This window comes from Streptomyces sp. NPDC050549 (assembly GCF_040655035.1).
Classification (GTDB): domain Bacteria; phylum Actinomycetota; class Actinomycetes; order Streptomycetales; family Streptomycetaceae; genus Streptomyces.
This window is the reverse complement of record NZ_JBFAJD010000003.1, coordinates 57,672-170,874: the sequence shown is the minus strand read 5'-3', so window position 1 is coordinate 170,874 and position 113,203 is coordinate 57,672. Positions and strand designations below refer to the sequence as shown.

The following is a 113,203-nucleotide window of genomic DNA, read 5'->3' as shown; positions in this document are numbered from 1 at the left end:
GTCAACACGCTCGCCGATCTCAAGACCCACGCCTCCGAGTTCGGCGGCAAGATCACCGGCATCGAACCGAGCGCCGGAATGATGGGCCTCCTGAAGACCAAGGTCCTCAAGGAGTACCGCCTCCAGGGCTCCTACGACGTCGTCGACGGCTCCACCCCGGCGATGCTGGCCGAGCTGAAGCGTGCGTACGCCGAGAAGCAGCCGATCGTCGTCACGCTCTGGTCGCCGCACTGGGCGTACAGCGACTACAAGCTGAAGAAGCTCACCGACCCCAAGGACGCCTGGGGCAAGGGCGACGGCGTGCACACCGTATCCCGCAGGGGCTTCGCCGCCGACAACCCCGACGTCGGCAAGTGGCTGAAGGACTTCCGCATGACCGAGGCGCAGCTCACCGGGCTTGAGGCGCAGATCCAGAAGTCCGGCAAGGGCCAGGAGCAGACCGCCGTCCGCACCTGGCTGAAGCAGCACCCGGGCCTCGTCGACCGGTGGGCACCGGTGAAGCAGAGCCGGAAGAGCCAGGCGGCCGGATGACCTGACAGTCCCGGCCGCCGCCCCGGAGGTGGGCTTCGCCGCGCGTACCCCCCTTCGTGCGGCGGGGCCCACCTTTCTCGGTGGCCCTGTCCGGTACGGAAAGGATTCGGCCAACCACATAGCGCTACGAAACCGTGCAATCGGGCCTGCGATGTGAGCGGGAACACAGGCGACTGCGTACGCATTGAAGAGTAGAGACGAACTCTCGCGCTGATCGAGGGGCGGCGGGGCCGTGCACACTGGCCAGAACTGTGAAGTCCGATCGCACGCTGTGTGACGTGGATGTGACAGGCGCATGAAACGGTTTGCCGAACATGCGTAGGGTGCAGAGAAGTCATCAGAGGCAGTTTCAGAACCGGCTGCGGGCCGACGAGCGAAGGAGGGAGCCGGAGCGATGGGCGACCACAAAGAACAGCCCCTTCGGGTGGGTGCGGCCGTACGGCGGCGGCGCCGCGCGCTGGACCTGACGCTCGCCGTCGTGGCCGAGCGCAGCGGTCTGTCGGTGCCCTTCCTGAGCCAGGTCGAGAACGACCGGGCGCGCCCCAGCCGGAGTTCCCTGGAGAAGGTGGCCGACGCCCTGCGCACCACGGCCGTCGAACTCCTCGCCGCCGCCGACCCGGCGTGCAGCGTCGACGTCGTACGCGCCGAGGAACCCGAGTCGGCGGCGCCCCGGATGCGTTCGCTGGTACGGGGTCATCACCAGCTGCACGCCTCGGAGTTCACCGGCGACCATGACGCCGGACGCGAATTCCAGCACCGCAACGACGAGTTGATGTACGTCGCGGACGGCGCCGTCGAGATCGAGGCGGAGGGGCGCGCGTACCGCCTCGTGCGCGGCGACACCATGTACCTCACCGGCGGGGTACGCCACCGCTGGCGCGCGACCGTGCCGGACACCCGGGTCGTCGTGGTCGCGGTGGCCGAGCACATCGAAGCCGTCCAGGACCGCCCGCGCTGATGCGCGTCGTCTCGCTCGTGCCGTCCCTGACGGAGGCAATAGCCGTATCGCTGCCGGGAGTTGTGGTCGGCGCGACCGACTGGTGCAGTCACCCGGCCGACCTGGACGTCACCCGCGTCGGCGGCACCAAGAACCCGAAGCTCGATCCGATCCTCGCCCTCGCGCCCGACCTGGTGGTCGCCAACGAGGAGGAGAACCGCGAGCCCGACCTGACCGCCCTGCGGGAGGCGGGTGTTGAGGTCCTGGTCACCGAAGTGCGGGACGTCCCGCAGGCCTTCCGTGAACTGGACCGCGTCCTCGACGCCTGCGGGGCGTCGCCACGACCGCGCTGGCTGGACGAGGCCGAGCGGACATGGGCCGAACTTCCGTTCCCCGAAAGCCGGTTGACCGCCGTCGTCCCGGTCTGGCGCCGCCCCTGGATGGTGCTGGGCCGGGACACCTTCGCGGGCGATGTGCTGTCCCGCCTGGGCGTCGAGCACGCCTACGCGACGGACGCCGAACGCTACCCGCGCGCCACGCTCGATGAACTACGGGCCACGGAACCGGAGTTGGTGGTCCTCCCCGACGAGCCGTACCGCTTCACGGCCGCGGACGGGCCGGAGGCCTTCCCTGGGCTGCCCTGCGTGCTCGTCAGCGGCCGGCATCTGACGTGGTACGGACCGTCACTGGCCGAGGCGCCACGGGTGCTGTCCGAGGCCCTGCGAGCAGCTCGCCGCTGATCAGGCCCCGGGCCGTGTGCGCGGCGGCGGTGACCCACGCGACGACGAGCACGCCGTACAGGGCGAACGCGAGCCCGTCGTAGACGGCGAGGCCGGTGTGCCGGGCCAGGGACTCGGCGCCGGTGACGCAGGTGCCGACCGGGAAGGTGAACGCCCACCAGGTCATCGCGAAGCCCATGCCCCGGCGGCGGGCACGCACCACATGTGCGGTGGCGAGGGCGAACCAGAGCAGCGCGAAGCCCATGACGGGGACGCCGTAGAGAACGGCCAGCAAGCTGAATGCCTGGGCGGAGGCGGGCGGTACGACACCGGGGGCGAAGTCCGCGAACTTGCCGACGGCGGTGGTCGATTGACCGAGCGGGCCGAGCACCAGGAACAGTGTCGGGATGAGTGCGAGGGGCAGCGGTCCGCCGGTGACTAGTCGGGCGAAGACCAGCGGGAGCAAAAGGAGCGTGGCCGGAAGACTCAGCCCGAACATCGCGAAGCACGCGAGGAGGAGGGTCTCCCGGGGCTGTCCGGGCGGCAGATGGGGCACGAGGAGCGGCCCGAGGGCGGCGGACACCATGGGCGCGACGACGGGCAACAGCCACACGGGGGAAGCCTCGGACAGGCGCACACGATGTCGTACGGCCATCAGGTACGGGACGGCTACGGCGGCCACCAGCCCTACGACCGTACCGGCGCCGAACAGCACGGCGTCGAGGACGACCGCCGTCCGCAGCCCGATCCAGTCCTGCCCGACGACCAGCGCACCGCCGCCCACCGCCAGCAGAGCCATCGCGAGGCAGCCGTAGAACGGGGCCGTCGCCGGGTCCCGGAGATGGTCGCGGGCCTGGTCGCGGTGGTGGGTCCAGTGCAGGGTGCGGGCGGTGAGCAGGGTCAGGAGCAGGACGAGGGAGAGGGCCCAGACGGTGGTGCAGGCCGTGCGGAGTCCCGGGAGGTGACCGGGGAGCCCGGCGCCGGCCGTGGCGACGATGGCGGTGCCCATGACGGACGCGTACCAGTTGGGTCCGAGGTGACGGACTGCGGTGACCATGTGTCCAGCGTCTCGCCGGCTGAGACGGGCGGCCAGGGAGTATGGGTCTATGGGGACATAAACTGGATTTATGAGCAGTGACGAGACGGATGGCGGGCGGGAAGGGTCGATAGCGCACCGGGTGCCGGATCTGGGCGCGCTGGAACTGCTGCTGGCGGTGGCCAGGCTCGGCAGCCTCGGCGGTGCGGCACGCGAGCTCGGCATCACCCAGCCGGCGGCCAGCAGTCGGATCCGCTCCATGGAACGGCAGCTCGGCGTGGCCCTGGTGGACCGCTCGCCCCGCGGCTCACGCCTGACCGACGCGGGGGCCCTGGTCACGGACTGGGCCCGGCGGCTCGTCGAGGCAGCCGCCGCGTTCGACGCGGGTGCCCAGGCGCTACGGCACCGGCGCGACTCCCGGCTCCGGGTCGCCGCGAGCATGACCATCGCGGAGTATCTGCTCCCCGGTTGGCTCCTGGCCCTGCGCTCCCAACGCCCCGACACGGCGGTGTCGTTGCTGGCCGGCAACTCCACGACGGTCGCCGAACAACTGCTGGCCGACGAGGCGGACCTGGGCTTCGTGGAGGGCCTGTCGGTCCCGCCCGGCCTGGACTCCACGGTGATCGCCCACGACCACCTGATCGTCGTGACAGCCCCCACCCATCCCTGGGCCCGCCGCCGACGCCCGGTCCCCGCGGCGGAGTTGGCGTCGACACCGCTGATCCTCCGGGAAAAGGGCTCGGGCACACGCCAGGTACTCGACGCGGCGCTGGGCGGCCTGGCCCGCCCTCTCATCGAGTTGTCCTCCACTACGGCGGTCAAGGCATCGGCGGTGAGCGGGGCGGGCCCGGCTGTCCTGAGCGAACTGGCGGTGGGCGAGGAACTGTCGACCCGACGCCTGGTGCGCATACCGGTCGAGGGACTCACCCTGGCCCGCGACCTGAGAGCGGTCTGGCCCACGGGCCACCGACCGACGGGCCCGGCCCGCGAGCTGCTGTCCCTGACCCGTGGCTGAGGTCCCGTCCTGGGGGCTCCGCCCCCAGACCCCGACCTGTGCCCACCCACCACCCGACTCGGTCGGTCGAGAAGCGCGGCAACCCGGCTTGGTGGGCTGAGGGATGCGTCGCCCCGGCCCGGTGAGCGAGGGGCGTGTGGCTTCGGCTCGGCAGGTCGAGAGGCGCGCCCCCGGACCCGGCACGCCGAGTGGCAGGTCGAGGGGTGCGCGACCCAGCCCGAGTGGCCGAAGGGTGCGCCGCCCCAGTCCAGAACGGGACCGGCCGCGGCGAAAACCCTTGGCGCGCCCCCTCCGAACTCCCGCACCATGACCGGTATGTCTCCCCCCGCAGCCCCGCCTGCCACAGGTGTCCGCACTCCCTGGGAAGCCCTCCCCGGCCATGTCCACGACGCCGTCGCGCGGTTGCTCGGCTCGCCCGTGACGTGTGCTGTCACTCAGTCCGGCGGATTCTCGCCGGGGACCGCCGCTCGGGTGCGGACCGCCGACGGCACTCGCGCCTTCGTGAAAGCGGTCAGTGCCGAGGCCAACCCGCACAGCCCGGATCTGCACCGCACGGAGGCCCGCAACGCGGCGGCTCTCCCGGCCGGGGTACCCGCTCCTCGTCTTCTCGGTACCCATGACGACGGCACCTGGGTCGCCCTGGTCTTCGAGGAAGTGGCGGGGAGGCAGCCTCATGTCCCCTGGTGGGAGGCCGAGTTGGTGCGGGTCCTGCGCGCCGTGGAGCGACTGGGGCGCGCTCTCACCCCGTCTCCCGTGTCCGCCCCGCCCGTGGCCGAGAGCCTCGCGGACGACTTCGACGGCTGGCGGCGCCTGCTCGACGGCGCGGCGGGTGATGTCATCGGACGACTCGACCCCTGGACGGTCGCGCATCTCGCCGAGCTGGCCCAACTCGCCGCCCCCTGGGCCGAGTCCGCGTCCGGCGACACCCTCGCGCACGCCGATCTGCGCGCCGACAACATGCTGCTCACGGACGGCGGCGGGGTCGTCTTCGTCGACTGGCCGCACGCCGTCCTTGCCGCGCCCTGGTTCGACCTGCTGGTCATGCTGCCGTGTGTGCGAGCCCAAGGCGGCCCGGATCCGGAGGAGTTGTTCACCCGGCACCCGCTCGCCGAGGGCGCGAACCCGTCCGGTGTCACCGCCGCCCTGGCGGCCCTCGCAGGCTTCTTCGTCGAGCACTCGCTCCGGCCCCCGCCGCCCGGCCTGCCCACCCTGCGCGCCTTCCAGCGGGCCCAGGGCGACGCGGCCCTCGGCTGGCTCAGGAAGCGGTGGGAGACGGCGCCGTAGTGGTGACCGTGGCCGCCGCCACGAGTGCTCGCATCACGCGCAGGTCCTCGCCCATCTCCGGGTGCCACTGCACTCCCAGCACCCAGTCGGCGGACGGGAGTTCGACCGCCTCCACGGTGCCGTCCCCGGCCCAGGCCGACACCACGAGGCCCGCGCCCAGGCGGTCCACGGCCTGGTGGTGGAACGTCGGTACGGACGTCTCCTCCGGTACCGCCGCCGCGTACAGCGTTCCCGGCACCGGCTTGACCGGGTGGCGGCCGAAGACTCCCGGTGTCTCCGCGTGCCCGTCGATGTGCTGCACGAGGGTGCCGCCCACGGCGACGTTCAGCAGCTGCATGCCCCGGCAGATGCCCAGCAGGGGCAGGCCGGCCGCCAACGCGGCCTCGATCAGGGCGAGTTCCCAGGCGTCCCGGGCGAGGGCGGGCGGGCCGGTGCGGGGCTCGCGGCGCGCGCCGTAGCGGACCGGCTCGACGTCGGGGCCGCCCGCGATCACCAGGCCGTCGAGACGGGCCACGGTCGCCGCCGCGTGCTCGGGAGCGTCCGGTGGCAGCATCGCGGCGAGGCCGCCCGCCTGTTGGACCAGCCGCGGGTAGCCGGCCGGCAGCAGCGCGGCCTCCAGCTCCCAGGCGCCCCAGCGTGCCCCGGCCTCCAGATACGTACTGATGCCGATCAGCGGCCTGCCCGCCATGCTTTCCTCCGACCGCGAAGCGACGTGAATGGACTCGACGGGAACCATTGAACTACCCCACCCGTCACGCGAGGAAGCCCCGCAGCAGAGCCGCCGTCCCGGCGCAGTGCTCCCGCATCATCTCCCGCGCTCCGTCCGCGTCCCCGTCCAGCACCGCCTCCACCAGCGCGATGTGCTGCCGCTGCGAGTGCTCCAGGTTGCGGACCAGAAGCGGGATGCAGTCGAGCAGGTCGTTGACCGTGGCCCGTACCGCCGCGTACTGCGCGGTCAGCGTCGGTGAACCGCACAGCTCGGCCAGGGTGAGGTGGAGCAGGGTGTCCAGGCGGCGGTAGTCGGCGAGCGGGGCGTCGTGCGTGCGGGCGAGGGCGTCCCGCAGTCGCCCTGCCTGCTCGGCGGTCAGTCCGTGGGTCGCGCACAGGCCCGTCGCGCCGACCTCCAGCACCTCCCGGAACCGCAGCACGTCCTCGATGTCGACCGCGCTGATCCGCCGCCGCAGCTCGTCCTCGCCGCCGGCGTCCGACTTCGGCAGTACGAACGTTCCGCCGTAGCGTCCGCGCCGCGACTCCACCAGTCCCTGGTCCTGCAGTACCTTCAGAACCTCGCGCAGCGTCACCCGACTGATCCCCAGCCGCTCGGCCAGCTCCCGCTCGGCCGGCAACCGCTCGCCCCCCGGCACCAGCCCCAGCCGTACGACCTGCAGAATCTGTTCCAGCGCCTCTTCGAAGCCGTTGCCCGCCCGCACCGGCCGCAGCACCGGGGTCAACCGGTCCTCGACGCCGTCCTCCGCATCCAGCGACATATGGCGGCACCCCCTTCCCAAGCAATGGTTCTCCGCAATACCTTATGGCTTCCGGTCCGGCCGGAAAAAGCGCGCAGAAGCCGAAGGAGCTTTCCCGTGGCAGACCGCACACCCCCGCTGAGCGTCGAGGAGCTGCACGCCCTCGTCGCCAGTGGCGAGATCGACACTGTCGTCCTGGCCTTCCCCGATATGCAAGGCCGGCTCCAGGGCAAGCGGTTCGCCGCCCGCTTCTTCCTCGACGACGTGCTCCGACACGGCACCGAGGGCTGCAACTACCTCCTCGCCGTCGACACCGAGATGAACACGGTCGACGGCTACGCGATGTCCTCCTGGGAGCGCGGTTACGGCGACTTCGCCATGCACCCGGACCTTTCCACCCTCCGCCGTGTGCCCTGGAACGCGGGCACCGCCATGCTCATCGCCGACCTCGCCTGGAACGACGGATCGCCGGTGGTCGCCGCACCCCGCCAGATCCTGCGCCGCCAGCTGGAGCGCCTCGCCGAGCACGGTTTCACCGCGCAGGTCGGTACGGAGCTGGAGTTCATCGTGTTCAAGGACACGTACGAACAGGCCTGGGACGCCAACTACAGAGGCCTCACCCCGGCCAACCAGTACAACATCGACTACTCGGTGCTGGGGACGGGGCGGATCGAGCCGCTGCTGCGCCGGATCCGCAACGAAATGGCCGCCGCCGGACTGACCGTCGAGTCAGCCAAGGGCGAGTGCAACCCCGGCCAGCACGAGATCGCCTTCCGATACGACGACGCCCTCGTCACCTGCGACCAGCACGCCGTCTACAAGACCGGCGCCAAGGAGATCGCCTCCCAGGAAGGCGTCTCGCTCACCTTCATGGCGAAGTACAACGAGCGCGAGGGCAACTCCTGCCACATCCACCTCTCGTTGGGCGACGGCAAGGGCGGCAACGCCATGGCCGGTTCCTCGGCCGACCCGGGCGGGATGTCCGAGGTCATGCGGTACTTCCTCGCCGGGCAGCTCGCCGCGCTCCGCGACTTCTCGCTGCTCTACGCCCCGAACATCAACTCGTACAAGCGGTTCCAGCCGGGCTCGTTCGCGCCGACCGCCGTCGCCTGGGGCTACGACAACCGCACCTGCGCCCTCCGGGTCGTCGGCCACGGCCGCTCCATGCGCTTCGAGAACCGGCTGCCCGGCGGCGACGTCAATCCGCACCTCGCGGTGGCGGGCCTGGTCGCGGCCGGGCTCTACGGCATCGAGCAGCAGCTGGAGCTGCCGGAGGCCTGCGCGGGCAACGCCTACAGCGCCGACTACGCGCACGTCCCCACCAACCTCCGCGAAGCCGCCGAGCTGTGGGAGAACAGCCCGATCGCCAAGGCCGCCTTCGGGGACGAGGTCGTCGCGCACTACCGCAACATGGCGCGCGTCGAACTGGAGGCCTTCGACGCCGCCGTCACCGACTGGGAGCTGCGCCGCTCCTTCGAACGCCTGTGAGGACCCCGACCCCTTTGCCTGCCGACGAACGCCTGTGAGGACCCCCTTGCCTGCCGAGCACCCGCTGCACGTACTGAACCCCGCCACCGAGGAGGTCATCGCCACCGTCCCGGCCGCCACCGCGGCCGACGTGGACGCCGCCGTCGTACGCGCCGCCCGGGCCCAGGCGAAGTGGGCCGCGCTGCCGCCCGCCGACCGGGCCCGGCTGCTGCGCCGCTTCGCGACCGCGGTGGACGAACACCTGGAAGAACTCGCCCAGTTGGAGGTGCGCGAGGCCGGGCACACGGTCGGCAACGCCCGCTGGGAGGCCGGCAACGTCCGTGATCTGCTCGACTACGCGACCGGGGGAGTGGAGCGGCTGACCGGCCGGCAGATCCCGGTCGCGGGCGGCCTCGACATCACGATCCTCGAACCGCTGGGCGTGGTGGGCGTCATCGCGCCCTGGAACTTTCCGATGCCGATCGCCGCCTGGGGCACCGCGCCGGCGCTCGCGGCGGGCAACGCGGTCATCCTCAAGCCGGCCGAGACGACCCCGCTGACCGCGCTCCGGCTGGCCGAACTCGCCCTGGAGGCAGGCCTTCCCGAGGGTCTCTTCCAGGTGCTGCCGGGCCACGGTCCGGTCGCGGGTACCGCGCTCGTCGAGCATCCCGGCGTCGCGAAGATCGTGTTCACCGGGTCGACGGCCGTGGGCAAACAGGTGTTGGCGAAGGGGTCGGAACTCCTCAAGCGCGTCACCCTCGAACTGGGCGGCAAGAGCCCCAACATCGTCTTCGCCGACGCCGACATCGAGGCAGCCGCGGCGGCGGCCCCCATGTCCTTCCTCGACAACTCCGGCCAGGACTGCTGCGCCCGCACCCGCATCCTCGTCCAACGCAGCGTCTACGACCGCTTCCTGGACCTCCTGACCCCCGCGATCGAAGGGGTGACGGTCGGCGACCCGGCCGACGAGGAGACGGACATGGGCCCACTGATCTCCAAGGTCCAGCTGGAGCGCGTCCGTTCGTACGTCACCGACGACCTGGCCGGCATCCGCGGCAAGGCCCCCGAGGGCCCCGGCTTCTGGTTCCCGCCCACCGTCGTCACCGGCGTCGACCCGCACGCACGCGTCGCCGTCGAGGAGGTCTTCGGCCCGGTCGCCGTAGTGCTCCCCTTCGACGACGAGGCGGAGGCGATCGGACTGGCCAACGCCACCGACTACGGCCTCTCCGGCTCCATCTGGACCCGTGACGTCGGCCGCGCCCTGCGCGTCTCGAAGGCCGTCCGGGCCGGCAACCTGTCCGTCAACTCCCATTCCAGCGTCCGCTATTGGACCCCCTTCGGCGGCTTCAAGCAGTCGGGGATCGGCCGCGAACTCGGCCCGGACGCGCTCACCGCCTTCACCGAAACCAAGAACGTCTTCATCAGCGACGTCTCCACCAGCACGGAGGGCCCAGCACAGTGACCTCAGAGATTGTTTGCCGGCGTCTCGTCGGCCGTACGGCGGTCATCACCGGAGCCGGCAGCGGCATCGGCCTCGCCACCGCGCGGCGGCTCGCCTCCGAGGGGGCCAACGTCGTCTGCGGCGACATCGACGAGACCCACGGCAAGGCGGCGGCCGACGAGGTCGGCGGGCTCTTCGTGAAGGTCGACGTCACCGACCCCGAGCAGGTCGAGGCGCTCTTCAAGGCCGCCTTCGACACCTACGGCAGTGTCGACATCGCCTTCAACAACGCGGGCATCTCGCCGCCCGACGACGACTCCATCCTCGACACCGGCCTGGAGGCCTGGAAGCGCGTCCAGGACGTCAACCTCACCTCCGTGTACCTGTGTTGCAAGGCCGCCATCCCCTACATGCGCCGTCAGGGCAAGGGCTCCATCATCAACACGGCGTCCTTCGTGGCGCGGATGGGCGCGGCGACCTCCCAGATCTCCTACACCGCCTCCAAGGGCGGTGTGCTGGCCATGTCCCGTGAACTGGGCGTGCAGTTCGCCCGCGAGGGCATCCGCGTCAACGCGCTGTGCCCGGGGCCGGTGAATACCCCTTTGCTCCAGGAGCTGTTCGCCAAGGACCCGGAGCGGGCCGCGCGCCGCCTGGTCCACATCCCGGTCGGCCGCTTCGCCGAGGCGACCGAGATCGCCGCCGCCGTCGCGTTCCTGGCGAGCGACGACTCGTCGTTCGTCAACGCCGCCGACTTCCTGGTCGACGGCGGCATCTCGGGGGCGTACGTCACCCCCATGTAGGACGTGAACCCCCGCCGGGACGGGGGCAGTTGACCCGACGGCTCCCATCGGCCGTCAGAGGAAGGTCATGCCCTCGCCCCGGTAGGTGGGGACGGTGGCCGTCACCTGGTCACCCTCGATCAGGTGCAACGCGTCGAACCGCTCGCACAGTTCACCGGCCTTGGCATGCCGGAACCACACCTTGTCGCCGATGAGCAGATCGTCGGCGGGGGAGCCGAGCAGCGGCGTCTGCACCTCGCCGGGCCCCTCCTGGGGGTCGTAGCGCAGACCCTCCGGCAGGTACGGCACCGGGAGCCGGTCGGGTCCCGCGGCGCCGGAGGCGGGGTAGCCGCCCCCGAGGACCGTCACCACGCCGACGCCCGGGCGCCGTACGACGGGCTGGGCGAAGAGCGCGGCCGGACGGGCCGTGAACGACGTGTAGTTGTCGAAGAGGCGCGGCACGTACAGCCCGGAACCGGCCGCGATCTCGGTCACGGAATCCTCGGCGGCGGTGTACTGGACACTGCCGGTGCCACCGCCGTTGACGAACTCCAGATCCGGTACGACGGCCCGCACGGCCCGCACCACCTCCGCGCGCCGCTCGGCGAGTTCACGCTTGGCGGTGGCCTGCATCAGCCGGATCGCGCGGGAACGGAAGGGCCGCCCCGCGACGGAGTCGCCCACACCGGCGATATGACCTTCGTAGGCCATGATCCCGACGACCTTGAAACCGGGGCGACGCGACACCGTCCTTGCGATGTCGGCGAGTTGGGCGGGGGAGCGGAGGGGGGAGCGGAGCGCGCCGATGCGCACCCGGCCGCCGAGCATCCGCAGCGCCGTGTCCAACTCCAGGCAGACACGCACCACTTCGGTGCCGCCGGCGCGGGAGTCGTCGATGAGCTTGAGCTGTGCCGGGTCGTCGATCATCACGGTGACGGCGGAGGCGAGCTTGGGGTCGCCGGTCAGTTCGGCGAAGGCGGCGTGGTCGGCGGAGGGGTAGGCGAGGAGCACGTCGTCGAAGCCGGAGCGGGCGAGCCAGAGGGACTCGGCCAGGGTGAAGGACATGAGGCCCGCGAAGCCGTCCCTGGCCAGGACGCGTTCGAGGAGGGTTCGACAGCGGACGGACTTGCTGGCGACGCGGACCGGCTTGCCACCGGCCCGGCGGACGAGGTCGTCCGCGTTGGCATCGAAGGCGTCCAGGTCGACGATCGCGAGTGGGGCGTCGAGGTGGGCGGTGGCCCGGTCGTAACGGGCCCGGTCGGCGGCGCGCGCAGTCATGAACGCAGCCTGCCAGACAGGATTACCGCAGGGTAGTGGGACGTTCCGGGCAGAAGCCCCGGTGGCTTGGACTGGTTCCCGTTCGAGCGGGGGCAACCCGTAGAGTGACGCGCACGCACGGAGGAAACGCCGCCGGTCGTTCGACCGCGCCCGGGATGGCGGTCCGCCGAGGCGGGTATGCCTGCCCGGGACGATTTTTTGTTTTTTGTGTGTGCCGGGTGAGGCGGGGTGGACGCCGGCGCGTATACGAACAAGGGCAGGAGCACACCGGCCCGCACAAGAAACAAAACGGTGGCCCGGGTACGAGGAAACGGGGGGTGCATGAGCACGGAAGCGCGGCGCGCCCCCGTACCGCCACATCCCACCTCGCCGCAGGCCCCTTCGGGGAGTTCGACGCAGCCCGTGAACGACACAGCAGGCGAAGGCTTGGACGGACCGTACTCCGGCACCGGGGGATCTTCCGGGGCCGTTTCGGGGGCGGGGCCAGGCGGTGGTCCGGCTCCGTCGGTTCCACCGGCTCCGTCGGTGTCGGGTACGCGGGACGCGCAGGGGCAGTCGGACGTGCAGGACGGACCAGGGGCGTCGGCCGGGAGCGTTAGCGGCAGGGTGACCTGGGGTGGCGACCAGCCCGGTACGGGGTGGTGGGAGGGCGGCAACGCGAGACGCGCGGCCCGGCGCAGCGCCGGGGCCGACGCGGGCGCGGACTTCCGGGGAAACGGTTCGGAGGCCGACCGCGCCGTGGCTCCGGGCAGCGGGTTCGACACGGGTTCGGTATCTCAGGGCAGCGACTTCGAGGCGCGCGCCGGACGTCCGGGCAACGGCCCTGACGTACGCGGGACGTCCGAGGACAACGGCTTCGGGAGCGGCGGGTTCGGGAGCGGTGGCGCCGAGGACGGCAGCTTCCAGACGTTCGCGAACTTTGAGAACTTCGAGAATTTCGAGAACTTCGAAAGCGACGGCTTCGGGAGTAATGGGCCGGCGGGCCGCAACGGGGCTGGGGCCGGGGCTCGGGCTGACTCCGAAACCGGGGCCGGATCCGGGGCCGGGTCTGGGTCCGGGGCTGGATTCGCGGCCGGGTCCAGGTCTGGGGCGCGGTCCGAAGCCGGCTCCGGAGCCGGAACTCGAACTGGAGCCGGTTCAGGCTCCGTTGGCGCGTCGGCAGCAGGCTCATCCGACACCCGGCCGCGCTTCCCCGGTCTTCGGCCCTTCTCGCCCTTCGCCGCCGAGACGGTGAGCCCGCCTCCGCCGCCGGCCTCGGCACGTTTCCCGGACACACCGCCGGCATCCGCGACCGACCCGCGCCGCGCGAACCCCGAACGACCCGGTACCGTCCCGCCCCGGCCACCCCACCGGCCCACGGCAACGACGGCCGCCGCCGAAGCACCCCGGAAAGCGGGACCGGAGACGAGCACCCCCCTCCGCCCGACCCCGCCGACAGCCTCCGACACCCCGCCGCGCCCGGCTGTCCCACCGCGCCCTGCGACCGAGGCTCCGCGCGGGACCCCTGAGCGACCGCGCCAGGACCCCACTCGCCCGGCGACGCCTCCCAGTTCCGCTGTCCCGCTCCACCCTGCGGGCGAGGCTCCACTTCGGTCCTCCGACCGATCGCGCCAGGAGCCGTCTCGCCCGGTCGCGCCTGCTGGGCCGGCTGTCCCACCGCGCCCTGCGACCGAGGCTCCGCGCGGGACCCCTGAGCGACCGCGCCAGGAACCAGCCCGGCCGGCGACTGCTCCCGGCTCTACCGTGCCGCCCCGGCCCGCTGGTGAGGTTCCGCGCGAGCCCCGTGACCGATCGCGCCAGGACCCCACCCGCCCGGCGACGCCTCCGGGTTCCGCTGTTCCGCCGCGTCCTGCGAGCGCGGCTCCACGTCAGTCGTCCGACCGACCGCTCCAGGACCCGCCCAGGTCAGCGGCGCCCGCCAGTTCTGGTGTTCCGCCCCGGTCTGCTGGTGAGGCTCCGCGTCAGTCGTCCGACCGACCAGTCCAGGACCCCTCCCGGCCGGTGACGTCTCCCAGTTCGGGTGTCCCGCCCCGCCCCGTGACGTCTCCCGGCCCCGCCGACTCGTCGCGCCCCGAGACCGAGACCTCGCCGTCGACGGCCGACGGGCAACGTGAGACCCCTGCCCGGCCGGCGGCACCTCCGTCGCGTCCGGCTGTCGCTCCCGAGGAACCGTCGGAGACCGACTCTCGGCTGAGGCCGCCGCCACCCGGCGCTCCTTGGCGGGGTGAATCGTTCACGGATCCTGTTGAGGGTGCGCCCGCGCGGGGTGTGTGGTCGCCTTCCGGTGCCGGTGCGCCGTATCCCTCCTCCGGTACCGGAACTGTCGGGCCCCGGCCCGCCGATGCCCCTCCCGCCGGACCCACGGCGCCTGGCTCCGGCTCCTCCGTGTCCGCCCCGCAGGGTTCCGCGCCAACCACCGAAGGCACCGGCATCGGCACCGGCCCCTGGTCACCGGCCGCTCCCAGTAAGCCGGTTCGGCCGGCCGAAGACTCATCCGGCACTGGCTCCTGGTCAACTGCCGTTCCCGGCAACCCGGTTCGGGCCACCGACGACACCCCCGGCACCGCCCCTTGGGTATCTGCCGCTCCCGCTACCCCGGTTCAGCCCACCCCCGTCCCCGACGACACCGGCAGCAGCGCCTGGTCGCCCGCCGCCCCTGGCACCCCCGTCCGCCCCGCGTCCGAAATGCCGCGGCCCGGGGGCAACCCCGTTCCCGATCCCGCCTTTTCCTGGAGTGCGCCCGCAACTCCCGTCGGCGGGCGGCCGGTTGTGTCGTTCGGGGAGCCCGAGGGGTATGACGAGCGGGTGCGGCCGCGGCCGTTGAGGTCGCGGATACGGTCTCGTACCGCCGCCGTCGCCGCCTGTGTCGTGCTCGGTCTCGGTCTCATCGGCGGTGCGGTGACCGGGAGTTGGCTCACCGGCGACGACGGTGCCGACGACGGTGCGAGCACCTTCGCCGCCGCCGGACAGTTGTGGCACAGCGTGCCCGTCGACCAGCTGTTCCCGCCCACCGTGCAGGGCCAGGGCGCGGGCCCCGGCGGCGCCGACCGCACCTGGACCCGGATCGCCGTGGCCCCGGACACCGGCTGCACGGGCGCCTTCGACCCGTTGCTGGGCAGGGTGCTCGCCCCGGTCGGCTGCCAACGCCTCCTGCGCGCCACCTACACCGACGCCACCCAGAGCTATGTCACGACGGTCGGCCTCCTCTTCACCAAGGGCGACATCGCCGCGATGACCTCGCTGTCCACCCGGTTCAAGAACGAGAAGCTCGGCGACCGGACGGACCTCCTGCCCCGCCCGTACGCCCCCAAGGGCACTGTCGCCGCAGCCTTCGGCGACAAGCAGCGGGCCTCCTGGACCGTCTCCGTCCTCACCGACGCGCCCGTCGTCGTCTACGCCGTCTCCGGCTGGGCGGACGGCCGTACCGTCGAGGCGCCCGAACCCGCAGACGAAGCCGTCACCTCCGGATCCACCACGGCCCCCTCGCAGTCGGGTCTCGGCAACGAGGCGCAGGGGCTCGCGGACCGCGTGGAGCGGAGCCTGCGCAAGACCGTCGACTCACCTTCCGGGACCCCGGCCTCGGAGACGTCCAAGACGTCGGGGACCGCGGCGAGCTCGAAGGCCTCGGAGGGGAACTCATGAGCGTCATGTCCCGCCGCGCCGGGCTGGTGAGCGCCTTCCTGGCCGCCTCCCTCGCCCTCGTCCCGTCCACCGTCGCGCACGCCGACGGCATACGCGCCCAGGAATGGGCCCTGGACGCCATGCACACCCAGGAGGTCTGGCAGACCACCAAGGGCAAGGGCATCACCGTCGCCGTCCTCGACACCGGCGTGGAGGCCGACCACCCCGACCTCGTCGGCAACGTCCTCACCGGCAAGGACATGGTCGGCTTCGGGGCGCAGCCGGGCGACCGGGCCTGGGCCCGCCACGGCACCGCCATGGCCGGCATCATCGCCGGGCACGGACATGGTCCCGGGGACGAGGACGGCGTCATGGGCGTCGCCCCGGAGGCGAAGATCCTGCCGGTCCGCGTGATCCTCGAAGACGGCGACCCCGCGCGCGGCAAGGCCCGCACCACCCGTGGCAACGCCCTTGCGGACGGCATCCGTTGGGCCGCCGACCACGGCGCCGACGTCATCAACCTCTCGCTCGGCGACGACTCCGCCTCCGCGCACCCCGAGCCCGCCGAGGACGAGGCCGTGCAGTACGCCCTGAAGAAAGGGGTCGCCGTCGTGGCCTCCGCGGGCAACGGCGGCGAGAAGGGCGACCACGTCTCCTACCCGGCCGCCTACCCGGGTGTGATCGCCGCGACCGCCGTGGACCGCTACGGCACCCGCGCCTCCTTCTCCACCCGCCGCTGGTACGCCACGGTCAGCGCGCCCGGTGTCAACGTCGTCATCGCCGACCCCGACCACAAGTACTACGAGGGCTGGGGGACCAGCGCCGCGTCCGCCTTCGTTTCGGGTGCGGTGGCGCTCATCAAGGCGGCCCACCCGGGGCTGACCCCGGCCCAGATCAAGAAGCTCCTCGAAGACACCGCCCGCAACCCCCCGGTCGGCGGCCGGGACGACTCCCGCGGCTTCGGTTTCATCGACCCCGCCGCCGCGATCAAGGCCGCCGCGGCCCTCAAGCAGACGAGCCTGCACGCCGCCGCCTACGGCAAGAAGTACTTCGGCGCGGGCCCGGATCCCGCCAAGACCGACAGCCGCACCTCCGACTGGGCGGGCCCCCTCGCGGGCGGCGCCGGCGGGGTCCTGCTCGTCGCGGCGGTCGTCCTGTGGCGTGGCCGACGCAAACGGCCCGAGGGTTTCTAGAGCCTGCGGGAGTCAGTCGGTGACGGACGCGGAAGCCGACGTAGAGGAGTCGCTCGCCGCGAACGCGGCGACCCCCGCCTTCGCCGCCGCCTCGATCAGGGTGATCCCCTTGTTCTGCGTCGTGCTGCCCTTCGACAGCACCGCGATCAGGTACACGTGCCCGTCCGCGGCCGTCACCCGCCCGATGCTGTTGACGTCCCACAGCCCGGTCGCGCTCCGCGCCAGCCAGCCGTTCTTCAGCTTCCACCTGGAGCCGTCGGCCGCCGCCGACACCCCCCACTGCTGGTCGGCCTCTATCTCCCCCATCAACTCCTGGATGTACGTCTTCGAGGCCGAGCTCAGCTTGGAGTCGTCCCCGAACACCTGCTGGAGCAGGGTGAGTTGATCCGCCGCCGTGGTCTGGGTCAGCCCCCAGAGCGGGCCGTCGCCACCCGTGGTGCCGGTCAGCCCGAACGTCTTGTTGGCCGCGTCGAGCCCGTCCGCCGTGCCGATCATGTTCCACAGCGCCGTCGCGGAGTCGTTGTCGCTGTTCTCGATCATCGTGGTGGCGTACGACTTCTCCGTCGCGGTCAGCTGCCGCCCCGCGTCCTGCGCCTGGAGCAGCAGTGTCGCCAGGATGTCGACCTTGACGATGCTCGCCGTGTCGTAGGCCGTGCTGCCGTACGCGGCGCTCTCGCCGGAGTCCATGTCGAGGACGGCCACGGACACCTTCTGGTCGCCCGCCGGGGTCACCGCCCTCATGGCCTTGGCCAGCAGCGCGTCGTAGTCCACCGTCGGCCGTGTCACCGGTTCCACCGTCGCCTCCCCGCTGCCCGATGCCGACGCCGAGGCGGACGGCGCCGTCGCCGACGATACGGGGCCGGAGTGAGCCTGCGCCTTCACGTACACGGTTCCGGCCGCCGTACCGCCCACGACCGCCACGGTGGCGAGGGCGGTGTAGAGGAGCGGACGGCGCCGGGAGGGACGCGCGCGGTGGTTTCGGCGGGCGGCTCTGGAAGACTCCATGCCCGCGATCGTGGAGGGGGCGACTGTGCGAACCGTGAGACGAAAGTTAGATGTCTGTCAACGGTGTCTGAGAAAGGTGTGAAAGCTGTGTCCCCTGCGTTTCGGGACCCGCACAAGCCCAGCAGTATCCCCCCGATAGGGTCGGTCACCGTGGCGAACAAGAACATTCCCGACTCCGGCTACTCCGACGACGACGGCTCGGCCGATCCCGCACTGAGCGCGGCGCTCGCCGCCTGGGCCGAGGACCGCACCGCCGTGGATCCCGTCCTGGCGGCCCTCAAGGGAGCCCGGCTGCTCGTGCCCGTGGTGGCCGTGCTCGGCGAGGTCGAGGTGGACGAGAACGGGCTGCGCCGCGAGAAGACCAGCGACATGGCCGTCCCCACCCTGAAGGCCGGCGGTCGCACCGCGCTGCCCGCCTTCACCTCCAGCGACTCGCTGGCCCGCTGGGACCCGGCGGCGCGCCCCGTGGCCGTACCGTTGCACCAGGCGCTGCAGGCCGCCGCGCACGAGAAGGCGGACACGGTGGTGCTGGACATGGCGGGGCCGGTGTCCTTCGAGCTGTCGGGACCCGCGCTGCTGGCCCTCGCCGAGGGGCGTACCAGCGTGGACCCGCTCACCGATCCCGCGGTCGCGGCGGCGGTGGGCGCCGCGCTCACCGACGTGCGCGCGGTACTTCGGGCCTACCTCGGCCCCGGCGGGGGCGACGGCACCCTCGCCCTGGTCTTCGAGCCCGCAGTGCCGCACGCCGCCGGCATCCACGCGGTCGCACGCCGGCTCGCGGCCGAGGAGACGCTGAGGGCCCGCCTGGTGCACGGCCTCGACCTGGCAGTGCTGCCGGCCGGGGCGACGCCTCCGGGCGAGCCCCTGTACGTACGTATGGGGTGAGCTGCTAGCCGTTAGCCGTAGACCGGGCCCGTGTACTTCTCGCCCGGGCCCTGGCCCGGCTCGTCGCGGACCAGGGAGGCCTCGCGGAACGCCAGCTGGAGCGACTTCAGGCCGTCGCGCAGCGGGGCCGCGTGGAAGGAACTGATCTCGGTCGCGCTCGCGTCGAGGAGCCCGGCCAGGGCGGTGACCAGCTTGCGGGCCTCGTCCAGGTCCTTGTACTTGTCGCCCTCGTCGGTCAGACCGAGCTTCACGGCGGCGGCGCTCATCAGATTGACGGCGACCGTCACGATCACCTCGACCGCCGGGACCTCCGCGATGTCGCGGGTCAGGGCGTCGAAGTCGGGGGAGTCGGGATTCGCGGACTCGGGGGGCGTGTCACTCATGCCCCACACGATAGGGCCCGGTGTACGACGGTTCGCACCACCCCCGGGTTGCTGCTAACCTTGTGTGATGACCGGCCAGGTACTCGTGTGCCCGGCCAACAAGTGGAGGCTCCGATCTCCCACCTGACTGTCCTCACGGACGGCGGGTCACCCCGGTCAGGCGGTTGCCATCGTTCCGTACGGACGATGGAGTCGCCCGAAAGCGCGCCCCGCGATCATCGCGGCGGTGCTCCGGCAGTGCTTTGGAGCCCCGTCTTGTGATCGTCCGGGGCATTTTTTGTGCTTCGGCGCGGTTAGGTCTGTCTGTCGAGACAAACGCGGCCGTCCGCCAGATGGCCGTGTGGTGCTAACCGAGGAGGATCCATCAGCGCCGAACCCCGCATCAACGACCGGATTCGCGTTCCCGAGGTGCGACTGGTCGGTCCCAGTGGCGAGCAGGTCGGCATCGTGCCGCTTGCTAAGGCCCTGGAGCTTGCGCAGGAATACGACCTGGACCTGGTCGAGGTCGCGGCGAACGCCCGTCCGCCCGTGTGCAAGCTCATGGACTACGGGAAGTTCAAGTACGAGTCGGCCATGAAGGCCCGTGAGGCGCGCAAGAACCAGGCGCACACGGTCATCAAGGAAATGAAGCTCCGGCCGAAGATCGACCCGCACGACTACGACACCAAAAAGGGTCACGTCGTCCGGTTCCTCAAGCAGGGCGACAAGGTCAAGATCACGATCATGTTCCGCGGTCGCGAGCAGTCCAGGCCCGAGTTGGGCTACCGACTGCTGCAGCGTCTCGCTTCGGACGTCGAGGACCTCGGGTTCGTCGAGTCGAACCCGAAGCAGGACGGCCGAAACATGATCATGGTTCTCGGCCCGCACAAGAAGAAGACCGAGGCGATGGCCGAGGCCCGCGAGGCCCAGGCCGCCCGCAAGGCGGAAGCGAAGGCCAACCCGGGCAAGTCGCAGAACGCCGCGGAGTCCGACGTCGAGGACGAGAACGGCGCCGGCGAGGACATCGTCGACGAGGTCGAGGCCCCGGCCGAGGCTTCCGCCGACGCCTGATCCCCGGACGTCAGTCCAGGGATGTAACCGATACAAGAGCGACGCTCCACCGTGCCCGGTTTCACGACCGGGCATCGGAGCGCCACCGACGAGGAGATAACGGCGCTATGCCGAAGAACAAGTCGCACAGCGGTGCCAGTAAGCGCTTCAAGATCACCGGCTCCGGCAAGGTGCTCCGCGAGCGCGCCGGCAAGCGCCACCTGCTCGAGCACAAGTCGTCCCGCGTGACGCGTCGCCTCACCGGCAACGCCGAGATGGCCCCGGGCGACGCCAAGAAGATCAAGAAGCTTCTCGGCAAGTGACGTACGCGGCGCTCCCGCCGAGCGCCGTACGTCTGGACCGGGACCCCATCGATTCCGGGCCGTGTGAGTCCAACCGCGGCCCCGCTACAAGGAGTTAAACAAGTGGCACGCGTCAAGCGGGCAGTCAACGCCCACAAGAAGCGCCGGGCGATCCTCGAAGCCGCCTCCGGCTACCGCGGTCAGCGTTCGCGCCTGTACCGCAAGGCCAAGGAGCAGGTCACCCACTCGCTGGTCTACAACTACAACGACCGCAAGAAGCGCAAGGGTGACTTCCGTCGGCTGTGGATCCAGCGCATCAACGCCGCTGCCCGCGCCAACGGCATCACCTACAACCGCTTCATCCAGGGTCTGAACGCGGCCAACATCGAGGTCGACCGCAAGATCCTCGCCGAGCTGGCCGTCAACGACGCCGGTGCGTTCGCCGCGCTGGTCGAGGTCGCCCAGAAGGCGCTGCCGAGCGACGTCAACGCGCCCAAGGCCGCGTGACGCCGGCTTTTGCCGTGAGTTGAAGGACCCGCAGGTTTTCAGGCCTGCGGGTTCTTTGGTGTCAGCTCCGGTAGTTGTTCGGGTGCGGGCCGGTGGGGGCTGGTCGCGCAGTTCCCCGTGCCCCTGAAGAAACCCGGGCGCCCAGAGATTTGAAGGTGAAGCAGAGAATGTCCCCTCACGGTCCCGAGCTCATTTCTCCCCGTTCCTCTCGCGTCTCCGCCGCCCGGCGGCTCGCGCGCCGGAACTTTCGGAGCAAGGAGCGGCTGTTCCTGGCCGAGGGGCCGCAGGCCGTGCGGGAGGCCGCCGGGTACAAGGACACGCTCGCCGAGTTGTTCGCGACCGTTGAAGCCGCAGAGCGCTACGCGGACATCATCAGCGAGGCCCGTGACGCCGGTGCCCGGGTGCATCTTGCCGATGAGCAGGTCATCGCCGACATCTCGACCACCGTCACCCCGCAGGGGCTCGTCGGGGTCTGCCGGTTCCTCGACACCCCGTTCGAGGAGATCCTGAGGGGCCGGCCCAAGCTCGTCGCCGTGCTCGCCAACGTGCGTGATCCCGGGAACGCGGGCACCGTCCTGCGCTGCGCCGACGCCGCCGGTGCCGAGGCCGTCGTACTGACCGATGCTTCTGTCGATCTCTACAACCCCAAGGCCGTACGGGCCTCCGTGGGCTCCCTGTTCCATCTGCCCGTCGCCGTCGGAGTGCCCGTCGAGCAGGCCGTGGCCGGGCTCAAGGAGATCGGGGTGCGGATCCTCGCCGCCGACGGGGCCGGGACCGACGACCTCGACGACGAGCTGGACCAGGGGACCATGGGCGGGCCCACCGCCTGGGTGTTCGGGAACGAAGCCTGGGGGCTTCCGGAGGAGACCCGCGCACTCGCGGACGCCGTCGTGCGGGTTCCGATCCACGGGAAGGCCGAAAGCCTGAACCTGGCCACCGCCGCCGCCGTATGTCTGTATGCGTCTGCCCGTGCACAGCGCGGCTCCGGAGGGTGCCGCTCCGTCACCGACAGCTAGTAGGGTGACCAGCTCGGGGGCCACCTGCGCCGTATGAGAAGAGGTGGGGTACGGGGATGACTGTCGGCACGAGCAGCGCGCCGGGAGCACGGGGCGTGCCCCGGCCGTCCGCGGCCCGGCACGACGACCTCACCGGCCTCGGCATCGACCCCGATCAACTGGCCGACGGACTGGTCGTCGCCGACGAGCACGGTCAGGTCATCTGCTTCAACGCCGCCGCCGAGCGCATCACCTCCGTCCGCGCCGCCGACGCCCTCGGACAGCGGCTGGAGAAGGCCCTCCCCTTAGAGGACCTGGAGGGCCGCCGCTGGTGGCAACTGACCGAACCCTATGAGGGGTTGGCCATCCGGGTGCGACAGCCGGAGCGGAATCTGCTGCTACCGGGCGGCCACGAGGTGCTGGTCACGGCTCGCTATGTCCGTGCGGAACCTCTCGGTCCGGTCCGCCGTGTCGTCGTCTCCCTGCGGGACACCGAGGCGCGCCGCCGCACCGAGCGCAGCCACGCCGAGCTGATCGCCACCGTCGCCCACGAACTGCGTTCCCCGCTCACCTCGGTCAAGGGCTTCACCGCGACCCTGCTTGCCAAGTGGGAACGCTTCACCGACGACCAGAAGCGGCTGATGCTGGAGACCGTCGACGCCGACGCCGACCGCGTCACCCGGCTCATCGCCGAGCTGCTCGACATCTCCCGCATCGACTCCGGGCGGCTCGAACTGCGCCGCCAGCCCGTCGACATCGGCGCGGCCGTCGGCCGCCACATCCAGGCGTACGTCGCCGCCGGCCAGCCCGCCGACCGGTTCATGCTCCGCGTCGAACAGCCGCTGCCCGACCTGTGGGCCGACCCCGACAAGGTCGACCAGGTGCTGAGCAACCTGCTGGAAAATGCGGTGCGCCACGGCGAGGGAACCGTCACTATCGACGTCACGGCCTCGCCGTCCCCCCGCGAGGGGGAGGAAACCGGCACATCGGTGACGGTCAGCGACGAGGGCCCAGGCATCCCGGAGGAGTCCATGAACCGCGTCTTCACCCGTTTCTGGCGGGGCAGCAAGCGCGGCGGCACCGGACTCGGTCTGTACATCGTCAAGGGCATCGTCGAAGCCCACGGCGGCACCATCACGGTCGGCCGGGCCCCCGGCGGCGGCGCCGAGTTCCGATTTATGTTGCCCGTGGGCACCCCGGCGTACCTTCAGTAACCGCCGACGAGGCCCCACGGGCGCGGTCACCTGCCTCACCCCCGTTAGACTCGGCCTTTGGCACCTTTGCGTCCCCGTTTCAGGGACGACGACGCGTCCCCCGAGTCGAGTCGGGACGGGGACCATCCGCCAGCCAACCGGAAGCACGGGAAGAGATGTCGGCACCGAATAAGTCGTACGACCCTGTAGAGGTCGAGGCCTTGAAACCGGAAGAGATCGAGCGCATGCGGGACGAGGCGCTCGCCGCCTTCGCCGCCGCCGGCGATCTCGACGCGCTCCAGGAGGCCAAGGTCGCCCACACCGGCGGCACCTCCCCGCTCGCCCTCGCCAACCGCGAGATCGGCGCGCTGCCCCCGCAGGCCAAGGCCGCGGCCGGCAAGCTCGTCGGGCAGGCCCGGGGCGCGGTGAACAAGGCCCTCGCCGCCCGCCAGGCCGAGCTGGAGGCCGACCGCGACGCCCGCGTCCTGGTCGAGGAGGCGGTGGACGTCACGCTGCCGTACGACCGCGTCCCGGCAGGCGCCCGGCACCCGCTGACCACGTTCATGGAGCGGGTCGCGGACGTCTTCGTGTCCATGGGATACGAGATCGCCGAGGGCCCCGAGGTCGAGGCGGAGTGGTTCAACTTCGACGCCCTGAACTTCACCCCGGACCACCCGGCCCGGCAGATGCAGGACACCTTCTTCGTCCAGGGTCCCAAGGCTGCATCTGATAGCGGCTCCGCCGCGGGCTCGGGCGACGAGTCCGGTGTCGTGCTGCGCACCCACACCTCGCCCGTGCAGGCCCGCGCCATGCTGGACCGCGAGGCGCCGGTCTACATCGTGTGCCCCGGCCGCGTGTACCGCACGGACGAGCTGGACGCCACGCACACCCCGGTCTTCCACCAGATCGAGCTCCTCGCCATCGACGAGGGACTGACCATGGCCGACCTCAAGGGCACCCTGGACCACATGGTCCAGTCCCTCTTCGGCGCGGAGATGAAGACCCGGCTGCGGCCGAACTACTTCCCCTTCACCGAGCCGTCCGCCGAGATGGACATGCTCTGCTACGTCTGCAAGGGCGAGTCCGTCGGCAACCCCGACCGCCCCTGCCGTACCTGCTCCTCCGAGGGCTGGATCGAGCTGGGCGGCTGCGGCATGGTCAACCCCCGCGTCCTCGTCGCCTGCGGGGTGGACCCGGAGAAGTACAGCGGATTCGCCTTCGGGTTCGGCATCGAGCGGATGCTGATGTTCCGCCACAACGTCGAAGACATGCGAGACATGGTCGAGGGTGACGTCCGGTTCACCCGGCCGTTCGGGATGGAGATCTGATGCGGGTCCCGCTTTCTTGGCTGCGGGAGTACGTCGACCTGCCGGCGACGGAGACCGGCCGCGACGTCCAGGCCAAGCTCATTTCCGTCGGTCTTGAGGTCGAGACCGTCGAGCAGCTCGGCGACGGCCTCAAGGGCCCGCTCGTCGTCGGCAAGGTCCTCACCATCGAGGAGCTGGAGGGCTTCAAGAAGCCCATCCGCTTCTGCACGGTCGACGTCGGCCAGGCCAACGGCACCGGTGAGCCCCAGGAGATCGTCTGCGGCGCCCGCAACTTCGCCGTCGGCGACAAGGTCGTCGTGGTCCTCCCCGGCGCGGAGCTGCCCGGCGGCTTCGCGATCGCCGCGCGCAAGACGTACGGCAGGACCTCGCACGGCATGATCTGCTCCAGCGACGAGCTGGGCATGGGCGACGACGGCACCAAGGGCATCATCGTCCTGCCGCCCGAGCACGAGGTCGGCACCGACGCGATCGAGCTCCTCCAGCTCGTCGACGAGGTCCTCGACATCGCCGTCACACCCGACCGCGGCTACGCCCTGTCGATCCGCGGCGTCGCCCGCGAGACCGCCATCGCCTACGGCCTCCCGCTGAGCGACCCGGCCCTGCTCGACGTACCCGGGCCGAACGCGTTCGGCTACCCGGTCCAGGTCTCCGAGCCGCTCGGCTGCGACCGCTTCACCGCCCGCACGGTGACCGGCCTCGACCCCGAGGCCCGCTCCCCGCTCTGGCTGACCCGCCGTCTTCAGAAGGCGGGCATGCGCCCGATCTCGCTCGCCGTCGACATCACCAACTACGTGATGCTGGAGCTCGGTCAGCCCCTGCACGCCTACGACCGCTCCCGCGTCCAGGGACCGATCGGCGTGCGCCGGGCCGAGCAGGGCGAGAAGCTGACCACCCTGGACGGCGTCACGCGCACGCTGGACGCCGAGGACCTGGTGATCACCGACGACCGCGGCCCCATCGGCCTCGCGGGCGTGATGGGCGGCGCCAACACCGAGATCGACGACACCGAGGGCACCACCACCGAGGTCGTCGTCGAGGCCGCCCACTTCGACGCGCTCTCCATCTCGCGCACGGCCCGCCGCCACAAGCTGGCCTCCGAGGCGTCCCGGCGCTTCGAGCGCGGCGTCGACCCGCAGGCATCCTCCGCCGCGGCCCAGCGCACGGTCGACCTCCTGGTCCTCCTCGCGGGTGGCACGGCGGACGCGGGCGTCACCGAGGTCATCGCCCCGTCGGCGCCCCACACCATCACCATCCCGGCCAACCACCCGGACAAGGTGGCGGGCGTCGACTACGGCCGCGAGACCGTCGTACGCCGTCTCCAGGAGGTCGGCTGCGACGTGTACGGGCAGGACGAGCTGATCGTCACCGTCCCGTCCTGGCGCCCCGACCTCACCGACCCGAACGACCTGGCCGAAGAGGTCATCCGCCTGGAGGGCTACGAGAACCTGCCCTCCACGCTCCCCAAGCCCCCCGCGGGCCGGGGCCTCACCGACCGCCAGCGCCTCCACCGCCGCGTCGGCCGCGCGCTGGCCGGTGCCGGCTACGTCGAGGCGCCGAACTACCCGTTCGTCGGCGAGCACGTCTTCGACCAGTTCGGCCTGGCCGCCGACGACCCGAACCGCAAGGTCGTCAAGCTGGTCAACCCGCTCTCCGACGAGGAGCCCGCACTGCGCACGACGCTGCTGCCGGGCCTGCTGGGTGCGTTGCGGCGCAATGACGGTCGCGGCTCCCACGACCTCGCGCTCTTCGAGACGGGTCTGGTCTTCCACCCGCGCGAAGAGCTGAAGATCGCCGTACGACTCCCCGTCGACCGGCGTCCGACCGACGAGGAGATCGCCTCCCTCACCGAGGCGCTCCCGCTCCAGCCCCGGCATGCCGCCGTCGTCCTCGCGGGCGCCCGCGAGCAGGCCGGCTGGTGGGGCAAGGGCCGCCCGTCCGACTGGGCCGACGCGGTCGAGTCGGCGCGGGTGCTCGCGCGTGAGGCCGGTACGGAACTCATCGTCCGCAAGGGCCAGTACGGTCCCTGGCACCCCGGCCGCTGCGCCGAACTCGCCGTCGTCGTCGAGGGAGTCGAGCAAGTCATCGGGTACGCCGGTGAGTTGCACCCCGGTGTGCTGAAGACCCTGGGTCTGCCCGCGCGCACCAGTGCGATGGAACTGGACCTGGACGTCCTGGAGTCGGCGTCGTCGGGCGTCCCCAAGGGCCCGAAGATCTCCACATTCCCGGTCGCCACCCAGGATGTCGCCCTGGTCGTCGACGCCTCGGTCCCGCACGCGGACGTCGAGGCGGCGCTGCGCGAGGGGGCCGGTGAACTGCTGGAGTCCATCCGGCTGTTCGACGTCTACGACAACGCCGCGCAGCTGGGCGAGGGCAAGAAGTCCCTCGCCTACGCACTGCGGTTCCGCGCGGCTGACCGGACGCTGACCGTCGACGAGGCGTCGGCGGCCAGGGACGCGGCGGTGGCACTGGCCGCCGAGCGTACGGGAGCCGTACTGAGAGGCTGATCGCTGGAGGGGCCGATTCCGTATCGGAACGGCCCCTACCTGCATAAATGCACCTGTCTCATGTCACCTCACTCGTTCGGGTGAGAAGTTCGGGCGATCTGGCCCGATCGGGGCATGCGGTCGACAGAATCGGACCGGCCTTTCGGGGTCGGTCCGATTGCGCTGTCGGGGCCTATTTGGGGGGCCACAGGCATGATCCGCATCAAGGCTGGGGTACCCCGCAGGCCGCGCCCGAGGCCGCGAGCCCGCCGTCCACTGCGCCGGGCGCTCACTCTGGGGCTGCCCACGATGTGGGGCGCCATAGCGATCACCTACAAACTCACCTGCCCGCTCGCCCAGCAGACCGGCCTGGGCGCCCGCATCGTCACCAGCGCGGTGTTCTTCGCGGTCGGCACCGGTCTCATCGTCCAGGTCCGCCGCTCCCTGTTGCGCGAACTCCGCCAGATCCGCCAGATCGCGGGCGCCGCCCAGAACGCGCTGCTCCGCCCACTGCCACCCCGCCTCGACGGCCTGCACATCGCCGCCGCCCAGCTCTCCGCCGAGCGCGGCGCGGTGGTGGGCGGCGACCTCTACGAGGTGATCGCCACCGAGCACGGCGTCCGGGTCGTGATGGGTGACGTACGCGGCCACGGCATCGCCGCGATCGGCACGGTCGCCGCGGTCCTCGGCAGCTTCCGCGAGGCCGCCCACGACGAACCCGACCTGGAGGGCGTCCTGCGCCGCCTCGACCGCGCGCTCGCCCGCCACCTGCGCGAACGCGCCCGATCGGAACACCCCGCGTCGGGCGCGCCCGACCCCGACGGTCCGGTGGCCGAGGAGTTCGTCACGGTACTGCTGCTGGAGATCGGCAGGGACGGCGAGGTGCGGGGGCTGAATTGCGGTCACCCGTGGCCGTACCTGCTGAGCGGCACGGGTGTCGAACCGCTCGTCCGGGCGGACCCCCTTCCGCCCCTCGGCCCGTTCCCGCTACCGACTGAGTTGCCGTCCGTCTGCTGCGGCCAACTCCTGCCGGGCGAGGCGCTGTTCCTGTACACGGACGGAGCGGAGGACGCCCGTGACGCGCGGGGCCGTTTCTTCCCGCTGGTGGATGCGCTGGCAGAGGTGGTGGGTCAACACCCGCTCCCGGTACCGCAGTCGGTACTGGGCTCGGTCTTCACGGCCCTCCTGAGTCACACAGGAGGCACCCCGACGGACGACGTGGCGATACTCGTCCTCCGCAATGACCGCAAGCCGGCGTGTCCCCACCAAGGGACGCGGGGAACTGCGCTACCAGCCACAACGCGCCCGCAGCCGACAAACCACCGATAGTGACCCCGCGTTGCCCAGTGCAACGCAAAGCCGGGCCGCCGCACTTACGAGGGGGAGCCGGCGGCCCGGCCGGCCTCTTGCGAGGCAATCCAGTCAACCGGTTGGAAACTCTCCGCAACAGCGCGCACACACCCCGGATCCACGCACTCCGTTCACACCCCGTGTGAACCCAACCGCACTACTCTGTCCGCACCGAGTCACCGGGGGGCCATCCATGCAGCCCAACACACTTCTCGACGCCATCCTGGACGAGGCGGGCATCTCGCACGCGGGACTCGCCGCACATGTGAATCAGGAGGGCCGGGCCCGAGGCCTCGCACTCCGGTACGAACACACAGCCGTGGCAAGGTGGTTGAAGGGCCAGCGGCCCCGAGGCCAGGTTCCCGACCTGATCTGCGAGGTGCTCGCGACCCGCCTGCACAGGCCTGTCACGCTCGACGACATCGGTCTCGGCGTACCCGGCGAACCCTCCACCCCGCACGGCACCTCCCTCTCCGGCTTCGTCGAGCGGGCCACCGCCCTGTGGCGCTCCGACGAACAGCAGCGCCCGCACATCCTCGGGGCGCCCGCTGTCACCGGAACCCCCGCCGTGATGCCGGTGTGGGAGTGGGAGAACCCACCAGACGACGTGGACGTCTCGCGCGGCGGCCGGCACCGGGTCAGCATGGCCGACATCGAGATGCTGCGCGCGGCCCGCGCCCACTACGAGCAGATGTACCGCAAGGCCGGCGGCGTGGCGACCCGCACCCGCATCGTCGGCTTCCTCAACTCCGAGACCGCCCCGCTGCTGCGCGGCAGCTACACCGACGCCACCGGCCGCCAACTGCATCGCGCGACCGGCGGGTTGGTGGCGATCGCGGGCATCTGCGCCTACGACTCCGACGCGCACGGACTTGCCCAGCGCTACTTCCACCAGGCGCTCAGACTTGCAAAGGCCAGCAACGACAGGGGACTTGGCGCGTACGTCATCGCGCTGCTCGTCAACCAGTCGCTGTTCATGCGGGAGTTCCGCCAGGCCGTCGCCTTCGCGGAGGCCGCGCTACGGGCCGCGGGGCGGCAGATCACCCCGGCGCTCGCCTCCGACCTGTACGCGATGCAGGCGAAGGCGTACGCGCACCTCGGCGACGGCACGAGCGCACTGTCCTGCATCAGGCGGGCCGAGCAGGCCGCCGAACGCATCCGGCGCGGATACGAACCCGACGAGACCGGCTATGTCCAGCCGGGCCTGGTCAACGTCCAGGTGGCGGAGGCGCTGCTCAGCCTCGGCGATCTGACGGCGGCGGGGGAGCACGCCACCGCGGCCGTGGACACTCCGGCGCACGACCGGGGCCGGGTGCACCGCCTCGCCATGCTCAGCCAGATCGAACTGCGCCAGGGAAACGCCGACAAGGCGGTGGCCACGGCGGTGCAGATGGCCGAGCAGGCCAGGGGGATGGAGTCCCAGCGGCTGCGCGACAGACTCCGCGCGGTGCGCGAGTACCTGGTGCGCAGCGACTGCGCGGGTACGGCCGAGGCGGCCGAACTCATCGACGGGGCACTGCGCGTACCGCTGTAGAAGGTGCCCTCGAAAGCGCCGTAGACCACAACACAGTCCCTGCTGCGATATTGCCACTTACTCGACGGAAGGTGGCAGAACCGTGCAGTGGACGAAACAGAACGAACAAACTGTGTACTCAAACCGCTGGTTCAGCGTCAATCTCGCGGATGTCGAACTACCCGACGGCCGACACCTCGACCACTTCCTCATACGGATGAGGCCGGTGGCGGTGGCGACGGTCGTGAACGAGGCGAACGAAGTACTCCTCCTGTGGCGGCACCGTTTCATCACCGACAGCTGGGGGTGGGAGCTCGCGGCCGGCGTCGTCGAGGACGGCGAGGACATCGCGCTCGCGGCCGCCAGGGAACTGGAGGAAGAGACCGGCTGGCGGCCGGGGCCCCTGCACCACCTGATGAGCGTGGAACCGTCCAACGGGCTCACGGACGCCCGGCACCACATCTACTGGGCCGACGAGGGCGAGTACACCGGACACCCCGTGGACGATTTCGAGTCGGACCGCCGGGAATGGGTACCGCTCAAACTCGTACCCGACATGGTCGCCCGCGGGGAGGTCCCGGCCGCCAACATGGCGGCCGCGTTACTGCTGTTGCACCACTTGAGGCTGGGGGAGGATGCAGCGCCCCGAAGGGGCGCGGGGAACGGCGCGACCAGCCGCAGCGAACCCGCAGCCGATCGACCGGCCTACGACCGCTAGCGTCCCAGCGCCTGCCAGACAGTAACGGCAAGCGCACCCACGGCGGTCAGCGCGGCAATGGCCGGCAACGGCCACCGCGTGTGCTCCAGTGCAACGATGCGCGCGCTCAGATCATCCACTTCCTTGTCGGTCTCCTCGGTGCGATGGCTGAGCAGGGCCAGCCCTCCCTCGACCCGCGCGTAGGCGACGTCGAGGCGGCGGCGTAACTCTGCGAGTTCTCCATGTACCACGGGATGCTCGGGGTCGGCGGTCACGTGTCCGCTCCTTTCCGTAGTCGGAACATCCCTTGCATGCGCATGAAGAGTCAACTCGCCTGGTGGACACCGGGGGAGAGTGTGCGAGCGGCATATGCGGGCCCGGCGCGCACACGGTGTGTGAATGCCGCGGGCCCGGCACTCCGAAGAGCGCCGGGCCCGTAACGGCCGCGACATCACGGTGAGTTGCCGCGCGGTGCGCGCTCAGCCGTAGGTGTAGAACCCCGAGCCGGACTTCCGGCCCAGCCGTCCCGCGTCGACCATGCGCTGGAGCAGCGGGGGAGCGGCGTACAGCGGCTCCTTGTACTCCTCGTACATCGAGTACGCGACCGAGGCGACCGTGTCCAGGCCGATCAGGTCGGACAGCTTCAGCGGGCCCATCGGGTGGGCGCAGCCCAGCTCCATGCCGTTGTCGATGTCCTCGCGGCTGGCGATGCCCGACTCGAACATCCGGATCGCGGACAGGAGATAGGGGATCAGCAGCGCGTTGACCACGAAGCCGGAGCGGTCCTGGGCACGGATCGCATGCTTGCCGAGCACCTTCTCGGTGAACAGCTGGGCGCGGCTGAGGGTGCCCTCGGAGGTGGTCAACGCCGGGATCAGCTCGACGAGTTGCTGCACCGGGGCCGGGTTGAAGAAGTGGATGCCGATGACCTGGTCGGGGCGCGAGGTGGTGACCGCGAGCCGCACCAGCGGGATCGAGGAGGTGTTGGAGGCGAGGATCGCGTCGGGGCGGGTCACGACCTGGTCGAGCACCTGGAAGATCTCGGTCTTCACCTGCTCGTTCTCGACGACGGCCTCGATGACGAGGTCGCGGTCGGCGAACTCGCCGAGGTCGGTGGTGAAGCTGAGCCGCGCCTGCGTCTGCTCAAGCTCCTCGGCGGAGATCTTGCCGCGCTCGGCAGCCTTGGACAGGGAGTTGAACAGCCGGGTCCGGCCGATCTCCAGGGCCTCGCCGGTGGTCTCGGCGACCTTCACGTCCAGGCCGGCGCGGGCGCACACCTCGGCGATACCGGCGCCCATCTGGCCGCAGCCGACCACTCCGACGCGCGAGATGTCTCCCGACGGGATGTCCGTCACATCGTCCCCTTCGCTGCTTCTGTGGGCTCTGGTAGAAACCCGTTGTCCGGAGTCTGCTCCGATCGTGCACGTTACCCGCAAGTATCGATGATCGATCGCCGGGGTCGGGCATCCTGGGGCGCGGAGACGATCCGTGACCGCACGGATCCACAGCGTATGGGGGTGTACGAATGGGGCGATTGTCACGTCGGGCGTTCGCGATGGCGGCGCTGTCGACCCTGGCGACCACGGGCAGTGCGGCGGCGGACACCGGGCGCGCGCCGGCAACGGCCGGGCGTCCGCGCGTGGTCACCGAGATGCGGGGCGTGTGGCTGGCGACGGTGGCCAACCGCGACTGGCCCTCCCGCCCGGGCCTGACCGCCGCGCAGCAACGCACCGAACTGATCGCCCACCTCGACACGGCGGTCCGTGACCGGCTCAACACGGTGATCTTCCAAGTCCGGCCCACCGCCGACGCGTTGTGGCCCTCGCCGTACGAACCCTGGTCCCAGTACCTGACCGGCACCCAGGGCGTCGCCCCCGGCTGGGATCCGCTGAAGACGGCCGTAGCGGAAGCGCATGTGCGGGGGCTGCAACTGCACGCCTGGTTCAACCCGTACCGCATCGCCAACAACACCGACCTGACGAAGCTCGTCGCCTCGCACCCCGCGCGCAAGCACCCCGACTGGGTCGTGACGTACGGCGGCAAGCTCTACTACAACCCCGGGCTGCCGCAGGTCCGCCTCTTCGTCGAGAACGCGATCCTCGACGCGGTGCGCAAGTACCCCGTGGACGCGGTCCACTTCGACGACTACTTCTACCCCTACCCGGTCGCCGGCCAGACCTTCGACGACGACGCGGCGTACGACAAATACGGTGGCGGCTTCAGCGACCGGGCCGCCTGGCGCCGCGACAACATCGACAAACTGATCCGCGAGACCGCCGCCCGCATCAGGCAGACCCGCCCGGGCACCCGCTTCGGCATCAGCCCCTTCGGCGTGTGGCGCAACGCCGCGACCGACCCGCGCGGCTCCGACACCACGGCGGGGGTGCAGACGTACGACGATCTCTGCGCGGACACCCGGAAGTGGGTGCGCGAGGGCTGGATCGACTACATCGTTCCCCAGCTGTACTGGAACATCGGCTTCGCCCCCGCCGACTACGCGAAGCTGCTGCCCTGGTGGGCGGCGGTCGCGCGCGGCTCGAAGACGCGGCTGTACGCGGGTGAGGCGCTCTACAAGGCGGGCGACCCGGCGCAGCCCGCGGCCTGGCAGGACCCAGCCGAACTCTCCCGGCACCTCACCCTCGCCGACCGCTACCCGGAGGTCGGCGGGCATGTCTTCTTCGCCGCCCGGGACGTCGCGGTGGACCCGGTCGGAGCCATGGCGCGGGTAATCGCCGACCACTACGGGCAGCCGGCGAAACCCCCGCGCTGATCTACCGTTCCGTGTCCTGGTGCCTGACCTCGCAGTCGGGGCCGGGTGACATCACGGCCTCGTGCCCGTCGGGGAAGCGGACGCGGTAGGGCGGTTTGCCCTCCCTGCCCATCACCTCGACGACCTCCGAGACCTGGTCGTGCAGGCCGACCACCCTGCCGTGCTGAACGAGCCTGTCGCCAACGGTCGCACGCATCTGTAGCGCCTCCTCACCGAGTACGGGAGCAGCGGTCCATCCCTTCGAGTCTACGGCGGCCCGCCCGGCCGGGACCGGGTCGCGCACGTCCCTCAACTCCGGGCCCGCTGGGTGACGGCGATGCACACCAGCACGGCCGCCGCCGTCAGCGGAGCGGCCACCGGCAGGTGCTCACCCAGCAGGAACACCGACCACACCAGCGTGAGCAGCGGCTGCGCCAACTGCAACTGGCTGGCCTTCGGGACCCCGATCGCCGCCATGCCCCGGTACCAGACGACGAGCCCCAGGAACTGCGAACCGGCGGCGACCCACAGCACCCCGGCCACACTGTGCGCGGTGAGCTGTGGGGTGTCGTACGACAGCGCGATCGCGGCGGCGGGCACGCTCAGCGGGAGGCACAGGACCAGCGCCCAGGCGATGACCTGCCAGCCGGGCATCACCCGGGCCAGTCGGCCGCCCTCGGTGTAGCCGGCCGCGCAGACCAGCAGGGCCGCGAGGAGATACAGGTCGGCGCTGGTCAGCGCGCCGCCGCTCTGCTGGATCGTGAAGGCGAGCACCGCGCCGGCGCCCGCGAGCGCGGCCGTCCAGAAGGTGCGCGAGGGGCGGACGCCGGTGCGCAGCGCGGACAGGGCCGCCGTCGTCAGGGGCAGCAGGCCTACGACGACTGCCGCGTGCGCGGTGGTCGACGTCTCCAGCGCGAGCGTGGTCAGCATCGGGAACCCGACCACCACTCCGGCCGCGACGACGGCCAGCCCGGCCCAGTGCCGCCGGGCGGGCGCCGGCACGCGCAGCGCCAGCAGGCAGCCGCCCGCCATCAGCGCGGCGAGGACGCAGCGCACGGCCACCAACGACCAGGGGCCGAAGCCTTCGAGCCCCCAGGCGGTGGCGGGGAAGGTGAGGGAGAAGGCGATCACGCCGAGGGCGGCGAGGACCGTACCGGCGGGGGTTTTCGCCGCCCTGGCCGTCCCGGTGGTGATGGTCGGGGCGGTGCTGACCGCTATCGTCCTCGGTGCAGTAGCGCTATCGTATGCTCTCATGCAAGAGCGTAGCAGTGTCGGTGAACTGGCGAATCATCTACGACGTGAACTCGACCGCTACTCTCCCGGTGGAAAGCTGCCATCGAGTCGGGCGCTCGTCGAGCGGTTCCGGGTGAGCCCGGTGACCGTCTCGCGCGCCCTCGCACAGCTGACCGCCGAGGGACTGGTGGTCACCCGCCCGGGCGCCGGCGTGTTCCGGGCCGCGCCCCGCCCCGCCACCGCAGCCACGGGTGACACCTCCTGGCAGGAGGTCGCACTCGGCGCGGACGCTGCCGCCGACGTCGTACCGCGCACGGTGGACGCGTCCGCGGTCCTGGCCACGCTGGCCGTTCCGCCGCCCGGGGTGATCGAGTTCAACGGCGGGTATCTGCATCCGTCACTGCAGCCCGAGCGGGCGATGGCCGCGGCCCTGTCCCGGGCCGGGCGCCGCCCCGGCGCCTGGGGCCGGCCGCCCATGGAGGGCCTGCCGGAACTGCGCGAGTGGTTCGCGCGCGGCATCGGCGGACCGGTCACCGCAGCCGACGTCCTCGTCAGCGCGGGCGGACAGACCGCACTGACCACCGCACTGCGCGCGCTGGCGCCCCCCGGCGCCCCCGTCCTCGTCGAATCCCCCACCTATCCGGGCATGTTGGCGATCGCGCGGGCGGCCGGTCTGCGCCCGGTCCCCGTGCCGGTCGATGCGGACGGCGTACGTCCCGCCCTGCTCGCCGACGCCTTCCAAGCGACCGGCGCCCGGGTGTTCGTCTGCCAGCCCCTCTTCCAGAACCCGACCGGCGCCGTCCTGGCCCCCGCCCGCCGCCGGGAGGTCCTGCGCATCGCCCGTGACGCGGGCGCCTTCGTCATCGAGGACGACTTCGTACGACGGCTGGTGCACGAGGACGCGGGACCGCTGCCGCCCCCGCTGGCCGCCGACGACCCCGACGGAGTCGTCGTCCACGTCGGCTCGCTCACCAAGGCCACCTCACCCAGCTTCCGGGTCAGCGCGCTCGCCGCGCACGGACCGGTACTGGAACGCCTGCGCGCCATCCAGGTCGTCGACACCTTCTTCGTCCCCCGCCCACTCCAGGAAGCGGCCCTCGAACTCGTCGGCTCACCGGCCTGGCCACGCCATCTCCGCGCCATCTCGGCCGAGTTGAAGACCCGCCGGGACACCATGACGGTGGCCCTGCGCCTGGAACTCCCCGACTTCTCCCTCCCGCACATCCCCTCCGGCGGCTACCACCTCTGGCTCCGCCTCCCCGCAGGCACGGAGGAACAGTCCCTGACCACCGCCGCCCTCCGCGCGGGCGTCTCCCTCACCCCCGGCCGCCCCTACTTCAGCGCCGAACCCCCGGCCGCCCACATCCGGCTGAGCTTCGCGGCGGTCGCGGGGACGGGGGAGATCATGGAGGGGGTACGGCGACTACGGGCGGCTTACGACGAGGTGCTCTGACACGGGGCAGCGCCAGGCCCGCGCCACCTGCCAAAACCGCTCGACACCCGTACTCCTGGCCTGCAAGTCTCCCGCCATGAACGACATCCCGAGCCTCCCCGGCGGCTACGAGTTCTCCGCCGACACCGCCCGCGTCGACCTCGACCGCGTCCACCACTGGCTGTCCACCGACGCCTACTGGGCGAAGGGCCGGCCCCGCGAGCAGCACGAGCGCGCGGTCGCGTCCTCGCTGAACTTCGGGGTGTACGACATGGCTTCGGGGGAGCAGGTGGCGTACGCGCGTGTGGTGACCGACGGGGCGCTGTTCGCGTGGCTGTGCGACGTGTACGTGGATCCGTCGGCGCGCGGCAAGGGCATCGGGACGGCGTTCGTCGCCGCCGTACGCGAGGAGCTACGGCCGTTCGGAGTGCGCCGGGTCCTGCTCGCCACGCACGACGCCCACGGGGTGTACGAGAAAGTCGGATTCAAGCCACTGGAACGGCCCGATCGGTGGATGGCCCTGTATTTCGAGTGACTTGTCCGCCTGGTCCTGACTTCGAAGTAAGGCTTCGCCCACCCTGGGTAACTCTCATCCGGCCCCCCTTGACCTGCGTACTTCGGCGGGATCACGATCGCCGCATGCAACTTCGGGTCACGTTCGTCGCCGCCGCGCGCAGCTCCCCGCTGCTCGCGGAGCGCTTCGAGGACGACCGGCCGCTGGACCAGGCGGGCTGGGACGAGGTGCAGCGCGCCGCCCCGATACTGCTGCCCCTGGCGGCGGCGGAGCTGCGCTACTGTTCGCCGACTCCGCGCAGCCGCACCACCGGCGACGGCCTCGGCTACACCCCGCTGGTGCAACTCGCCCTGCGGGACTGCGACATGGGCCGCTGGCGCGGGCTGACGCTCGGCGAGGCGATGGCCCGCGAACCGGCACTGGTGGACGCCTGGCTCGCCGACCCGCGCTCCACCCCGCACGGCGGCGAGTCGCTGCTCTCCTTCATCTCTCGGGTGGGCGGCTGGCTGGACACCCGGCCCATCGAGGACGGCGACCGGATAGTCGCCGTCGCCGAACCCTCCGTCATCCGGGCCGCGTTGGTCTACGCCCTCAAGGCCCCGCCCTCCACCTACTGGAACATCGACGTACGCCCCCTGTCCACGACCACCGTCACCGGCAGTGCAGGCCGCTGGAACCTGCGCTTCGACGGAGCGGCGGTTCAGTCGAGACGGGTCTGAGCCGTCGGCCAACTACAAGGAGATTGGCCCGGGTTCAACCCACGCGCACGTAGTCCGTGCTGAGCACCAGGTCCTTCGCGGGACCGCCCACCCGCCACACGGTCCGCCACCGGTCCGCGTCCAGGACCGTGAACTCGCCCCGGTACAGGTCCGCCGAGCAGGGATGGTCGGCGACATACCGCCCCGACGTCAGATCCAGCGTGTGGAAGGGGCGCCCGTCGCCGAAGCGCACATCGGCCGTACCGGGCGCCGGGCCGGGCAGGAACCACAGCGTCCGCTCGGCGGGACGGGCCACGCCCCGCCAGATGAAGGTGCCCGACTCGGCGTGCAGCAGGCCCTCTTCGGCCGGCGCGCTGAACACGGTCGTACCCGAGAACTCGCCCTCGTCCCCGCTCGCCAGATCCCGCACCGTCCGTCGCACCTGCCAACTCCCCGACAGATACGCCAGCACATCGGGAACCGGCCAGAACTCACCCACCGTCATCCCTTCCTGCGCCACCGGCGCCATCCGTCCGGCGAGTCGGCGGGAGCCTTCCGCTCCGCCTGCGCCCGGATCTCGTGGTGCGACGTGTGACTCGTGGTCCGGAAGGCCTCCTCGTACGCGGCCAGGGCGCCGCCGATCGCGCCCCCGGCGGTGCCACGGCGGCGGATCCGCCGGGCGAGCAAGGCGAAGAACCCCAGCGTGACGGCGAGAAAGCCGAACAGGACGAGGTACGGCAACAACGCGGACATGCCTTCGACCCTACGTCCCCGCCCACACCGGTCCCATTGACGTGCTCACGACCCTTGCCTATCTTGCCGTTCGAAGTGCTGACCGACGTCCGATATATCGAACTGGACATTCGGGCATCGCGCACGATCCGATACGAGCCGCGGAGTATCCATGTCACGCACCAGCCGTACCCGCCTGAGACTTGCCCTCGGGGCAAGCGCTTTCTTGTTGGCGACGGCCGTCGTCCCCGCCCCTGCCCGCGCCGCCGACGTCACCGACTACGCGATCACCGTCGACCCGGGCACGCGGGGCGCCGCGATCGACAAAACGATGTACGGCGTCTTCTTCGAGGACATCAACCGAGCGGCCGACGGCGGCCTGTACGCCGAACTCGTCCAGAACCGGTCCTTCGAGTACTCCACCGACGACAACAAGTCGTACACCCCGCTGACCGGTTGGACGGTCGCCGGTACGGCCCAAGTGGTGAACGACGCCGGCCGCCTCAACGAGACCAACCGCAACTACCTTTCCCTGGCGGCCGGTTCGTCGGTCACCGACGCCGGCTACAACACCGGCATCGCGGTCGAGGACGGCGAGAAGTACGACTTCTCGGTGTGGGCCCGCGCCGACAGCGGCACCACGCTCACCGTGAGCCTCCAGGACACCGGCGGAACTCTGGCGACCGCCCACCGGGTCGCCGTACGGAAGAACGGCTGGGCCAAGTACAGGGCCACGTTCACCGCGACCCGCACCAGCACCGCGGGCCGCCTCACCGTCGCCTCCTCGGCCGCGACCGCTCTCGACATGGTCTCCCTCTTCCCCCGCGACACCTACAAGCACGAGCCGAACGGCCTGCGCAAGGACCTCGCCGAGAAGATCGCCGCCCTGCACCCGGGCTTCGTGCGCTTCCCCGGTGGCTGCCTGGTCAACACCGGCTCCATGGACGACTACAGCGCGGCCTCCGGCTACCAGCGCAAGCGCTCCTATCAGTGGAAGGACACCGTCGGCCCGGTCGAGACACGCGCCACCAACTCCAACTTCTGGGGCTACAACCAGAGTTACGGCCTCGGCTACTACGAGTACTTCCGCTTCGCCGAGGACATCGGCGCGATGCCGCTGCCCGTCGTGCCGGCCCTGGTGACCGGCTGCGGCCAGAACAAGGCCGTCGACGACCCCGCGCTGCTGAAGCGGCACATCCAGGACACCCTGGATCTCGTCGAGTTCGCCAACGGCCCGGTCACCTCGAAGTGGGGCAGGCTGCGCGCCGAGATGGGTCACCCCAAGCCCTTCCACCTCACCCACATAGAGGTCGGCAACGAGGAGAACCTCCCCGCCGAGTTCTTCGCCCGCTTCACCCAGTTCCGCGCCGCGATCCAGGCGAGGTACCCGTACATGACGGTGATCTCCAACGCGGGCCCGGACGACAGCGGTTCGACCTTCGACACGGCCTGGCAGCTCAACAAGGACGCGCATGTCGACATGGTCGACGAGCACTACTACAACAGCCCGCAGTGGTTCCTGCAGAACAACGACCGCTACGACTCCTACGACCGCACCGGCCCGAAGGTCTTCCTGGGCGAATACGCCTCCGGCGGCAACGCGTTCAAGAACGGCCTCGCCGAAGCGGCCTACATGACCGGTCTGGAACGCAACGCGGACGTGGTCAAACTCGCCTCCTACGCGCCGCTGTTCGCCAACGAGGACTACGTCCAGTGGCGCCCGGACCTGGTCTGGTTCAACAACCACGCGTCGTGGGGCTCTGCCAACTACGAGGTCCAGAAGCTGTTCATGAACAACGTCGGCAGCCGGGTGGTGCCGTCGACTGCCACCGGCACACCGTCACTTGTCGCCCCGATCTCCGGCGCGGTGGGTCTGTCGACCTGGGCGACGAGCGCGGCGTACGACGACGTGAAGGTGACGGCGGCCGACGGCACGGCGCTGCTCTCCGACGACTTCTCCGGTGACGCGACCCAGTGGACCCATACGGGAGGCGGGAGCTGGAGTCTTCGGGACGGGCAGTACGTCCAGACCGACACCGCCGCCGAGAACACCATGGTGTCGGCGGGCGACCCGGCCTGGCACGACTACGACCTGCATGTGAAGGCCACCAAGAAGGCAGGGAAGGAAGGCTTCCTGGTCGCGTTCGGCGTCAAGGACACCGGCAACTACTACTGGTGGAACCTGGGCGGCTGGAACAACACCCAGACCGCCGTCGAACAGGCCGTGGACGGCGGCAAGTCGACGCTGATCGCCAAGCCGGGGACCATCGAGACGGGCCGGGCCTACGACGTCGACATCAAGGTGAGGGGTCGCCAGGTCACCCTGTACCTCGACGGGCAGGAGTGGGGGAGCTTCACCGACGACAAGCCGGCCGAGCCGTTCCGCCAGGTCGTCACCAAGGACACGAAGACCGGTGACCTGATCGTCAAGGTCGTCAACGCCCAGTCCTCGGCGGCCCGTACGGCGATCGACCTCGGCGGCGCCAAGGTCGCGTCCAGGGCGAAGGTGACCACGCTCGCCGCCGCGCCCGACGCGGTGAACAGCGAGACGGCCACGGCGGTCGCGCCGGCCGGCTCGACCTTCAAGGGCGTTGCGGACAAGTTCAGTTACACGTTCCCGGCGAACTCGATCACTTTCCTGAGGATCAGGCAGAAGTAGCTTCGGCCTCCGTGGTGGGCTGCTGTCCCAGTGGCAGCAGCCCACGCTCGGCGAAGACCTTCTTCGCGGCGAAGGTCGCGTTCAGGGCCTTCGGCATACCGCAGTACACCGCCGAGTGCGTCAGGGCCTCGACGATCTCCTCCGGCGTGAGGCCCACGTTCAGTGCCGCGTTCACATGCACATCGAGCTGGGCCTCGCAGCCGCCGAGCGCGGTGAGCATGCCCAGCGTCACCAACTGGCGGTCGCGCGGCGCGAGTCCGGGACGGTCGTAGATCTCGCCGAAGGCCCAGGCGACGACCTGGTGGCCCAGTTCGGGGTTGATGTCGGCGAGCGAGTCGACGACCCGCTGCCCGGCCTCTCCGTCGACCCGCTTCAGGACCTCCAGGCCGTGGGTGAACCGCTCTTCACGGGTGGTGCTCGTGCTCATGTCAGCTCGTCCGATCCCTGCTGCTCGTGCTCGTATTCGAGTTCGTCGAGGAGCAGCTGTTCGTAGTGGTCGATCTTGTGGTCCAGCACCGCCGCGTTGCGGCGCAACGCCCTTATCCGGTCGGCGAGTTCGGCACGGTGCTCGCGGAGCATCGCCAGCCGGTCGGGGACCGTGGTGATCCCCGCCGCCCGCAGCGCCGCGAACCGCTGCATGTCGGCGATCGACATGCCCGTCTCGCGCAGCCGCAGCAGAAACTCCAGCCAGGCCAAGTCGGCCGCCTGGTACCGCCGTTGGTTGCCGGTGCTCCGGCCGACCCGCTCGATCAGGCCGGCCTTCTCGTAGTAGCGCAGGGTGTCGTGCGAGAGTCCGGTGCGTTCGGCGACCTGGGCGATGGTCAGGGTGGGTGCCCGGTCCCCATGGAGGGGGTTCGGCGGCTGTCCGCTGCTCATGAACACAACCGTAGAACCTGGAGCACGCTCCAGGTCAAGCCCTGCCGGGGATCAGCTGCCGAAGTAGGCCTGAGCTGCGCGAACGCCCTCGACCAGGGCATCGACCTCGTCCGGGGTGTTGTAGACGTAGAAACTCGCCCGGGTCGTCGCCGGGATGCCGTAGCGGCGCACGATCGGGCGGGCGCAGTGGTGTCCGACGCGGACGGCCACGCCCCGCTCGTCCAGGATCTGCCCGACGTCGTGCGGGTGGATGCCGTCGACGGTGAAGGAGACGGCCGAGCCGCGGTCGGTGAGGTCGCGGGGGCCGACGATCCGTACGCCGGGAACCTCCTGGAGCAGTCGCAGCGCGCGGGCGGTGAGCCGGTCCTCGTGGGCCGCGACCTCGCTCATGCCCAGTTCCTCCAGATACTCCACGGCCGCGGCGAGCCCCACGGCCTGGGAGGTCATCGGGACACCCGCCTCGAAGCGCTGCGGCGGCGGCAGGAAGGTCGTGCGGTCCATCTCGACGACCTCGATCATCGAACCGCCGGTGAGGAACGGCGGTAGTCCGGCGAGGAGTTCACGCCGTCCCCACAGCACGCCGATGCCGTTCGGGCCGAGCATCTTGTGCCCGGAGAAGGAGAGGAAGTCCGCGCCCAACTCCCGTACGTCGACCGGGCGGTGGGGCACCGACTGTGCGCCGTCGACCACGACCAGGGTGCCGAACCCGTGCGCGCGGTCGGCGAGTTGCCGTACCGGATTGATGGTGCCGAGGACGTTCGACTGGTGGGTGACGGCGAGGACCCTGGTGCGTTCGTCGAGCAGTTCGTCGATCCGGGTGAGGTCGAGGCGCCCCTCGTCGGTCAGGCCGAACCAGTCCAGGGTCGCGCCCGTGCGCTCCGCGAGCTGCTGCCAGGGCACCAGGTTGGCGTGGTGTTCCATCTCCGTGACCACGATCCGGTCGCCGGGGCCGATCCGGCCGGCGTTGCCCAGCGCGTAGGCGACCAGGTTGATGCCCTCGGTGGTGTTCTTGGTGAAGACGATCTCGTCGTCCCGGGCCCCGACGAACCGGGCCACGGTGTGCCGGGCGCCCTCGTACGCCTCCGTCGCCTCGCCGGCCAGCTGGTGCGCGCCGCGGTGCACGGCCGCGTTGTGCGTGAGATAGAAGTCCCGTTCGGCGTCCAGGACTTGAAGGGGTTTCTGGGTGGTGGCGCCGGAGTCGAGGTAGACGAGCCGGGCGCCGCTGTCCATCGTTCGCTCCAGGATCGGGAAGTCCTTGCGCAGCGCGTCCACATCGAAGCCCACGGCATCTCGCCTCTCACGGTTTAACTCTTGATTCTCCGTGAGGAACGCTAGAACTCCTCATGGAGAATCGCAAGCATTACCATGAGGCCGTGGATTACGACGCGCCCGTCTACCTGCACCAGCTCCCGGTCCCCGGCGAGGAGCGCTACCTCTCCCTGGCCCTGGTCAACACGCGCTTCGCGCTCAGCCACGGCACGGTCGACCTGCTCGACGGCGTCGAGGCCGCCCATCTCTGGCTCGTACGCCATCAACTGCTGCCCGACCGTGTGGTGTTGAACGGCCGACAGTCCGGTCGGCTCCTCGCCCTGCGCGAGTCCCTGCGCTCCCTCTTCGAGGCATACGGCGACGGTCGTGCCCCGTCCGCCGAGAGTCTCGCCGCCCTCAACTCGGCTCTGGCGGCGGCCCCTTCGACCCCTCGGCTGGTCTGGCCCGCCGACGGCCCGCGCCGGGCCGACGAGCCCGACACCGGCAACCCGGCGGCGGCAGCCCTCTCCCTGCTCGCCGAGGACGCCACCGACCTGCTCACCGGACCCGAGGCCGAACAGCTCACCCCGTGCGCCGCCCGGGGCTGCACCCGCTGGTTCCTGCGCTCGCACGGGGCCCGGCGCTGGTGCACGACCAGATGCGGGAACCGGGTTCGCGCGGCGCGGGCCTACGCGGCCAAGAGGGAACGAGCGGACGAGTGCGACCGGACGATCGCCGACTGAGACCGCGGGCGCCTCACGGTCGCGGGAGACGGTGCCAGTAGTGGCCGATGAGGTAGTGGGTGGGCACGAGCGTGACCCAGAAGCACATGGCCGCCGTCGTGTCGACGTAGGCCAGCGGAATGGACAGGGCGAAGACCAGCGCGCTGGTACCGAGCTGGGCGGTGAAGCGGCGGCGGGCCACCGCGGCCGGTGACTCGGGCGAAGGGTGCACCTGGCGTTGTGTGAGCAACAGCAGGGCCACGTGAACCCCGTGGATCGCGGTCATGGCACCCGCGTAGAGGGCGACGGCTTCGGGATGGGAGGCGTACTCGGCCAGCAGCCCGGTGGGGAAGGGGAGCAGGGCGACCAGGCCGAGACCCAGCAGTATCAGGTGCGTGACCAGGGTCGTCTCGGTGGGCAGCGCGGTGAGGATGCGCCGGTGGTCGCGCCAGAACCCGGAGAGGAGGGAGAAGCTCAGCGCGAAGGCGCCGATGCTGGGCAGGGCCTCGCCGAGGGCTTTGTGGAAGCCGGCGTCGTCCAGCTGCGCGGGGACGGCCACGTCGATGACGAGCAGTGTCATCGCGATGGCGTAGATGCCGTCGGACAGGGCGATCAGTCGGGTCGGGCCGGGTTCGTTCTCCTGCGGGCGGGTCTCTGCCACTGGCTCCGTCATGGCGACGAGAGTATGGCGTCGTGCGGCGCCGTGACGTGTGGGGGCGGGGCGTCGGTTGTGTGACGTCATCCGCCGGGAGTGCCCGAGCCGCGCCTGCACCGCATGCCGATCGGGCTCACGCGCCGGGCCGCCGCCGAGGCGCCGCGTCAGGAGGAGCGGGCCAGGACGCAGAACTCGTGGCCCTCCGGGTCGCACAGGCACTTCCAGGGGACATCGCCCTGGCCGACGTCGAGGTCGGTGGCGCCGAGGGCTCGTAGCCGGGTCGCCTCCGCCTCCTGGTCGTCACTCGGGTACCGCAGCAGGTCGAGATGGACACGGTCCGGCACGGTCTTCACGCCGGGTGTGCGGAGGAACTCGAAATACGGGCCGTCGCCCTTGGGGGAGCGGAACGTCGCGTGGTCGTCGCTCACCCCGTGCGGCGTCCAGTCCGTCGCCCCGCCCCAGAACCGGGCCATGGCCCGCGGATCCACACAGTCGATCACCACGGCGGCGATCGGCCCGGTGTCCCGGTAGATCTCCCTGGGTTCCAGCACGCAGAACTCGTTGCCCTCCGGATCCGCGAGCACCGTCCACGGCACCTCGCCCTGGCCCACGTCGACGGGCGTCGCGCCGAGCGAGCGCAGGCGCGCGATCAGCTCCGCCTGATGGGCGGCGGAGGTGCTGGCGAGATCGAGGTGTACGCGGTTCTTCGTCGCCGTCTTGGGTTCCGGTACGGCGATGACGTCGACGCAGACACCGACCGGGTCGAGCCAGTCGAAGCCGGCGGGTTTGACGGCCGTCGCGCCGGGTTCCGCGCCGGCAGGGGTCCAGCCGAGCGCCTTCGCCCAGAACCGGCCGACCGCCGAGTCGTCGACGGCCTTGATGTTCACCAGAACCGGTCGCAGCGTCATGCCGGCGATCCTATTCAGCCGCTCTCCGTACCCGCAGCCCTGGATTGCATAAACGTGCAGCGAAACGTATAGTCATGCCATCGATGAGGAGGGTTCCATGGCGGTACGTGCGGCAGTGGCCGGAGCGAGTGGATACGCGGGTGGCGAACTCCTGCGTCTGCTCCTGGCCCACCCCGGGGTCGAGATCGGCGCCCTGACCGGCAACTCCAACGCCGGTCAGAAACTCGGCGCGCTCCAACCGCATCTGCTGCCGCTGGCCGACCGGGTCCTGCAGGAAACCACCCCCGAAGTCCTCGCCGGACACGAGGTCGTCTTCCTCGCCCTGCCGCACGGCCAGTCCGCCGCTGTCGCCGAGCGGCTCGGCCCGGACGTCCTCGTCGTCGACATGGGTGCCGACTTCCGGCTGAAGGACGCGGCCGACTGGGAGAAGTTCTACGGCTCCGCGCACGCCGGCACCTGGCCCTACGGCCTTCCCGAACTGCCGGGCGCCCGCGCCGCGTTGGAGGGGTCCAAGCGCATCGCGGTGCCCGGTTGCTATCCGACGGCCGCCTCCCTCGCGCTCTTCCCGGCGTACGCCGCGGGCCTCGCCGAGAACGAGGCCGTGATCGTCGCCGCCTCCGGTACCTCGGGTGCCGGCAAGGCGCCCAAACCTCACCTCCTGGGCTCCGAGGTCATGGGCTCCATGTCGCCGTACGGCGTGGGCGGCGGCCACCGGCACACCCCCGAGATCATCCAGAATCTGGGTGGTGCGGCCGGCGAGACCGTCACCGTCTCCTTCACGCCCACCCTCGCGCCGATGCCCCGCGGCATCCTCGCCACCTGCAGCGCCAAGGCGAAGCCGGGGGTCACCGCGGAGTCGGTCCGCGCCGCCTACGAGAAGGCCTTCGCCGACGAGCCCTTCGTGTACCTCCTCCCCGAGGGGCAGTGGCCCGCGACGGCGTCCGTCTACGGTTCCAACGCCGTTCAGGTGCAGGTCGCGTACGACGAGGCCGCGGGCCGCATCATCGCGATCAGCGCAATCGACAACCTGACCAAGGGCACCGCGGGCGGTGCCGTCCAGAGCATGAACCTCGCCCTCGGACTCGACGAGACCACCGGGCTTTCTACGATCGGAGTCGCGCCGTGAGTGTGACGGCAGCACAGGGATTCACGGCCGCGGGCATCGCCGCCGGAATCAAGGAGAACGGCAACCCGGACCTGGCCCTCGTGGTCAACAACGGGCCCCGCCTCGCCGCCGCGGGCGTCTTCACCTCCAATCGTGTCAAGGCCGCGCCGGTGCTGTGGTCGGAGCAGGTGCTGAAGGGCGGCAAGGTCTCCGCCGTGATCCTCAACTCCGGCGGCGCCAACGCCTGTACCGGGCCGAAGGGCTTCCAGGACACGCACGCCACCGCCGAGAAGGTCGCCGACACCCTCGGGCTGAACGCGGCCGAGGTCGCCGTCGCCTCCACCGGGCTCATCGGGCTGCTGCTGCCAATGGACAAGCTGCTCCCGGGAGTCGAGACCGCCGCCGGTCAACTCTCCGAGCACGGCGGCGAGAAGGCCGCCATCGCCATCAAGACCACCGACTCCGTCCACAAGACCGCCGTCGTGACCAAGGGCGGCAAGGACGGCAAGGCCGGCTGGACCGTCGGCGGCATGGCCAAGGGCGCCGGCATGCTCGCCCCCGGCCTCGCCACCATGCTCGTCGTCCTCACCACCGACGCCGCCGTCGAAAGTGACGTACTGGACAAGGCACTTCGGGCCGCCACCCGCACCACCTTCGACCGGGTCGACTCCGACGGCTGCATGTCCACCAACGACACCGTGCTGCTGCTCGCCTCCGGTGCCTCCCAAGTCACCCCGGAATACGCCGAGTTCGCCGAGGCCGTCCGGGCCGTCTGCGACGACCTCGGGCAGCAGCTGATCCGGGACGCCGAGGGCGCCAGCAAGGACATCAAGGTCGAGGTGGTCAACGCCGCGAGCGAGGACGAGGCCGTCGAGGTGGGCCGTTCCATCGCCCGCAACAACCTCCTCAAGTGCGCGATCCACGGCGAAGACCCCAACTGGGGACGGGTGTTGTCCGCGATCGGCACGACCAGGGCCGCCTTCGAGCCGGACCAGCTCAACGTCGCCATCAACGGCGTCTGGGTCTGCAAGAACGGCGGCGTCGGCGAGGACCGCGACAAGGTCGACATGCGCTACCGCGAGGTGCACATCGTCGCCGACCTGGCCGCCGGCTCCGAGACCGCGACGATCTGGACCAACGACCTCACCGCCGACTACGTCCACGAGAACAGCGCGTACTCCTCATGAGCACTACTCGCAAACACACCGCGCTGCCCAAGGCGCAGATCCTCATCGAGGCGCTGCCCTGGCTGACCCGGCACAACGGCAAGACCGTCGTCATCAAGTTCGGCGGCAACGCGATGATCGACGAGGACCTGAAGGCCGCGTTCGCCCAGGACGTCGTGTTCCTGCACCACGCGGGCCTCAAGCCCGTCGTCGTGCACGGCGGCGGCCCGCAGATCAGCGCCGCCCTCGACCGGCACGGCATCGTCAGCGAGTTCAAGGCCGGCCTGCGCGTCACCACCGAGGACGCCATGGACGTCGTACGGATGGTCCTCGCCGGACAGGTCCAGCGCGAACTGGTCGGGCTGCTCAACCAACACGGGCCGCTGGCCATCGGGTTGACCGGCGAGGACGCGCACACCATTACCGCCGCCAAGCACCGGCCCGAGATCGACGGGGAGTTGGTCGACATCGGGCGGGTGGGCGAGATCACCGCGATCGACACCGGCGCGATCGAGGCACTGCTCGCGGACGGCCGTATCCCGGTCGTCTCGTCGATCGCCAGGAGCGAGGACGACGGACATGTCTACAACGTCAATGCTGATACGGCGGCTGCGGCACTCGCTGCTGCGCTGGGCGCCGAGACCCTCATGGTCCTCACGGACGTCGAGGGTCTCTACGAGGACTGGCCCAACAGCGACGAGGTGATCAGCCGCCTCACCGCCTCCCAACTGGAGAAGCTGCTCCCGGAGTTGAGCTCCGGGATGGTGCCGAAGATGGAGGGCTGCCTGCACGCCGTCCGCAACGGCGTCACCACCGCCCGGGTGATCGACGGCCGGGTCCAGCACTCGATCCTGCTGGAGATCTTCACCGACGAGGGCATCGGCACGATGGTCGTGCCCGACCAGAAGCCCGACGACGACCAGGGGGAGTCGTGAACAACCAGGAACTGACCGCCCGTTGGCAGGGCGCGCTGATGAACAACTACGGCACCCCGAAGCTCCCCCTCGTCCGCGGAGCGGGCGCCAGGCTCTGGGACGCCGAGGGCAACGAGTACACCGACTTCGTCGGCGGTATCGCGGTCAACGCGCTCGGCCACGCCCACCCGGCGATCGTCGAGGCCGTGAGCAAGCAGATCGCCGAACTCGGCCATGTCTCCAACCTGTTCATCGCCGAACCGCCCGTCGCCCTCGCCGAACGGCTGCTGGAGCGCTTCGGCCGCGACGGCAAGGTCTTCTTCTGCAACTCCGGCGCCGAGGCCAACGAAGGCGCCTTCAAGATCGGCCGGTTGACGGGCCGTCAGCACATGGTCGCCACCCAAGGCGGCTTCCACGGCCGGACGATGGGCTCCCTCGCCCTCACCGGCCAGCCCGCCAAGCAGGAGCCGTTCCTGCCGCTGCCCGGCGAGGTCACCCACGTCCCGTACGGCGACGCGCAGGCCCTCGCGGCCGCCGTCACCGACGAGACCGCGCTCGTCATCATCGAGCCGATCCAGGGCGAGAACGGGGTGGTCGTACCGCCCGCCGGGTACTTGAAGGCGGCCCGCGCGATCACCGCCGCCCACGGCGCGCTGCTCGTCCTCGACGAGGTGCAGACCGGAGTCGGCCGTACCGGGCACTGGTTCGAGTACCAGGCCCACGAGGGTGTCCTGCCCGATGTCGTGACCCTCGCGAAGGGGCTCGGCGGCGGGCTGCCGCTCGGCGCCACCGTCGCCTTCGGGCGCGCCGCCGACCTGCTTCAGCCGGGCCAGCACGGCACGACGTTCGGCGGCAACCCGGTCGCCTGCGCCGCCGGTCTCGCCGTACTCGACACCATCGAGGCCGAGGGCCTGCTCGACAACGTGAAGCGGCAGAGCGAGAGGATCCGCGACGGAATCGAGGGCGCCGACGGCAGTTCTCGTCACCCGTTGATCGATTATGTCCGGGGTGCGGGCCTCCTCCTGGGTATCGTGCTCACCAAGCCGCTCGCGCCCCAGGTGCAACAGGCGGCTCAGGACGCCGGTTTCCTGGTCAACGCGCCCGCCCCCGATGTCGTACGGCTGATGCCACCGCTGAACCTCGGCGACGACGAGACGGACGCGTTCCTCCGGGCACTGCCCGGTGTCCTGGACGTGGCCAAGGGGGACGGATGATCCGGAGAATGAGTCGACGATGAGTCAGGCGCAGGAGCACGAGCACCCCGCGGGGCCGGCCGTGCCGCAGACCCGCACCGCCCGCCACCGCCGGATCGTGGACATCCTCAACCGGCAACCGGTGCGCTCCCAGAGCCAGTTGGCGAAGCTGCTGTCCGACGACGGGCTGAGCGTCACCCAGGCGACGCTCTCCCGGGACCTGGACGAGCTGAACGCGGTGAAGATCCGCAACAACGACGGCGACCTCATCTACGCGGTACCGAGCGAGGGCGGATTCCGCACCCCGCGCGTACCGCTGGGGGAGTCGGCGAAGGAGGAGCGGATGCGGCGGCTCTCGTCCGAACTGCTGATCTCCGCGGAGGCCTCCGCCAACCTCGTGGTCCTGCGCACCCCGCCGGGCGCCGCCCAGTTCCTCGCCTCGGCGATCGACCAGGCCGAACTGCAGGACATCCTCGGCACCATCGCGGGCGACGACACGCTCCTGCTGATCAGCCGGGACCCGCTCGGCGGGCAGGCCCTCGCGGACCATCTGCTGCGGCTGGCACAGAACGACCACTGACGTACCCGTACGACCGACGAGCCACGAGTCGGGGGCGCACCGGAACTCTCCGGTGCGCCCCCGACTCGCATGGGGGATCCCTACCCGAGGCGGGCCGCCAGCCCGTCCGTGCAGCGCACTTCGTCACCTGCCGTGATGAGCAGCGCTTCCACGTCCGGGAGCGATTCCAGCCAGGCCAGGCCCTCCCGCGAGCCCATCGCGAACGCGGCCGTGGCCCAGCAGTCGGCCCAGGTCAGCCGGGGGGCGACCACGGTGACGGCGACCAGGTCGGTCACCGCGGACCTGCCGGTGGACGGGTCCACGATGTGCGCCCCGCGCTCCGCCGTACCGGAGGTGGCGACCGCCAGTTCGTCGGCGCCCGCCGCGGAGATCACGGCCGCGAGACCGCCTGGGCGGAGGGGATCTGAGACGCCGACGCGCCAGGGCCGGTGCGCTCCCGGGGTGCCGAACATCTGGACGTCGCCGCCGCCGTTCACGCTGACCCCGCTCACCCCGGCCGCCGTCGCGATCAGCTCGGCCGCGCGCTCGGCCGCCCAGCCCTTCACGATGCCGGTCGGGTCGAGGCGGCCCTCGTACTTCGTGCTGAACCAGCCGGAACTGACCCGCTCCGCCTCGGCGCCCAGCTCCAGCACCTCGGCGACCTCGGCGTCGCACTGCGCCACCGTCAGCTCGCCGCGGGCCAGCCGTGACACCTGGCTGTCGTCGCGGTAGGTGCTGAACACCTCGTTCACCCGGTGCAGTTGGGCGACCGCCTGCTCCAGTGCCGCCCGGACGGCCTCGGGTTCCCCGCCGCGGATGTCGAAGGAGAACACCGTCCCCATGACCTCCTCGGCGTGCCGCAGCGCGGCGGGAGCCTCCGCGGGATCGGTCACCGTGTCAGACACCGGCCTTGTCCAGCGCCGACTGCAGGGACTTCTTGTAACCGCCGCTCGTGTACGTGGCACTCGACACCGAGTCGATGTTCGCGTTGCCGGCCGCGACGGCCTCCTGGTTGAGCTTGGGGATCGCCAGCGCCGTCTTCTGGTCGCTGGTCCCGCCGCTCGGGGCCTGCACCGCCTCGGCCTTGGTGATCTTGCCGTTCGCGACCGTGATCCGGACCTGGACGGGCCCGTACTGGGTCGTCGCGACATCGCCGATGACGGTCTTGGCCTGCGCGGCGGGCGCCGCGGCGGCCGAACTCTGCGACGGGGAAGCCGTGTTGGCGGCCTTCATCTTGTCGATGGCCGACTGCAGGGACTTCTTGTAGCCGCCGCTGGTGTACGTCGCCCCGGTCACGGAGGTGATGTCCGCGCTCTGCGTGGCGACCACCTCCTGGTTGAGCTTGGGGACGGACAGCGCGGTCTTCTGGTCGCTGGTGCCGCCGTGCGGCGCCTGAACGGCCTCGGCCTTGGTGATCTTCCCGTTGGCGACCGTCAGGCGCACCTGGACGACCCCGTACTCGGTCTGGGTGGCAGCGCCCGTGATGGTCGAGGTCCCGGCCGCCGCGGCACCGCCCTGGGGCGACTCCTGCGCGGCGGCGGCCCCCTGGGCCGCCGCTCCCTGCGCGGACGCCGAGGAGGAGTCGGTCGCCGGCTTCAGGGAGAGCAGCAGAACGATCCCGGACACGGTGGCGGCGCTCGCGAGCAGAACACGCCGGATGGGGTGGCTCTTCTTCATTGCTCCTGACTCCCGTCGCTCACATCTCGAACGACTCGTGATGGATACGGCGGGCGGGGACCCCCGCGCCGCGCAGTGCTTCGTAGACCGACTGCGCGAAGCCGGGCGGCCCGCACATGAAGACGTCGTGGTTGTCGATGTCGGGCAGCTTCCGCCGCAGGGAGTCCGCCGAGATGTCGGGGCGCTCCCCGTCGGGGCTGTTGACCGCGTACATCAGACGGGCGCCGCGCTCGTCGGCGATCTTCGCCAGCTCGTCCCACAGCGCCAGGTCCTGAGTGGTGTTGGCCCGGTAGAGCAGCGTGATGTCACCGGCCGCTCCCGGCAGCGTCTCGAACAGCGCCCGCATCGGTGTGATGCCGACACCGCCCGCGACCAGCAGCACCTTGCCTCGGGTGCGCCGCTGCGAGGTCAGCGCGCCGTACGGGCCCTCGGCCCACACCCTCATGCCGGGCCGCAGTTCGCGCAGCCGCGCACTGTGGTCGCCGATCGCCTTGACCGTGATCCGCAGCATGTTCGGGCGGGGCGCCGCCGACAGCGAGTACGGGTGCGAGCTGAACCGCATGCCCGGCGCCAGGAACCGCCACCGGAAGAACTGCCCGGCCTCCGCGCCCATCCGGTGCAGCTTCCGCCCGCCGATCAGCACGGACACGATGCCCGGCGTCTCCTCGATGACCGCCTCGACGTACATCCGGTGCCGCAGGTTGAGCCGGATCGGGGTGAGGATCCGGTACCAGACCACCAGCGCGGTGACCGTGCCGTACAGCCCGTACCAGACGGTCTTGGCGAGCGGCGTCAGCGCGAAGTCGTTGCCGGTGGTGATCTGGTGCCAGAAGGTCAGGAACACGGCCGCGTACGTCAGCAGGTGTACGTGGTACCAGGTGTCGTACGGCAGCCTGCGGCGGATGCCGCCGATCGACGAGAGGCCGATCAGCAGGAACAGGCCGGTGCCGATGGCGGCCTTGCCCATGTCGGGCAGCTGGTTCACCGAGTCGATGGTCTGCTGGACGATGTCGTTCAGCGTCTTGCCCGCCTGGAGGGCGTAGCCCCACATGATGAGGAAGACGTGCGCGAAGACCAGGCAGAGCGTGTACCGGCCGCTCATCGCGTGCCAGCGGGCGACCCGGTCGGAGCCGACCCGCCGCTCCAGAGCGGGCACGCGGGCCATCTGCAGTACGACGAGTGCCATCAGATAGCCGGCCAACAGGCCGGTGATACGGCCCGCGTTGAGGATCTTGCCGTTCTGGTCGGCGATGGACGGCGTGTTCTGCCACCACAGCCACAGCACTCCGGCGGCACCCGCCCAGACGGCGAGCAGCAGCAGGGTCGCTGGGGAGCGGCGCGGGCGGATGCGGCGCATCGTCTGTCGGCGGGCGGCACGTCCGCCTGCGAGCGTGGTGGTCACGGTTCCTCCGTGGACGGGGCACAAGGGGGTTGGCGTGGCCCCTTGGCCCTGAAGTACGTGCCGTGGAGGCTGTGCGTTCAGAGTCCCGCGGAGTCCAGTGCGGACTGGAGTGACTGGCGGTAACCGTCACTTGTGTAGGTGGCTCCCGACACCGTGTCGATGCTCGCGCTCTGCGCGGCCAGCGCCTCGCTCCTCAACTGGGGCAGGGCATTGGAGTTGATCTCCTGGTCGCGCGGATTGTCCGAAGGGTACTGGACCGCGGTGACATCGGTGATCTTGCCGTTCTTCACGGTGATCTTCACCTGGACCGGGCCCCAACGGGTCTGCACGGTGTCCCCGGTGACGGTCTTGGTGCCGGTGGTCGTCGAGCCACTGGACCCACTGGAGCCACTGGAGCTGCTCGAACCACCGGAACCGGCGGTGGCGGTGGAACTGCTGGACGGCGCCGGCGCGGGCGCCACCGCGATCTCGGGAGTCGTGTGCGGCTTCAGCGCCAGCAGCATCACCAGACCGGACGCGGTGACCGCGCTCGCCAGCACGATCCGGCGCAGCGGACGGTTCTTCTTCAACGGATGCACGACAGCCTCACAGCTCGAACGACTCGTGGTGGATACGACGGTCCGGCACACCGGCGGCGCGCAGCGCCCCGTACAGCTCCTGGGCGAAGGGGTGCGGACCGCAGATGTACACGTCGTGCCCGGCGAGATCGGGCACGGCCTCGCGCAGCGCCGCCGCACCGAGCACCGGCCGCTGCCCCTGCGGCCCGTTGAGCGCGTACAGCACCTTCGCCCCGCGCCACTGCGCGATGGCCTCCAACTCCCCGCCCAGCGCCAGGTCCTCGGCCGTACGCGCCCGGTACAGCAGCGTCACGTCTCCGGGCAGCGTCTCGAACAGGGCCCGCAGCGGGGTGATGCCGACGCCGGCGGCGATCAGCAGCGACTTGTGGGCGGTGCGCCGGTCGGCGGTCAGCGCCCCGTACGGGCCCTCCGCCCACACCCGGGCACCCGGCCGCAGCAGGGCCACGGCCGCGCTGTGGTCGCCGAGCGCCTTGACGGTGATCCGCAGCAGGTCCCGGCGGGGCGGCGCCGACAGCGAGTACGGCGTCGACGTCCAGCCCATGCCCTCGCCGAAGAACCGCCAGCGGAAGAACTGCCCGGCCTCGGCACCCATCTCGTCCACCCGGCGCCCCCGTACGACGACGGAGTACACACCCGGCGCCTCCCGGTGCACGGACTCGACCCGCAGCCGGTGCCGCAGGTTGAACCGCACCGGGGCGAGGACCCGGTACCAGACGACCAGCGCGGCGACACCCAGGTACAGCGCGTACCAGGCGGCCGTGGCCCCGGCGTGGCCGTTGAACTCGTTGCCCAGGCTCAGCTGGTGGAAGAAGGCGAGGAACACGGCGGCGTACGTCAGCAGGTGGACGTAGTACCAGAACTCGTAGCTGAGTCTGCGGCGCGCGGCGCGGGCCGAGGTGATGCCGACCGCGAAGAGGACGACCGCTCCGAAGGTCGCCTTCAGCATGTCCGGGTAGTCCAGGACGACGGTGACCGTCTCGTGCACGATCGAGGCGTGGTCCTGGGCGGCGTACCCGAACAGGATCAGCACGACGTGCGCGACCAGCAGGCAGATCGTGTAGCGGCCGGCCATCGCGTGCCAGCGCGCCACCCGGTCCGAGCCGATCCGCCGCTCCAGCAGCGGCACCCGCGCCATCAGACCGACGAGCACGGCACAGGCGTACCCGCACAACAGACCGGCGATCCGCCCGGCCCCGGTCAGCCAGCCCGCGGCCCCGACCACGGAGCCGGTGTCCGCCCACCAGAGGGCGACGGAGGCCGCGGCCCCGGCCCACAGCAGGGCGAGTACCGGGGCCGCCGGTGAACGCCGGGAGATCGGCGGCACGGGCGGCGCCTTTCGCTGCTCGTACACGGTGGTCATGTGTGTGTCCCTTCACGTGTCCTGCGTGCCACTGTGGGGGCCGAACCTCTGAGGGATCTCTGAGCGGGCTCCTTTCTCAGAGTTCTCAGAGGAAACTCAGAGGCCCTCACGGCGGCCGGGAACGCCGTGAGGGGAGATGCTGGTAAACGCGATGAACACGACCCGCTCCGGCCGACCGGCCCTCACCCGCCCCGACGGCACTCCTGTGCGCGTCCTGGTCGTCGACGACGACCCCGACCTGGCCGAAGTGCTCTCCGGAGCGCTGCGTTACGAGGGCTGGGAGGTCCGCACCGCCGGTGACGGAGCCTCTGCGGTCGACGGGGCGCGCGACCTGCTGCCGGACGCCGTCGTCCTCGACGTGATGCTCCCGGACACCGACGGTTTCGCCGTGCTGCGCTCCCTGCGCGAGGTGAAGCCCGACGTCTGTGTGCTTTTCCTCACCGCCCGGGACACGGTCGAGGACCGTATCGCCGGCATCACCGCGGGCGGCGACGACTACGTCACGAAACCCTTCAGCCTGGAGGAGGTCGTCGCCCGGCTGCGCGGACTGCTGCGCCGCGCCGGTATGGCCCGCCAGCAGGAGGAGGGCCCCAGGATCGTCGTCGGGGACCTGGTCATGGACGAGGAGGCCCGCGAGGTCAGCCGGGCGGGCGCGATCGTCGAACTGTCACCGACCGAGTTCGAACTGCTCCGCTTCCTCATGCGCAACCCGCGCCGCGTCCTCAGCAAGGCCCAGATCCTCGACCGCGTCTGGTCCTACGACTTCGGCGGCCAGGCCCATGTCGTCGAGCTGTACATCTCGTACCTGCGCAAGAAGGTGGACGCCGGCCGGGCGCCCATGATCCACACCGTGCGCGGGGCCGGGTACGTGCTCAAGCCGGTCCTGTGATGGGCGGGGCGCTGCGGGTCGGCGGACGGTGGCTGCGGAGACTGCCCTGGCCGCACACCCTGCGGGCGCGGCTGACGGCGGGCCTGGTGGTACTGCTCGCGGTCAGCTGCGCGGCCGTCGGGGTGGCCGCCGTCATCGAACTGGACGGCTTCCTCACCGGCCGCCTCGACCAGCAGCTGACCGAGGTCGGAACACAGTTCCCGGCCAGCCTGGAGCACAGGGGCCAGACGCTGACCGACCACGACGCCGACGACCGGGAACGCGGCGACACCCGCCGTCAGGCACCGCACACCTTCGGCGCCCGCCTGGTCGACGGCGTCGTCACCAACTCAGGGGTCGTACCCGCGGACAAGGACGGCACCACGACCGACCTGAAGGTCCCGCTGACCGCGCGGGACCGCAGGGAACTCGCCGCGGTCCCGGCCGGCGGCAGGGCCCGCACCGTCCGCCTCTCCTCCCTCGGCAAGTACCGCGTCCTCGCCGCGAAGGGCCGGGACGGCGACGTGATGATCACCGGGCTCCCGCTGGAGTCGGTGGAGGCCGCCGTCCACCGGCTGGAGGCCGTCGCCGCGATCGTCTTCGGCGCCGCCCTCCTGGCCACCGGCTTCGCGGGCGCGCTCTGGGTGCGCTGGTCGCTCCGGCCGCTAAGCCGGGTCGCCGCCACCGCCACCCGGGTCAGTGAACTGCCGCTGGCCAGCGGCGAGGTGGCGCTGCCGTCCCGGGCGCCCGAGTCGGACCCGCGCAGTGAGGTGGGCCAGGTCGCCGGCGCGTTCAACCGCATGCTCGGCCATGTCGAGGACGCGCTCACCCACCGGCACGCCAGCGAGGAACGACTGCGCAGCTTCGCCGCCGACGCCAGCCACGAGCTGCGCACCCCGGTCGCGTCGATCAGGGGCCACGCCGAACTGGCCCTCCTCCATCCGGACCCCGTCCCGCCCAAGGTGACCCGGGCGCTGGAACGCATCGGGGCCGAGTCGGCGCGCATGGGCGTGATAGTCGACGAGATGCTCCTCCTCGCCCGCCTCGACGCGGGCCGCCCCCTCGAACGCCGTCCCGTCGACCTGACCCGCCTGGTCCTCGACGCCGTCGCCGACGCGCGGGCCACCGGCCTCGACCACCGCTGGGCCCTGCAACTCCCCGAGGAACCGGTCACGGTCACCGGAGACGCCCACCGCCTCCAACAGGTGTTGGCCAACCTGTTGGCCAACGCGCGACTGCACACACCTGCCGGCACGAAGGTGACGGTGTCGGTGGAGACGAACGGTGAGTCGATCTACCTGGCGGTCCACGACGACGGCCCGGGCGTCCCGGCGGAGGTCCAGCCGGGAGTCTTCGAACGCTTCACGAGGGCGGACCGCCGCCGGACGGAAGGCAGGGGAGGGGGAGCGGGCCTGGGCCTGTCGATCGTGGCGGCGGTGACGGAGGCTCATGGCGGAAGCGTGGAACTGGAGAGCCGCCCGGGCTCAACGACGTTCACGGTGAAACTGCCGTCAAGCGGATCCACCTAAGGGGCGCGGGGCCGTGTCGATCTGCGGCTCCGCCGCGCGGGCGCGACCAGCCACTGACGGCCCGCACTCGCCATACAACCGACACCTGAACGGCGCTACGGCGAATCAGTACCGAGTGATCCCCGTAACCCCACTCACCGTCCCAATTGCAATGTGCGGCGCCTTCCTGGGATCAACCCACCCCAGAATCCTCCGCATCGCACTCACCGGCACAGACACACAACCGGCGGTAGCCCCACGCCCGTTGACATGCAAAAAGATGCCGGCCCCACGCCCCTTCACTGGCTTGGCGTAGTTGTACCCAATGACAACCCCGTACGCGTACTGAGTGGCATACGAGATCAACCGCTCGGACTCGGAGGCCCGACAGTCACTCGCGAGCGGCTCACTCCACCGGTTGTGGACGCGAGACCGAGTGTCCTCGCACCACCAAGAACTCCCGCTCACCCGCCGGTACTTGACCCGAGTCCCACTCGGCGCCGCGTTGATCCCGAAGGCATACGGCAGGTCGTACAGCCCGGTGGGAGTCGTGTAGGACCCCTGCTTACGAGCCCGCCCCTCGACCAGCCCCTTCACCCCGAACCGAGCGACGGCGGAACCGACCTTCACCCACTTCCCACCCCGCCGCCGCTCCCACCAACCCAGTGTCCCTGACGTGGAGTTGGCGCGCGGAGCCTGAGCGAGGATCAGCTGGCCGCCACCTCCGGTGTCCGTGAGCGACAAGGGCGACGGCTCCACCGCTCCCGCGGGTACCGCACCGAGCAGGAGAAGAAGGAAGGCGAGGGCAACGACACCGGGACGCATGCCTCAGACGCTAGAGCGCGCACCCGCTGACGGCACCTCAGATGGGCCGAACAGGCAACGCACCCCGCTCCGGACATCACCGTGGCCGCCCCGGCCGGCGTTCATCGGGGCGGCCACGGCTGCCTGTCACGTCACTTGGTGAGCGTGCAGGCGGCCAGGGAGTCCAGTCCGGTCGGCTTGGTGCCCTGGCGCCCGATGGCGATGGCGATGCGGTCGATGGTGGAGACGCGCTTGTCCTTCAGCGGGCCGAGGATGGCGTTCTGGACGAAGTTGGCGCCGCCCTGTCCGACGGTGTCGACGAGTCGCTTGTTGGCCTCGGCGATCTGCGTGTCGAGAAGGGTGAGGTTCCGGTCGACCTCGGCCTGCGCGGACGCCGGAACCGCCGGCAGCTGCGACTTCACGTCCGGGCAGGAAATGGTCCCGACCGCACTCGACCCGGCGGCGGTGTCGTCCGTCCCCCCGGCCGCCTGTGTGGCGGCAGCCGTCGCGCTCGGGGTGGCGGTCGCGGTGTTCGTCGCACCGGTCGAGCCCGTAGTGCCCGTGGAACCGGCCGAGTTCAGGGTGCACGCGGCGAGCGCGTCGAGGCCCGTCGGCTTGGTGCCCTTGCGTCCGATGGCGATGGCGATGCGGTCGATGGTCGAGACGCGCTTGTCCTTCAGCGGGCCGAGGATGGCGTTCTGGACGAAGTTGGCGCCGCCCTGTCCGACGGTGTCGACGAGTCGCTTGTTGGCCTCGGCGATCTGCGTGTCGAGAAGGGTGAGGTTCCGGTCGACCTCGGCCTGCGCGGACGCCGGAACCGCCGGCAGCTGCGACTTCACGTCGGGGCAGGTGATCGTTCCGGGGTCGGACAACGTGCGGGCGCTCTGCGTGGTGCTGCTCTTGTCCGGCGTCCCGGCAAGGGCGGTACCGGCGATGACGGCACCGGTGAGCGCCACGGCGGCGGCACCGCCGATGAACACGACGCGACGCTTGTTGTACTTGGGGAGAGCCCTGGACATGCGAATGCCTCACTCGGGTCAGGGGTGAACTGAAGGTGACTCGTGGGGGGAAACGCGGCGCCTGCGTTCGGCGAGAGGTACGGGAAAGCGGTTGCCGGTGTTCAAGTCTGTTCAAGGGTCTTTCAAATTGACGAATCATGCAGAGCTCTGCATAATCATGCATGCGAGACAATGCAGGGACACACCACGGCACGACGAACCCCGTCCACGGCCTTTGAGGAGCAGCGCAAGTGAGCAGCAACAGCGGTGACGTACGGCTCTGGGGCGGTCGTTTCGCCGACGGTCCCGCCGAGGCCCTGGCGAAGCTGTCCGCGTCCGTCCACTTCGACTGGCGGCTCGCGCCCTACGACATCGCCGGTTCCCGCGCCCACGCCCGCGTGCTGCACAAGGCGAACCTCCTCACGGACGACGAGCTGACCCGCATGCTCGCGGGCCTCGACCAGCTCGAAGCGGATGTCGCCGACGGCTCCTTCGTGGGCGCGATCGCCGACGAGGACGTCCACACGGCCCTGGAGCGCGGCCTGCTGACCATCCTCGGCCCCGACCTCGGCGGCAAGCTGCGGGCCGGCCGCTCCCGGAACGACCAGGTCGCGACGCTGTTCCGCATGTGCCTGCGCGACCACGCCCGTTCGATCGGCGGCCTGATCGCCGACCTCCAGGACGCGCTGGTCGCCCTCGCGGAGGCCCACCCGGACGTGGCGATGCCCGGCCGCACCCACCTCCAGCACGCCCAGCCGGTGCTGTTCGCCCACCACGTCCTGGCCCACGTCCAGTCCCTGTCCCGGGACGCGGAGCGGCTGCGTCAGTGGGACGAGCGCACGGCCGTCTCGCCGTACGGCTCGGGCGCACTGGCCGGCTCCTCCCTCGGCCTGGACCCGGAGGCGGTCGCGAAGGACCTCGGCTTCGAGCACGGCTCCGTCGCGAACTCGATCGACGGCACGGCCTCACGTGACTTCGTCGCGGAGTTCGCCTTCATCACCGCGATGATCGGGGTGAACCTCTCCCGGATCGCAGAGGAGGTCATCATCTGGAACACGAAGGAGTTCTCCTTCGTGACCCTGCACGACGCGTTCTCCACGGGCTCGTCGATCATGCCGCAGAAGAAGAACCCGGACATCGCGGAGCTGGCGCGCGGCAAGTCGGGCCGTCTGATCGGCAACCTGACCGGCCTCATGGCCACGCTCAAGGCGCTCCCCCTCGCCTACAACCGGGACCTCCAGGAGGACAAGGAGCCGGTCTTCGACTCCATCGACCAACTGGAGATCCTGCTCCCGGCGTTCACCGGCATGATGGCCACCCTGACGATCCACCGCGACCGCATGGAGGAACTGGCCCCGGCCGGCTTCTCCCTCGCCACCGACATCGCCGAGTGGCTGGTCAAGCAGGGCGTCCCGTTCCGCGTCGCCCACGAGGTCGCCGGCGAGTGCGTCAAGGTCGCGGAGTCCGAGGGCATCGAGCTCGACGGCCTCACCGACGAACAGTTCGCGAAGATCTCCGCCCACCTGACCCCCGAGGTCCGGACGGTCCTGAACGTGCCGGGCGCCCTGGCCTCCCGCAACGGGCGCGGCGGTACGGCGCCCAGCGCGGTGGCGATCCAACTGGCAGAGGTGAAGCGGGATCTGACGGCCCAGCATGAGTGGGCGACGGCCAAGAACAAGCGGTAGGAGCACGCTTTCAGGGGCGCGGGGAACTTCGCGACCAGCCCCGACGCACCCGCACCCGCCAGACAACCGCACAATCCGAATCCCGGGGCGAAGGGCATCCCGAGTTACGTTGTCGGTATGCCCTTCGCCCGACTCAGCACCGCCACCACCCCCACGTCCCACCTCGGACTAGGCCTCGCCGCAGTGGGCCGCCCCGGTTACATCAACCTCGGCCGAGAAGCAGACCTCGGAGAGAACCGCACCGTAGAAACCCTCCGGGCCCGCACCCACGAACTCCTCGACGCCGCCTACGCGCAGGGCGTCCGCTACTTCGACGCGGCCCGCTCCTACGGCCGCTCGGAGGAGTTCCTGGCCGACTGGCTGACCACCCGCCCCGGCCTGGACGACATCGTGGTGGGCAGCAAATGGGGCTACACCTACACGGCCGACTGGACCACCGACGCCGAGAAGCACGAGGTCAAGGACCACAGCGTCCAGACGTACGAGCGCCAGCGCGCCGAGACCGCGAACCTCCTCGGCGACCGCCTGGACCTCTACCAGATCCACTCGGTGACCCCCGAGAGCCCGGCCCTCGCAGACAAGGAACTCCACGCGAAACTGGCCGAGTTGGCGGCGACGGGCGTGACCATCGGCTTCTCGACGAGCGGGCCGGCCCAGGCGGACGCCATCCGCGCCGCGCTCGCCGTGACGGTCGACGGCGAGCCCCTCTTCCGTACCGTCCAGTCGACGTACAACGCCCTGGAGACCTCAGCAGGCCCCGCCCTCGCCGAGGCCCACGACGCCGGACTCACGGTGATCGTGAAGGAGGGCATGGCCAACGGACGGCTGGCGGGGCCGTACGCGCCGGACGCCCTGAAGGCCGTCGCGGAAGAGACGTCCTTGGGCGCCGACGCGGTCGCCCTGGCGCTGATCCTGCGCGAGCCGTGGGCGGGGGTGGCTCTGTCCGGCGCGGCGACGGTCGGCCAGCTCGCCTCCAATCTGCACGCGGCGGTCGTGGACCTGGACGACGACCAGCTCGCCCGCCTCGCCGCGCTCGCCGAGGACCCGCGCACGTACTGGGCGAAGCGCGGGCAGCTGCCCTGGCACTGAACTGAGAGGTTCCGACGATCGACCGCTCCTGAGGCAGCCATGCCCGTGGTGAGACATAGATGTCTCACGTGGGTTATGGTTGTGTCATGGCTCTCGATCGCGACCACGTACTCCGCGCTGCCGCCGCCCTGCTGACCCGCAAGTCCACCGCGACGATGGACGAGGTCGCCAAGGCGGCCGGGATCAGCCGGGCCACGCTGCACCGCCAGTTCGCGGGGCGCGACGCGCTCGTACGGGCGTTGGAGGCGCTGGGTATCGCCGAGTGCGAGACCGCCCTGGACGCGGCGCGGCTGGACGACGGCCGTGCCGAGGACGCCGTACGGCGACTCGTCCGCGAGGCCGAACCGGCCGCCGGTCTGCTCGCCTTCCTCTACACGGAGAACCAGCTGTTCGAGGGCGAGGAGCAGCACTCCGGCTGGGCCAGGATCGACGACCGCATCACCGCCCTGTTCCGACGCGGTCAGCAGAGCGGTGAGTTCCGCATCGATCTCACGCCCGCCTGGCTCACCGAGGCGCTGTTCGGCCTGCTGGCCTCCGGTGTGTGGCTGGTGCAGAGCGGCAAGGGCGCCCCCAAGGACTTCACGCACATGACCGTCGAGCTGTTGCTCGGCGGCGCACTGCGCAGAGACGAAACACGAAGAGAAGAAACACGGAGAGAGGAATCATGACCAGCACCCTGCAGCCGGCGGCTGTGACGGAGACGGAGAAGCGCCCGGGCCGTTGGCTCGCGCTCTCCGTCCTCGTGCTCGCCGTGCTGCTGGTGGCCGTGGACGCGACCGTCCTCGGCCTCGCGACCCCATACATCAGCGAGGACTTGAAGCCGTCCGGCACTCAACTCCTCTGGATCGGCGACGTCTACTCCTTCGTCATCGCGGGCCTGCTCGTGTCGATGGGCAGCCTCGGTGACCGAATAGGCCGCAAGCGCATCCTGCTCGTCGGAGCCACCGCCTTCGGCGCGATCTCGGTCCTCAACGCCTATGCCACGACACCGGAGTTGATGATCCTGGCCCGGGCGCTCCTCGGCGTCGCGGGCGCGACCCTGATGCCCGCCACCCTCGCCCTGATCCGCAACCTCTTCCACGACCCGCGCGAACGCAGCCTCGCGGTCGGCGTCTGGGGGGCAACGGCCTCCGCCGGTACGGCAGTCGGTCCCGTCGCGGGCGGCTTCCTGCTGGAACACTTCTGGTGGGGCTCGGTGTTCCTCATCAACCTGCCCGTGATGGCGGTTCTCGTCCTGGTCGGCATCAAGATGCTCCCCGAGTCGAAGAACCCCAACCCCGGGCCCTGGGACATGATCAGCGTCGCGCTGTCCCTGGTGGGTGTGATCGGCGTGGTCTACGCGGTCAAGGAGGCCGCGACCCATGGCTTCGAGCTGCCCGCACTCGCGGTGGGCGCGCTGGGCGCGGCGGCCCTGTACTGGTTCGTCCGCCGCCAACTCACCCTTCCCGCACCGCTGTTGGACATGCGCCTGTTCCGCAACCGCGGCTTCAGCGCGGCCGTGCTGGCCGACCTGCTGACCATTCTCGGCCTGTCCGGGCTGGTGTTCTTCCTCTCCCAGTACCTGCAACTGGTCCAGGGCAGAGGCCCGTTCGAGGCGGGGCTGGCCGAAATCCCCGCCGCGGCAGGCGCGGTGGCGGCCGGTCTGATCGCCGGCCGTACGGCCCGCCGCTTCTCGGTCCGCGCGGTGGTCGCGGGCGGCCTGGCGGCGGTTGGCCTGGCGCTCGCCGTACTGACGACCCTCGGCCAGTCCACCGGCTACCCACTCCTCGGCGCCGCACTGCTGGTGGTCGGCGTCGGCGCGGGCTTCTCCTTCACGGTGACGGCCGACGTCATCCTCTCCTCCGTACCGAAGGAACAGGCAGGCGCGGCATCGGCGGTCTCGGAAACGGCCTACGAACTCGGCGCGGCCCTCGGCATCGCCGTACTCGGCTCGATCGTGACGGGCGTCTACCGTGGCTTCGCGTCTCCGGCGGGCACACCGAGCGGAGCACACGAGTCACTGGGCGGCGCGGTGGAGGCGGCCGGCAACATGCCGACACAGGCGGCCCAGGAAATGCTGACGTCGGCCAGAGAGGCCTTCGTGAGCGGCCTCAGTGTGGCATCGGGCGTAGGCGCGGCGGTCCTGCTCGCCACAGCGGCGGCGGCTTGGTTCCTCCTGCGAGGCCAACGCCTTTAGGGGCGCGGGGCTGTATCGATTTGCGGCTCCGCCGCGCGGGCGCGACCAGCCCTCACGCACCCGCACCCGAAAACGGTCAACTGCCGGAGGCTTACGCAGCCTTCGCCTTGGTCGCGTACATGTCCACGTACTCCTGCCCAGACAACCGCATGACCTCGGTCATCACGGAGTCGGTAACGGCCCGTAGCACATACCGGTCCCGGTCCATCCCCTCGTACCGGGAGAACTCCATCGCCTCACCGAACCGGACAGTGACCCGCCCGGGGCGGGGAATCCCCGCACCCCCGGGCTGCAACTTGTCCGTACCGATCATCGCGAAGGGAACGACCGGCGCGCCCGTCATCATCGTGAGCCGGGCGATCCCGGTACGCCCCCGGTACAGCCGCCCGTCGGGCGACCGCGTGCCCTCGGGATAGATCCCGAAGACCTTGCCCTCCTCCAGCACACGGCGTCCGGTCATCAGCGCGGCGACGCCGCCGTTCGCGCCGTCCCGGTCCACCGGGATCATGCCGACGCCGGTGAAGAACCAGGCCATGAGACGGCCCTTGAACCCCTTGCCGGTGACGTACTCGTCCTTGCCGATGAACAGCACCTGCCGGTCGCAGACCAGCGGAAGGATCATCGAGTCGATGAACGTGAGGTGGTTGCCGGCCAGGATCACCGGGCCGGCACCGGGGATGTGCTCCGCGCCCTCCACACGTGTGCGGAACATCAGGCGCATGATCGGTCCGAGCACTGCCTTGATGAGCACGAAGCGGGACAACGGGCCCTCCGGTGTCAAGGGGTCGATATAAAACTGTGCAGGTGAGGACGATACTCGCGGTGCCCCGCGTATTGCACATCGGGTTCACCGAGGTCTTACGCAGTGTTGACGCACGTTTACCTGCGGTGTCGCTCCGGAGTCGTCCCGTAACCGGGCCGCCATGTTGTGACGCATCTCGCGTTCCTTGCTGATGGCGTGTCAAACCTCGCCTTCCCTACGACATCCAGCGTCACCGTCGTGTTCCGGCCGAGGTCTCCCGTTCGTCATCTGCGCGCACCTACGATCGGCGCGCACCGACGGGGCGACGCCAGGAGGTTTCATGGACACGCAGGGAACGCAGGGGCCGAACGAGCGAGCCAACGGGACGGGACGACGGGCACTCCTCGGCGCGGCCGTGCTCGGTGCGGGAGTGGCCGCACTGGGACCGGCGGGCGCGGCGAGAGCCGCCGAGGCCACGACGGCCCGCCACGGCGGTGGCCTCAAGGACCTGCCCAAGCCGACCATCGTCGGGCACCGGGGAACCAGCGGCTACCGCCCGGAGCACACCTTCGGTTCCTACAACCTGGCCCTCGACCTGGGCGCCGACATCGTCGAGGCCGGTGACCTCGTCCCCACCAAGGACGGTCACCTGGTCTGCCGGCACGAGCCGGAGATCGGCGGCACGACGAACGTCGCCGACCACCCCGAGTTCGCGAGCCGCAAGACCACCAAGCTGCTCGACGGTGTCTCCGCGACCGGCTGGTTCACCGAGGACTTCACGCTCGCCGAGCTGAAGACCCTGCGCGCCATCGAGCGCATTCCGGCCAACCGCCCGCACAACACGCTCTACAACGGCCGCTGGGAGATCCCGACCTTCGAAGAGGTCCTCAAGTGGCAGGACGAGCAGACCCGTAAGCGCGGCAAGCAGGTCTGGATCTACCCCGAGATGAAGCACCCCACCTACTTCCGCAAGCGCGGATTCGAGATGGAGGAGCTGCTCTCGAACGCCCTGCGCAAGCACGGCAAGGACAAGCGGAACTCGCCGGTCCTCATCCAGTCCTTCGAGCCGACCAGCATCCAGAAGATCGGCAAGCTCGTCCGCAACAACCTGGTGGTGCTGCTGTCCGGCACGGGCACCCGCCCCTTCGACTTCGTCGACCTCGGCGACCCGCGCACGGTCGACGACCTGGTCACCCCGAAGGGCCTCGCCGAGATCGCGACGTACGCGCAGGGCCTGGGCCCGACCCTCGACCTGATCATCACGAAGAACGCCGACGGCAGCCTGAACAGGGAGACCACCCTGGTCGCCGACGCGCACAAGGCCGGCCTGATCCTGCACCCCTACACCATGCGCAACGAGAACCCCTTCCTGCCGCTGGAGTACCGCAAGGGCACCGCCGTGGACGCCTACGGCGACGCGTTCGGCGCCTTCAAGCGCTACTTCGCCACGGGCATCGACGGTGTCTTCACCGACAACGCCGACACCGGTCTGCTGGCCCGCGCGGACTTCGTCAACGGCTGAGCCCCGCGCCCCGTTGGGGTGACAGACGGCCGCCCCGGCAACCTTGTGCCGGGGCGGCCACGTCGTGCCGCATATGACACACCAACTCGTCGCCACCCTGCGCCCACTGCTCGCGGCCGAGGCCTCCGCCGAGGCATATGCCTCCGGAACCGAACCGGCCGACCTCGAACAGGCCGTCTGGGTCCGCCTCCTGGAACTCCTCGACGCATCCGGGCCACCGGTCGACCCCCAGCGCTGGCTCCGCCGCGCGGTCCGCTCGGAGGCCCGACGCACCCGCCGCACGGCTCGCCTCGAACAGTCGTACGGCGGTGATCCCGTCGAGGACACCGATCGCGGCCCCGAACAGACGGCCCTCACGGCGGCGCGGCACCGTGCGCTGCACGACGCGGTGCGCCGGCTGCCTGGGCGCTGCCCGCGTCTGATGGAGGCGCTGCTGTCGCCCAAGGACCTCACCTACCGTGAGATCGCAGGGGAGTTGGGTATCTCACAGGGCAGTCTCGGCCCGGAACGTTCCAGATGTCTGGGATGTCTTCGCCGATTGCTGGCGCCGGAGGTTGCGGCCCGCGAAGCACGGGGATAGGAGTGAGGGACCACATGGCGATCAGGTGAGCGGGAGGCGTGCGCACATGGGCATGAGCGTGACCATCTCGGTGGCGACCGAGCAGGACGCAGAGCAGATCTTCAGGCTGCAGTACCTGTGCTTCCAGAGCGAGGCGGCGCTGTACGGCAACTACCGCATCGACCCGCTCGTCCAGAGCCTCGACTCGGTCCGGGCCGAACTCGGCTCCGACTGCGTCTTCGTGGCCCGGCTGGGCGAGGAGGTGGTCGGCTCGGTCCGCGGCACGGTGACCGAGGACGGCGCCGCGGCCATCGGCAAACTCTGCGTCCACCCGCGCCTCCAGGGCCACGGCATCGGCGCCCGCCTGCTGCGCGCGGCCGAATCGGCCCTCGCCGAGGAACGCGGCGCCAAGAAGTTCCGCCTCCACACCGGCCACCGCAGCGAGGGCAACCTCCGCCTGTACCGCCGCGTCGGCTACGAGACCGTAGGCACCTCCCAGGGCGACGACGGCGTACCGATGATCGTCCTGGAGAAGCCGGTCGAGGCCTACGTCGCCACCGCGTGACCGTTACTGCCCGACGGCGTCGCGGTTCTTCCGGAGCCAGTAGAGCGCGGACAGCGGCAGCAGTACGGGGATGAAGATGTACCCCGCGCCGTAGTACGACCAGACCGTCGCGTCCGGGAAGGCCGAGCTGTCGATCACGGTCAGCGTCCCGACGATCAGGACACCCGCGAGTTCGGCGGCGCAGCACGCCTGTGCCGCCCTGCGGGCCTTCTCGCCGCCGCGGATCAGGGAGTACGTGATGAATCCGTACACCACACCCGCGACGGCCGACAGGGAGTAGGCGAGCGGCGCCCGGTCGAACTCGGTGGCGATCTGGTAGACGGAGCGCGACACCGCGCCGACGACCATTACGCCGTAGAACCAGACGAGCAGCATGCCGGGCCCGCTGATGAGCCGCTTCGGCTTCTCTTCCGCGGTGTTCTCTTCCACGGTGGTCATCTCAGCTTCCCCAGATGTCGTAGAGCCGGACTTCGAGCACGGCGAGGACCACGGCGCCGGCCGCGACCGTCGCCGTGCCCCAGCGGGTGCGCTCCGCCAGTGACATGAAACCCGCCGCCGGGACCGCCGCGAACGCGCCCAGCAGATACGCCACGAAGATCGCCGTGCCCTGCTCCGCCTTCTCGCCGCGCGCCAACTGCACGATGCCGACCACCAGTTGGACGGTGGCCAGCAGGGTGACCACGGCCATTCCGATGAAGTGCCAGTCCTTCGTCGACTGGTCGCGGTAGGCCGCCCACCCGGTCCAGGCGGCGAGCAGCAGCGCGGCGACACCGATCGCCAGCGTCAGGGCATCAAGCATGCCGCGACCCTATTACGGGCCAAAAGACCCGGTGACCGTAGGGTCGGGAACATGAAGATCCATGCTGAAGCCCTCCTGTTCGACAACGACGGCACCCTCGTCTCCTCCCTCGAATCCGTGCGCAGGTGCTGGACGCGCTGGGCGGAGGAGTTCGGGATCACCGCCGAGGACTTCGCCCGGATCGAACTGCACGGACGGACCGCCGTGGCGATAGCCGCCGACCTGCTGCCCGCCGACGTCGTCCCGGCGGCGGTCGCGCGGATCGAGGCGCTGGAGGTCGAGGACGTGCCCAACGGGGGTGCCGTCCTGCTGCCCGGTACCAAGGAATTCCTCGACTCGCTGCCCGCCGACCGCTGGGCCGTCGTCACCTCCGCCACCCGCCAGCTGGCGGAGGCGCGGCTCGCGTACGCCGGCATCCTCCCCAAGACCCTGGTGGTCGCCGAGGACGTCACCCGCGGCAAGCCCGACCCCGAGCCCTACCTCCTCGCCGCCCGCCAGCTGGGCGTCGACCCGGCCCGCTGCGTCGTCTTCGAGGACGCCCCGGCGGGGCTCCAGGCGGGCCGCACGGCCGGAATGATCACCGTGGCATTGGCCACAACGCATCAGACTCACGAGCTCGACGCCGACCTTGTTGTGAGTGACCTGTCAGCCTTGTCCGCGCTGGTCAGCGACATGGGAGTGGAGGTCGTCGAGCGCCGCTGACAGATGTCCGCCGCTGTCCGGGATGCGGACAGCGGCACTTTGTCAGGACCGTACGTCTGCTTTACTGATTCCATGACCACGACGAGCAGCCGCACCCTTGCGACCGAGGCGACCCTGACGCCCGGTGCTCGTTGTATGTGTCGAATGTGCGCCTTCTAGAGGGCCCCCGCACCACCCCCGGGCCAAGCGCCCCAGCCTCGCGCCCCGAAGCGAGCCGCCGTGGCACGTCCATGTGCTGAACGCCGTGTGACTCCGCCGCCCCACGCACATTTCCCCCCTCGTACCAGGGCACACTCACGCCCCTGTACTCAACAGTCATGGAACCCCAGTGATCACCACATCGGGCCTGACCAAGGTCTACCGCTCGCGCGGCCGTGAGGTCACCGCCCTCGACGGCGTCGACCTCCACGTCCGCGAAGGCGAGGTGTACGGCGTCATCGGCCAGTCCGGCGCCGGCAAGTCCTCGCTCATCCGCTGCGTCAACCTGCTGGAGAAGCCCACCGCCGGCACGGTCACCGTCGACGGACAGGACCTCACCGCCCTCGCCGGACGCGGACCGCGCGCCGGACGGGAACTCCGGCAGGCGCGCAGCCGTATCGGCATGGTCTTCCAGCACTTCAACCTGCTCTCCTCGCGGACCGTGCAGGACAACGTCGAGCTGCCGCTCGAAATCCTCGGAAAGTCGGGGAAGGAACGATCCGCCAAGGCCCTCGAACTCCTCGACCTCGTCGGGCTCGGCGACAAGGCGAAGGCCTACCCGGCCCAGCTCTCCGGCGGCCAGAAGCAGCGCGTCGGCATCGCCCGCGCGCTGGCCGGCGACCCCAAGGTGCTGCTCTCCGACGAGGCCACCAGCGCCCTCGACCCGGAGACCACCCGCTCGATCCTCCAGTTGCTGCGCGACCTCAACCGGCAGCTGGGCCTGACCGTCCTGCTCATCACCCACGAGATGGACGTCGTGAAGTCGGTGTGCGACTCCGCCGCGCTGATGCAGCACGGGCGCATCGTCGAGTCCGGGACCGTCGGCGAACTGCTCGCCACCCCCGGCTCCGAGCTGGCCTCGGCACTGTTCCCGGTCAGCGGCGAAGCCGGCGGCGAGGAGCGCACGGTCGTCGACGTCACCTTCCACGGCGAGGCCGCCACCCAGCCCGTCGTCTCGCAGCTCTCGCGCACCTACAACATCGACATCTCGATCCTCGGCGCCGCCATCGACACCGTCGGCGGACTCCAGGTCGGCCGCATGCGCATCGAACTGCCCGGCCGCTACGAGGACAACGTGGTGCCGATCGGCTTCCTGCGCGAACAGGGCCTGCAGATCGACGTGTTGGGCCAGGAGCCCGTACTGCTGAAGGAAGGTGCCAAGTGACCTGGTCGGAGATGCAGCCGCTGCTGTCCCAGGCATGTTGGGACACGCTGTACATGGTCGGCTGGTCCACGGTCATCGCCGTCGTCGGCGGACTCCCGCTCGGCATCCTGCTCGTGCTGACCGACCGCGGCGGACTGCTCCAGAACGTCGCCGCGAACAAGGTCATCGGGCAGATCGTGAACGTGGCCCGCTCGCTGCCGTTCATCATCCTCATGGTCGCGCTGATGAACTTCACCCGGACCATCACCGGGACGACCATCGGCCGCGAGGCCGCCATCGTGCCGCTCGCGATCGGGGCAATTCCCTTCTTCGCGCGCCTGGTTGAGACGGCTGTCCGGGAAGTGGACGGCGGGCTCGTCGAGGCCGTGCAGTCGATGGGCGGCAACACCTGGACGATCGTGCGCAAGGTCCTCGTACCGGAGTCCCTGCCCTCGCTGATCTCCAGCACCACGACCACGATCGTCGCGCTCATCGGCTACTCCGCGATGGCGGGCACGGTCGGCGCGGGCGGTCTCGGCGACATCGCCATCCGCTACGGCTACCAGCGCTTCGAGACCCAGCTGATGTGGATCACCGTGGCGATCCTCGCGGTCGTCATCTCCCTCATCCAGTTCGCCGGCGACTACGCGGCCCGCTCCGCGCACCGGCGCGGCGGACGGTCGGGACCCGAGCCGAGGCTCCGGCTGCTGAAAGCCGCATAGGCCCACCCCCCACTCGGACTCCCCGCACCACCCAACGCGGGGTCGTAGTACGCGACACCCTTCAGGAAAGGCACTTTTCGTGCGTAACACCGCAAAGTTCACCACCGCCGTCCTCGCCGCCGGAGCCCTCACCCTCGCGCTCTCCGCGTGCGGTTCGGGCAAGGGCTTCTCCTCGGCCTCCGACTACAGCGGACCGCTGGTCGTCGCCGCGAGTCCCACCCCGCACGCCGAGATCCTCGACTACGTCAAGGACCACCTGGCGAAGAAGGCCGGACTCGACCTGGAGGTCAAGGAGTTCACCGACTACGTGACGCCGAACACGGCGACCGAGGACGGGTCGGTGGGCGCCAACTACTTCCAGAACCAGCCGTACCTCGACGACTTCAACAAGAAGAACGGCACCCACATCGTGCCCGTCGTCACGGTCCACCTGGAGCCGCTCGGCCTCTACTCCCACAAGGTGAAGAGCGCCGACGCCCTGAAGAGCGGAGCGACGGTCGCCGTCCCGAACGACAGCGTCAACGAGGCCCGCGCCCTCAAGCTGCTCGCGGCCAACGGGCTGATCACCCTCAAGTCCGGTGTCGGCAACGAGGCGACCCCCGCCGACATCACCAAGAACCCGAAGAACCTCAAGTTCAAGGAGCTGGAGGCGGCCCAGACCCCGCGCTCCCTGGACGACGTCGACGCGGCCGTCATCAACGGCAACTACGCCATCTCCTCGGGCCTGAAGCCCGCCAAGGACGCGATCGTCCTGGAGTCCGCGACGAACAACCCGTACGGCAACTTCCTCGCCGTGAAGAAGGGCAACGAGAAGGACCCGCGCGTCAAGAAGCTCGCGAAGCTGCTGACCTCGCCCGAGGTCAAGAAGTTCATCGAGGACAAGTACGCCGGCTCCGTCATCCCGTCCTTCTGAGCCGAACCGGGGGAACCGCCATGCGCAAGAGCATCGCCGTCACCGCGGCCGGACTCGCCGTGACCTTCTTCGGACTCACGGCCTGCGGCTCGGGCTCCGACTCCGGCAAGGGCGGTGGCAAGGACGACGGCACCCTCGTCGTCGGTGCCACCGCCATGCCGGCCGGCGAGGTCCTGACGTACATCAAGGACAACCTCGCCCAGAAGGCCGGACTCGACCTGGAGATCAAGGAGTTCACGGACTACGTCCTGCCGAACACCGCGCTCCAGGAGGGCTCGCTGGACGCGAACCTCTACCAGAACCAGCCCTTCCTCGACGAGTTCAACAAGAGCAAGGGCACCGACCTGGTCCCGGTCGTCAAGGCGTACCTGCCGCCGATGGGCGTGTACTCCAAGAAGACCAAGGACATCGCGAAGCTCGCCGACGGAGCCACCGTCGCCGTACCGAACGAGACCACCAACGAGGGGCGCGCCCTCAAACTCCTCGCTGCCAAGGGGCTGATCACGCTCAAGGAGGGCGCGGGCACCGACGCGTCCCCCGCGGACGTCACGGCCAACCCGGAGCACCTGAAGTTCAAGGAGCTCGACCCGGCCCAACTCCCGCGCTCGCTCGACGACGTGGACGTGGCCGTCATCAACAACAACTATGCCCAGGACGCGGGCCTCAGCCCCGCGAAGGACGCGATCCTCCTGGAGTCGGCGAAGGACAACCCCTACGCCAACCTCCTGGCCGTCAAACGCGGCAACGAGGACGACCCCCGCGTCGGGAAGCTCGCGAAGCTGCTCGTCTCCGCCGACGTGAAGAAGTTCATAGCGGAGAAGTACAAGGGCTCCGTCCTGCCGGTCACCACCGGCTGACGGGGGCGTATACGGCGTATCACCACGCACGGGGTCCACTCGCTCACGGCGGGTGGACCCCGTGGTGCGGTTCACTGCTTTCATGCTGCATGCTGGGCAGTTCAGGTTGCCCTGAACATTTTCCATAGGTTACGGAGTGGCGCATGACTAGCACCTTCCCCAACATCTCCATCAGCACGGAGCGGTTGGTGCTGCGGCCCCTCGACGAGGACGATGTGCAGGCCCTGGCCGAGATGATGAACGACGAGCAGGTCGCGGCCTGGACCGACGTCCCCCAGCCGTTCACCGTCGCCGGCGCCCGCGAGTGGATCACCAACTACGCGCCCGCCGAACGGACTTCGGGCCGCGGCCTCGACCTCGCCGTCACCGAGTTCCTCACCCAACGGCTCGTCGGCATCGTGCAGTTGACCAAGACCGACTGGCATGTCCGGTCCACCGAGCTGTCGTACATCATCGCCCCCTGGGCCCGCGGCGAGGGCTATGCCTCCGAGGCCGCGCTCGCCACCGCCCAATGGCTGTTCGGGGACCAGAAGCTGGAGCGCATCGAACTGCGCACCGCCGCCGACAACACCGCCTCCCAGCAGGTGGCCCAGAAGATCGGCTGCATCAGCGAGGGCGTCCTGCGCAACGCCTGCATAGCGCACGTCCACGCCGACGACGGCACCTGGATCGACGTCCGCACCGACTTCATCGTGTGGAGCCTCCTCCCCGAGGACCTGGAGGGCACGGCGGAGCAGCTCGCCGACGTCGACGGTTTCACGTCACTCGCCGACTGGAACTGAATCCGGCGGGTACGACCACGGGAGCACCGCCCGGCCGCACCAGGTACCCTCACGGTGCCCGCGTACGGGCCGCTTCCCCTGACGACCTGCGATGTACCCCTGGAGACTGACGACGATGGCCGACCGCGTCACGGTGATCGGCTGGGACGGCTCTCCGCTGACAGCTGCGGCACGCTCCGCCCTGAGCGCCGCCACCCTGGTGGCCGGCGCGCCCCACCATCTGGAACTGCCCGAGGTGCCGGCGGCCGCCGAACGCATCCGCCTCGGCAGCGTGGCCCTCGCCGCCCGCCGGATCGCCGGCCGCCGTGGCACCGCCGTCGTGTTCGCCGACGGAGACCCGGGCTTCTTCGGCGTCGTACGCACCCTGCGCGCACCCGAGTTCGGCCTGGAGGTGGAGGTCGTCCCCGCCGTCTCCTCGGTGGCCGCCGCCTTCGCCCGCGCCGGTATGCCCTGGGACGACGCGCAGGTGGTCGTCGCACACAGACGCACCCTGCGACGCGCGGTGAACGTGTGCCGGGCCCACACGAAGGTCGCCGTCCTCACCTCGCCGGGCGCCGGCCCCGCCGAACTCGGCCTGCTGCTGGAGGGTGTCCACCGCACCTTCGTCATCTGCGAGGAACTGGGCACCGAGCACGAGCAGGTCACTGTCCTCACCTCCGACAAGGCCGCCGACCGCACCTGGCGCGACCCCAACGTCGTCATCGTCATGGGCGGCCCGGTCGGCCCCGCCGTCACGACCGGCGCGGGCGAGGGCTGGATCGCCGGCCGCGACCCGGCCGCCGTCTCCCGGGGCTGGACCCTCCCCGCCGAGGCCTACGTCGGTGAGCTCGGCGAGGGCGAGACGGAACTGCTCCGGGCCGCCCAACTCGCCCGCCTCGGCCCGCGCGTCGGAGACCTCGTGTGGGACATCGGCTGCGGCAGTGGCGCCTTCGCCATCGAGGCGGCCCGCGCCGGAGCCGCCGTCATCGCCGTCGACCGCGACAGCCAGGCCTGCGCCCGCACCGACTCCGCGGCCCGCAGTTTCGGCGTGCACCTCCAGATCGTGAAGGGCGACGCCCCGCACATCCTGGAGGACCTTCCCGAACCTGACGTGGTACGCGTCGGCGGCGGGGGAGTGGCCGTCGTCTCCGCGGTCGCCGACCGGCGCCCGCAGCGCATCGTGGCGCACGCCTCGACCCGAGACGAGGCCGAACTCGTCGGCCGCGACCTCACGGAGCACGGCTACCACGTGGAGTGCGCCCTCATCCAGTCCGTCGAACTCGACACCAGGGCCTGGACGGAGACAGAACGGAGCGTCGCGTTCCTGCTCAGCGGCCTCCTTCCGGAGCGCGTTTCCTGACCCCTCGAACCGTCCCCGTGATCCTGTTGTCGTACTGCGCGCGGTAGGCTGGCGGACCGTTGTACCGCACAGGGTGGCCCGGCGCTTCGTTCGTCAATGTCCGGAAAACCCGCCCGTTTTGGGGTGTGTGTGGTACAGCGGAACCGGAGGACGCGCAACGTGGCGCAGTCCACAGCGGGCCGTCGCGGATCAAGCTGCCGTGACGGCGCAACGGCCGCGACAATGCCATTGAATGGCTTTGTCGTCTAAATGGCTTTGTCGCTTTTTGGCGTCGGGTCGTTCGTGCCGCTGGACAGGCACGCTCGTTCTCCACTGCGGGGCGGTCGGTGCGCCGTTCCCGGTGAGCGGGTCGTAGAAGCACTAACCGATGGGCGAGGGGTACGCATGACCGACACCGGCCAGGTCCCGGCCGAGGGGTTGCCGGAGAACGCAGGCATGGTGGAACAGCCGAGCGTTCCCGCACACGGCGCGTACACCTACCTCTCCGAGACCACCGCCGAGGACGAGGACCTGTTGCTGCTGCCGGGCGCCCAGGGCGCCTGGGGCAACGAGGTCCCGCCCCCCGTCCCCGAGCCGGTCGTCGAGACCGTCCAGGAGCCCGCTCCACTCGAACCCGCTCCGCACGAGTCGGCTCCGCACGGGCAGGCCCCGCACGAGTCGGCTCTGCACGAGCCCGGTCCGCACGAGACGGCGGGCCGCGACAGCGGCGCCGTCGACCTCGGTGGCGTCCGGCTCGCCGAACCGCCGCTCGCGCCGGTCACCCCGCGCCGCCCGCTGCACCTGGGCCCGCCCCTCCCCGACACCTCCGCGAGCCCGGTCCGCTCCCTCGCCGACCGCGGCCCCGCCGGTGCGCCGGTACGGCAGTCCGGCCCGCCGACGGCCAATTCCGAATACCTCGACGCCCCCCAGCTCCGCGACTTGCCCCCGCAGGGCGCGGCCCCCTGGGGCGCCCACTCCTCGGTCGCCGCAGGGGTGCGAACAGCCGAAACGGTTACTCCGGCACCGGCGGCCGAACCGGCCCCGGAGCCCGACGATGCGGCCCGGGCCGCGGTGGCGAGGCTCGCCACGGAAGCGGTGAACGGGGCAGTCGCCACGGCCGTGGACACCGGGCTCGCCCTGGCTGCCGAGCCGGGCTCGGGCTTGGCGCAGGCCCCCGACGCGGGGGAGGCCTGGCAGGGGAACGGTCAGCTGTACGCGGTCGAGACGGCGGCGACGGCGTCCGCTTCGGAGTCCTCGGCTTCTTCTGCTACCTCTGCTTCCTCTGTTCACGCGAGCATGGAGAGTTCTGAGCCGGTTGGTGTCCCTGAGGCGGGTCAACTGCCGGAAGGTGCTGAGGGGTTGGGCGCCGGGGCGGTGCCGGGGGCCGGAGAGGCCGTCGACGCCGGGCCCGATCAGGGTGTCGAGGCCGGGGCGGCCTACGGTGCCGGGGGGGACCCCGAGGCCGGATTCGTCCACGCCGTCGGCACAGTTCCGGAGGCCGCACTCGGACAGGGCGTCGGCCCTGGCGCCGAGGACGTCCTGGCAGAGGGCGCCCACGCGGCGCCCGAAGCGCAGTTCCTGCCCGGTGACGGTGCGGGCCCCGCTCCCGAAGCCGCACTCGCGCAAGACAGCGTCCCCGTTTCCGATTCCGAGTCGGCCCAGACCGTCGACCAGGCCCCCGAGGACGCGTTCGTCGCCTCCCCGGCCCCGGAAGCCGTAACCGCTGCGGAGCCGGGCCACACGCAGGGAGACCAGGCTCTCGACGAGGCCGGCGAGGTCCAGGCCCAGGACGTCGGGTCAACTCCGGTTGTTCCCACGGCAGTCGAGACCCCGCTCGTCTACGACACCGAGCCCCTCGCCCCCGCCTCGGACACCGCGCAGCCCGCCCCCACGGCCGACGACTCGGCTCCTCTCGCCGAGGCCGAGGCCATCGCGGTCCCGGTCCTGGCCGCGCCCCCGGTCCTGGTCCCGGACGAGGCGCACCCCGACACCGCGGTCACGCCCGTCGAAGAGGCCGTCCCCGCTCCAGTCGTCGAAGGCTCACCCGTCTTCCTCGACGCGACCCCGGGCGACCCGACTTTCCAGCCGACCGTCGCGCCCGAAGCAGTACCGGACCAGCAGTTCGCGGCGGAAGCGGAGCCCGCGCTCGCGCCGCAGCCGACCACCGTCGAGGACCACGGAGCGGAAGCAGCCGACCCCCACGCCCCGCTCTCGACCGAGCAGCCCCCCGCCCCCGAGCCGCCCGCTCCCCTCGCTCAACCCGCCACCCCGGCCGCCGAGTTCGTCGAGTTCGCCGAGGTGCCGCAGGCCGTCCCGGCGAGCCCCGACCCCGACGACTCCCTCGGCCGCTTCGTGCCGGTGGAGGGCTCGGTGCCCACCACCCCGCACCTCGCACCGACCCCGCCGCACCCCCTCGTCATCCCCGCGGAGGACCCGGCCGGCGGCGCGGACGCCTTCGTCGCCGTCCCGGGCCCCCGAGAGGCCGACGCCGGCGCCGATGGCGAGCCCGAACTCGTGCAGCACGCGGACGACCTGGACACCCGGGCCGCCGATCAGGAAGAAGAGAGCACGGCCGCAGTGGAAGACGTACGAGAGTCCACCGGCCCTGCCGCACCCGCCTACGACGACGCCGAACGCGAGGCCGTGCTGAAGGTGATGCGCGAGCGCCGTGACATCCGCAACGGCTTCCGCAGCGACCCGATCCCGCACGACGTGCTGCTGCGCGTGCTGGAGGCGGCGCACACGGCTCCGTCCGTCGGGCACTCCCAGCCGTGGGACTTCGTGGTCATCCGCTCCGCCGACACCCGCCGCAACATGCACGAACTGGCCCAGAGCCAGCGCGAGGCGTACGCGAAGTCGCTGCCCAAGGGCCGGGCGAAGCAGTTCAAGGAACTGAAGATCGAGGCGATCCTCGACACCCCGGTGAACATCGTCGTCACCGCCGACCCGACCCGCGGCGGCCGGCACACCCTCGGCCGGCACACGCAGCCGCAGATGGCGCCGTACTCCGCCGCCCTCGCGGTGGAGAACCTGTGGCTCGCCGCCCGTGCCGAGGGCCTCGGGGTCGGCTGGGTCAGCTTCTTCGACGAGCGCGAGATGGTCCGCGCGCTCGGCCTGCCGGAGCACCTGGAGGTCATCGCGTACCTCTGCGTCGGCTACGTCGACGAGTTCCCGGAGGAGCCCGAGCTGATGCAGGCGGGCTGGTCCAAGCGCCGCCCGCTGTCGTGGGTCGTGCACGAGGAGACGTACGGCCGCCGTGCCCTGCCCGGTGAGGACCCGCACGACCTGCTGGCGGAGACCGTCGCCGGGATCCGCCCGCTGGACGCGAAGGCGCTCGGCGAGGCGTGGGAGCGGCAGAAGCGGATGACGAAGCCGCCGGGCTCGCTCGGCATGCTGGAGATCATCTCGGCGCAGTTGTCCGGTCTTTCCCGGCAGTGCCCGCCGCCGATCCCGGAGCCCGCGGCCGTCGCGATCTTCGCGGGCGACCACGGTGTGCACGCGCAGGGGGTCACCCCCTGGCCGCAGGAGGTGACGGCCCAGATGGTCGCCAACTTCCTTGGCGGCGGCGCCGTTTGCAACGCCTTCGCGAGCCAGGTCGGCGCCGAGGTGTGTGTCGTGGATGTCGGTGTGGCATCCGAACTCCCTGCCACGCCCGGCCTGTTGCCCCGCAAGATCCGGGCCGGTACGTCCGACATGACGACCGGTCCCGCGATGACCCGCGAGGAGGCCAAGCAGGCCATCGAGGTGGGCATCGAGACCGCCCGCGACCTGGTGGCGGCCGGCAACAAGGCGCTGCTCACAGGTGAGATGGGCATCGCGAACACCACCGCGTCCGCCGCCCTGATCTCGGTGTTCACGGACACCGACCCCGCCGATGTCACCGGTCGGGGCACCGGCATCAACGACGAGACCCTGGCCCGCAAGACGGAGGTCGTGCGCCGCGCGATCGAACTCCACCAGCCGGACCCCGCCGACCCCATCGGCGTACTCGCCGCGATCGGCGGCTTCGAGCACGCGGCCATGGTCGGCCTGCTGCTCGGCGGCGCCTCCCTGCGTACGCCGGTGATCCTGGACGGCGTCAGCGCCGGCGCCGCCGCCCTGGTGGCCCGCGCCATCGCCCCCGAGGTCCTCGCGGCCTGCATCGCGGGTCACCGCAGCGCCGAACCGGGTCACGTGGCCGCGCTCAACAAGCTCGGCCTGCGCCCCCTGGTCGACCTCGACCTCCGCCTCGGCGAGGGCACGGGCGCACTGCTCGCCCTGCCGCTGGTGCAGAGCACGGCGCGGGCGATGCACGAGGTGGCGACGTTCGATTCCGCAGGGGTGACCGAGAAGTAGGCGCCTGCAGGGGGCTGTGGCGGCTCAGCCAGTGGACCGGCTGAGCCGCCACAGCCCCCTGCCCGTAAAATCTGCACGTCAGGGCCACCGCACGTCGTGAAGCACGCCGGGCAACCCGCCGTACAAGAGGAGCCGCACCCTCATGGCCGAAAACCCCGCCTACCCCGTAGGCCTCCGCCTCACCGGCCGCAGGGTCGTCGTCCTGGGCGGCGGCCAGGTCGCCCAGCGCCGGCTGCCGGCGCTGATCGCGGCGGGCGCGGACATCCTCCTCGTGTCTCCCGAGGCGACCCCCTCCGTCGAGGCGATGGCGGACGCGGGCGAGATCGCCTGGGAGCGACGCCCGTATGCGGCCGGCGACCTCGCGGACGCCTGGTACGCCCTCATCGCCACCACCGACCCCGAGGCCAACACCGCAGCCTCCGCCGAGGCGGAAGCCCACCGCGTCTGGTGCGTGCGCTCCGACGACGCCGACCGGGCCACCGCCTGGACCCCGGCCACCGGCCACAGCGAGGGCGTCACCGTCGCCGTACTCACCACGGACGCGCGCGGCCGGGACCCCCGCCACACCGCTGCGATCCGGGACGCGGTCGTCGCGGGCCTGCGCGACGGCACCCTCGTCGCCCCCCACCACCGCACCCGCACCCCGGGCGTCGCCCTCGTCGGCGGCGGCCCCGGCGACCCGGACCTCATCACGGTCCGCGGCCGCCGCCTCCTCGCCGAGGCCGACGTCGTCATCGCCGACCGCCTCGGCCCGCGCGACCTCCTCGCCGAACTCCCCCCGCACGTCGAGGTGATCGACGCGGCGAAGATCCCGTACGGCCGTTACATGGCCCAGGAGGCCATCAACAACGCGCTGATCGAACACGCCAAGCAGGGCAAGTCGGTGGTCCGTCTGAAGGGCGGCGACCCCTTCGTCTACGGCCGTGGCATGGAGGAGGTCCAGGCGCTCGCCGAGGCCGGCATCCCCTGCACGGTGGTGCCCGGCATCTCCAGCTCGATCTCGGTACCGGGCGCGGCCGGTATCCCGGTCACCCATCGCGGAGTCGCACACGAGTTCACCGTGGTCAGCGGCCATGTCGCCCCTGACGACGAGCGCTCCCTGGTGGACTGGCCGTCCCTCGCGAAGCTCACCGGCACGCTGGTGGTCCTGATGGGCGTGGACAAGATAGGGAAGATCGCCGAGACCCTGATCGCGCACGGGAAACCGGCCGACACGCCGGTCGCCCTGGTCCAGGAGGGCACCACGGCCGCCCAGCGCCGGGTGGACGCGACCCTCGCGACGGTGGGCGAGACCGTGCGCACCGAGGACGTGAAGCCGCCGGCGGTGATCGTCATCGGCGCGGTCGTCACCGTGGGCCCCGAGGCGCTTGCGTAACCCCGGGTAACACAACCCGTTCCCAGCCGTTGGCACGACACCCAGGACAAGGCAGTATCACCCTGTGGCCGATCTCATCACCGTTGAGGATCCCGACGACCCGCGCCTGCGTGATTACACGGGCCTGACCGACGTAGAGCTGCGCCGCAAGCGTGAACCGGCCGAGGGCCTGTTCATCGCCGAGGGCGAGAAGGTCATCAGACGGGCCAAGGACGCGGGCTACGAGATGCGCTCGATGCTGCTGTCCGCGAAGTGGGTCGACGTCATGCGCGACGTCATCGACGAACTCCCGGCCCCGGTCTACGCGGTGAGCCCGGAGTTGGCCGAACGCGTCACGGGCTACCACGTCCACCGGGGCGCCCTCGCCTCCATGCAGCGCAAACCGCTCCCCACGGCGCACGAACTCCTCCGGACCACCCGCAGGGTCGTCGTCATGGAGTCCGTCAACGACCACACCAACATCGGCGCGATCTTCCGCTCGGCGGCGGCCCTGGGCATGGACGCGGTACTGCTCTCCCCGGACTGCGCGGACCCTCTGTACCGCCGCAGTGTGAAGGTCTCCATGGGTGCGGTCTTCGCCGTCCCCTACGCCCGACTCGACAGCTGGCCCAAGGGCCTGGAGTCGGTCCGCGAGGCAGGCTTCACGCTGCTCGCCCTCACCCCCGACGAGAAGGCGAAGAGCCTCGACGAGGCGGCCCCCCACCGCATGGACAGGGTCGCCCTGATGCTCGGCGCGGAGGGCGACGGTCTCTCCACCCAGGCCCTGGTGGCCGCCGACGAATGGGTCCGCATCCCGATGGCCCACGGCGTCGACTCCCTCAACGTGGGCGCTGCCGCTGCCGTAGCCTTCTACGCGGTGGCCACCGGCCGCCCCGAACTCTAGGAGCCCCTTGGACCAGCGAGAGGCGATCGTCGCCGTCCTACGACGCGCGGACCGCGTGCTGGTCATCCGCCGTGGACCCGACTCGGCCCGCTCCGGCTACTGGGCCCCGCTCAGCGGCAAGCTCGAACCGGGCGAGACCCAGGAAGAAGCCCTGGTCAGGGAGGTCCACGAGGAGGTCGGCCTCGCGGTCTCCCCCCTGGCCAAGGTCTGGCAGTCCGAGACCGACGACGGCGGCTTCCGCCTCCACTGGTGGACCGCCACCGAAACAGGCAACGGCACCATTGTCCCCGACCCGGGCGAGGTCTCCGAGGTCCGCTGGGTCACCGCGGCCGAGTTCCTGACGATGACCCCGCTCTTCGACGCGGACCGGGAGTTCTTCGCGCACATCCTGCCGAGCCTGTAGGCACGGCTGAAAAGTCAGCGCGTCCGGCGTCTGAGGACGGGGCCGTCCGGGCCGAAGCGGGGGTCTGGGGCGGCGGGGGGCGAAACAACCCCACGACACCCCACCGCTCACTGCCCGGCGAAACCGCCCACAGCCCCGAACCGCCCGTCCTCCGCCACGACCCTCTCGTGCCCCTGCGGTGCACCGCCCCCCGTGCGCCCGAGCCCGTGCGCCGGCCCCGAGCACCCCTGAGCCACTGCGATACCGAGCGCGACCAGCAACGTCACCACGACGAACACGAACAGCCGCTGCCGCAGCAGACGCGGGTTGGCGGGCCGCCGCCCCGTGCCCGTGGTCCGCGGCCCCGGGCGGCCGGTGCCGCTGCGCGGGGCGGGACGGCTGCCGCTGCCGGAGCGGGTGGTGTTCCGCCCCGCCGGAGTCGGCCGTGCCGAGCCCGGTCGGGAAGGGACGCCGCCGCTCCCACGAGAGGGATTGCCACCGCCCCGCGACGGCGGAGCGGTACCGCGCGGCGCCGGGGTGCCCTGCGGACTCTGCGGGCGTCGACCGCCCTGCGTGCGCTGCTGCTCGGGATAGCTCTCGGTGAGCCGCCCGGTGGGCCGGTCGGCTTCGCCACCACGCGGCGCGGGCGGTCGTACGTCCGACAGACCCTGGGCCTCACGGGCGGCGATCTCCTTGAGGCGCAAGGACAGCTGGAGCGTGCTGGGCCGCTCCTCGGGATCCTTCGCCAGGCACGCGCGGACCAGCGGAGCGAGCGCGTCCGGTACACCGTGCAGCTGCGCCTCCTCGTGCACCACGCGGTACAGCATCACCTCTGAACTGCCGTGCCCGAAGGGCGAGTCGGAGGTAGAGGCATACGCGAGCGTGGCTCCGAGCGAGAAGACGTCCGTGGCCGGCGTGACCGCGGCCCCCCGCACCTGCTCGGGTGCGAGGAAGCCGGGCGAACCGACCGCCGTGCCGACGTGCGTGAGCGTCGAGGCTCCGGTCGCCCAGGCGATACCGAAGTCGATGATCCGCGGGCCCTTGGGGGAGAGAAGGATGTTCGACGGCTTGAGATCCCGGTGAACGACCCCGGCTTCATGCACCGCGACGAGCCCCTCCGACAGCGCGGCCCCGATCGCGGCGACCTCGGCCGCGCCGAGCGCGCCCTCGTCGGCGACCTTGTCGTGCAGGGAGGGACCGGGCACGTACTGCGTGGCGAACCACGGCCGGTCCGCCTCCAGATCCGCCGCGACCAGCCGCGCCGTGCACCCACCCCGGATCCGCCGGGCGGCCGACACCTCGCGCGCGAACCGCGAACGGAACTCCTGGTCCTCCGCCAGATCCGGGCGGATCACCTTCAGCGCGACCCGCTGGCCCTTGCGGTCGGAGCCCAGGTAGACGACGCCCATTCCGCCCGCGCCGAGCCGTCTGTGAAGCCTGAACGAGCCGACGACGCGCGGGTCCTCGCGCCTCAGGCGCATCATCGCCATGTTCATCCCCGCTGCCCGGTCCGTGTGACGAGCGACAGCTTACGTTTCCACAGCCGCCCGCGCGCAAAGGCCGCGCCCTCTCGGACCGATGGATTGTCAGTGCCGGGTGGGAAACTTTGAAGGGTGGTCAGAGGCCGTGCGAACAGCAGGACTTCATATCGCCCCCGACCCCAACCAACCATCACAGAAGGGGGATTGAGCGCGTGAAGGGTGATCGCGTCGAGATAGTGGTGGACGCCGGCGACACCACACGTACATACGAGGTGGTGGCGAGCAGGGCGGGCCGCAGGGTGGAGACGGCGGTACGGCGAGGTGTTGTGGAAGTGAGCGAAGTCACCCGCAGCGGCTCAGTAGTCCGCACAGCCCGCTTCATGGCGACCCGGGTCCTGGCCCTGGTCGAGCAGCCGGTCCCGCGTGAGGACAGCTCGGAGAAAGCGGGGCACACCGGACGCCCCCTCCGGGAAGACCCCGAGACCTAGGTCTCCGTCTCCACCCAGGGGAGTAGTTCGCAGGTCATTGCTCATCCTCCGGGAGGCCCGCCAATCGGTACGAGGGCATGACGACCCGCACCCGCCGCGCACCTAGATTTGAGGTCAAGCGGCGGGTGCAGCACTCGTCCCCCGAGGTCAGACACCCGCCGCTGCCAACGACAACTGAGTTCGGTCAACGGAGCACGGTCAGGAGAGGGACCATGGCCCACACGGCACCGCGGGCATTGATCCGCGAAGAGGGACGCAAGGCGTACAACGCGGCGTTCCACACCCGCCGCACGGGCCGTCGCCACCCGCTGGTGGCGACCTTGATGGCACTTCCCCTGGCGGTCCTGCTCCTGGTCGTCTTCGACGGCTGGGAGACCGTGGCCACACAGGCGTCGTCCGTGGGAGTGATGCTGGGGCGCTGAGCGGCGACCCCAGGCCCGGAAGAGCGGTCCGGGCGGGGACATCAACCCATGAAACCCCGTGGGGACGGGGGTGCGGCGGACGGCAAAAAAAGCCGGCGCAGCTGGGGAGCTGCGCCGGCTTTGCTTTGCCCTCGCATTGCAACGCCTTTGGCTGGAGCGCCCCGAAGGGGCGCGGGGCTGTATCGATTTTCGGCTCCGCAGAGTGGGCGCGCCCAGCCCCCACCGGCCCGCAGTGGACCCGCACACCCAGCCGTACGCTCCCATAGCAAGCCGTACGACTCAGGGGGACCCGGTGACCACCCGCCAACTGCTGTCCGACCTGACAGCCCGAGCTGTAAAAGCAGCGCACACCCGAACCCCCGCCTGCCCCTGCGGAGCAACCCACACCCTCACGGACCGCCCCGACGGCACAGTCGTCCGCCACGCAGCCACCGTCGCCAAGGCCCACGCCCCGCACACGAACCCCACCGACCTCACGGCCCGCCTCACCGCCGCCACGCACCTCCCCGGCATCCTCCTGCCCCCACTGGACCCCACCCCCCTCACCCTGCACGACCGCCAGGTGACGTTCTGGCCCTACGGCACCCCCGTGGACCCGGACGATCCGGACGCGGCCCCCTGGGAAGCCGCGGCCACCCTCCTCGCCCGCCTCCACCGCACCCCCGCCCCGACCCCCCTCCCGCCCATGCGCGGCCCCCTCAAGGCGGTCAGGGCGATCACCCGCCTGCGCGAGACCGGCGGCGGCCACCCCGCAGCCGCCCCTGTCCTGCACGCCTGGACCCTGCTCCCGGCGTGGGCCCGCGCGGAGGCGCCCCAGCCGGACACCACCACCCTCTGCCACGGCGACCTCCACCTGGGCCAGCTCGTCCGGCACCCGGCCCCCGACGGCCCCTGGCTGCTGATCGACGTCGACGACCTGGGCGTAGGAGTCCCGGGGTGGGACCTGGCGCGGCCCGCCGCCTGGTATGCCTGCGGGCTGCTCCCGCCCGACGAGTGGGCCCGCTTCCTGGCCGCGTACCGCGCGGCGGGCGGCCCGGCGGTTCCCGCGGACGGCGACCCCTGGCCGGCCCTGGACGTCCCGGCCCGTGCCCTGACCGTGCAGACCGCGGCCCTCGCCATCGTCAAGGCGGTCGCGGCGGGCCGCCCACTGGACGAGGTGGAAGGAGCGGTTGTGGACGCCTGTGACCGAATGGGTTCCGTCCCACCCGAGTTGACGCCCGGATTCGCGAAGTAGGGTGCAACCGACCGGGGTCGGACGGAGTCTGTCCTGGGGAAACACGAAGACGTACCAACGGCCGAGGAGTTGAGCCGAGCATGCAGTGTCCGAAGTGCCATGCGCCGATGCACACGTACAACCGCAACGGTGTCCAGATCGAACAGTGCAGCAACTGCCGGGGGATCTTCCTCGACTACGGCGAGCTGGAGGCGCTGACCCGCGTGGAGTCCCAGTGGCAGCAGCCCGCCCCGCCGCCCCCGGGCCCGCAGGCCTACCCCGCCCCGCCCGCGCCCGCCTGGGGCGCCCCGCACGGCGGCGGTCACGGCGGTGGCCACTACGGCGGTCACGGCGGCCACCACCGCCACAAGAGCTTCGGCCACATGCTGTTCTCCAGCTGACCGGCACACGGAAGAACCCCCGGCCGTACGAGACGGCCGGGGGTTCCGGTGTGTGGACGATACTGGGATTGAACCAGTGACCTCTTCCGTGTCAGGGAAGCGCTCTCCCGCTGAGCTAATCGTCCTCGGGACCACGATCCGCAGATCATGGGCGGTACGTGCGCGATACTGGGATTGAACCAGTGACCTCTTCCGTGTCAGGGAAGCGCTCTCCCGCTGAGCTAATCGCGCGGGGATCCTTGCGGATCAGTGGACGATACTGGGATTGAACCAGTGACCTCTTCCGTGTCAGGGAAGCGCTCTCCCGCTGAGCTAATCGTCCTTGGAGGTGGAGACGGGATTTGAACCCGTGTAGACGGCTTTGCAGGCCGTTGCCTCGCCTCTCGGCCACTCCACCAGGAGCGTAGGGGTTCGGGAAGATCCCCCACTTCCTGCGAGCGGACGACCAGGTTCGAACTGGCGACCTCAACCTTGGCAAGGTTGCGCTCTACCAACTGAGCTACGTCCGCTTGTCGTTTCCGCTCGGCTTGCGCGTCGCGGCGACGAGTTGAACTCTAGCGGATTCCGGGGCCAGCACAAAAACGCGTTTGTGCAGCGTGCTGGCCTGCGACTACGGGAACGCATGGTCAGGGCACCCGCGGTGACATGGCCGGGCAACCTGTGAGACACCCGCCATAGACTCGACGGCGTGCTCGACCTCGTTCCTCTTGCCCGCTTCGGCGGCCGTGTCGCCACCGGCCTCCTCGATGTCACCAGCGATCCCGCGGCCCTGGACTCCACCGGCTTCTGGGCGGTCGCGGCCGACTTCGAGGGCCGTCTGACCTGCGCGCGCTTCCGCGACGTGCGACCCGAACCGGTCCCGGCACCCGTCCCCGGCGCCTGGCACGGCCCCGCGACCGACGCCTGGACCAGCTCCCTCGACCGCGCCGCCTACACCGCCGGCGTCCGCCGCATCCGGGAGCACATCGCGGCCGGCGAGGTCTACCAGGCCAACCTGTGCCGCGTCCTGTCCGCGCCCGTCGCGCCCGACGCCGACGTGGACGCCCTCACCGCCCTGCTCGCACGCGGCAACCCGGCGCCGTACGCAGGAACGATCCGGCTGCCCGGTCACGGCGTCGAGATATCCACCGCGTCACCCGAGCTCTTCCTGCGCCGTACCGGGCGGGTAGTCGAGTCGGGCCCGATCAAGGGCACCGGGCGGACGGAGGCGGACCTGCTGCAGAAGGACTACGCCGAGAACGTGATGATCGTGGACCTGGTCCGCAACGACCTCGGGCGCGTCTGCGCCACGGGGACCGTGACCGTGCCGGACCTGTGTGTCGTCGAGAAGCACCCCGGTCTGGTCCACCTCGTGTCGACGGTCCGGGGTGAGTTGCACGCGGACGCGGGCTGGCCGGAGCTGCTGGCCGCCGCCTTCCCGCCCGGGAGTGTCACCGGCGCGCCCAAGTCCAGTGCCCTGCGCATCATCGACGCCCTGGAGACCGCACCCCGCGGCCCCTACTGCGGGGGCATCGGATGGGTCGACGCCGACCGGGGCACCGGCGAACTGGCCGTCGGCATCCGCACCTTCTGGATCGACCGCGCCGACGGCAGGCTCCGCTTCGGCACCGGCGCCGGCATCACCTGGGGGTCGGACCCCGAGGGGGAGTGGCGGGAGACCGAGCTGAAGGCGTCACGGCTGCTCGCGGTAGCGTCGGGCGCGTACGAGGTGAGCGGAGGGGCTCTTTCATGAAGATCTGGCTCGACGGCGGGTTGCAGGACATCGAGTCCGCCCGTGTCTCCGTCTTCGACCACGGACTGACCGTGGGCGACGGCATTTTCGAGACGGTGAAGGCGACGGACGGGAAGACGTTCGCGCTGACCCGCCATCTCGACCGGCTGACCCGCTCCGCACGCGGACTCGGCCTCCCCGACCCCGACCTGGACGAGGTCCGCCGCGGCTGCGCGGCCGTCCTTGCCGCCAACCCGATGCCGTTCGGCAGGCTGCGCATCACGTACACCGGCGGCCACGGCCCCCTCGGCTCCGACCGCGGCGAGCACGGGCCGACCCTGGTGGTCGCCCTCGGCGAGGCGAAGCGCCGCCCCGACTCCACGGCGGTGGTCACCGTCCCGTGGACCCGCAACGAGCGCGGCGCCCTCGCGGGCCTCAAGACCACGTCCTACGCCGAGAACGTCGTCGCCCTCGCCCGCGCCCACCAACACGGCGCCTCCGAGGCCCTGTTCGCCAACACGGTCGGCCAACTCTGCGAAGGCACGGGCTCGAACGTATTCGTCGTCCTGGACGGCGAGATCCACACCCCGCCGGTCGCCTCGGGCTGCCTCGCCGGCATCACCCGCGCCCTGACCGTCGAATGGACCGGCGCCAAGGAGACCGACCTGCCGCTCGACGTCCTGGAGCGCGCCGACGAGGTATTCCTGACGTCCTCGCTGCGCGACGTACAGGCCGTCCACCTGCTCGACGACCGCCAACTCCCGGGCATGGCGGGGCCGGTGACCGCCAAGGCGATGCGCGTCTTCGACGAGCGGTCGGGCGACGACCTTGATCCGTAAGAGCCGCAGGAGGCACATTTAAGAGGCTGACCTGGGGCTCCGGGTCGGGTAGAACACAGGTGATGACCACGACCCTGCGGCCGACCGAGCCGCTTCAGCGCGAGACCGACGGGACGCGTTCACGCCGTTACCAGGTGTGTGTGAACAGCCGTCCTGTCGGGGCGATACGCCTCAGCACGAGTCCGTTCTTCGGCGACTCGGTGGCCCAGATCCTGGACCTGAGCATCGAGGAACCGGACCGGCGGCGCGGCCGTGGCACGGTGGCCGCGCTCGCCGCCGAGGAGGTGGTGCGGGGCTGGGGCTGCGACCGTATGGAGGTCTCCGTGCCGGCCGGCGCGGAGGCGGCGCTGAAGGTGGCGAGGGCCCTCGGCTACGTCGTGCGCAACCGCCACATGGAGAAGCCGCTCGGCGACCTCGCGCCCGAACTGCCCACTGGGAGCCTGGGGCGGCCCATGACCCAGGAGGAGTACGGCCCGTGGGAGATGCGGGGGACCGAGGACTTCACCAAGAGCTGGACCGAGCGCGGGGTGCCCGAGGCCGAGGCACGGACCAGGGCTCTGCAGACCAACACCGAACTGCTGCCCGACGGACTTGCCACCCCGGACATGACCTTCAGCGTCCTGGAGCACGAAGGGATCGCGGTGGGCACGCTCTGGACGGGCCAGCTTGACGGCAAGGCCTTCGTCTACAAGGTCGAGGCCGACGCCCGCTGCCGGGGCCACGGCCGCAGCCTGATGCTCCTGGCCGAGGCGCAGGGCATCGCGGCCGGACTGCCGGCCATCCGGTTGAACGTCTTCGCGGGCAACACCCCGGCCGAGCGTCTCTACGAGTCGCTCGGCTACGAGACGGTCACCTACCACCTGTACAAGAGCTTGCTCTGAGACCTTGCCGGTTGCTCACTCGACCCCGGCGAGCAGCCGGTCGGTGATCTCCTCGATGCGGGCGCGCAGCCCTTCCTGGCTCTTGCTGCCGTCGAGGAGTTCACCGCCGATGACATACGTCGGGGTGCCGGTCACGCCGATTGCCTTGCCCTCGGCCTGGTCGGCGTCGACGATCAGGATGTGCCGGCCGTCGATCAGGGCGGTGTCGAACTCCTCGGCGTCCAGGCCGAGTTCGCCGGCCATCTCGACCAGGAAGGGTTCGCCCCTGCGGTCCAGCTCCTCGACCCGCCCGAGCACGGCCTCGACGTAGTCCCAGCCCCGCCCCTGCTCCACGGCCTCCTCGGCGGCCTGTGCGGCGGCGAAGGAGTGCTTGTGCTTCTCCAGTGGGAAGTGCCGCAGCCGCAGTTCCAGCCGGTCGCCGTAGCGGGCCCGTAGGTCGCGCAGATCCTCCAGCGCGGTGCGGCAGTCCGTGCACTGGAGCTCGCACCAGACGTCGAGGACGGGGGTGCGCGCGGAGGGGAGGTCACTCATGGGACCAGTCTCCCAGCCCCGGATCCGCCGTCCCAACCGGGACCACAGGGTCCAAGGGACGCGGGCGTACGGCGCCGACCGGCACCTGGGGAGGATGCGACCCGGAGATGTCCCTGATGTCCTACCGGGGCATGGCATCCCGGGGACCGGACGGTGCAGGATGGAAGGGACGAAGTGCGACCTGCCGGGCCGACGTGTCCGAGCGGACCGGCCGACCTCGTCCGACCGAGAGTGCCCGACGGAACCGCCTGGAGGACCGGATGATTGCCGAGACCGTCTGTTCCGCCGTTTCCGCGGCAGGCCTGGGCATCGCCGCGGTCACCGCGTACCGCAAGCGTTTTCTCTCCGCCGCCCGTATCGCCGCCTATTCGCTGGTGCCCGTCGGCCTGGTGATGACCGGGGTCGTCGGCTGGGCCGCCGACACCGCGTTCAGCCCCACGGCCTGGGCGGGTTTCGTCGTACTCGGCGGTGCCTGGCTGCTCTTCACGGGCACCCGAGCCGTGGAGCGCCGACGTGGCGGCACCCGCAAGGAGCGCAGGGCGGCCAAGGCCTCGGCCCAGCCGGACGCGGTGGCCCCGGCTGCCTCCGCGCCCTCCCTCGGTCCTGCCGCCCGCCCGGCGGCCCGGCCCGCCGCCGCGCCCCGCGCCCAGAGCGGGGACGACTTCAGCGACATCGAGGCCATCCTGAAGAAGCACGGCATATGACGGACGCACAGCGACTGAAACGACACAGAGCGAGCCGGGTCCGCCGGTAAGTGTTCAGGACCCGACGCGACCCGAAACGGACATCACGGAATTCGGCGAACTCCCTCTCCTATCGGGCGTGTTGATCGCGTGAGGGGTCCTCGCTGCGTCATCATCGCGGCGAGATGCTGGACACGACACAGAGCGACGCCGCGCCGCCGAAGGACGAGCCGCGCGGGTGCCTTTTCGCCCTTTCCCAGCCACCGCTGATGATCTTCCTTGCGGTGATCGGGTGTCTGCTGCTCATGGCCTCGCTGCACGACCTGCTGATGCTGTGAGCCGTACTCGTGGTCCCCGACGTCACCCGCCGGGGGCCACGACCTCATCGAAGGGCGTCGGCCGTCAGCCCGCGGCTTCCTTGCGCCGGGCCCGGTACGCCGCGACATGCAGTCGGTTTCCGCAGGTCCGGCTGTCGCAGTATCTGCGCGAGCGGTTCCGGGAGAGGTCGACGAAGGCGCGCCTGCAGTCGGGGGCCTCGCAGCGGCGCAGCCGCTCCTGCTCGCCGGCCACCACGAAGAACGCGAGCGCCATCCCGCAGTCGGCGGCGAGATGGTCGGCGACCGAGGCGCCGGGCGCGAAATAGTGCACGTGCCAGTCGTAGCCGTCGTGGTCCGTGAGACGGGGCGTGGTGCCCGCGGCGGCGACCAGGTCGTTGATCAGTCCGGCGGCGGTCCGGGGATCCGGCGCGGAGAAGACCGCGGTGAACCGGCCGCGGATCTTGCGCACGGCGGAGAGGTCGAACTCCGAGAGCACGCCCACATCGCTGATCTCGTGGTTTCGTACGAAATCCGCGAGCAGCGCGACGTCCGACAGTCCGTCCGGCGCCGCGGCGTCCTCCGGTGCGGTGTTCACCAGATCCACCACGGTGTCGAGGGCACACCGGGTGTCGTGGGTGATCAGCACGTTTAGCTCCCTGGCCTGGGGGTCGGGCGGGCGCCCGCCGATGCTGGCCGATGGTAGTGGCTTCCCGGAGGGCGGCCCCTGCCCCTATGAACGCCATCGTGTCCCTCGCGGTTCCCCGGGCTACGGAGAGTGCGGTTCACGGGACACGGAGAGTCGCCCCCTCCGCGGCCCAGGGGGGACCACCGGCGGCGGGCGCCGCACGCACCGGCGCCGCCCCCGCGACGAATCGCGGCGACGGCGCCGGTGTGTGCCATATGCGGTTGTCCAGGCCCGAGCCGTCTCCCCGAGTTCGGACGGCGCCAGGTGGTTTGGGTCGGGGCCTTGCGCTAGCTCTCCGCCAGGATGTGCGACAGCTCCTGATCCAGGTCGAAGTGCCGGTGCTCCGTGCCGGGTGGCACGGCGGCGTCCGTCCGCTTCAGGAAGGACTCCAGGGCCCGTGCGGGAGCCTCCAGCAGGGCTTCGCCCTCGGGAGAGCTCAGTGCGATGCAGACGACGCCCTGACCGTGACTACGGGATGGCCAGACACGGACGTCGCCGGTACCGGTGGGCCGGTGGAGGCCCTCCGCGAGAAGGTCGCGGGCGAACACCCACTCGACGGTCTCCTCGGCTCCGGTGTGGAAGGTGGCGTGCACGGCGTAGGGGTCGGCCGTGTCGTACCTCAGGCCTGCGGGGACAGGCAGGGATGACTCGCTCGACACAACGAGGCGCAGGTGCAGCTCGCAGCTGACCGTGGTGTTCATAAGCGCCAGGGCCTTTCGCTCAGTGTGCGCTCGGGGATTCGCACGTCGGCGAAATCGACATGCCACCTACGGTGCCGTTGTAAACCCCTCTGAGTGTTTTGCGTGCCTTTACGTAACTCTTCCGGCCGAGGGCTCGATCGCTCGGTGCGGCCATTCCGGTGACTGGATTCCCTCGGGTAGGGTTTGTCCGTATGAATACGGGGAGTGACGGGCCGGGTGAGGTTGTCGTGGCGTCGGACGGAGCGGCCGACGGGGCGCCGGACGGGACAAGAGTGGACGGGGCCCGGGACGAGCAGGGGCTCGGTTCCAAGGCGCCGGAATTCATCAAGGCGCGCCGTGCGCTGCATGTGAGCTGGCAGGTCGGAGTGTTCGTCGTCGGCCTCGCGGTCGTGGCCGCCGGCATCGTGATGCTGCCGCTGCCGGGACCCGGCTGGGTGGTGATCTTCGGCGGTATGGCGATCTGGGCGACCGAGTTCGTCTGGGCCCAGCTGGTGCTCCGCTGGACGAAACGCAAGGTCACCGAGGCGGCACAGCGTGCGCTCGACCCGGCGGTGCGCCGCCGCAACATCGTCCTGACCTCGATCGGCCTGGTGATCGTGGTCGCCCTTGTGGGCGTCTACGTCTGGAAGTTCGGTGTGGTGATGCCCTGGAAGATCAAGGACCAGTGACTCGGTGGCGGCGCCCGGGTGCCTTCCCGTGCTGGTCGGAGGCACCCGCTGACATGGGGTAATGTTCTCCGTGCGTCCGGGCGATTAGCTCAGTGGGAGAGCGCTTCGTTCACACCGAAGAGGTCACTGGTTCGAACCCAGTATCGCCCACCCGGATCGACGGCCCGCCTGTGATCGCACAGGCGGGCCGTCGTCGTTCACTCGTCGGTGACGAGAGGTCAACTCCCCGCCGCCCAGGCCTTTTTCGGCCGGTCGTCGGTGAGTGCTGCAGGCCGCTTTCTGTTCGGCCGGCCGATCGCGGGCTTCTCACCTGCGGTGTCCGTCCCGCAGCTCCCGCGACGCACCCGTCGGCGCCGTCGTGGCGCTCAGCCGGCCCACAAGAAATTCCTGTCCGAATCATTGACGCGCTCCGAGGGCCTCCGTAACTTGTGCCAGCAAGCGCTTACTTGAAACGATTCATGCAGGTGGCAACGACGCTACGGGGAGGGCCCGTCATGGGAACCGGCACGAATGTGGAGAGGCGTACGATCTTGAAGGCCGCCGGAGTCTCGGCGGTCACGCTGGGGCTGGCCGCGACGGCTTGCGGCGGCAACGGCGGCACGTCCGCGGACGGGACGGTGACGATCCGTTACTCGTGGTGGGGTGCCGAGGAGCGAGCGAAAAAGATCAATCAGTCCATCGCGCTCTTCGAGAAGAAGTATCCGAAGATCAAGGTGAAGACGGACTTTCAGGACTATCCCTCTTTCTGGGAGAAGTTCCAGACGCAGGCCGCCGGTGGAAATCCACCGGACGTATTCCAGAACGCCGTCGGATTTCTTCGGAAGTACGACAAGAGAGGTGTCCTGCTCGATCTCAAGTCGCAGATCGACGCAGGCAATCTGAGCCTGGATCACTTCCGCGCGGGCGTCGTCGAGGTCGGCCAGGTCGACGGCAAGCAACTCGGTGTTCCGGTCGGCTCGAACACCATGGCGCTGGTCATCGACAAGACGGTCTACAAGCGGGCGGGCATCGACCCCACGGCGGGCTGGACCTGGGACGAGTACTTCAAGGCCCTCAAGACGATCCACGACAAGACCAAAGTCCCCGGGGACACCGGCTACTTCAGCATCATGTACCTGTACGACCTCTACCTCCGGCAGAACGGCAAGGCGTTCTTCACCAAGGACGGACTCGGTTTCGAGGAGTCCGATCTGACGGAGTGGTGGACGGACGGGTACGGCCGGGTGAAGGCCGGGATCGTCACCTCCCCGAAGGTCGTCGCCCAGGACACCCCCAAGTCCTCGCTCTCGGCGGGCCACGGTGCCTCGGAATTCACCTGGGACAACTTCACCGTCCGCTACACGGCGGAGGGCACCAGCGACTACGGCCTCGCGCCGATCCCCACCACCGACGGCAAGCACACCGGCCAGTACCTCGCCTCCCTGATGCTCAGCGGCTCCGCCCGGACCAAGCACCCGAAGGAAGTCGCCCAGTTCATCGACTTCATGGTCCACGACCCCGCCGTGGGCAGGATCATGGGCTACGACCGGGGCATCCTCGCGACCACCGACCAGTACGACGCCTTCAAGCCGACCGACACGGTCCAGAAGGAGATCGCCCAGTACGAGGCGGACACCGCCAAGGCCGGGGTCCTCGGGACGATCACCCCGCACCCGTCCGGCGCCGACACCGCCGAGTCCGCCTTCCTCCGGATCGCCGGGGACATGGCCCTGGGCAAGACCAAGGTCGCCGACGCGGTGAAACAGTTCTTCTCCGAGGCGCAGGCCGCCTTCTCCGCCTGATGGGAACCGCCGTGACGCTCGTCAAGGACGCTCCGCCCGATGCCCGGCAGACCCGTTCCGCAGCCCCCGCCGACCGGAAGCGGCGGGGGCGCCGTGAGAACATCGCCGGCTATCTCTTCATGTCCCCGTGGATCGCCGGGTTCCTGCTGCTGACCGCCGGGCCCATGGTCGCCTCGCTCTACTTCGCGTTCACCGACTACAACCTCTTCGACAGCCCGAAGTGGATCGGCTTCGACAACTTCACCCGGATGTTCGACGACCCGAGGTGGCAGAAGTCGGTGGAGGTGACGGCGAAGTACGTCGTCATCGGCACCCCGCTGAAACTCCTGCTCGCCCTCGGCGTCGCCATGCTGCTCGCCCAGAGCCGCCGCGGCCAGGCCCTCTACCGGGCCGCCTTCTACGCCCCCTCGCTCATCGGCGCGAGTGTCTCGATCGGCTTCGTCTGGCGGTCGCTGTTCTCCGACGGCGCCATCGTGGACCGTACGCAGTCTCTGTTCGGCGCGCATGTCGGCGGCTGGGTCGGTGACCCCGACTGGATCCTCTACTCCCTGGTGGCGCTCACCGTGTGGCAGTTCGGCGCGCCGATGGTCATCTTCCTCGCCGGACTCAAGCAGGTGCCGAAGGAGCTCTACGAGGCGGCCGAGATGGACGGGGCCGGACCGTTCCGCCGGTTCTGGAACATCACGCTGCCGATGATCTCCCCGGTGCTCTTCTTCAACGTGCTGCTGGAGACCATCCACTCCTTCCAGATCTTCGGCTCGGCGTACGTCGTCTCGAACTCCCAGTGCGGACCGGCCGACGCCACGCTCGTCTACACCTGTTACCTCTACCAACAGGGCTTCAAGAACGCCCAGATGGGCTTCGCGTCCGCGATGGCCTGGATGCTGCTGCTCGCCGTGGCGCTCGTGACGGCCGTCCTCTTCTGGTCGCAGAAGAAGTGGGTGCACTACGAGGAGGACGCCCGATGAGCCGCCCGCTGAGCCTCACCACCACCAAGTCCTCAGGCCTGGGCCGTCGGCGCACCGGCTCCCTCGCCTGGCACATCGGGGCACTGGCCGTCCTCGCCGTCGTCCTCTACCCGGTGCTCTGGGTGATCGGCGCCTCGTTCAAGCCGAGCAAGGACGTCATCGGCAGCCTGCAACTGTTCCCCGGGCACCCGATCCTCGCCAACTTCAAGGGCCTGGCCAAGGGCATCGCCGACATCTCGATCTGGACCTTCTTCGAGAACTCCCTCTTCTACGCCCTCGGTTCGGTCGTCGGCATCCTGATCTCCTGCTCCCTGACGGCGTACGCCTTCGCCCGCATCAGGTTCGCCGGCCGCAACCTGCTCTTCTCCCTGATGATCGGCACGCTCCTGCTGCCATACCACGTGCTGCTGATCCCGCAGTACGTGATGTTCCAGAAGCTCCAACTGGTCAACACCTACGTCCCGTTGCTCATCGGCAAATACCTGGCGACCGAGGCCTTCTTCGTCTTCCTGATGGTGCAGTTCATGCGGAACCTGCCGAAGGAACTGGACGAGGCGGCCCGCCTCGACGGCTGCGGACACCTCCGCATCTACTGGTCGATCGTGCTGCCGCTGTGCCGGCCCGCGCTCATCACCAGCGCGATCTTCACCTTCATCAACGCCTGGAACGACTTCATGGGCCCGCTGATCTACCTCAACGAACCGGGCAAGTACACCGTCTCGTTGGGCCTGATGATGTTCCGCGACTCGGACGGCGTGGCTGCCAACTACGGCGGCATGATCGCCATGTCGCTGGTCGCGCTGCTGCCGGTGCTGCTGTTCTTCCTCGCCTTCCAGCGCTACCTGATCGACGGTATGGCGACCTCCGGACTGAAGGGCTGAGGCGGTGGCCGAAGCACGTGTGAAGGCACGGAAGGAATCGGTCTTCGCCGAACGGTTCGGGGTGTTCGCCGAGTGTCTGCTCACCGGGGTGTGGATCGCCGTCGCGTCGGTGGGAGTTGTCACCTGTCCCGCCGCATTCGCCGCCGGGGCACGGCACTTGAGGCGCCGCACCGGTCATGTGGGCGGCGGGTGGCGGGAGTTCGTCGCAGACTTCCGGGCGGCGGTCCGCGGCGGGTGGGTCGTCGGGATCGCCGGATGGGGTGCGGGTGCCGCCCTGTGGGTGGATGTCCAGGCCGTGCGGGCCGGGCTGCCCGGTGGGCCGCTCGTCGGTGCCGTCGGCGTGTTCGCGCTGCTCGGGATCGTCGTCGCCGGGATGCGCGCGGCTGCGGTCTGGACGCCGGGAGACACCTGGCGCGCGCTCCTCGCCGAGGCCGGCCGGCGTACGGTCCTCGATCCGGCCGGTTCCTTCCTGCTCGTCGGCGGGCTGGTCCTCGTCGGCTGTTCCGCCCTGCTCATCGCGCCGCTGGCGGTCCCCGTGCTGGGGGCCGTCGCCGCGGCCGCCGTCGCGGTGGAGGAGCGGTACCGGCACCGCTGACGGGCGGTGGTTCCGGGCAGCGGTCCGCTGCCGCGACTCCATCTGTCATGCCCCTGACCAAACGGAGTGAAAACGCTACCCGCACGGAAAGGAAAGGCCATGTCTCCCATCCCCCGCAGGTCCCTCCTCAAGGCCGCCGCTGCCGCCGGAGCCGCCGCGCAGTTCAGCTGGGCGCTAGGGGTGAAGGACGCCCAGGCCGCGCCCAGAGCCGCGGCGGCCGACGCCGACCCGGTGACCCTCGACTGGCTGGAGGACGGCGGTCTCGGCGCCGCGCCCGGTTCGACGGTCGGTGTTCCCTGGCCGATGGGCACCTACCAGGAGGACCAGGCCTTCGCGCTGACGGACGCCGAGGGCGCGGCCGTTCCCGTGCAGTCCTGGCCCATCGCCTACTGGCCCGACGGATCGCTCAAGTGGACGGCGCACGCCGTGAGTTCGGGCTCCGGCAAGCTCACGCTCACCGCCGGGGACACGGCCGCCCCCGACAGGAAGGTCACCGTCGACAAGAGCGGCGGCACCATCGACGTGTCGACCGGTGTCATCACCGCGAGGATCGGCAAGAACGGCTCCACCCTCGTCAAATCGGTCACCAGGGGCGGTACGGAGATCGCGAGGAACGGCCGTCTCGTCCTCATCCGCCAGCCCGAGATCGAGGACGAGGACCAGGGCTCGGTGAAGACCGAGCGCTTCGACGGAGTCATCGACGAGGTCACCGTCGAACAGGACGGCCCGGTAAGGGCGGTGGTCCGCATCGACGGCAAACACCGCAAGGGCGGCCGGAGTTGGCTGCCGTTCTCGATCCGCCTCTACTTCTACGCAGGCGCCGACTCCTTCCGCATGGTGCACACGATCACCTTCGACGGCACGGTGGAACCGGGCAAGGCGAGCGGCGACTTCATCCGCGGCCTCGGCGTCCGCTTCACCGTGCCGATGCGGGACGCGGCCTACGATCGCCACATCCGTATCGGCGGCGAGGGAACGGGCCTGCTGCGCGAGGCAGTTCAGGGCATCACCGGGCTGCGCCGCGACCCGGGCGCGACCGTCCAGGCCGCCCAGTACGCGGGCCGGAAACTGGCCGATCCCTCCACTTGGGACCAACGGGTCACGACCCGCCTCCAGTACATCCCCAAGTGGGGCGACTACACCCTCTCCCAGCTCTCCGCCGACGGCTTCACCCTGCGCAAGCGCACCACCAAGGGCCACGGCTGGATCGCGGCCGGCGGTGGCGGGCACGCCTCCGGGTTCGGGTACGTCGGCGGCGCGAGCGGTGGATTCTCCTTCGGGCTGCGGGACTTCTGGGAGAAGTTCCCCGCGCAGCTCGACATCCGCGACGCGCACACCGACGAGGCCGAGGTCACCCTCTGGCTCTGGTCGCCCGAGGCCCAGCCGATGGACCTGCGCTTCTACCACGACGGCATGGGCCAGGACACCTACGCCGAACAGCTCCAGGGCCTCGAAATCACCTACGAGGACTACGAGCCCGAGTTCGGCACCCCGTACGGCATCGCCCGCACATCCGAACTCCTCTTCTGGGCCAATGAGTCGACGCCGACCCCGGAGACCCTCGCCCAACAGGTCGAAGCGGTGAGGGTGTTGCCGCAACTCGCCGCCCCGCCCGCCCAGTTGATCAAGTCCAAGGTGTTCGGCCCCGGCCTCTACTCCGAGCCCGACCGCTCCACGGCCGCCAAGGCGAAGATCGAGGACCACCTCGACTTCCTCTTCACCTACTACAAGGACCAGGTGGCGCAACGCCGTTGGTACGGCTTCTGGGACTACGGCGACTTCATGCACTCGTACGACACCGTGCGCCACCAGTGGCGGTACGACGTCGGCGGCTACGCCTGGGACAACTCCGAGCTGTCGCCGGACATCTGGCTCTGGTTCGCGTACCTCCGCTCGGGCCGCTCGGACATCTTCCGCTTCGCCGAGGCGCTCACCCGGCACACCGGTGAGGTCGACGTCTACCACCTCGGCCAGTGGGCCGGCCTGGGCACCCGGCACGGCGTCCAGCACTACGCCGACAGTGCCAAGCAGCAGCGCATCGCCAACACCACCTACCGGCGCTACTACTACTTCCTCACCGCGGACGAACGCGTCGGCGACCTCATGGCGGCCAACGTCGACTCCGACGAGACGTTCCTCGTCCTCGACCCGATCCGCAAGATCCGCACCGCGCCGTACACGCCCGACCGGCACGCCCTGTCGATCGGATTCGGCACCGACTGGAGCGGGTTGGTGTCGGCGTGGCTGACCGAGTGGGAGCGCAAGGGCCCCAAGTGGGAGAAGGCGAAGGCGCGCGTCCTGTCGACGATGGAGACAATCGCCGCCCAGCCCAACGGATTTGTGCAGGGGAGTGGACTGTACGACCTGGACACCGGCAAGTTCGCCGTCGCCTCCACGCCTGTGGTCTCCGTCTCGCACCTCTCGGCGGTCTTCGGCCTCAACGAACTGTGCGCGGAGCTGATCCACCTGGTCGACATGCCCAAGTTCAAGGAGGTGTACATGGATTACTGCCGCTACTTCAACGCCTCCAAGGCGGAACAGGCGGCACGCTACGGCTCCAACTTCGGCACCCTGCTGCTCTTCCAGGGCCATTCACGCCTCGACGCCTACGCCGCCGTGCAGCTCGACGACGCGACGCTCGCGAAGCGGGCGTGGACGAAGTTCTACAGCTCCGACGGCTACATGGAGTCCTCGCCGTGGAAGACGGAGGCGCTGAACGGTCCGGTCACCCTTGTCCCGGGCAGCGAGGCCGCGTGGGTGTCCTCCAACGACACCGCGCTGTACGGCCTCGCCGCGATCGAGAACCTGGCGCTGCTCGGCGACAAGATGCCCTAGCCGAGGATTAGTTCATCCTCCCCAGGACCTCCCGCACCCGCCGGGCGTCCCGGATCCGCTGCTCGTACGTCGCGCCGAGTGCGAGCAGCAGGAGTCCGGCGAGGGCGGGAGGTGCCCAGCGGGGGAGGGCGCCGACGACCTGGGCGAGGTACGGGGCGAGTTCGTGCAGCGCGTCCAGCGCGAGGGTGCTGCCGCCGAGGACGAGCGGTGCCTGCAGGCGGTGCCGGGCTCCCAGCAGGGTGACGGTCAGCGCGGCCGTGCCCAGCAGCAGCGGGCGGGTCCAGTGCGGGTCGGTCCAGGCCGCGAGGAGGCTCGGCGCGAGCGTGACGGTGAGCCCGGGTCCGTAGGCCGTCCAGGACGTGGCGCTCGGGTCGCGGCGCCTGCGCAGCGCGCCGACGAACAGCGCGGGGACGGTCACCGGCAGCGTGTACGCCTCGGGGTCGGTGACGTTCCACGTGCCCAGCCGCACCCAGGCGGCGAGGGCGAAGAGGCCGGCGGCCACATGGCCGAGGCTCCTGCGCTCGGGCCGTATCGCCGTACCCGCCACGATCACTGCGCACAGGGCCAATACCAGTGCCAGCACAGGCAGTTCGGCCGTCGCGAGATCGATCGCGATCAGCGCTGCCGCAGCCCCCGCGATCTCGACCGCCTTGGTGGTGGCCGGGTCGGTGATGCGTGCCGTGAGGAGTGCGGCGGCAGCCGGTACGAGCAGCACCAGCAGTGCGATGTGCTGTGGCTGCCAGTCGAGGGAGGCGCCCACCGCGCAGGTGAGGGCCGTCGCGTAGCCGAGTGAGGCGGCGGCGGTCGCCGGTGCGAGGCGCCCGCGCAGGGCGCCTGCCGCGAACACGGCCGTCAGCGAGGCGAGGACGGCGAGGGTGGCCGGCTCGGCGGCCAGGGCGAGACAGGCGAGGCTGAGAGAAGTGACCAGGGCGAGTGTCGTCGCCGTGCGGTGCCCGAGCGCGAGCAGGGCCATGAGCGTGCCCCCGTACACCAACAGTCCGATGTTGTAAGGCAGTTGCAGCGCGGTCGGGAAGGTGAGTGCCGTCCCCCAGGTCAGGGTGAGGGCGGCGGTCAGCGCCTGGGGGCGCCACCGGGCGGCGCGGACCGTGAGGGCCAGCACTGCGGCAACCGCGAGCAGGAGCAAGGGAGTTGTGGTCGCGTGCTCCGGCCAGAAGGTGTCCGTCGCCGCCGCCTCACGGGTGTTGCCGGGCGCGCCGGACCACGCGCGGGACAGCCATGCGGCCGGGCCGAGCAGCGTGACGCCGACGGCGGGCAGTGTCCACAACGCCGCGCCCGCCTGCACGACACCGGAGGCCCAGCCGAGGCCGTCGCGTACGGGCTGGGGGAGTCGGCTCCGTACCAGTGCCACCAGGGCGATTCCGCACGTCAGATAGCCGGGAACCGTCCAGTCGGCAGGCAGTGACGCGCGCAGCAGTCCGCCGAGCGCGGCGACCACGAACAGGCCGCCCGCCGCTGCGGCGGTCGTCCTGAGGCCACGGCCCGAAGCGAGCCACGCGGCGCCGGACGCGCCCGCCGCCGCGAGGGTGAAGAGCGCCGCCGCACGGGCGGCGGCGCCCGGACCGGCCGCATCCAGGGAGATGAGGCCGGTCGCCAGTACGCCCCAGCCGCCCATGCCGAACGCACCACCGGCGGCGACCGCACGAACGGCCCTGGGAGTGACCCGGAGCGCGACAACCATGTCGGTGACGGCGGTCAGCAGCACCGCCGCCGTGATCGTACGAAGGCCCCCGCCGGCCGCGATCGCCCAGAGGATCAAGGGGAGTTGGGCGACCGCGAGCGCGGCGGGGAGGGGGAGGAGAAGGGTCGGTGAGGTGGTTGCGGTGACCGGTGCGGTACGTGTGACGGCAGGGCGGGGGAGCGCCGCCGTCCCGACGCCGTACGCCGTCCACAGCACCGCGAGAACGGCCGACGCGACAGTCGCGAACGAAACGCCGTCCCCGTCCGGGAACGCGACCTCGTGCAGCGCGTAGGTGTCCAGCACCGTCAGCACGAGACCGATGCCCGCGATCGACTCCGCCGTGGAACGCAGGCCCCGCCGCAACAGCGCCACGGGCGCGCCGAGGGCAGCCAGGGTCACCCCGCCGAGCACCAGCGCCCGGCCCGCGATCCCCATGCTTCCCCAGCTGAGCAGCGTGAACGCCGTCGCTGCGAGAGCGAGGAGGATGCCGCCGAGCACGAGCAGCAGGTTCTGCACGCCGGGGGCGGTGGCCTCGCGGCGGGGCGACGCGGCCGGCAGCGGTGGCGCCGAGGGCGCGGACCAGGCCGGCTGAAGCGCGGTCAGCAGCCAGGCCCGGCGGTGCAGCAACTGCGCACGGCGGACGTCCAGTTGGCGCAGCTCGGCATCGAGGAGCTGCAACTCCGCGGCCGGGGGCGGGATGTGCGTCATGACTCGGAGTGTGGCGCCCGTCACGCCGTACGGCATGAGTACGGGTACTCAAACGTCCCCGATTGCCGGGAGACGGGCCTTTCGGTGGGCAGGCTCCCGCCATGGACTGGATCCACTACCGCTTCCACGCCCGGTGGGAGCTGCCCGCGCCGCCCGCCGTCGTCTACCCGCTCCTGGAACGGGCCGAGGACTATCCCCGCTGGTGGCCGCAGGTGCGTCAGGTCAACCAGCTCGACGACACCACCGGCGTCATTCGCATACGCGCGAGCCTGCCGTACGCCCTGACCTTCACCGCGCGCGAAGTGCGGCGGGATCCGGCCGCCGGGGTGCTGGAGATCGCGATGACCGGCGATCTGGAGGGCTGGGCGCGCTGGACGCTCACGGCCGACGGCCCCGGCACGCTCGCCCGCTACGACCAGGAGGTCGACCTGAACCGGCCGCTGCTCCGGTGGTTCGCCGTACCCGGGAGACCGGTGTTCCGGCTCAACCACGCGCTGATGATGCGGGCCGGACGGCGCGGGCTGCTCGCGCACCTGGAAGCGGTTTGAAGGAAACCGGCGGGGGCCTGTATTGTTCAGTCCGTTCCCGGGCGATTAGCTCAGTGGGAGAGCGCTTCGTTCACACCGAAGAGGTCACTGGTTCGAACCCAGTATCGCCCACCGGGGAAAACCGGTCCGCATCAGCGGGCCGGTTTTTTTGTGTCCCGTGCTCGTCCTCGGCCGCCTGGGACAGGCCGTCGGAGCCTCGGCCCCGGTGGCCAACGAGGCCTCCGGTCCAGGGAGTTCCGGCGGTTCCTCCAGCGGTCGGGGCGCCGGTGCAGACATCCCCACCGACCGGGACGGGTACCGGCGTCAGGCCGCCGCGTCCAGTTCTCGCCGGAGTGGCCAATCGGTGCTCACCACCTCCGGTGTGCCGCTGCGCGTGAACCACGCCTGCAGTCCTCGTGCCTGCGCCGCGTGCCACGTCGACTGCAGAGTGTGCAGTTCGGCGGGGGACAGACGCTCCAGCCGGGTCGCGAAGCGGCGGCCCAGGGCCCGTACCACCTCCAGGGAGGCCAGCGCGTCCGCGCCCGCGTCGTGCGCGCCGTCCAGCGTGACGCCGTAGTGCGCGCACAGGTCGGTGAGGGTGCGGCGGCCCTTGCGGTAGCGGTCCAGGTGTTTGTCGAGGACCCGGGGGTCCAGCACCCGCAGCGCCGCAGCCTCGAACCAGCGGTCCAGCGAGGACGCGCGGTGCCGGCGCAGTTCGCGATCCAGCAGGGTCAGGTCGAACGGTGCGTTCATGACCACCAACGGGCGTCCCATGGCCGCCTGTTCGGCCAGCTCGTCGGCTATCTCGTGCATCACCGGCGCGGGCCAGCGGCCGTTGCGCTGAAGATGCTCATCCGTCAGTCCATGGATCGCCGTCGCCCCGGCGGGCACCGGCACCCCCGGGTTCACCAGCCACCGGGAGACCCGGGGACGGGTACCGGGGGCGTCCTGGACGACGACGGCGGCCGACACGATCCGGTCGGTCTCCACATCCACGCCCGTGGTCTCCGTGTCGAACGCGGCCAACGGGCCCTCGTACCAGCACGTCATACGTACACAACTCCTCGTTCACCCACGGCAGCTGACGTACCGTCTTCTGCCTGTTTGGTGATACCCGTGCTGTTTGCGCCGTACGCCGGAAGGACACAACAGGAGTACGGGTCTTTGCAGTTCAGCGGCCCGGTACGGGGAAACACTCGGCGTGGAAGGCGATTTGGTCATGGTGATAGCGCAGCCCGAGCGGGGCGGGCTGCTGCCCGAACGGACGGCACCCCATCGCGGATCGCTCGCCACCACCGCCTGCATGGAAACGTTGCAGGTGGGCTATCTGCACGCCGTCGCCGCCGCGGCCGGCTGCTCGCTGTCGCAGCCCTTTCCGGACAACGGCATCGACTGGCACGTCAGTCACGGCTCGCCCGGGCACACCGTCGACGACGAGGTCACCATCAAGGTGCAGCTCAAGTGCACCTACCAGATCCCGCCGAACCCGCCCGGCCGTTCCTTCTCCTTCACGCTCGACAACGACCACCTGCGCAAGCTCGCCCGCACCCCGGTCTCGGTGCACAAGATCCTGGTCGTGATGCTCGTCCCGCGTTCCCAGGACGAATGGCTGCGCGCCAGCCACGACCGGCTCGACCTTCGGCACTGCTGCTACTGGGTCAACCTCGCCGGTCACGCGATCACCGGCCGGACCCGGACCACCGTGCGGATACCCACCGCGCGCATCTTCGACGACCGGGCGCTGTGCGAGATCATGACGCGGGTCGGGACGGGAGGCAGGCCATGAGGGACCGCTCGGTCGAGGAGCACCTGAGGCAGGTACGGCCGCATCCCGTGGACACCACCTCCTGGGAGCGTCCCCCCGAGCCCGATCAAGTCGACCCCGCCGTCCTCGCCGCCCTGCTGCGCCGGCACGGCTGGCAGCGGCGCGGCGGCGCCCCCGGACGCTACGGCCGCTGGACCCCACCAGGGCCCGGCGGCTCGGGAACCAGTCTGCTGGTCCCCGAGAGCCGGGCCTTCCCCGACAGCGACGACCTCCTCGGCGAGGCGCTCATCGCGCTCGCCCGCAGCAACACCCCCTCAGCCCGCGAGGTCCTGGTCGGCCTCGCCGTACCGAGCGACGAGATCCGCTGGTGGCGGGACGTCCCGACCGGCCCGGCCGGCACCGCGCCCTGGACCGTCGAGGAGCAACTCCGCGCCGCCGCCCGCCAGATGCTGCTCGCCGCCGCCCTCGCCACCCGCGCGCGTGCCGGCTACTACGGCGCCCGCCACCGCCGCCCCGCCGCCGCGTCCCTGGAACACGTCCTCGTCGGCTCCGCCCCCGGCGGCCGGCAGCTCACCGCGTTCGTCCCCGTCGACACCGGCCGCGCCCTCGCCGTACGCCTGCACCAGGCGCTGTACGCCACCCGCGAGGCCATCGACTACGAGCGGGCCACCGGCGGCATGGACGCCTTCGACGGGGCCGTTGAGGCGGGCGTCAGCCGTGAGTTGACCGAGGCCGTCGTCGCGCTCGTGCGTGGCACCGAGGGTGCCCGGATCGCCGTCGAGTGGGCGCCCGCCGCAGGTGTCCCCGAGGGCTGTGCCGCCCCCGCCGAGGCCGTCGAGTTCTCGCCCGGCGACCTGCCCGTGCTGCGCGCGGCCGGGGCCCGCTATCTGCGCGAGGAACCGTCCATGGCCGTGCGCATCACCGGCTCGGTGGTGCGGATGCGCCGGTCGGGGCCGCGCGGCGAGGGCACCGTACGGATGCAGGTGCTCGCGGGCGCCGAGGTCGGGCACGTCCGGATGACGCTGGACGAGGAGTCGTACCGGATAGCCGGGCATGCCCACCTCGTCGGGCTCCCGGTGCGGGTGCACGGGCGGCTGGAGAGCCGGGGCGGCTTCCGTCGGCTGACCGGCGCCTCCGGGGTCGTACCCGTGCAGGTGGACGAGGCGGAGCGGGACCGGCTGATGAAGTCGCTGCAGGAGAACCTCGACTTCTTCGAGGAGGCGTGCAGCGGGGAGGACTGAGGGAGGGGGAGTGCGGCAACCGTTTCGCGGTGGGCCCCGTAGGGTCGGTACGATCCCCTAATGCGCGCGCTCACGGTATGGCGCCGCATCCACCCCGCAGTCAGGAGAGACCGGTGTCAGACGTCCGCGTGATCATCCAACGCGATTCCGAGCGGGAAGAGCGCGCGGTGACGACGGGCACGACGGCCGCCGAGCTCTTCGCCGGCGAGCGCTCGATCATCGCCGCGCGCGTGGCCGGAGAGCTCAAGGACCTGGCGTACGTCGTCTCCGAGGGGGACGAGGTCGAGGGCGTCGAGATCTCCTCCGCCGACGGCCTGAACATCCTGCGCCACTCCACCGCGCACGTCATGGCGCAGGCCGTGCAGGAGCTGTTCCCCGAGGCCAAGCTCGGCATCGGCCCGCCGGTCAAGGACGGCTTCTACTACGACTTCGACGTCGAGCGGCCGTTCACGCCCGAGGATCTCAAGGCCATCGAGAAGAAGATGCAGGAGATCCAGAAGCGCGGCCAGCGCTTCTCGCGCCGCGTGGTGACCGACGAGGACGCCCGTGCGGAGCTGGCGAACGAGCCGTACAAGCTCGAACTGATCGGCATCAAGGGCTCGGCGTCCACGGACGACGGCGCGGACGTCGAGGTCGGCGGCGGCGAGCTGACGATCTACGACAACCTCGACGCCAGGACCGGCGACCTGTGCTGGAAGGACCTCTGCCGCGGTCCGCACCTGCCGACCACCCGGAACATCCCGGCGTTCAAGCTGATGCGCAACGCCGCCGCCTACTGGCGCGGCAGCGAGAAGAACCCCATGCTCCAGCGCATCTACGGCACCGCCTGGCCCTCCAAGGAGGAGCTGAAGGCGCACCTCGACTTCCTGATCGAGGCCGAGAAGCGCGACCACCGCAAGCTGGGCAACGAGCTGGACCTCTTCTCCATCCCGGACCAGATCGGCTCCGGCCTGGCCGTCTTCCACCCCAAGGGCGGCGTCGTCCGCCGGGTGATGGAGGACTACTCGCGGCGCCGTCACGAGGAGGAGGGCTACGAGTTCGTCTACACCCCGCACGCGACGAAGGGGAAGCTCTTCGAGACGTCCGGGCACCTGGACTGGTACGCCGACGGCATGTACCCGCCCATGCAGCTCGACGAGGGCGTGGACTACTACCTCAAGCCCATGAACTGCCCGATGCACAACCTGATCTTCGACGCGCGCGGCCGTTCCTACCGTGAACTCCCGCTGCGGCTCTTCGAGTTCGGGACCGTGTACCGGTACGAGAAGTCGGGCGTCGTGCACGGCCTGACCCGCGCGCGGGGCTTCACGCAGGACGACGCGCACATCTACTGCACGCGCGAGCAGATGGCCGACGAGCTCGACAAGACGCTCACCTTCGTCCTCAACCTGCTCCGCGACTACGGCCTGACCGACTTCTACCTGGAGCTGTCCACCAAGGACCCGGAGAAGTTCGTCGGCTCGGACGAGGTCTGGGAAGAGGCCACGGAGACGCTGCGTCAGGTCGCCGAGAAGCAGGGGCTGCCGCTCGTGCCCGACCCGGGCGGCGCCGCGTTCTACGGGCCGAAGATCTCCGTCCAGACGAAGGACGCGATCGGGCGGACCTGGCAGATGTCGACGGTCCAGCTCGACTTCAACCTGCCCGAGCGGTTCGACCTGGAGTACACCGGTCCCGACGGCTCCAAGCAGCGGCCGGTCATGATCCACCGGGCCCTGTTCGGGTCCATCGAGCGGTTCTTCGCCGTGCTTCTTGAGCACTACGCGGGCGCCTTCCCGGCATGGCTGGCCCCCGTGCAGGCGGTCGGGATTCCGATCGGGGACTCGCACGTCGAGTACCTGGAGAAGTTCGCCGCGGCGGCCAAGAAGAAGGGGCTGCGCGTCGAGGTCGACTCCTCCTCGGACCGGATGCAGAAGAAGATCCGCAACGCGCAGAAGCAGAAGGTGCCGTTCATGGTCATCGTCGGCGACGAGGACATGAACGCCGGCACGGTCTCCTTCCGTTACCGCGACGGCTCGCAGGAGAACGGCATCGCGTTCGACGCGGCCATCGCGAAGATCGAGCAGATCGTGGCGGACCGGGTGCAGGTCTGACCCTTTCGGTTCGGCTTCGGGAGGCCCTCGGGGGAGTTCAGATCCCCGGGGGCCTCTCGTCGTCCTCCCTCGCGAAGACCTGGAGCAGCCAGGAGGCGAAGGTTCCGGTGACGGTGCCGAGCAGGGCCAGGCCGATGCCCATCATGCCGACGGCGATCAGCCGGCCGAGCGGGGTGATGGGCACGACGTCGCCGTAGCCGACGGTCGCGAAGGTCGCGCAGATCCACCACACGGCGTCGCCGAAGGTCTTGATCGTCGCGCCCGGTGCCGTGTGCTCGGTCTGGTAGACGGACAGGGCGCCGGCGAAGCCCAGCAGGGTGGTGGACAGCCCGGAATAGACGATCACGCGCGCGTGCAGCGCGAGCCGGGGCTCGCCGTGCCGGCGCTGCACGGCCTCGTACGCCTTGACGACCCGCAGCGGGCGCAGCAGGGGCAGGATCAGCACCAGGGTGTCCAGCCAGTGCGTGCGGACGAAGCGCAGCCGTTCGCCGCTCAGCCGCCAGCGGACCACGTAGTCCACGGCGAAGAGCGCCCACGCGCCGAACAGCACGGCGAGGCAGAGGTCCTTCCAGTCGCCGGACAGACTGTGGGCCAGGATGCGGACCGCGTACGCGGCGAGGAAGGCCATCGACGCCACGGCGAGCGGAACCTCCGTGCTGCGCTCCCAGCGGGCCTTGCGGGTGTCGTCGTCCATCGGTCCAGCTTGGCGGTGGGTGCCCCTCCCGCAACCCCGGCGACACGCCGCGAACGAGCGAAGCCATATGCTGACTTGCATGACGAGTGAGCCGGAGCAGCAGATCGGAGTGGGGACGCCGGACGCGTTCCAGCGCCTGTGGACCCCGCACCGGATGGCCTACATCCAGGGTGAGAACAAGCCGACCGGCCCCGGGGCCGACGACGGTTGCCCCTTCTGCTCGATTCCGGCGAAATCAGACGAGGACGGGCTGATCGTCAGGCGTGGGGAGCTGGTGTACGGGGTGCTCAATCTGTACCCGTACAACGGCGGCCATCTGATGGTCGTGCCCTACCGCCATGTCGCCGACTACACCGACCTGACCGACGCGGAGACCGTGGAACTCGCGGCGCTCACCAAGCAGGCGATGACGTCCCTGCGCACCGCGTCCGGCGCCCACGGCTTCAACATCGGCATGAACCAGGGGAGCGTGGCGGGCGCGGGCATCGCCGCCCACCTGCACCAGCACATCGTCCCGCGCTGGGGCGGCGACACCAACTTCATGCCGGTGGTCGGCCACACCAAGGTGCTGCCCCAACTCCTCGCGGACACCCGGAAGATGCTGGCGGACGCGTGGCCCACGGCGTGAACCACGCGGCCGGCTTCCTAGGCGTCGTAGAGGTCGGCCTTCCGCGGTGACGCGTCCTGCACGTTGGTGCTGAGGAACGCCGAGCGGTTGCCGAACTTCTCCGTGTCCACGCCGTTCTCGTCGAGGACGCGGATCGCTGCGGCGTGCACCACGCGCAGTACCGGTGTCGCGGCGCGCAGCGCGTCGTCCGCCATGAAGCGGTGCCGCCAGGGCTGGTCGGCCCAGGCGTGCCGCAGACCGAACGGCTCGGGCAGGGATATGGAACCGCCGAGCCAGTTCAGCAGTGGCGGGTACCAGGTGATCGGGGCGCGGACCGCGAGCCGCACCACCTCGTCGGCGGGGACCAGCGGGAGCTTGACCTTGCGGGTCTCCCACGGCTTCAGGGTCTTCTGGACGTCCTTCGAGGGGGCCTCGGGCTTGCCGGTGAACAGTGAGTTCACGGGACCCAGGGCGTGCCCGGTGATCTCGATGCGCAGCGTCTTGTGCAGCACGGTCACCGTGATCATCATCGTGATGATCAACTGTCCTTCCCAGAGCGTCCACTGGACACCCAGGTAGTGCCGCTCGCCGCTGCCGAACTGCTGCTTGTTGCAGATGTCCTGTATCGCGTGCGACTTGACCTGGTACGCCTCCACGTCCGTGCCGTCCGGCCGGGACACCGCCTTGGCGCCCTCGCCGACCGGCGTGACGATCCAGTGCCGTACCGACGCCTTCGGGAAGCCGCCGGTGTTGATCGTGTTCCGCTCCAGCATGCGCAGGTCGTCATGGATGTTGCGGATGACGTCCCAGCTGCGGAAGGGGTGGATCTCCCGGTCGGCGTCGCGCGCGATCAGGTCCTCGGCCAGCTGCCAGCTGCCCCAGCGGGTGCCCATGCCGAGGATGCCCTTGGGCCCGGCGTAGAAGATCGAGTTGGACTGCTGCTCGGCGCTGAGCTTGGCCAGGGACTGGCGGAGCTGTTCGGCCTGGGTCTCGCCGGGGCTGGTCGGCACCGCCTCGGGGACCTTGGCGCCGACGCTGCTGCCGGACAGCAGGCTGTCCCAGCGACCGCGCAGATCCTTCGCGGTGTTCTCGCAGACCTGCTTGGCCCACAGCCAGCCGACCACGGGGAGGACCACGCACGCGCGCGCGTACCAGGACCAGAAGCCCGCGAACGGCGCCTTGACCAGGAAGATCACGGCGGCGGCGCCCACCGCGACGAGCAGGGTCGTGGCGATCGCGCCGGCCCGCTTGTCGTTTTTGGTACGGCTGCCGATCATGCTGCGGAGCTGGAAGACCAGAAGCCAGACGATGAGACCGGGCAGGAAGAGCAGGCCGCACAGCACCATGATCGCGGAGAGCCGGTTGTCCCGGGCCCGGCGGATGTTGTTTGCCGCCAGGGCGTGTTCGACGACGGCCTGCGGTTCGGTGCCGAACGACTGGATGAGCGGCTTGCGGCCGGGGCCGAGCATGCGGGCGATCACGGCTCCGGAGAACGCCTCACCGAGGTTGGGGCGGAAGAGCGTCGTCCAGATACCGGGATTGACCGCCGTCTGGTGCCATTCGTTGTCGGCCTTCTTTATGTCCTCGACCGGGTTGTCCCGGTAGGCCGCCGAGGCCAGCGCGAAGGTCGCCGTCTGGCCCTCGTCGCCCGTACGCGGCACCTGTGGTCCGAAGATGTCCGCATAACCGCTGTCAACGGTCATTCCCGCCCCCGATCGCCGCTGCTCCCGCTTCTGCGGCTTTCCCGACTTCCGTGCTCCGCACACCTGTTGATCAGGTCATCAGCGTATCGGCCATCACTGACATGCGTAGGCGGACGACCGAAGCCCCCTTTTTTGGCTCGTTCGCCGGCGGGCGCTCTCGGCCGGTGTCGAGAGCCCGACCGTGCTCAGCCCTTCGGGCCTCCGCGCGCTCGACCTCTCGACACCGGCGCACCCCTACGGCTCACTCGCGCCGCCTGCCCGGAACGGACCGTTCCATTTGGGTCACTTATGGGTCGGAGCAAGCCACGAGTGAGCCGCCGGCATCAACTCCTAGGCGTCGCCCGCCACTTCACGGATCCGTTCGGCGATCTGCGGCGGCATCGGTTCGTGCCGGACGTAGGCGCGGTTGAAGCGGGCCGTGCCGTGCGAGAGGGAGCGGAGGTCGACGGCGTAGCGGCCGATCTCTATCTCCGGGACCTCGGCCCGGATCAGGGTGCGCCCGCCGGTCGTCTGCTCGGTGCCGAGCACCCGGCCGCGCCGCCCGGAGAGGTCACTCATGACCGCGCCCACGTAGTCGTCGCCGACCAGCACGCTCACCTCGGCGACCGGTTCGAGGAGATGGATCTGCGCGTCGGCCGCCGCCTCCCGCAGCGCCAGCGCGCCGGCCGTCTGGAACGCGGCGTCCGAGGAGTCCACCGAGTGCGCCTTGCCGTCCAGGAGCGTGATCCGTACGTCGAGGAGAGGATGCCCTGCGGCAACTCCCTTGGCGGCCTGGGCCCTTACGCCCTTCTCCACCGACGGGATGAACTGCCGCGGCACCGCGCCGCCGATGACCTTGTCCACGAACTCGATGCCCGTGCCGCCCGGCAACGGTTCGACCTCGATCTCGCAGATCGCGAACTGCCCGTGCCCGCCCGACTGTTTGACGTGCCGGCCGCGCCCCTGCGCCTTGGCGGCGAACGTCTCCCGCAGGGAGACCTTGTGCGGCACGAGGTCGACCTGGACGCCGTAGCGGCTGCGCAGCCGTTCCAGGGCGACGTCCGCGTGGGCCTCGCCGAGGCACCACAGGACGACCTGGTGGGTGTCCTGGTTCTGCTCCAGGCGCATCGTGGGGTCCTCGGCGACGAGCCTGCTCAGGCCCTGCGAGAGCTTGTCCTCGTCCGCCTTGCTGTGCGCCTGGATGGCGAGCGGCAGCAGCGGGTCGGGCATCTCCCAGGGCTCCATGAGCAGCGGGTCGTCCTTGGCCGAGAGAGTGTCCCCGGTCTCCGCGCGGCCGAGCTTCGCCACGCACGCGAGGTCGCCCGCGATGCAGTGCGTGAGTGCGCGTTGCTGTTTGCCGAAGGGCGCGGAGAGGGCGCCGACGCGTTCGTCGACGTCGTGGTCCTCGTGCCCGCGGTCGGCGAGGCCGTGCCCGGAGACATGGATCGTCTCGTCGGGGCGCAGGGTGCCCGAGAAGACGCGGACCAGGGAGACCCGGCCGACGTACGGGTCGGAGGCGGTCTTCACGACCTCGGCGACCAGCGGCCCGTTCGGATCGCACGGCTTCAGCTCCCGCGCCCTGCCGTCGACCGTGGTGACCCCGGGTGCCTCGCGCTCCAGCGGGGTCGGGAAACCCCGCGTGATCAGCTCAAGGAGCTCGACCGTCCCGAGACCCTGGCGGGCGCCCTCGGCGGCTGGGGCGGCGGCAAGGACGGGGAAGAACACCCCGCGCGCGACGGCCCGCTCCAGGTCCGCGATCAGCGTCTTGACGTCGATGTCCTCGCCGCCGAGGTAGCGGTCCATGAGGGTCTCGTCCTCGCTCTCCGAGATGATCCCCTCGATGAGCCGGTTGCGGGCCTCCTCGATCCCGGGAACCTGGTCGGGCCCGGGCTCGGACTCCTTGCGCTCCCCGGACGCATAGTCGAACAGCTTCTGCGACAGCAGCCCCACGAGACCGGTCACGGGCGCGTGCCCGTCGGGCCCCGGCGCGCGGTGCAGCGGCAGATACAGCGGGAGTACGGCGTCGGGGTCGTCCGCGCCGAACGCCTCCGCGCAGTTCCGGGTCATCGACTCGAAGTCGGCGCGGGCCGACTCCAGGTGCGTGATGACGATGGCGCGCGGCATGCCCACCGCCGCGCACTCCTCCCACACCATGCGGGTCGAGCCGTCCACGCCGTCGGAGGCCGAGACGACGAAGAGGGCCGCGTCCGCCGCACGCAGACCGGCCCTCAACTCGCCGACGAAATCGGCGTATCCGGGGGTGTCCAGAAGATTGACCTTGTACCCGTCCCAGTCGACGGGCACCAGGGAGAGCTGCACCGAGCGCTGCTGCCGGTGCTCGATCTCGTCGTAGTCGGAGACGGTGC

The 113,203-nt window shown here is 70.5% G+C and carries 107 protein-coding genes, 7 tRNA genes and 1 pseudogene (2 of these 115 only partly in view); 74 read left to right on the top strand and 41 right to left on the bottom strand.

What is annotated here, in order from left to right; translation table 11 throughout:
* The 3 genes from AB0I51_RS06875 to AB0I51_RS06865 form a co-directional block, all read left to right on the top strand.
* Positions 1-531, top strand: partial view of an ABC transporter permease/substrate binding protein gene (locus AB0I51_RS06875; protein WP_362972184.1) — the final stretch only. The gene continues 1,293 nt to the left of window position 1, outside the view; only the last 531 of its 1,824 coding nucleotides appear in the window; its start codon lies off the left edge, out of view; the stop codon is at positions 529-531.
* Positions 532-925: 394 nt separating this feature from the next.
* Positions 926-1,489, top strand: coding sequence for an XRE family transcriptional regulator (locus AB0I51_RS06870; protein WP_019066149.1), 564 nt, complete (start codon positions 926-928; stop codon positions 1,487-1,489).
* Positions 1,489-2,208, top strand: coding sequence for a helical backbone metal receptor (locus AB0I51_RS06865; protein WP_362972182.1), 720 nt, complete (start codon positions 1,489-1,491; stop codon positions 2,206-2,208). The genes AB0I51_RS06870 and AB0I51_RS06865 overlap by 1 nt, the downstream gene beginning before the upstream one ends.
* Here the strand turns inward: AB0I51_RS06865 and AB0I51_RS06860 are convergent.
* A complete protein-coding gene (locus tag AB0I51_RS06860) occupies positions 2,120-3,244 on the bottom strand; it encodes a TDT family transporter (RefSeq protein ID WP_362972180.1) in 1,125 nt (374 codons plus the stop codon). The two genes, AB0I51_RS06865 and AB0I51_RS06860, sit on opposite strands and share 89 nt — an antisense overlap.
* 70 nt (positions 3,245-3,314) lie before the next feature.
* Between AB0I51_RS06860 and AB0I51_RS06855 the strand changes: the two genes are divergently transcribed.
* Positions 3,315-4,238 carry a LysR family transcriptional regulator gene (locus AB0I51_RS06855; protein ID WP_362972178.1) on the top strand — a complete coding sequence of 308 codons (924 nt, stop codon included), beginning with the start codon at positions 3,315-3,317 and terminating at the stop codon, positions 4,236-4,238.
* 315 nt (positions 4,239-4,553) lie between these two features.
* Positions 4,554-5,522 carry an aminoglycoside phosphotransferase family protein gene (locus AB0I51_RS06850; protein WP_362972176.1) on the top strand — a complete coding sequence of 323 codons (969 nt, stop codon included), beginning with the start codon at positions 4,554-4,556 and terminating at the stop codon, positions 5,520-5,522.
* Here AB0I51_RS06850 and AB0I51_RS06845 read toward each other — a convergent pair.
* Positions 5,494-6,210: a gamma-glutamyl-gamma-aminobutyrate hydrolase family protein gene (locus tag AB0I51_RS06845; protein ID WP_362972174.1), complete on the bottom strand. Its 717-nt coding sequence runs from the start codon at positions 6,208-6,210 to the stop codon at positions 5,494-5,496. The genes AB0I51_RS06850 and AB0I51_RS06845 overlap by 29 nt on opposite strands.
* A gap of 64 nt (positions 6,211-6,274) precedes the next feature.
* Positions 6,275-7,009 (bottom strand): FCD domain-containing protein, encoded by a 735-nt coding sequence (locus AB0I51_RS06840; RefSeq protein WP_362972172.1) that lies wholly within the window; start codon positions 7,007-7,009, stop codon positions 6,275-6,277.
* Between the two features lie 96 nt (positions 7,010-7,105).
* On the opposite strand from AB0I51_RS06840, the gene AB0I51_RS06835 reads away from it, so the two are divergent.
* From AB0I51_RS06835 to AB0I51_RS06825, 3 genes are read left to right on the top strand one after another with little or no spacing between them, the layout of a single operon-like run.
* Positions 7,106-8,476 carry a glutamine synthetase family protein gene (locus AB0I51_RS06835; RefSeq protein WP_362972170.1) on the top strand — a complete coding sequence of 457 codons (1,371 nt, stop codon included), beginning with the start codon at positions 7,106-7,108 and terminating at the stop codon, positions 8,474-8,476.
* Between the two features lie 46 nt (positions 8,477-8,522).
* Complete coding sequence (locus AB0I51_RS06830) at positions 8,523-9,917, top strand: aldehyde dehydrogenase family protein (RefSeq protein WP_362972168.1); 1,395 nt, start codon at positions 8,523-8,525, stop codon at positions 9,915-9,917.
* Complete coding sequence (locus AB0I51_RS06825; protein ID WP_019064934.1) at positions 9,914-10,696, top strand: 3-oxoacyl-ACP reductase; 783 nt, start codon at positions 9,914-9,916, stop codon at positions 10,694-10,696. The genes AB0I51_RS06830 and AB0I51_RS06825 overlap by 4 nt, the downstream gene beginning before the upstream one ends.
* Positions 10,697-10,750: 54 nt before the next feature.
* Here AB0I51_RS06825 and AB0I51_RS06820 read toward each other — a convergent pair whose 3' ends face one another.
* Positions 10,751-11,953: an amino acid deaminase/aldolase gene (locus AB0I51_RS06820; protein ID WP_362972165.1), complete on the bottom strand. Its 1,203-nt coding sequence runs from the start codon at positions 11,951-11,953 to the stop codon at positions 10,751-10,753.
* A gap of 2,820 nt (positions 11,954-14,773) precedes the next feature.
* On the opposite strand from AB0I51_RS06820, the gene AB0I51_RS06815 reads away from it, so the two are divergent.
* Both AB0I51_RS06815 and mycP read left to right on the top strand, forming a co-directional pair.
* Complete coding sequence (locus AB0I51_RS06815; protein WP_362972163.1) at positions 14,774-15,595, top strand: hypothetical protein; 822 nt, start codon at positions 14,774-14,776, stop codon at positions 15,593-15,595.
* Entirely contained in the window at positions 15,592-16,767 is a 1,176-nt protein-coding gene (gene mycP, locus AB0I51_RS06810; RefSeq protein ID WP_362972161.1) for a type VII secretion-associated serine protease mycosin, read from the top strand. Before AB0I51_RS06815 ends, mycP begins: the two co-directional genes overlap by 4 nt.
* A gap of 12 nt (positions 16,768-16,779) precedes the next feature.
* Here mycP and AB0I51_RS06805 read toward each other — a convergent pair whose 3' ends face one another.
* Positions 16,780-17,772 (bottom strand): serine hydrolase, encoded by a 993-nt coding sequence (locus AB0I51_RS06805; RefSeq protein ID WP_362972159.1) that lies wholly within the window; start codon positions 17,770-17,772, stop codon positions 16,780-16,782.
* Positions 17,773-17,922: 150 nt separating this feature from the next.
* Between AB0I51_RS06805 and AB0I51_RS06800 the strand changes: the two genes are divergently transcribed.
* Positions 17,923-18,657, top strand: a complete 735-nt coding sequence (locus AB0I51_RS06800) for an SseB family protein (protein ID WP_362972157.1) — start codon at positions 17,923-17,925, stop codon at positions 18,655-18,657.
* A gap of 11 nt (positions 18,658-18,668) precedes the next feature.
* On the opposite strand, the gene AB0I51_RS06795 is transcribed toward AB0I51_RS06800, so the two are convergent.
* The gene (locus AB0I51_RS06795) at positions 18,669-19,040 is read right to left on the bottom strand and encodes a DUF1844 domain-containing protein (protein WP_362972155.1); all 372 of its coding nucleotides are present in this window, start codon (positions 19,038-19,040) and stop codon (positions 18,669-18,671) included.
* Positions 19,041-19,403: 363 nt separating this feature from the next.
* On the opposite strand from AB0I51_RS06795, the gene infC reads away from it, so the two are divergent.
* The 10 genes and pseudogenes from infC to AB0I51_RS06745 all read left to right on the top strand — a co-directional run.
* Positions 19,404-20,090, top strand: coding sequence for a translation initiation factor IF-3 (gene infC, locus AB0I51_RS06790; protein WP_362972525.1), 687 nt, complete (start codon positions 19,404-19,406; stop codon positions 20,088-20,090).
* Between the two features lie 107 nt (positions 20,091-20,197).
* On the top strand, positions 20,198-20,392 hold the full coding sequence (gene rpmI / locus AB0I51_RS06785) for a 50S ribosomal protein L35 (protein ID WP_019065473.1): 195 nt from the start codon (positions 20,198-20,200) through the stop codon (positions 20,390-20,392).
* 102 nt (positions 20,393-20,494) lie between these two features.
* Positions 20,495-20,878, top strand: a complete 384-nt coding sequence (gene rplT, locus AB0I51_RS06780; RefSeq protein WP_019066261.1) for a 50S ribosomal protein L20 — start codon at positions 20,495-20,497, stop codon at positions 20,876-20,878.
* A gap of 167 nt (positions 20,879-21,045) precedes the next feature.
* Positions 21,046-21,894, top strand: a complete 849-nt coding sequence (locus AB0I51_RS06775) for an RNA methyltransferase (RefSeq protein WP_362972152.1) — start codon at positions 21,046-21,048, stop codon at positions 21,892-21,894.
* A 56-nt stretch (positions 21,895-21,950) separates the two neighbouring features.
* Positions 21,951-23,087 carry an ATP-binding protein gene (locus AB0I51_RS06770; protein WP_362972150.1) on the top strand — a complete coding sequence of 379 codons (1,137 nt, stop codon included), beginning with the start codon at positions 21,951-21,953 and terminating at the stop codon, positions 23,085-23,087.
* A gap of 155 nt (positions 23,088-23,242) precedes the next feature.
* Positions 23,243-24,394: a phenylalanine--tRNA ligase subunit alpha gene (gene pheS / locus AB0I51_RS06765; RefSeq protein ID WP_362972148.1), complete on the top strand. Its 1,152-nt coding sequence runs from the start codon at positions 23,243-23,245 to the stop codon at positions 24,392-24,394.
* A complete protein-coding gene (gene pheT / locus AB0I51_RS06760; RefSeq protein WP_362972146.1) occupies positions 24,394-26,898 on the top strand; it encodes a phenylalanine--tRNA ligase subunit beta in 2,505 nt (834 codons plus the stop codon). The genes pheS and pheT overlap by 1 nt, the downstream gene beginning before the upstream one ends.
* Positions 26,899-27,186: 288 nt before the next feature.
* Positions 27,187-28,206, top strand: a complete 1,020-nt coding sequence (locus AB0I51_RS06755; RefSeq protein ID WP_362972523.1) for a PP2C family protein-serine/threonine phosphatase — start codon at positions 27,187-27,189, stop codon at positions 28,204-28,206.
* A 214-nt stretch (positions 28,207-28,420) separates the two neighbouring features.
* Positions 28,421-29,761, top strand: coding sequence for a transcriptional regulator (locus tag AB0I51_RS06750; protein ID WP_362972144.1), 1,341 nt, complete (start codon positions 28,421-28,423; stop codon positions 29,759-29,761).
* Between the two features lie 82 nt (positions 29,762-29,843).
* Positions 29,844-30,386, top strand: a pseudogene (locus AB0I51_RS06745) (NUDIX hydrolase); the annotation flags it as partial.
* A 68-nt stretch (positions 30,387-30,454) separates the two neighbouring features.
* Here AB0I51_RS06745 and AB0I51_RS06740 read toward each other — a convergent pair.
* Complete coding sequence (locus AB0I51_RS06740; RefSeq protein WP_019066269.1) at positions 30,455-30,712, bottom strand: hypothetical protein; 258 nt, start codon at positions 30,710-30,712, stop codon at positions 30,455-30,457.
* 204 nt (positions 30,713-30,916) lie between these two features.
* Positions 30,917-31,792 carry a 3-hydroxybutyryl-CoA dehydrogenase gene (locus AB0I51_RS06735; protein ID WP_362972141.1) on the bottom strand — a complete coding sequence of 292 codons (876 nt, stop codon included), beginning with the start codon at positions 31,790-31,792 and terminating at the stop codon, positions 30,917-30,919.
* A 170-nt stretch (positions 31,793-31,962) separates the two neighbouring features.
* On the opposite strand from AB0I51_RS06735, the gene AB0I51_RS06730 reads away from it, so the two are divergent.
* Positions 31,963-33,207, top strand: a complete 1,245-nt coding sequence (locus tag AB0I51_RS06730) for a family 10 glycosylhydrolase (RefSeq protein ID WP_362972139.1) — start codon at positions 31,963-31,965, stop codon at positions 33,205-33,207.
* Between the two features lies 1 nt (position 33,208).
* On the opposite strand, the gene AB0I51_RS06725 is transcribed toward AB0I51_RS06730, so the two are convergent.
* Both AB0I51_RS06725 and AB0I51_RS06720 read right to left on the bottom strand, forming a co-directional pair.
* Positions 33,209-33,403, bottom strand: a complete 195-nt coding sequence (locus tag AB0I51_RS06725) for a DUF1918 domain-containing protein (RefSeq protein WP_362972137.1) — start codon at positions 33,401-33,403, stop codon at positions 33,209-33,211.
* 92 nt (positions 33,404-33,495) lie between these two features.
* Entirely contained in the window at positions 33,496-34,440 is a 945-nt protein-coding gene (locus AB0I51_RS06720) for a DMT family transporter (protein ID WP_362972135.1), read from the bottom strand.
* On the opposite strand from AB0I51_RS06720, the gene AB0I51_RS06715 reads away from it, so the two are divergent.
* The 3 genes from AB0I51_RS06715 to AB0I51_RS06705 all read left to right on the top strand — a co-directional run bounded on the left by AB0I51_RS06715 (position 34,439) and on the right by AB0I51_RS06705 (position 37,084).
* Positions 34,439-35,872, top strand: coding sequence for a PLP-dependent aminotransferase family protein (locus AB0I51_RS06715; RefSeq protein ID WP_362972133.1), 1,434 nt, complete (start codon positions 34,439-34,441; stop codon positions 35,870-35,872). The genes AB0I51_RS06720 and AB0I51_RS06715 overlap by 2 nt on opposite strands.
* A 76-nt stretch (positions 35,873-35,948) precedes the next feature.
* A complete protein-coding gene (locus AB0I51_RS06710; RefSeq protein WP_362972131.1) occupies positions 35,949-36,386 on the top strand; it encodes a GNAT family N-acetyltransferase in 438 nt (145 codons plus the stop codon).
* 104 nt (positions 36,387-36,490) lie between these two features.
* On the top strand, positions 36,491-37,084 hold the full coding sequence (locus tag AB0I51_RS06705) for a histidine phosphatase family protein (protein WP_362972129.1): 594 nt from the start codon (positions 36,491-36,493) through the stop codon (positions 37,082-37,084).
* A 34-nt stretch (positions 37,085-37,118) separates the two neighbouring features.
* On the opposite strand, the gene AB0I51_RS06700 is transcribed toward AB0I51_RS06705, so the two are convergent.
* On the bottom strand, positions 37,119-37,562 hold the full coding sequence (locus AB0I51_RS06700) for a DUF6314 family protein (protein WP_362972521.1): 444 nt from the start codon (positions 37,560-37,562) through the stop codon (positions 37,119-37,121).
* Between the two features lie 2 nt (positions 37,563-37,564).
* Positions 37,565-37,816, bottom strand: coding sequence for a hypothetical protein (locus AB0I51_RS06695; protein WP_362972127.1), 252 nt, complete (start codon positions 37,814-37,816; stop codon positions 37,565-37,567).
* A 151-nt stretch (positions 37,817-37,967) separates the two neighbouring features.
* Between AB0I51_RS06695 and AB0I51_RS06690 the strand changes: the two genes are divergently transcribed.
* Positions 37,968-40,454, top strand: coding sequence for an alpha-L-arabinofuranosidase C-terminal domain-containing protein (locus AB0I51_RS06690; protein WP_362972125.1), 2,487 nt, complete (start codon positions 37,968-37,970; stop codon positions 40,452-40,454).
* Here the strand turns inward: AB0I51_RS06690 and AB0I51_RS06685 are convergent.
* From AB0I51_RS06685 to AB0I51_RS06675, 3 genes are read right to left on the bottom strand one after another with little or no spacing between them, the layout of a single operon-like run.
* Positions 40,441-40,881 carry a carboxymuconolactone decarboxylase family protein gene (locus AB0I51_RS06685; protein WP_362972123.1) on the bottom strand — a complete coding sequence of 147 codons (441 nt, stop codon included), beginning with the start codon at positions 40,879-40,881 and terminating at the stop codon, positions 40,441-40,443. The two genes, AB0I51_RS06690 and AB0I51_RS06685, sit on opposite strands and share 14 nt — an antisense overlap.
* Positions 40,878-41,330 carry a MerR family transcriptional regulator gene (locus AB0I51_RS06680; protein ID WP_362972121.1) on the bottom strand — a complete coding sequence of 151 codons (453 nt, stop codon included), beginning with the start codon at positions 41,328-41,330 and terminating at the stop codon, positions 40,878-40,880. The genes AB0I51_RS06685 and AB0I51_RS06680 overlap by 4 nt, the downstream gene beginning before the upstream one ends.
* Positions 41,331-41,381: 51 nt before the next feature.
* Positions 41,382-42,614: a cysteine desulfurase gene (locus tag AB0I51_RS06675; RefSeq protein ID WP_362972119.1), complete on the bottom strand. Its 1,233-nt coding sequence runs from the start codon at positions 42,612-42,614 to the stop codon at positions 41,382-41,384.
* A gap of 89 nt (positions 42,615-42,703) precedes the next feature.
* Between AB0I51_RS06675 and AB0I51_RS06670 the strand changes: the two genes are divergently transcribed.
* The gene (locus AB0I51_RS06670; protein ID WP_362972118.1) at positions 42,704-43,321 is read left to right on the top strand and encodes an ABATE domain-containing protein; all 618 of its coding nucleotides are present in this window, start codon (positions 42,704-42,706) and stop codon (positions 43,319-43,321) included.
* Between the two features lie 13 nt (positions 43,322-43,334).
* Here the strand turns inward: AB0I51_RS06670 and AB0I51_RS06665 are convergent, their stop codons facing one another.
* A complete protein-coding gene (locus tag AB0I51_RS06665; RefSeq protein WP_362972116.1) occupies positions 43,335-43,973 on the bottom strand; it encodes a TMEM175 family protein in 639 nt (212 codons plus the stop codon).
* A gap of 146 nt (positions 43,974-44,119) precedes the next feature.
* Complete coding sequence (locus tag AB0I51_RS06660; protein WP_362972114.1) at positions 44,120-44,863, bottom strand: VOC family protein; 744 nt, start codon at positions 44,861-44,863, stop codon at positions 44,120-44,122.
* A gap of 97 nt (positions 44,864-44,960) precedes the next feature.
* Here AB0I51_RS06660 and argC point away from each other — a divergent pair, with 97 nt between their 5' ends.
* The 5 genes from argC to AB0I51_RS06635 are packed head-to-tail and all read left to right on the top strand — an operon-like array spanning position 44,961 to position 49,821.
* Positions 44,961-45,989, top strand: a complete 1,029-nt coding sequence (argC, locus tag AB0I51_RS06655) for an N-acetyl-gamma-glutamyl-phosphate reductase (protein WP_362972112.1) — start codon at positions 44,961-44,963, stop codon at positions 45,987-45,989.
* Entirely contained in the window at positions 45,986-47,155 is a 1,170-nt protein-coding gene (gene argJ / locus AB0I51_RS06650; protein ID WP_362972110.1) for a bifunctional glutamate N-acetyltransferase/amino-acid acetyltransferase ArgJ, read from the top strand. Before argC ends, argJ begins: the two co-directional genes overlap by 4 nt.
* Positions 47,152-48,069, top strand: a complete 918-nt coding sequence (argB, locus tag AB0I51_RS06645) for an acetylglutamate kinase (RefSeq protein ID WP_362972108.1) — start codon at positions 47,152-47,154, stop codon at positions 48,067-48,069. Before argJ ends, argB begins: the two co-directional genes overlap by 4 nt.
* The gene (locus AB0I51_RS06640; RefSeq protein WP_362972106.1) at positions 48,066-49,262 is read left to right on the top strand and encodes an acetylornithine transaminase; all 1,197 of its coding nucleotides are present in this window, start codon (positions 48,066-48,068) and stop codon (positions 49,260-49,262) included. Before argB ends, AB0I51_RS06640 begins: the two co-directional genes overlap by 4 nt.
* A gap of 19 nt (positions 49,263-49,281) precedes the next feature.
* The gene (locus tag AB0I51_RS06635) at positions 49,282-49,821 is read left to right on the top strand and encodes an arginine repressor (protein WP_362972104.1); all 540 of its coding nucleotides are present in this window, start codon (positions 49,282-49,284) and stop codon (positions 49,819-49,821) included.
* A gap of 80 nt (positions 49,822-49,901) precedes the next feature.
* Here the strand turns inward: AB0I51_RS06635 and AB0I51_RS06630 are convergent, their stop codons facing one another.
* The 5 genes from AB0I51_RS06630 to AB0I51_RS06610 form a co-directional block, all read right to left on the bottom strand.
* Positions 49,902-50,705, bottom strand: coding sequence for an FAD:protein FMN transferase (locus AB0I51_RS06630; RefSeq protein ID WP_362972102.1), 804 nt, complete (start codon positions 50,703-50,705; stop codon positions 49,902-49,904).
* Positions 50,698-51,477 (bottom strand): FMN-binding protein, encoded by a 780-nt coding sequence (locus AB0I51_RS06625; protein ID WP_362972100.1) that lies wholly within the window; start codon positions 51,475-51,477, stop codon positions 50,698-50,700. Before AB0I51_RS06625 ends, AB0I51_RS06630 begins: the two co-directional genes overlap by 8 nt.
* Before the next feature lie 19 nt (positions 51,478-51,496).
* The gene (locus tag AB0I51_RS06620; protein ID WP_362972098.1) at positions 51,497-52,879 is read right to left on the bottom strand and encodes a ferredoxin reductase family protein; all 1,383 of its coding nucleotides are present in this window, start codon (positions 52,877-52,879) and stop codon (positions 51,497-51,499) included.
* 77 nt (positions 52,880-52,956) lie between these two features.
* Positions 52,957-53,457, bottom strand: coding sequence for an FMN-binding protein (locus tag AB0I51_RS06615; RefSeq protein ID WP_362972096.1), 501 nt, complete (start codon positions 53,455-53,457; stop codon positions 52,957-52,959).
* Positions 53,458-53,464: 7 nt separating this feature from the next.
* A complete protein-coding gene (locus AB0I51_RS06610; protein WP_362972094.1) occupies positions 53,465-54,817 on the bottom strand; it encodes a ferredoxin reductase family protein in 1,353 nt (450 codons plus the stop codon).
* A gap of 151 nt (positions 54,818-54,968) precedes the next feature.
* Here AB0I51_RS06610 and AB0I51_RS06605 point away from each other — a divergent pair, with 151 nt between their 5' ends.
* Together AB0I51_RS06605 and AB0I51_RS06600 are read left to right on the top strand one after the other, a co-directional pair.
* Positions 54,969-55,706: a response regulator transcription factor gene (locus tag AB0I51_RS06605; protein WP_362972092.1), complete on the top strand. Its 738-nt coding sequence runs from the start codon at positions 54,969-54,971 to the stop codon at positions 55,704-55,706.
* Positions 55,706-57,214, top strand: a complete 1,509-nt coding sequence (locus tag AB0I51_RS06600) for a HAMP domain-containing sensor histidine kinase (RefSeq protein WP_362972091.1) — start codon at positions 55,706-55,708, stop codon at positions 57,212-57,214. The genes AB0I51_RS06605 and AB0I51_RS06600 overlap by 1 nt, the downstream gene beginning before the upstream one ends.
* A 105-nt stretch (positions 57,215-57,319) precedes the next feature.
* Here the strand turns inward: AB0I51_RS06600 and AB0I51_RS06595 are convergent, their stop codons facing one another.
* Both AB0I51_RS06595 and AB0I51_RS06590 read right to left on the bottom strand, forming a co-directional pair.
* A complete protein-coding gene (locus AB0I51_RS06595; RefSeq protein ID WP_362972089.1) occupies positions 57,320-58,018 on the bottom strand; it encodes a L,D-transpeptidase family protein in 699 nt (232 codons plus the stop codon).
* A gap of 131 nt (positions 58,019-58,149) precedes the next feature.
* Positions 58,150-59,016, bottom strand: coding sequence for a hypothetical protein (locus AB0I51_RS06590; RefSeq protein WP_362972087.1), 867 nt, complete (start codon positions 59,014-59,016; stop codon positions 58,150-58,152).
* 230 nt (positions 59,017-59,246) lie between these two features.
* Here AB0I51_RS06590 and argH point away from each other — a divergent pair, with 230 nt between their 5' ends.
* The 4 genes from argH (at position 59,247) to AB0I51_RS06570 (ending at position 63,945) form a co-directional block, all read left to right on the top strand.
* Entirely contained in the window at positions 59,247-60,680 is a 1,434-nt protein-coding gene (argH, locus tag AB0I51_RS06585; protein WP_362972085.1) for an argininosuccinate lyase, read from the top strand.
* 117 nt (positions 60,681-60,797) lie between these two features.
* Positions 60,798-61,769, top strand: a complete 972-nt coding sequence (locus AB0I51_RS06580; RefSeq protein WP_362972083.1) for an aldo/keto reductase — start codon at positions 60,798-60,800, stop codon at positions 61,767-61,769.
* An 86-nt stretch (positions 61,770-61,855) separates the two neighbouring features.
* Positions 61,856-62,437: a helix-turn-helix domain-containing protein gene (locus AB0I51_RS06575; RefSeq protein ID WP_362972081.1), complete on the top strand. Its 582-nt coding sequence runs from the start codon at positions 61,856-61,858 to the stop codon at positions 62,435-62,437.
* Positions 62,434-63,945: an MFS transporter gene (locus AB0I51_RS06570; RefSeq protein WP_362972079.1), complete on the top strand. Its 1,512-nt coding sequence runs from the start codon at positions 62,434-62,436 to the stop codon at positions 63,943-63,945. The genes AB0I51_RS06575 and AB0I51_RS06570 overlap by 4 nt, the downstream gene beginning before the upstream one ends.
* Before the next feature lie 91 nt (positions 63,946-64,036).
* Here AB0I51_RS06570 and AB0I51_RS06565 read toward each other — a convergent pair whose 3' ends face one another.
* Positions 64,037-64,657: a lysophospholipid acyltransferase family protein gene (locus tag AB0I51_RS06565; protein WP_362972077.1), complete on the bottom strand. Its 621-nt coding sequence runs from the start codon at positions 64,655-64,657 to the stop codon at positions 64,037-64,039.
* A gap of 370 nt (positions 64,658-65,027) precedes the next feature.
* Here AB0I51_RS06565 and AB0I51_RS06560 point away from each other — a divergent pair, with 370 nt between their 5' ends.
* From AB0I51_RS06560 to AB0I51_RS06550, 3 genes are all read left to right on the top strand, one after another.
* The gene (locus tag AB0I51_RS06560) at positions 65,028-66,209 is read left to right on the top strand and encodes a glycerophosphodiester phosphodiesterase (protein WP_362972075.1); all 1,182 of its coding nucleotides are present in this window, start codon (positions 65,028-65,030) and stop codon (positions 66,207-66,209) included.
* A gap of 73 nt (positions 66,210-66,282) precedes the next feature.
* Entirely contained in the window at positions 66,283-66,789 is a 507-nt protein-coding gene (locus tag AB0I51_RS06555) for a sigma-70 family RNA polymerase sigma factor (protein WP_362972073.1), read from the top strand.
* Positions 66,790-66,835: 46 nt separating this feature from the next.
* On the top strand, positions 66,836-67,333 hold the full coding sequence (locus AB0I51_RS06550; RefSeq protein WP_019066311.1) for a GNAT family N-acetyltransferase: 498 nt from the start codon (positions 66,836-66,838) through the stop codon (positions 67,331-67,333).
* A gap of 3 nt (positions 67,334-67,336) precedes the next feature.
* Here the strand turns inward: AB0I51_RS06550 and AB0I51_RS06545 are convergent, their stop codons facing one another.
* Positions 67,337-67,771, bottom strand: coding sequence for a hypothetical protein (locus tag AB0I51_RS06545; RefSeq protein ID WP_362972070.1), 435 nt, complete (start codon positions 67,769-67,771; stop codon positions 67,337-67,339).
* Position 67,772: 1 nt separating this feature from the next.
* The gene (locus AB0I51_RS06540) at positions 67,773-68,132 is read right to left on the bottom strand and encodes a hypothetical protein (RefSeq protein ID WP_019066313.1); all 360 of its coding nucleotides are present in this window, start codon (positions 68,130-68,132) and stop codon (positions 67,773-67,775) included.
* A gap of 51 nt (positions 68,133-68,183) precedes the next feature.
* Here AB0I51_RS06540 and AB0I51_RS06535 point away from each other — a divergent pair, with 51 nt between their 5' ends.
* The 11 genes from AB0I51_RS06535 (at position 68,184) to AB0I51_RS06485 (ending at position 81,764) form a co-directional block, all read left to right on the top strand.
* Complete coding sequence (locus tag AB0I51_RS06535) at positions 68,184-68,834, top strand: HAD family hydrolase (protein WP_362972068.1); 651 nt, start codon at positions 68,184-68,186, stop codon at positions 68,832-68,834.
* A gap of 328 nt (positions 68,835-69,162) precedes the next feature.
* Complete coding sequence (locus AB0I51_RS06530) at positions 69,163-70,197, top strand: ATP-binding cassette domain-containing protein (protein WP_362972066.1); 1,035 nt, start codon at positions 69,163-69,165, stop codon at positions 70,195-70,197.
* Complete coding sequence (locus AB0I51_RS06525; protein WP_362972064.1) at positions 70,194-70,898, top strand: methionine ABC transporter permease; 705 nt, start codon at positions 70,194-70,196, stop codon at positions 70,896-70,898. The genes AB0I51_RS06530 and AB0I51_RS06525 overlap by 4 nt, the downstream gene beginning before the upstream one ends.
* Positions 70,899-70,977: 79 nt before the next feature.
* Complete coding sequence (locus tag AB0I51_RS06520; protein ID WP_362972062.1) at positions 70,978-71,811, top strand: MetQ/NlpA family ABC transporter substrate-binding protein; 834 nt, start codon at positions 70,978-70,980, stop codon at positions 71,809-71,811.
* A gap of 20 nt (positions 71,812-71,831) precedes the next feature.
* Entirely contained in the window at positions 71,832-72,668 is an 837-nt protein-coding gene (locus AB0I51_RS06515; protein WP_362972060.1) for a MetQ/NlpA family ABC transporter substrate-binding protein, read from the top strand.
* A 143-nt stretch (positions 72,669-72,811) separates the two neighbouring features.
* On the top strand, positions 72,812-73,450 hold the full coding sequence (locus AB0I51_RS06510; RefSeq protein WP_362972058.1) for a GNAT family N-acetyltransferase: 639 nt from the start codon (positions 72,812-72,814) through the stop codon (positions 73,448-73,450).
* 115 nt (positions 73,451-73,565) lie between these two features.
* Positions 73,566-74,789 carry a precorrin-6y C5,15-methyltransferase (decarboxylating) subunit CbiE gene (gene cbiE, locus AB0I51_RS06505; protein WP_362972056.1) on the top strand — a complete coding sequence of 408 codons (1,224 nt, stop codon included), beginning with the start codon at positions 73,566-73,568 and terminating at the stop codon, positions 74,787-74,789.
* Positions 74,790-75,173: 384 nt separating this feature from the next.
* Positions 75,174-79,103 carry a nicotinate-nucleotide--dimethylbenzimidazole phosphoribosyltransferase gene (gene cobT, locus AB0I51_RS06500; RefSeq protein WP_362972054.1) on the top strand — a complete coding sequence of 1,310 codons (3,930 nt, stop codon included), beginning with the start codon at positions 75,174-75,176 and terminating at the stop codon, positions 79,101-79,103.
* Between the two features lie 142 nt (positions 79,104-79,245).
* On the top strand, positions 79,246-80,478 hold the full coding sequence (gene cobA, locus AB0I51_RS06495; protein ID WP_362972052.1) for a uroporphyrinogen-III C-methyltransferase: 1,233 nt from the start codon (positions 79,246-79,248) through the stop codon (positions 80,476-80,478).
* A gap of 64 nt (positions 80,479-80,542) precedes the next feature.
* Positions 80,543-81,361 (top strand): RNA methyltransferase, encoded by an 819-nt coding sequence (locus tag AB0I51_RS06490; RefSeq protein ID WP_362972050.1) that lies wholly within the window; start codon positions 80,543-80,545, stop codon positions 81,359-81,361.
* 7 nt (positions 81,362-81,368) lie between these two features.
* A complete protein-coding gene (locus tag AB0I51_RS06485) occupies positions 81,369-81,764 on the top strand; it encodes an NUDIX hydrolase (protein ID WP_362972048.1) in 396 nt (131 codons plus the stop codon).
* A gap of 107 nt (positions 81,765-81,871) precedes the next feature.
* Here the strand turns inward: AB0I51_RS06485 and AB0I51_RS06480 are convergent, their stop codons facing one another.
* Positions 81,872-83,239, bottom strand: coding sequence for a protein kinase (locus AB0I51_RS06480; RefSeq protein WP_362972046.1), 1,368 nt, complete (start codon positions 83,237-83,239; stop codon positions 81,872-81,874).
* A gap of 197 nt (positions 83,240-83,436) precedes the next feature.
* Here AB0I51_RS06480 and AB0I51_RS06475 point away from each other — a divergent pair, with 197 nt between their 5' ends.
* The 4 genes from AB0I51_RS06475 (at position 83,437) to AB0I51_RS06460 (ending at position 85,748) form a co-directional block, all read left to right on the top strand.
* On the top strand, positions 83,437-83,712 hold the full coding sequence (locus AB0I51_RS06475) for a hypothetical protein (RefSeq protein ID WP_362972044.1): 276 nt from the start codon (positions 83,437-83,439) through the stop codon (positions 83,710-83,712).
* Between the two features lie 212 nt (positions 83,713-83,924).
* A complete protein-coding gene (locus AB0I51_RS06470; RefSeq protein ID WP_317888187.1) occupies positions 83,925-84,134 on the top strand; it encodes a hypothetical protein in 210 nt (69 codons plus the stop codon).
* 292 nt (positions 84,135-84,426) lie between these two features.
* Positions 84,427-85,368 carry an aminoglycoside phosphotransferase family protein gene (locus AB0I51_RS06465; RefSeq protein WP_362972041.1) on the top strand — a complete coding sequence of 314 codons (942 nt, stop codon included), beginning with the start codon at positions 84,427-84,429 and terminating at the stop codon, positions 85,366-85,368.
* Positions 85,369-85,448: 80 nt separating this feature from the next.
* On the top strand, positions 85,449-85,748 hold the full coding sequence (locus tag AB0I51_RS06460) for a zf-TFIIB domain-containing protein (protein ID WP_318015217.1): 300 nt from the start codon (positions 85,449-85,451) through the stop codon (positions 85,746-85,748).
* Between the two features lie 53 nt (positions 85,749-85,801).
* Here AB0I51_RS06460 and AB0I51_RS06455 read toward each other — a convergent pair.
* The 5 genes from AB0I51_RS06455 to AB0I51_RS06435 all read right to left on the bottom strand — a co-directional run bounded on the left by AB0I51_RS06455 (position 85,802) and on the right by AB0I51_RS06435 (position 86,257).
* Positions 85,802-85,873: transfer RNA gene (locus tag AB0I51_RS06455), tRNA-Val, on the bottom strand.
* A 34-nt stretch (positions 85,874-85,907) separates the two neighbouring features.
* A tRNA-Val gene (locus AB0I51_RS06450) sits at positions 85,908-85,979 on the bottom strand.
* A 19-nt stretch (positions 85,980-85,998) separates the two neighbouring features.
* Positions 85,999-86,070, bottom strand: a tRNA-Val gene (locus AB0I51_RS06445).
* 1 nt (position 86,071) lies between these two features.
* Positions 86,072-86,145, bottom strand: a tRNA-Cys gene (locus AB0I51_RS06440).
* Between the two features lie 39 nt (positions 86,146-86,184).
* A tRNA-Gly gene (locus AB0I51_RS06435) sits at positions 86,185-86,257 on the bottom strand.
* Positions 86,258-86,436: 179 nt separating this feature from the next.
* Between AB0I51_RS06435 and AB0I51_RS06430 the strand changes: the two genes are divergently transcribed.
* The 3 genes from AB0I51_RS06430 (at position 86,437) to AB0I51_RS06420 (ending at position 89,179) form a co-directional block, all read left to right on the top strand.
* Positions 86,437-87,480, top strand: coding sequence for a chorismate-binding protein (locus AB0I51_RS06430; protein ID WP_362972039.1), 1,044 nt, complete (start codon positions 86,437-86,439; stop codon positions 87,478-87,480).
* On the top strand, positions 87,477-88,298 hold the full coding sequence (locus AB0I51_RS06425; protein WP_362972037.1) for an aminodeoxychorismate lyase: 822 nt from the start codon (positions 87,477-87,479) through the stop codon (positions 88,296-88,298). The genes AB0I51_RS06430 and AB0I51_RS06425 overlap by 4 nt, the downstream gene beginning before the upstream one ends.
* A gap of 62 nt (positions 88,299-88,360) precedes the next feature.
* Positions 88,361-89,179 (top strand): GNAT family N-acetyltransferase, encoded by an 819-nt coding sequence (locus AB0I51_RS06420; protein WP_362972035.1) that lies wholly within the window; start codon positions 88,361-88,363, stop codon positions 89,177-89,179.
* A gap of 15 nt (positions 89,180-89,194) precedes the next feature.
* Here the strand turns inward: AB0I51_RS06420 and AB0I51_RS06415 are convergent, their stop codons facing one another.
* Positions 89,195-89,710 (bottom strand): DsbA family protein, encoded by a 516-nt coding sequence (locus AB0I51_RS06415; protein WP_362972033.1) that lies wholly within the window; start codon positions 89,708-89,710, stop codon positions 89,195-89,197.
* Between the two features lie 260 nt (positions 89,711-89,970).
* Between AB0I51_RS06415 and AB0I51_RS06410 the strand changes: the two genes are divergently transcribed.
* Together AB0I51_RS06410 and AB0I51_RS06405 are read left to right on the top strand one after the other, a co-directional pair.
* On the top strand, positions 89,971-90,414 hold the full coding sequence (locus AB0I51_RS06410) for a hypothetical protein (RefSeq protein ID WP_362972031.1): 444 nt from the start codon (positions 89,971-89,973) through the stop codon (positions 90,412-90,414).
* Positions 90,415-90,578: 164 nt separating this feature from the next.
* Positions 90,579-90,731 (top strand): hypothetical protein, encoded by a 153-nt coding sequence (locus AB0I51_RS06405; protein ID WP_019059824.1) that lies wholly within the window; start codon positions 90,579-90,581, stop codon positions 90,729-90,731.
* A 64-nt stretch (positions 90,732-90,795) separates the two neighbouring features.
* Here AB0I51_RS06405 and AB0I51_RS06400 read toward each other — a convergent pair whose 3' ends face one another.
* Positions 90,796-91,356, bottom strand: coding sequence for a CGNR zinc finger domain-containing protein (locus AB0I51_RS06400; protein ID WP_019066337.1), 561 nt, complete (start codon positions 91,354-91,356; stop codon positions 90,796-90,798).
* 326 nt (positions 91,357-91,682) lie between these two features.
* Complete coding sequence (locus AB0I51_RS06395; RefSeq protein WP_004002642.1) at positions 91,683-92,096, bottom strand: SsgA family sporulation/cell division regulator; 414 nt, start codon at positions 92,094-92,096, stop codon at positions 91,683-91,685.
* Positions 92,097-92,287: 191 nt separating this feature from the next.
* On the opposite strand from AB0I51_RS06395, the gene AB0I51_RS06390 reads away from it, so the two are divergent.
* The 7 genes from AB0I51_RS06390 (at position 92,288) to AB0I51_RS06360 (ending at position 99,824) form a co-directional block, all read left to right on the top strand.
* Positions 92,288-92,764 carry a TIGR02611 family protein gene (locus AB0I51_RS06390; RefSeq protein WP_362972028.1) on the top strand — a complete coding sequence of 159 codons (477 nt, stop codon included), beginning with the start codon at positions 92,288-92,290 and terminating at the stop codon, positions 92,762-92,764.
* A gap of 78 nt (positions 92,765-92,842) precedes the next feature.
* Positions 92,843-92,914, top strand: a tRNA-Val gene (locus AB0I51_RS06385).
* 344 nt (positions 92,915-93,258) lie between these two features.
* Positions 93,259-94,545, top strand: a complete 1,287-nt coding sequence (locus AB0I51_RS06380; RefSeq protein WP_362972026.1) for an extracellular solute-binding protein — start codon at positions 93,259-93,261, stop codon at positions 94,543-94,545.
* Positions 94,546-94,556: 11 nt separating this feature from the next.
* A complete protein-coding gene (locus tag AB0I51_RS06375; protein ID WP_362972024.1) occupies positions 94,557-95,513 on the top strand; it encodes a sugar ABC transporter permease in 957 nt (318 codons plus the stop codon).
* Positions 95,510-96,394: a carbohydrate ABC transporter permease gene (locus AB0I51_RS06370; protein WP_362972022.1), complete on the top strand. Its 885-nt coding sequence runs from the start codon at positions 95,510-95,512 to the stop codon at positions 96,392-96,394. Before AB0I51_RS06375 ends, AB0I51_RS06370 begins: the two co-directional genes overlap by 4 nt.
* Before the next feature lie 4 nt (positions 96,395-96,398).
* Positions 96,399-96,989, top strand: a complete 591-nt coding sequence (locus AB0I51_RS06365; RefSeq protein WP_362972020.1) for a hypothetical protein — start codon at positions 96,399-96,401, stop codon at positions 96,987-96,989.
* A 99-nt stretch (positions 96,990-97,088) separates the two neighbouring features.
* A complete protein-coding gene (locus tag AB0I51_RS06360) occupies positions 97,089-99,824 on the top strand; it encodes a Tat pathway signal sequence domain protein (protein WP_362972018.1) in 2,736 nt (911 codons plus the stop codon).
* Positions 99,825-99,831: 7 nt separating this feature from the next.
* Here the strand turns inward: AB0I51_RS06360 and AB0I51_RS06355 are convergent, their stop codons facing one another.
* Positions 99,832-102,267, bottom strand: a complete 2,436-nt coding sequence (locus AB0I51_RS06355; protein ID WP_362972016.1) for a hypothetical protein — start codon at positions 102,265-102,267, stop codon at positions 99,832-99,834.
* Positions 102,268-102,332: 65 nt separating this feature from the next.
* Between AB0I51_RS06355 and AB0I51_RS06350 the strand changes: the two genes are divergently transcribed.
* Positions 102,333-102,779: an SRPBCC family protein gene (locus AB0I51_RS06350; RefSeq protein ID WP_362972014.1), complete on the top strand. Its 447-nt coding sequence runs from the start codon at positions 102,333-102,335 to the stop codon at positions 102,777-102,779.
* Positions 102,780-102,818: 39 nt separating this feature from the next.
* Positions 102,819-102,890 (top strand) — tRNA-Val (locus AB0I51_RS06345).
* A 192-nt stretch (positions 102,891-103,082) separates the two neighbouring features.
* On the opposite strand, the gene AB0I51_RS06340 is transcribed toward AB0I51_RS06345, so the two are convergent.
* The gene (locus tag AB0I51_RS06340) at positions 103,083-103,808 is read right to left on the bottom strand and encodes a 3'-5' exonuclease (protein ID WP_362972012.1); all 726 of its coding nucleotides are present in this window, start codon (positions 103,806-103,808) and stop codon (positions 103,083-103,085) included.
* 169 nt (positions 103,809-103,977) lie between these two features.
* On the opposite strand from AB0I51_RS06340, the gene AB0I51_RS06335 reads away from it, so the two are divergent.
* The 3 genes from AB0I51_RS06335 (at position 103,978) to thrS (ending at position 107,854) form a co-directional block, all read left to right on the top strand.
* Entirely contained in the window at positions 103,978-104,544 is a 567-nt protein-coding gene (locus AB0I51_RS06335; protein WP_362972010.1) for a DUF4365 domain-containing protein, read from the top strand.
* Entirely contained in the window at positions 104,541-105,764 is a 1,224-nt protein-coding gene (locus tag AB0I51_RS06330; protein ID WP_362972008.1) for a hypothetical protein, read from the top strand. The genes AB0I51_RS06335 and AB0I51_RS06330 overlap by 4 nt, the downstream gene beginning before the upstream one ends.
* 113 nt (positions 105,765-105,877) lie before the next feature.
* Positions 105,878-107,854, top strand: coding sequence for a threonine--tRNA ligase (gene thrS / locus AB0I51_RS06325; protein WP_362972006.1), 1,977 nt, complete (start codon positions 105,878-105,880; stop codon positions 107,852-107,854).
* 37 nt (positions 107,855-107,891) lie between these two features.
* Here thrS and AB0I51_RS06320 read toward each other — a convergent pair whose 3' ends face one another.
* Positions 107,892-108,548 carry a potassium channel family protein gene (locus AB0I51_RS06320; RefSeq protein WP_362972004.1) on the bottom strand — a complete coding sequence of 219 codons (657 nt, stop codon included), beginning with the start codon at positions 108,546-108,548 and terminating at the stop codon, positions 107,892-107,894.
* A 67-nt stretch (positions 108,549-108,615) separates the two neighbouring features.
* Between AB0I51_RS06320 and AB0I51_RS06315 the strand changes: the two genes are divergently transcribed.
* Positions 108,616-109,176: an HIT domain-containing protein gene (locus AB0I51_RS06315; RefSeq protein WP_362972002.1), complete on the top strand. Its 561-nt coding sequence runs from the start codon at positions 108,616-108,618 to the stop codon at positions 109,174-109,176.
* 17 nt (positions 109,177-109,193) lie between these two features.
* On the opposite strand, the gene AB0I51_RS06310 is transcribed toward AB0I51_RS06315, so the two are convergent.
* Entirely contained in the window at positions 109,194-110,858 is a 1,665-nt protein-coding gene (locus AB0I51_RS06310) for a hypothetical protein (RefSeq protein ID WP_362972000.1), read from the bottom strand.
* A 330-nt stretch (positions 110,859-111,188) separates the two neighbouring features.
* On the bottom strand, positions 111,189-113,203 hold the 3' portion of the coding sequence (locus AB0I51_RS06305; protein ID WP_362971998.1) for an elongation factor G-like protein EF-G2. Its footprint extends 181 nt past the window's final position; the window shows 2,015 of its 2,196 coding nt (coding positions 182-2,196); its start codon lies off the right edge, out of view — the gene reads right to left on this strand; it ends in the stop codon at positions 111,189-111,191.

Coding starts and splice junctions, on each gene's coding strand:
- pheS (WP_362972148.1), top strand. CDS start 23,243: ATGTCGGCACCGAATAAGTCGTACGACCCTGTAGAGGTCGAGGCCTTG.
- AB0I51_RS06775 (WP_362972152.1), top strand. CDS start 21,046: ATGTCCCCTCACGGTCCCGAGCTCATTTCTCCCCGTTCCTCTCGCGTC.
- AB0I51_RS06860 (WP_362972180.1), bottom strand. CDS start 3,244: ATGGTCACCGCAGTCCGTCACCTCGGACCCAACTGGTACGCGTCCGTC.
- AB0I51_RS06470 (WP_317888187.1), top strand. CDS start 83,925: ATGGCCCACACGGCACCGCGGGCATTGATCCGCGAAGAGGGACGCAAG.
- AB0I51_RS06330 (WP_362972008.1), top strand. CDS start 104,541: ATGAGGGACCGCTCGGTCGAGGAGCACCTGAGGCAGGTACGGCCGCAT.
- AB0I51_RS06515 (WP_362972060.1), top strand. CDS start 71,832: ATGCGCAAGAGCATCGCCGTCACCGCGGCCGGACTCGCCGTGACCTTC.
- rpmI (WP_019065473.1), top strand. CDS start 20,198: ATGCCGAAGAACAAGTCGCACAGCGGTGCCAGTAAGCGCTTCAAGATC.
- AB0I51_RS06415 (WP_362972033.1), bottom strand. CDS start 89,710: ATGAGTGACCTCCCCTCCGCGCGCACCCCCGTCCTCGACGTCTGGTGC.
- cbiE (WP_362972056.1), top strand. CDS start 73,566: ATGGCCGACCGCGTCACGGTGATCGGCTGGGACGGCTCTCCGCTGACA.
- AB0I51_RS06590 (WP_362972087.1), bottom strand. CDS start 59,016: ATGTCCAGGGCTCTCCCCAAGTACAACAAGCGTCGCGTCGTGTTCATC.
- AB0I51_RS06840 (WP_362972172.1), bottom strand. CDS start 7,009: ATGTCGCTGGATGCGGAGGACGGCGTCGAGGACCGGTTGACCCCGGTG.
- AB0I51_RS06605 (WP_362972092.1), top strand. CDS start 54,969: ATGAACACGACCCGCTCCGGCCGACCGGCCCTCACCCGCCCCGACGGC.
- AB0I51_RS06720 (WP_362972135.1), bottom strand. CDS start 34,440: ATGAGAGCATACGATAGCGCTACTGCACCGAGGACGATAGCGGTCAGC.
- AB0I51_RS06355 (WP_362972016.1), bottom strand. CDS start 102,267: ATGCCGTACGGCGTGACGGGCGCCACACTCCGAGTCATGACGCACATC.
- AB0I51_RS06820 (WP_362972165.1), bottom strand. CDS start 11,953: ATGACTGCGCGCGCCGCCGACCGGGCCCGTTACGACCGGGCCACCGCC.
- AB0I51_RS06725 (WP_362972137.1), bottom strand. CDS start 33,403: ATGCGTGCGACCGTTGGCGACAGGCTCGTTCAGCACGGCAGGGTGGTC.
- AB0I51_RS06695 (WP_362972127.1), bottom strand. CDS start 37,816: ATGTCCGCGTTGTTGCCGTACCTCGTCCTGTTCGGCTTTCTCGCCGTC.
- AB0I51_RS06510 (WP_362972058.1), top strand. CDS start 72,812: ATGACTAGCACCTTCCCCAACATCTCCATCAGCACGGAGCGGTTGGTG.
- AB0I51_RS06565 (WP_362972077.1), bottom strand. CDS start 64,657: ATGTTCCGCACACGTGTGGAGGGCGCGGAGCACATCCCCGGTGCCGGC.
- AB0I51_RS06390 (WP_362972028.1), top strand. CDS start 92,288: ATGAATACGGGGAGTGACGGGCCGGGTGAGGTTGTCGTGGCGTCGGAC.
- AB0I51_RS06350 (WP_362972014.1), top strand. CDS start 102,333: ATGGACTGGATCCACTACCGCTTCCACGCCCGGTGGGAGCTGCCCGCG.
- AB0I51_RS06360 (WP_362972018.1), top strand. CDS start 97,089: ATGTCTCCCATCCCCCGCAGGTCCCTCCTCAAGGCCGCCGCTGCCGCC.
- AB0I51_RS06755 (WP_362972523.1), top strand. CDS start 27,187: ATGTGGGGCGCCATAGCGATCACCTACAAACTCACCTGCCCGCTCGCC.
- AB0I51_RS06425 (WP_362972037.1), top strand. CDS start 87,477: ATGAAGATCTGGCTCGACGGCGGGTTGCAGGACATCGAGTCCGCCCGT.
- AB0I51_RS06340 (WP_362972012.1), bottom strand. CDS start 103,808: ATGACGTGCTGGTACGAGGGCCCGTTGGCCGCGTTCGACACGGAGACC.
- AB0I51_RS06395 (WP_004002642.1), bottom strand. CDS start 92,096: ATGAACACCACGGTCAGCTGCGAGCTGCACCTGCGCCTCGTTGTGTCG.
- AB0I51_RS06310 (WP_362972000.1), bottom strand. CDS start 110,858: ATGACCGTTGACAGCGGTTATGCGGACATCTTCGGACCACAGGTGCCG.
- argB (WP_362972108.1), top strand. CDS start 47,152: ATGAGCACTACTCGCAAACACACCGCGCTGCCCAAGGCGCAGATCCTC.
- AB0I51_RS06795 (WP_362972155.1), bottom strand. CDS start 19,040: ATGAGTGACACGCCCCCCGAGTCCGCGAATCCCGACTCCCCCGACTTC.
- cobT (WP_362972054.1), top strand. CDS start 75,174: ATGACCGACACCGGCCAGGTCCCGGCCGAGGGGTTGCCGGAGAACGCA.
- AB0I51_RS06750 (WP_362972144.1), top strand. CDS start 28,421: ATGCAGCCCAACACACTTCTCGACGCCATCCTGGACGAGGCGGGCATC.
- AB0I51_RS06870 (WP_019066149.1), top strand. CDS start 926: ATGGGCGACCACAAAGAACAGCCCCTTCGGGTGGGTGCGGCCGTACGG.
- AB0I51_RS06460 (WP_318015217.1), top strand. CDS start 85,449: ATGCAGTGTCCGAAGTGCCATGCGCCGATGCACACGTACAACCGCAAC.
- AB0I51_RS06560 (WP_362972075.1), top strand. CDS start 65,028: ATGGACACGCAGGGAACGCAGGGGCCGAACGAGCGAGCCAACGGGACG.
- cobA (WP_362972052.1), top strand. CDS start 79,246: ATGGCCGAAAACCCCGCCTACCCCGTAGGCCTCCGCCTCACCGGCCGC.
- AB0I51_RS06595 (WP_362972089.1), bottom strand. CDS start 58,018: ATGCGTCCCGGTGTCGTTGCCCTCGCCTTCCTTCTTCTCCTGCTCGGT.
- AB0I51_RS06420 (WP_362972035.1), top strand. CDS start 88,361: ATGACCACGACCCTGCGGCCGACCGAGCCGCTTCAGCGCGAGACCGAC.
- AB0I51_RS06600 (WP_362972091.1), top strand. CDS start 55,706: ATGGGCGGGGCGCTGCGGGTCGGCGGACGGTGGCTGCGGAGACTGCCC.
- AB0I51_RS06715 (WP_362972133.1), top strand. CDS start 34,439: ATGCAAGAGCGTAGCAGTGTCGGTGAACTGGCGAATCATCTACGACGT.
- AB0I51_RS06570 (WP_362972079.1), top strand. CDS start 62,434: ATGACCAGCACCCTGCAGCCGGCGGCTGTGACGGAGACGGAGAAGCGC.
- AB0I51_RS06480 (WP_362972046.1), bottom strand. CDS start 83,239: ATGAACATGGCGATGATGCGCCTGAGGCGCGAGGACCCGCGCGTCGTC.
- AB0I51_RS06685 (WP_362972123.1), bottom strand. CDS start 40,881: ATGAGCACGAGCACCACCCGTGAAGAGCGGTTCACCCACGGCCTGGAG.
- AB0I51_RS06535 (WP_362972068.1), top strand. CDS start 68,184: ATGAAGATCCATGCTGAAGCCCTCCTGTTCGACAACGACGGCACCCTC.
- mycP (WP_362972161.1), top strand. CDS start 15,592: ATGAGCGTCATGTCCCGCCGCGCCGGGCTGGTGAGCGCCTTCCTGGCC.
- AB0I51_RS06730 (WP_362972139.1), top strand. CDS start 31,963: ATGGGGCGATTGTCACGTCGGGCGTTCGCGATGGCGGCGCTGTCGACC.
- pheT (WP_362972146.1), top strand. CDS start 24,394: ATGCGGGTCCCGCTTTCTTGGCTGCGGGAGTACGTCGACCTGCCGGCG.
- AB0I51_RS06705 (WP_362972129.1), top strand. CDS start 36,491: ATGCAACTTCGGGTCACGTTCGTCGCCGCCGCGCGCAGCTCCCCGCTG.
- AB0I51_RS06555 (WP_362972073.1), top strand. CDS start 66,283: ATGACACACCAACTCGTCGCCACCCTGCGCCCACTGCTCGCGGCCGAG.
- AB0I51_RS06690 (WP_362972125.1), top strand. CDS start 37,968: ATGTCACGCACCAGCCGTACCCGCCTGAGACTTGCCCTCGGGGCAAGC.
- AB0I51_RS06865 (WP_362972182.1), top strand. CDS start 1,489: ATGCGCGTCGTCTCGCTCGTGCCGTCCCTGACGGAGGCAATAGCCGTA.
- AB0I51_RS06405 (WP_019059824.1), top strand. CDS start 90,579: ATGCTGGACACGACACAGAGCGACGCCGCGCCGCCGAAGGACGAGCCG.
- AB0I51_RS06335 (WP_362972010.1), top strand. CDS start 103,978: ATGGTGATAGCGCAGCCCGAGCGGGGCGGGCTGCTGCCCGAACGGACG.
- AB0I51_RS06315 (WP_362972002.1), top strand. CDS start 108,616: ATGCTGACTTGCATGACGAGTGAGCCGGAGCAGCAGATCGGAGTGGGG.
- AB0I51_RS06845 (WP_362972174.1), bottom strand. CDS start 6,210: ATGGCGGGCAGGCCGCTGATCGGCATCAGTACGTATCTGGAGGCCGGG.
- AB0I51_RS06575 (WP_362972081.1), top strand. CDS start 61,856: ATGGCTCTCGATCGCGACCACGTACTCCGCGCTGCCGCCGCCCTGCTG.
- AB0I51_RS06855 (WP_362972178.1), top strand. CDS start 3,315: ATGAGCAGTGACGAGACGGATGGCGGGCGGGAAGGGTCGATAGCGCAC.
- argC (WP_362972112.1), top strand. CDS start 44,961: ATGGCGGTACGTGCGGCAGTGGCCGGAGCGAGTGGATACGCGGGTGGC.
- AB0I51_RS06625 (WP_362972100.1), bottom strand. CDS start 51,477: ATGAAGAAGAGCCACCCCATCCGGCGTGTTCTGCTCGCGAGCGCCGCC.
- AB0I51_RS06545 (WP_362972070.1), bottom strand. CDS start 67,771: ATGACCACCGTGGAAGAGAACACCGCGGAAGAGAAGCCGAAGCGGCTC.
- AB0I51_RS06635 (WP_362972104.1), top strand. CDS start 49,282: ATGAGTCAGGCGCAGGAGCACGAGCACCCCGCGGGGCCGGCCGTGCCG.
- AB0I51_RS06380 (WP_362972026.1), top strand. CDS start 93,259: ATGGGAACCGGCACGAATGTGGAGAGGCGTACGATCTTGAAGGCCGCC.
- AB0I51_RS06370 (WP_362972022.1), top strand. CDS start 95,510: ATGAGCCGCCCGCTGAGCCTCACCACCACCAAGTCCTCAGGCCTGGGC.
- AB0I51_RS06660 (WP_362972114.1), bottom strand. CDS start 44,863: ATGACGCTGCGACCGGTTCTGGTGAACATCAAGGCCGTCGACGACTCG.
- AB0I51_RS06550 (WP_019066311.1), top strand. CDS start 66,836: ATGGGCATGAGCGTGACCATCTCGGTGGCGACCGAGCAGGACGCAGAG.
- AB0I51_RS06770 (WP_362972150.1), top strand. CDS start 21,951: ATGACTGTCGGCACGAGCAGCGCGCCGGGAGCACGGGGCGTGCCCCGG.
- AB0I51_RS06320 (WP_362972004.1), bottom strand. CDS start 108,548: ATGGACGACGACACCCGCAAGGCCCGCTGGGAGCGCAGCACGGAGGTT.
- AB0I51_RS06410 (WP_362972031.1), top strand. CDS start 89,971: ATGATTGCCGAGACCGTCTGTTCCGCCGTTTCCGCGGCAGGCCTGGGC.
- AB0I51_RS06540 (WP_019066313.1), bottom strand. CDS start 68,132: ATGCTTGATGCCCTGACGCTGGCGATCGGTGTCGCCGCGCTGCTGCTC.
- AB0I51_RS06850 (WP_362972176.1), top strand. CDS start 4,554: ATGTCTCCCCCCGCAGCCCCGCCTGCCACAGGTGTCCGCACTCCCTGG.
- AB0I51_RS06680 (WP_362972121.1), bottom strand. CDS start 41,330: ATGAGCAGCGGACAGCCGCCGAACCCCCTCCATGGGGACCGGGCACCC.
- AB0I51_RS06710 (WP_362972131.1), top strand. CDS start 35,949: ATGAACGACATCCCGAGCCTCCCCGGCGGCTACGAGTTCTCCGCCGAC.
- AB0I51_RS06610 (WP_362972094.1), bottom strand. CDS start 54,817: ATGACCACCGTGTACGAGCAGCGAAAGGCGCCGCCCGTGCCGCCGATC.
- AB0I51_RS06805 (WP_362972159.1), bottom strand. CDS start 17,772: ATGGAGTCTTCCAGAGCCGCCCGCCGAAACCACCGCGCGCGTCCCTCC.
- AB0I51_RS06580 (WP_362972083.1), top strand. CDS start 60,798: ATGCCCTTCGCCCGACTCAGCACCGCCACCACCCCCACGTCCCACCTC.
- AB0I51_RS06665 (WP_362972116.1), bottom strand. CDS start 43,973: ATGACGGAGCCAGTGGCAGAGACCCGCCCGCAGGAGAACGAACCCGGC.